At 33.0% G+C, this 91,033-nt stretch carries 86 protein-coding genes (1 of these 86 only partly in view); 38 read left to right on the top strand and 48 right to left on the bottom strand.

Features of this window, described 5'->3' with window-relative positions; translation table 11 throughout:
- The 9 genes from GQ40_RS16975 to GQ40_RS16950 all read left to right on the top strand — a co-directional run.
- Window positions 1-386, top strand: a 386-nt coding sequence (locus tag GQ40_RS16975) for an RNA polymerase sigma factor (RefSeq protein WP_197052693.1), incomplete at its 5' end; no start/stop codon positions are given.
- Between the two features lie 17 nt (window positions 387-403).
- A complete protein-coding gene (locus GQ40_RS17670) occupies window positions 404-541 on the top strand; it encodes a hypothetical protein (RefSeq protein WP_156115610.1) in 138 nt (45 codons plus the stop codon).
- A complete protein-coding gene (locus GQ40_RS16970) occupies window positions 538-783 on the top strand; it encodes a hypothetical protein (RefSeq protein ID WP_047551189.1) in 246 nt (81 codons plus the stop codon). The genes GQ40_RS17670 and GQ40_RS16970 overlap by 4 nt, the downstream gene beginning before the upstream one ends.
- On the top strand, window positions 776-940 hold the full coding sequence (locus GQ40_RS17665; protein ID WP_156115609.1) for a hypothetical protein: 165 nt from the start codon (window positions 776-778) through the stop codon (window positions 938-940). Before GQ40_RS16970 ends, GQ40_RS17665 begins: the two co-directional genes overlap by 8 nt.
- Window positions 941-1,166: 226 nt before the next feature.
- Complete coding sequence (locus tag GQ40_RS17660; RefSeq protein WP_156115608.1) at window positions 1,167-1,331, top strand: hypothetical protein; 165 nt, start codon at window positions 1,167-1,169, stop codon at window positions 1,329-1,331.
- 223 nt (window positions 1,332-1,554) lie between these two features.
- The gene (locus tag GQ40_RS16965) at window positions 1,555-2,163 is read left to right on the top strand and encodes a tetratricopeptide repeat protein (protein WP_047551186.1); all 609 of its coding nucleotides are present in this window, start codon (window positions 1,555-1,557) and stop codon (window positions 2,161-2,163) included.
- A gap of 41 nt (window positions 2,164-2,204) precedes the next feature.
- Window positions 2,205-4,373 (top strand): CHAT domain-containing protein, encoded by a 2,169-nt coding sequence (locus tag GQ40_RS16960; protein WP_047551183.1) that lies wholly within the window; start codon window positions 2,205-2,207, stop codon window positions 4,371-4,373.
- Window positions 4,374-4,596: 223 nt separating this feature from the next.
- On the top strand, window positions 4,597-5,310 hold the full coding sequence (locus tag GQ40_RS16955) for a hypothetical protein (protein ID WP_047551180.1): 714 nt from the start codon (window positions 4,597-4,599) through the stop codon (window positions 5,308-5,310).
- Between the two features lie 252 nt (window positions 5,311-5,562).
- Window positions 5,563-6,000, top strand: coding sequence for a lipocalin family protein (locus GQ40_RS16950; protein ID WP_047551177.1), 438 nt, complete (start codon window positions 5,563-5,565; stop codon window positions 5,998-6,000).
- Between the two features lie 19 nt (window positions 6,001-6,019).
- Here the strand turns inward: GQ40_RS16950 and GQ40_RS16945 are convergent, their stop codons facing one another.
- Complete coding sequence (locus GQ40_RS16945; RefSeq protein WP_047551174.1) at window positions 6,020-6,886, bottom strand: DUF4846 domain-containing protein; 867 nt, start codon at window positions 6,884-6,886, stop codon at window positions 6,020-6,022.
- Window positions 6,887-6,950: 64 nt separating this feature from the next.
- Between GQ40_RS16945 and GQ40_RS16940 the strand changes: the two genes are divergently transcribed.
- Window positions 6,951-7,334 carry a hypothetical protein gene (locus GQ40_RS16940; RefSeq protein WP_047551169.1) on the top strand — a complete coding sequence of 128 codons (384 nt, stop codon included), beginning with the start codon at window positions 6,951-6,953 and terminating at the stop codon, window positions 7,332-7,334.
- An 84-nt stretch (window positions 7,335-7,418) separates the two neighbouring features.
- Window positions 7,419-7,880, top strand: coding sequence for a hypothetical protein (locus GQ40_RS16935; protein WP_047551167.1), 462 nt, complete (start codon window positions 7,419-7,421; stop codon window positions 7,878-7,880).
- Between the two features lie 114 nt (window positions 7,881-7,994).
- On the opposite strand, the gene nqrF is transcribed toward GQ40_RS16935, so the two are convergent.
- The 6 genes from nqrF to GQ40_RS16905 form a co-directional block, all read right to left on the bottom strand.
- On the bottom strand, window positions 7,995-9,305 hold the full coding sequence (gene nqrF / locus GQ40_RS16930; RefSeq protein WP_047552140.1) for an NADH:ubiquinone reductase (Na(+)-transporting) subunit F: 1,311 nt from the start codon (window positions 9,303-9,305) through the stop codon (window positions 7,995-7,997).
- A gap of 4 nt (window positions 9,306-9,309) precedes the next feature.
- Window positions 9,310-10,038, bottom strand: a complete 729-nt coding sequence (gene nqrE / locus GQ40_RS16925) for an NADH:ubiquinone reductase (Na(+)-transporting) subunit E (protein WP_047551164.1) — start codon at window positions 10,036-10,038, stop codon at window positions 9,310-9,312.
- A 76-nt stretch (window positions 10,039-10,114) separates the two neighbouring features.
- Window positions 10,115-10,759 carry an NADH:ubiquinone reductase (Na(+)-transporting) subunit D gene (locus tag GQ40_RS16920; RefSeq protein ID WP_047551162.1) on the bottom strand — a complete coding sequence of 215 codons (645 nt, stop codon included), beginning with the start codon at window positions 10,757-10,759 and terminating at the stop codon, window positions 10,115-10,117.
- Between the two features lie 3 nt (window positions 10,760-10,762).
- Complete coding sequence (locus tag GQ40_RS16915) at window positions 10,763-11,563, bottom strand: Na(+)-translocating NADH-quinone reductase subunit C (RefSeq protein WP_047551159.1); 801 nt, start codon at window positions 11,561-11,563, stop codon at window positions 10,763-10,765.
- Window positions 11,564-11,565: 2 nt separating this feature from the next.
- Window positions 11,566-12,789 (bottom strand): NADH:ubiquinone reductase (Na(+)-transporting) subunit B, encoded by a 1,224-nt coding sequence (locus GQ40_RS16910; protein ID WP_047551156.1) that lies wholly within the window; start codon window positions 12,787-12,789, stop codon window positions 11,566-11,568.
- Window positions 12,790-12,822: 33 nt separating this feature from the next.
- Window positions 12,823-14,172 carry a Na(+)-translocating NADH-quinone reductase subunit A gene (locus tag GQ40_RS16905; RefSeq protein WP_047551153.1) on the bottom strand — a complete coding sequence of 450 codons (1,350 nt, stop codon included), beginning with the start codon at window positions 14,170-14,172 and terminating at the stop codon, window positions 12,823-12,825.
- 165 nt (window positions 14,173-14,337) lie between these two features.
- Between GQ40_RS16905 and GQ40_RS16900 the strand changes: the two genes are divergently transcribed.
- Window positions 14,338-15,591 (top strand): type IX secretion system plug protein domain-containing protein, encoded by a 1,254-nt coding sequence (locus tag GQ40_RS16900; protein WP_047551150.1) that lies wholly within the window; start codon window positions 14,338-14,340, stop codon window positions 15,589-15,591.
- Here the strand turns inward: GQ40_RS16900 and GQ40_RS17515 are convergent.
- A complete protein-coding gene (locus tag GQ40_RS17515; protein ID WP_197052692.1) occupies window positions 15,588-16,118 on the bottom strand; it encodes a cysteine dioxygenase in 531 nt (176 codons plus the stop codon). The two genes, GQ40_RS16900 and GQ40_RS17515, sit on opposite strands and share 4 nt — an antisense overlap.
- A gap of 95 nt (window positions 16,119-16,213) precedes the next feature.
- Between GQ40_RS17515 and GQ40_RS16890 the strand changes: the two genes are divergently transcribed.
- Together GQ40_RS16890 and apaG are read left to right on the top strand one after the other, a co-directional pair.
- Entirely contained in the window at window positions 16,214-17,584 is a 1,371-nt protein-coding gene (locus GQ40_RS16890) for a pyridoxal phosphate-dependent decarboxylase family protein (RefSeq protein ID WP_047551144.1), read from the top strand.
- A 103-nt stretch (window positions 17,585-17,687) separates the two neighbouring features.
- On the top strand, window positions 17,688-18,074 hold the full coding sequence (gene apaG, locus GQ40_RS16885; protein WP_047551141.1) for a Co2+/Mg2+ efflux protein ApaG: 387 nt from the start codon (window positions 17,688-17,690) through the stop codon (window positions 18,072-18,074).
- Window positions 18,075-18,367: 293 nt separating this feature from the next.
- Here the strand turns inward: apaG and GQ40_RS16880 are convergent, their stop codons facing one another.
- Window positions 18,368-19,384, bottom strand: coding sequence for a DUF6695 family protein (locus GQ40_RS16880; protein ID WP_047551138.1), 1,017 nt, complete (start codon window positions 19,382-19,384; stop codon window positions 18,368-18,370).
- Between the two features lie 139 nt (window positions 19,385-19,523).
- Here GQ40_RS16880 and pruA point away from each other — a divergent pair, with 139 nt between their 5' ends.
- Complete coding sequence (gene pruA / locus GQ40_RS16875) at window positions 19,524-21,149, top strand: L-glutamate gamma-semialdehyde dehydrogenase (protein ID WP_047551131.1); 1,626 nt, start codon at window positions 19,524-19,526, stop codon at window positions 21,147-21,149.
- Between the two features lie 192 nt (window positions 21,150-21,341).
- Here the strand turns inward: pruA and GQ40_RS16870 are convergent, their stop codons facing one another.
- Window positions 21,342-22,616, bottom strand: coding sequence for an Omp28-related outer membrane protein (locus GQ40_RS16870; RefSeq protein WP_047551128.1), 1,275 nt, complete (start codon window positions 22,614-22,616; stop codon window positions 21,342-21,344).
- Window positions 22,617-22,787: 171 nt separating this feature from the next.
- Between GQ40_RS16870 and GQ40_RS16865 the strand changes: the two genes are divergently transcribed.
- Together GQ40_RS16865 and GQ40_RS16860 are read left to right on the top strand one after the other, a co-directional pair.
- A complete protein-coding gene (locus GQ40_RS16865; RefSeq protein WP_047551126.1) occupies window positions 22,788-23,267 on the top strand; it encodes a TlpA family protein disulfide reductase in 480 nt (159 codons plus the stop codon).
- 50 nt (window positions 23,268-23,317) lie between these two features.
- Entirely contained in the window at window positions 23,318-25,102 is a 1,785-nt protein-coding gene (locus GQ40_RS16860) for a DUF6029 family protein (RefSeq protein ID WP_047551124.1), read from the top strand.
- Between the two features lie 50 nt (window positions 25,103-25,152).
- Here the strand turns inward: GQ40_RS16860 and rsmG are convergent, their stop codons facing one another.
- Entirely contained in the window at window positions 25,153-25,782 is a 630-nt protein-coding gene (rsmG, locus tag GQ40_RS16855) for a 16S rRNA (guanine(527)-N(7))-methyltransferase RsmG (protein WP_047551119.1), read from the bottom strand.
- Window positions 25,783-25,921: 139 nt separating this feature from the next.
- Between rsmG and GQ40_RS16850 the strand changes: the two genes are divergently transcribed.
- Together GQ40_RS16850 and GQ40_RS16845 are read left to right on the top strand one after the other, a co-directional pair.
- Window positions 25,922-27,019 (top strand): fatty acid desaturase family protein, encoded by a 1,098-nt coding sequence (locus tag GQ40_RS16850; RefSeq protein ID WP_047551116.1) that lies wholly within the window; start codon window positions 25,922-25,924, stop codon window positions 27,017-27,019.
- A gap of 26 nt (window positions 27,020-27,045) precedes the next feature.
- Entirely contained in the window at window positions 27,046-28,230 is a 1,185-nt protein-coding gene (locus tag GQ40_RS16845; protein WP_047551113.1) for a pyridoxal phosphate-dependent aminotransferase, read from the top strand.
- Window positions 28,231-28,294: 64 nt separating this feature from the next.
- On the opposite strand, the gene GQ40_RS16840 is transcribed toward GQ40_RS16845, so the two are convergent.
- The 4 genes from GQ40_RS16840 to trkA all read right to left on the bottom strand — a co-directional run bounded on the left by GQ40_RS16840 (window position 28,295) and on the right by trkA (window position 32,039).
- Window positions 28,295-28,567, bottom strand: a complete 273-nt coding sequence (locus GQ40_RS16840) for a hypothetical protein (RefSeq protein ID WP_156115606.1) — start codon at window positions 28,565-28,567, stop codon at window positions 28,295-28,297.
- 176 nt (window positions 28,568-28,743) lie between these two features.
- A complete protein-coding gene (locus GQ40_RS16835) occupies window positions 28,744-28,998 on the bottom strand; it encodes a hypothetical protein (RefSeq protein ID WP_047551108.1) in 255 nt (84 codons plus the stop codon).
- 182 nt (window positions 28,999-29,180) lie between these two features.
- Window positions 29,181-30,674, bottom strand: a complete 1,494-nt coding sequence (locus GQ40_RS16830; protein ID WP_047551105.1) for a TrkH family potassium uptake protein — start codon at window positions 30,672-30,674, stop codon at window positions 29,181-29,183.
- A gap of 15 nt (window positions 30,675-30,689) precedes the next feature.
- Window positions 30,690-32,039, bottom strand: coding sequence for a Trk system potassium transporter TrkA (trkA, locus tag GQ40_RS16825; RefSeq protein WP_047551103.1), 1,350 nt, complete (start codon window positions 32,037-32,039; stop codon window positions 30,690-30,692).
- Between the two features lie 121 nt (window positions 32,040-32,160).
- On the opposite strand from trkA, the gene ubiE reads away from it, so the two are divergent.
- Together ubiE and GQ40_RS16815 are read left to right on the top strand one after the other, a co-directional pair.
- Complete coding sequence (ubiE, locus tag GQ40_RS16820) at window positions 32,161-32,892, top strand: bifunctional demethylmenaquinone methyltransferase/2-methoxy-6-polyprenyl-1,4-benzoquinol methylase UbiE (RefSeq protein WP_047551100.1); 732 nt, start codon at window positions 32,161-32,163, stop codon at window positions 32,890-32,892.
- Window positions 32,893-32,919: 27 nt separating this feature from the next.
- Entirely contained in the window at window positions 32,920-33,633 is a 714-nt protein-coding gene (locus GQ40_RS16815) for a porin family protein (RefSeq protein WP_047551097.1), read from the top strand.
- A gap of 86 nt (window positions 33,634-33,719) precedes the next feature.
- Here GQ40_RS16815 and GQ40_RS16810 read toward each other — a convergent pair whose 3' ends face one another.
- A complete protein-coding gene (locus GQ40_RS16810) occupies window positions 33,720-34,433 on the bottom strand; it encodes a TrmH family RNA methyltransferase (RefSeq protein ID WP_047551094.1) in 714 nt (237 codons plus the stop codon).
- A gap of 137 nt (window positions 34,434-34,570) precedes the next feature.
- On the opposite strand from GQ40_RS16810, the gene GQ40_RS16805 reads away from it, so the two are divergent.
- The 3 genes from GQ40_RS16805 (at window position 34,571) to accD (ending at window position 39,425) form a co-directional block, all read left to right on the top strand.
- The gene (locus GQ40_RS16805; RefSeq protein WP_047552138.1) at window positions 34,571-37,120 is read left to right on the top strand and encodes a BamA/TamA family outer membrane protein; all 2,550 of its coding nucleotides are present in this window, start codon (window positions 34,571-34,573) and stop codon (window positions 37,118-37,120) included.
- Window positions 37,121-37,257: 137 nt separating this feature from the next.
- A complete protein-coding gene (fbaA, locus tag GQ40_RS16800; protein ID WP_047551091.1) occupies window positions 37,258-38,325 on the top strand; it encodes a class II fructose-bisphosphate aldolase in 1,068 nt (355 codons plus the stop codon).
- Window positions 38,326-38,567: 242 nt separating this feature from the next.
- Window positions 38,568-39,425 (top strand): acetyl-CoA carboxylase, carboxyltransferase subunit beta, encoded by an 858-nt coding sequence (gene accD / locus GQ40_RS16795; RefSeq protein WP_047551088.1) that lies wholly within the window; start codon window positions 38,568-38,570, stop codon window positions 39,423-39,425.
- Window positions 39,426-39,470: 45 nt separating this feature from the next.
- Here the strand turns inward: accD and GQ40_RS16790 are convergent, their stop codons facing one another.
- From GQ40_RS16790 to GQ40_RS16780, 3 genes are all read right to left on the bottom strand, one after another.
- Entirely contained in the window at window positions 39,471-39,809 is a 339-nt protein-coding gene (locus GQ40_RS16790; RefSeq protein ID WP_047551085.1) for an ATP-binding protein, read from the bottom strand.
- A gap of 83 nt (window positions 39,810-39,892) precedes the next feature.
- Entirely contained in the window at window positions 39,893-40,567 is a 675-nt protein-coding gene (locus GQ40_RS16785; protein ID WP_052184313.1) for a PAS domain S-box protein, read from the bottom strand.
- Between the two features lie 141 nt (window positions 40,568-40,708).
- Window positions 40,709-41,806, bottom strand: coding sequence for a sensor histidine kinase (locus tag GQ40_RS16780; RefSeq protein ID WP_047551082.1), 1,098 nt, complete (start codon window positions 41,804-41,806; stop codon window positions 40,709-40,711).
- Between the two features lie 190 nt (window positions 41,807-41,996).
- Between GQ40_RS16780 and rpsO the strand changes: the two genes are divergently transcribed.
- From rpsO to GQ40_RS16765, 3 genes are all read left to right on the top strand, one after another.
- Window positions 41,997-42,266 carry a 30S ribosomal protein S15 gene (rpsO, locus tag GQ40_RS16775; protein WP_047552136.1) on the top strand — a complete coding sequence of 90 codons (270 nt, stop codon included), beginning with the start codon at window positions 41,997-41,999 and terminating at the stop codon, window positions 42,264-42,266.
- 187 nt (window positions 42,267-42,453) lie between these two features.
- The gene (locus GQ40_RS16770) at window positions 42,454-44,715 is read left to right on the top strand and encodes a polyribonucleotide nucleotidyltransferase (protein ID WP_047551079.1); all 2,262 of its coding nucleotides are present in this window, start codon (window positions 42,454-42,456) and stop codon (window positions 44,713-44,715) included.
- A 182-nt stretch (window positions 44,716-44,897) separates the two neighbouring features.
- Window positions 44,898-46,346: a glycosyltransferase gene (locus GQ40_RS16765; protein ID WP_081990239.1), complete on the top strand. Its 1,449-nt coding sequence runs from the start codon at window positions 44,898-44,900 to the stop codon at window positions 46,344-46,346.
- A 55-nt stretch (window positions 46,347-46,401) separates the two neighbouring features.
- On the opposite strand, the gene GQ40_RS17325 is transcribed toward GQ40_RS16765, so the two are convergent.
- Window positions 46,402-47,103, bottom strand: coding sequence for an LA_2272 family surface repeat-containing protein (locus GQ40_RS17325; protein ID WP_052184312.1), 702 nt, complete (start codon window positions 47,101-47,103; stop codon window positions 46,402-46,404).
- Between the two features lie 116 nt (window positions 47,104-47,219).
- On the opposite strand from GQ40_RS17325, the gene GQ40_RS16755 reads away from it, so the two are divergent.
- From GQ40_RS16755 to rpe, 10 genes are all read left to right on the top strand, one after another.
- The gene (locus GQ40_RS16755) at window positions 47,220-48,188 is read left to right on the top strand and encodes a hypothetical protein (protein WP_047551076.1); all 969 of its coding nucleotides are present in this window, start codon (window positions 47,220-47,222) and stop codon (window positions 48,186-48,188) included.
- 257 nt (window positions 48,189-48,445) lie between these two features.
- Window positions 48,446-49,252 carry a pyrroline-5-carboxylate reductase gene (proC, locus tag GQ40_RS16750; RefSeq protein ID WP_047551073.1) on the top strand — a complete coding sequence of 269 codons (807 nt, stop codon included), beginning with the start codon at window positions 48,446-48,448 and terminating at the stop codon, window positions 49,250-49,252.
- A 2-nt stretch (window positions 49,253-49,254) separates the two neighbouring features.
- Complete coding sequence (gene proB / locus GQ40_RS16745; protein ID WP_047551069.1) at window positions 49,255-50,031, top strand: glutamate 5-kinase; 777 nt, start codon at window positions 49,255-49,257, stop codon at window positions 50,029-50,031.
- A gap of 15 nt (window positions 50,032-50,046) precedes the next feature.
- Window positions 50,047-51,246 carry a glutamate-5-semialdehyde dehydrogenase gene (locus GQ40_RS16740; RefSeq protein WP_047551066.1) on the top strand — a complete coding sequence of 400 codons (1,200 nt, stop codon included), beginning with the start codon at window positions 50,047-50,049 and terminating at the stop codon, window positions 51,244-51,246.
- Window positions 51,247-51,356: 110 nt separating this feature from the next.
- Entirely contained in the window at window positions 51,357-52,427 is a 1,071-nt protein-coding gene (locus GQ40_RS16735) for a hypothetical protein (protein WP_047551063.1), read from the top strand.
- A gap of 132 nt (window positions 52,428-52,559) precedes the next feature.
- A complete protein-coding gene (locus GQ40_RS16730; protein ID WP_047551059.1) occupies window positions 52,560-53,114 on the top strand; it encodes an RNA polymerase sigma factor in 555 nt (184 codons plus the stop codon).
- The gene (locus GQ40_RS17655; protein WP_052184311.1) at window positions 53,111-54,457 is read left to right on the top strand and encodes a porin family protein; all 1,347 of its coding nucleotides are present in this window, start codon (window positions 53,111-53,113) and stop codon (window positions 54,455-54,457) included. Before GQ40_RS16730 ends, GQ40_RS17655 begins: the two co-directional genes overlap by 4 nt.
- Before the next feature lie 53 nt (window positions 54,458-54,510).
- Window positions 54,511-54,885, top strand: a complete 375-nt coding sequence (locus GQ40_RS16720; protein WP_047551056.1) for a hypothetical protein — start codon at window positions 54,511-54,513, stop codon at window positions 54,883-54,885.
- A 107-nt stretch (window positions 54,886-54,992) separates the two neighbouring features.
- Window positions 54,993-55,856: an RNA polymerase sigma factor RpoD/SigA gene (locus tag GQ40_RS16715; RefSeq protein WP_026755111.1), complete on the top strand. Its 864-nt coding sequence runs from the start codon at window positions 54,993-54,995 to the stop codon at window positions 55,854-55,856.
- A 248-nt stretch (window positions 55,857-56,104) separates the two neighbouring features.
- Window positions 56,105-56,767, top strand: a complete 663-nt coding sequence (gene rpe, locus GQ40_RS16710; RefSeq protein ID WP_047551050.1) for a ribulose-phosphate 3-epimerase — start codon at window positions 56,105-56,107, stop codon at window positions 56,765-56,767.
- Between the two features lie 2 nt (window positions 56,768-56,769).
- Here the strand turns inward: rpe and GQ40_RS16705 are convergent, their stop codons facing one another.
- The 28 genes from GQ40_RS16705 to rfbB all read right to left on the bottom strand — a co-directional run bounded on the left by GQ40_RS16705 (window position 56,770) and on the right by rfbB (window position 87,976).
- Window positions 56,770-59,115, bottom strand: a complete 2,346-nt coding sequence (locus GQ40_RS16705; RefSeq protein WP_052184310.1) for a GumC family protein — start codon at window positions 59,113-59,115, stop codon at window positions 56,770-56,772.
- Window positions 59,116-59,874, bottom strand: coding sequence for a polysaccharide biosynthesis/export family protein (locus GQ40_RS16700; protein ID WP_047551047.1), 759 nt, complete (start codon window positions 59,872-59,874; stop codon window positions 59,116-59,118).
- An 85-nt stretch (window positions 59,875-59,959) separates the two neighbouring features.
- Window positions 59,960-61,078 (bottom strand): MraY family glycosyltransferase, encoded by a 1,119-nt coding sequence (locus GQ40_RS16695; RefSeq protein WP_052184309.1) that lies wholly within the window; start codon window positions 61,076-61,078, stop codon window positions 59,960-59,962.
- 194 nt (window positions 61,079-61,272) lie between these two features.
- Window positions 61,273-62,028 carry a glycosyltransferase family 2 protein gene (locus GQ40_RS16690; protein ID WP_047551045.1) on the bottom strand — a complete coding sequence of 252 codons (756 nt, stop codon included), beginning with the start codon at window positions 62,026-62,028 and terminating at the stop codon, window positions 61,273-61,275.
- A 3-nt stretch (window positions 62,029-62,031) separates the two neighbouring features.
- Window positions 62,032-62,580 carry a WcaF family extracellular polysaccharide biosynthesis acetyltransferase gene (locus GQ40_RS16685; protein WP_047551042.1) on the bottom strand — a complete coding sequence of 183 codons (549 nt, stop codon included), beginning with the start codon at window positions 62,578-62,580 and terminating at the stop codon, window positions 62,032-62,034.
- Window positions 62,581-63,522, bottom strand: coding sequence for a UDP-glucuronic acid decarboxylase family protein (locus tag GQ40_RS16680; protein WP_047551039.1), 942 nt, complete (start codon window positions 63,520-63,522; stop codon window positions 62,581-62,583).
- 14 nt (window positions 63,523-63,536) lie between these two features.
- Window positions 63,537-64,667: a glycosyltransferase family 4 protein gene (locus GQ40_RS16675; protein ID WP_047551036.1), complete on the bottom strand. Its 1,131-nt coding sequence runs from the start codon at window positions 64,665-64,667 to the stop codon at window positions 63,537-63,539.
- Window positions 64,660-65,658: a glycosyltransferase family 4 protein gene (locus tag GQ40_RS16670; protein ID WP_047551033.1), complete on the bottom strand. Its 999-nt coding sequence runs from the start codon at window positions 65,656-65,658 to the stop codon at window positions 64,660-64,662. Before GQ40_RS16670 ends, GQ40_RS16675 begins: the two co-directional genes overlap by 8 nt.
- Window positions 65,655-67,085, bottom strand: a complete 1,431-nt coding sequence (locus GQ40_RS16665) for a hypothetical protein (protein WP_047551030.1) — start codon at window positions 67,083-67,085, stop codon at window positions 65,655-65,657. Before GQ40_RS16665 ends, GQ40_RS16670 begins: the two co-directional genes overlap by 4 nt.
- The gene (locus tag GQ40_RS16660; RefSeq protein WP_047551026.1) at window positions 67,078-68,229 is read right to left on the bottom strand and encodes a glycosyltransferase family 4 protein; all 1,152 of its coding nucleotides are present in this window, start codon (window positions 68,227-68,229) and stop codon (window positions 67,078-67,080) included. Before GQ40_RS16660 ends, GQ40_RS16665 begins: the two co-directional genes overlap by 8 nt.
- A complete protein-coding gene (locus GQ40_RS16655; protein WP_047551024.1) occupies window positions 68,222-69,388 on the bottom strand; it encodes a glycosyltransferase family 4 protein in 1,167 nt (388 codons plus the stop codon). Before GQ40_RS16655 ends, GQ40_RS16660 begins: the two co-directional genes overlap by 8 nt.
- Window positions 69,385-70,668 carry a glycosyltransferase gene (locus tag GQ40_RS16650; protein ID WP_047551021.1) on the bottom strand — a complete coding sequence of 428 codons (1,284 nt, stop codon included), beginning with the start codon at window positions 70,666-70,668 and terminating at the stop codon, window positions 69,385-69,387. The genes GQ40_RS16655 and GQ40_RS16650 overlap by 4 nt, the downstream gene beginning before the upstream one ends.
- Before the next feature lie 7 nt (window positions 70,669-70,675).
- The gene (locus tag GQ40_RS16645; protein WP_156115605.1) at window positions 70,676-71,671 is read right to left on the bottom strand and encodes an acyltransferase family protein; all 996 of its coding nucleotides are present in this window, start codon (window positions 71,669-71,671) and stop codon (window positions 70,676-70,678) included.
- Between the two features lie 104 nt (window positions 71,672-71,775).
- A complete protein-coding gene (locus GQ40_RS16640) occupies window positions 71,776-72,984 on the bottom strand; it encodes a hypothetical protein (RefSeq protein ID WP_052184308.1) in 1,209 nt (402 codons plus the stop codon).
- A gap of 17 nt (window positions 72,985-73,001) precedes the next feature.
- Window positions 73,002-74,099, bottom strand: coding sequence for a non-hydrolyzing UDP-N-acetylglucosamine 2-epimerase (gene wecB, locus GQ40_RS16635; RefSeq protein ID WP_047551015.1), 1,098 nt, complete (start codon window positions 74,097-74,099; stop codon window positions 73,002-73,004).
- 7 nt (window positions 74,100-74,106) lie between these two features.
- The gene (locus GQ40_RS16630; protein ID WP_047551012.1) at window positions 74,107-75,096 is read right to left on the bottom strand and encodes a glycosyltransferase family 2 protein; all 990 of its coding nucleotides are present in this window, start codon (window positions 75,094-75,096) and stop codon (window positions 74,107-74,109) included.
- Complete coding sequence (locus tag GQ40_RS17315; protein WP_052184307.1) at window positions 75,093-75,839, bottom strand: acyltransferase; 747 nt, start codon at window positions 75,837-75,839, stop codon at window positions 75,093-75,095. The genes GQ40_RS16630 and GQ40_RS17315 overlap by 4 nt, the downstream gene beginning before the upstream one ends.
- Window positions 75,840-75,848: 9 nt before the next feature.
- On the bottom strand, window positions 75,849-76,712 hold the full coding sequence (locus GQ40_RS17310; protein ID WP_081990238.1) for a glycosyltransferase family 2 protein: 864 nt from the start codon (window positions 76,710-76,712) through the stop codon (window positions 75,849-75,851).
- A 2-nt stretch (window positions 76,713-76,714) separates the two neighbouring features.
- Window positions 76,715-77,671 carry a glycosyltransferase family 2 protein gene (locus GQ40_RS16615; protein WP_047551009.1) on the bottom strand — a complete coding sequence of 319 codons (957 nt, stop codon included), beginning with the start codon at window positions 77,669-77,671 and terminating at the stop codon, window positions 76,715-76,717.
- On the bottom strand, window positions 77,664-78,767 hold the full coding sequence (locus tag GQ40_RS16610) for a glycosyltransferase (protein WP_047551007.1): 1,104 nt from the start codon (window positions 78,765-78,767) through the stop codon (window positions 77,664-77,666). The genes GQ40_RS16615 and GQ40_RS16610 overlap by 8 nt, the downstream gene beginning before the upstream one ends.
- Window positions 78,764-79,774: a glycosyltransferase family 2 protein gene (locus GQ40_RS17305; RefSeq protein WP_052184305.1), complete on the bottom strand. Its 1,011-nt coding sequence runs from the start codon at window positions 79,772-79,774 to the stop codon at window positions 78,764-78,766. Before GQ40_RS17305 ends, GQ40_RS16610 begins: the two co-directional genes overlap by 4 nt.
- Complete coding sequence (locus tag GQ40_RS16600) at window positions 79,771-80,631, bottom strand: glycosyltransferase family 2 protein (protein WP_047551004.1); 861 nt, start codon at window positions 80,629-80,631, stop codon at window positions 79,771-79,773. Before GQ40_RS16600 ends, GQ40_RS17305 begins: the two co-directional genes overlap by 4 nt.
- Before the next feature lie 14 nt (window positions 80,632-80,645).
- The gene (locus GQ40_RS16595; protein WP_047551001.1) at window positions 80,646-81,785 is read right to left on the bottom strand and encodes a polysaccharide pyruvyl transferase family protein; all 1,140 of its coding nucleotides are present in this window, start codon (window positions 81,783-81,785) and stop codon (window positions 80,646-80,648) included.
- Window positions 81,786-82,865 (bottom strand): nitroreductase family protein, encoded by a 1,080-nt coding sequence (locus GQ40_RS16590; RefSeq protein WP_052184304.1) that lies wholly within the window; start codon window positions 82,863-82,865, stop codon window positions 81,786-81,788. It lies immediately after the preceding gene.
- 138 nt (window positions 82,866-83,003) lie between these two features.
- Window positions 83,004-84,257 carry an ABC transporter ATP-binding protein gene (locus GQ40_RS16585; protein WP_047550998.1) on the bottom strand — a complete coding sequence of 418 codons (1,254 nt, stop codon included), beginning with the start codon at window positions 84,255-84,257 and terminating at the stop codon, window positions 83,004-83,006.
- 8 nt (window positions 84,258-84,265) lie between these two features.
- The gene (locus tag GQ40_RS16580; protein WP_047550994.1) at window positions 84,266-85,120 is read right to left on the bottom strand and encodes an ABC transporter permease; all 855 of its coding nucleotides are present in this window, start codon (window positions 85,118-85,120) and stop codon (window positions 84,266-84,268) included.
- Window positions 85,121-85,407: 287 nt separating this feature from the next.
- Window positions 85,408-86,430 carry an NAD-dependent epimerase/dehydratase family protein gene (locus GQ40_RS16575; protein WP_047550992.1) on the bottom strand — a complete coding sequence of 341 codons (1,023 nt, stop codon included), beginning with the start codon at window positions 86,428-86,430 and terminating at the stop codon, window positions 85,408-85,410.
- A gap of 496 nt (window positions 86,431-86,926) precedes the next feature.
- Window positions 86,927-87,976 carry a dTDP-glucose 4,6-dehydratase gene (gene rfbB, locus GQ40_RS16570; RefSeq protein ID WP_047550990.1) on the bottom strand — a complete coding sequence of 350 codons (1,050 nt, stop codon included), beginning with the start codon at window positions 87,974-87,976 and terminating at the stop codon, window positions 86,927-86,929.
- Between the two features lie 495 nt (window positions 87,977-88,471).
- Here rfbB and GQ40_RS16565 point away from each other — a divergent pair, with 495 nt between their 5' ends.
- A protein-coding gene (locus tag GQ40_RS16565; RefSeq protein WP_047550987.1) for a T9SS type A sorting domain-containing protein crosses the window boundary here: on the top strand, window positions 88,472-91,033 show its 5' portion. It continues 978 nt past the right edge of the window; 2,562 of the gene's 3,540 nt are visible here — the first part of the coding sequence; it begins with the start codon at window positions 88,472-88,474; its stop codon lies beyond the right edge, outside the window.

The following is a 91,033-nucleotide window of genomic DNA, read 5'->3' as shown; positions in this document are numbered from 1 at the left end:
TTATAAGCATGTGGAACAACATTAGAAATGAGTCTTTTACACCACAAAATGATTCGGCTTTACAAGGGTATTTATATCAAATCGCGAAGAATAAGTGGATGGATGTTTTAAGGTCAAAACGTTTTAAGAAAACACAATCATTGTCTGAAGAACGCACATTATTTCTTAGACAAGATGAAGATATCGAAGATGATGGGTACGAGAAAAAATTAAATGTAACAATGACAGCTTTCAAGGATTTAGGTCAGCCTTGTAAGGATTTATTAAAGATCTTTTATTTTGAAAAAAAGTCATTACGGGATATTGCTTTAGATTTAGGGATCGAAGAATCTTCCGTACGAAACAAAAAATATAGATGCATGGAAAATTACGTGCAACAGTATTAGCCTCTAAATTATAAATATTGAAAGATAATAGCGACATATCACAAGAATTACTAGAAACGGTTGAACTTACTATAATAATACCATGTCTAAACAAAGCGAAAAGACTTAATGAAGATCCTGAGTTTAGAACTCAAGTTGAGGATATCAAAAGTTGATTTTTGGTATCGAGAACCAATCCTTAAAAGAACAGTTAGATGAATTTCATAAGGATTTGCCCGAAGGGATTTCCGAAGAAAAAAGGAGAATTGGAGCATTTCCACATTTAGGAAAATATGCAGCAGCAGCAGCAGCAATTTTATTGGCCATTGCTCTACTTTGGTGTATAGTGTGCCTCAAAACGAGCGTTTGTACGCGAAATATTTTACGCCAGATCCTGGTTTACCAACGTGATGAGTAGCAACTCTAACTTGATTTATGATGCGATGGTGAATTATAAGCAAGGCGATTATAAAACTGCGATTGGCAAATGGGAGACTTTAAAAGCAAATCAGCCAGATAATGATACGCGGATTACTTTTAGGATCGCTTATCTTGCTATAAAAAAACGAAAATAAAGCAATCGTTTTTAAACAAAGCAGTTGATAATGCTGAGTTTCTTTAGTAAACGATGCTCATTATTATTTAGGTATGGCATATCTAAAAGAAGAAATATTGAAAAGGCAAAATCTAATCTAGAACTTTCAAATACAGATAACAGTAAAGCCTATTATCTAAACTAAACAACTAACTGCTTAATAAATAACTCATTATGAATCAATTAAAAAATTGCTTAGATATACTATGCTCTTATTTTCATATGAGTTTAGCTCAGGTTGGTTTGCACAGCAGGATTCTATTTCAGAATTGAAAAAGTTAGACAGGCTCATTTCAGAAGAAAAATTTGATATAGCCCAAGAACATTTGCAGAAAAATATTGAAGATCTAATTGAGAAAAATTGTTTATGAAGTTACTGATTACACGTATTATTTAGGCAAATAAATTTTGAACTCAAAAATAATCAAGCTGCAGAAAAGCGGTTCTAGATTTTGAAAAACGCATTGTTTCCCTTACTTCAAATCCAAAAGCCATTAGACAATTAAAACTTGAAGTTGCCTCATTTTATGAATTTATGGGTGATTCTAAAACTGCAAGTGAATAAATTTGGAGGCTATAGAATACACTAATAAGATGCCCAACAAAAATGGTGAACTTTTTGGTATTATCTACAGTAATCTTGGCACATTTAATATGAGAATGGGTAATTTAACAACTGCGTTAGACTATCATAAAAAAGCATTAAAAGCCTATAAAACATTTCCAGACACCAAAAAAGAGCGCTTATATATCACCCATAATGCACTGGGAGGTATGATGTGGTATTCTTCAAAAATCGATAGTGCTTTAGTATATTATAAAAAAGCAGAGCAAATTCTCAAAACACTTGAGCCTACGCCAGATAACAAATACCTAAGACCTGCAATTCTCAATAATAATATTGCAGGTATTAATAGCATAAAGGGCGATCTAAATGCTGCTATAATAGCAATGCAGAAAACTGTCTCTAATCTTGATACGTTTCTAAAGTCTGATATTACTGAAGCCAGAAAAGATTATGCGCAAGAATTTTTATTTCAGGCTATCGATAATTATGCTGGGATTTACAAGGATATTGGAGATTTCGAAAAAGCCAAAGCACTTATTAGTTATTCTTATAATCAAAAAAGAAAACATCTAAATGCAAACAGCCCTGAGATTTCCAAAGGGAAAATACTGTTAGGTCAAATAACCTGGATTTAAAAGAATATGATGAAGCCGAAAAATTTTTAGATGAAGGTATTTTGGAATTTAGTGAAAACCCAAGTGATTATTTCAATTGGTTAGCTGATGCTTATTATTACAAAGCAAGATTATATGAAGATACTAATAATATTAAAGGCGCCTTTAATTGTTATCAAAAGTCTGAAGACTATTACAAATCTGCTCTAGGTGACTCTTATGATGAACTGTATTTAGATTTTATAAATTCGGCTTCTACTTTTTATGCTGAAAATGGCTATCCCGAAAAAGCCTCGGAAATGGCAAATGAAGGCTATCAATACATTGTAAAAAACCAAGGCGAGAAAACACTATTAGAGTACCATCAAGTGTTAAACCTTGCAGGCATTGAATACAAACTTGAACATTATGATGCTGCATTAATAAAAAGCAAAATAGCTTTAGAATTGCTTAACGACTCCATTTTTACTAAAAACACAGGCTTAAGCAAATTAACCATTGAGGTACAAAAACCTTTTGCAATACTAACCAAAGTCAAAGCTGAGTACCAATTAAAAACACAAAAAGACAGTATATTCTTAAAATCTAAATTGCAAGAACTTCAAAGTGCCATTTCTATTCTAGAAGAGCAAAAATCTGTACTTTCAGATGATAGTAGTGTTTCTATTTTACTTTTAAATAATGGCGAACTGTTTGAGTATGCCAAACAATTGGCTCTCGAGCTATATGAGATGACCAAATCTAAAGCATATTTAAGCCAAGTTTTAGGTTTGCATGAGTCTATGCTTTACAATCGTATTAGAAATAGGTTAAACTCGCAAAGCTCAATAAACTATGCCAATATTCCTGAGCATATCATAAAGGAAGAAAATAGGCTTAAAGAAGCATTAAGTTCATCTATTTCAAAAAACGACGCACTAGAATCTTTTTTTGAAGTAAATAAGGAATGGCAAGGCTTTTTAAAAGTGTTAAAAGATGACTATCCCAAATATTATAACTTAAAATTTGCTTCAATATCCAAATCTATCAATGAGCAGCTAAAAGCAAGTAACTTAGTAGACAAAACGCTTGTTAGGTATACATTTATAGATCAACAACTTTATGCGTTTATCATTCATGACCAAGACATTAAAATCTTTAAATTAAATAACGATCATTTAACCCAAAAGATAAATTCCATTCAAGATAATAATGTAATATCTCAAGTTAATTTTGAAGTTTTACATAATTTATACCTTTCGCTTTGGAAACCTATAGAATCACATATAAAGACAGAACGGGTTATCATCATTCCCGATCAAATTCTGTTTAATTTAAATTTTGAGATGCTAACCAACCAGCTGGTAAAATCACATAAGGAATTAGCAGAAAACAGCCTTTTAAACACATATGTTATCTCATACAATTACAGTTTGTTTCTCGTAGATAAAGGCAGTAAAACCATTGGATACGATTCTAATTTTATTGGTTTTGCACCAGAGTTCAACTCAAAAATGAAATCAGATTATGAGATTGCCATAAAAGATTCCATAAATCTAGATAGAACGTATTTAACACTGTTGCCACAACCATTCAGTAAAAACTTAGCACAAGAGTCATCTCGTATTTTTAATGGTAGCTCATTTATCAACGAAAATGCCTCCAAAGCTATTTTTACCCAAAATGCCAAAGAGCATAAAATAATTCATATTGGTACGCACGCAGAATCCAATAACATATCACCAGAACTCTCAAGACTTATTTTTGCAAAAAATGTAAACGATACCATTTCTTCGGAACATAATTCGCTTTACAGCTACGAAATCTATAACCAAAACCTTTCATCCAATCTGGCAATCCTAACAGCTTGCGAAACAGGAAAACCAACCTATCAAGCTGGAGAAGGGATGATTTCTCTCGCACATGCATTTAACTACGCAGGAAGTGAAAGCATTTTAACAAGCCTTTGGAAAATTGACGAGCAATCCAGTGCCCAAATCATTGAAAACTTTTATGGATATATAAAAAAGGGACTCCCAAAAGACAAAGCTTTGCAAAAAGCAAAATTAGATTATCTAGCCAAAGCAAATGGTAGAACAAATGCTCCGCAATATTGGGCAGGACTGGTTTTTATTGGCGACACAGCTCCAATAGATTTAAATACCAATAATAATTGGATCATTTGGATGATACTCGGTATCATTATATGTATTTCAATTACCATAATCATAAAAAAGAAAAGACTTTCATAAAAAAAAGAGCGTTTTCAATAACAAGAAAACGCTCTTTAAACAAACTCTTTAATTAATAATCCCCTAAAATTAATAGCTTAAAGTTTGTTTATTAATCATCGTATGTTTCTTTAAATGTGAGCAAAAACCAATACAAAAAAAATAGATCAAAAAACTGAAGATTTAATGATGACCTTTTCCATCGTTTACGATGCTATAGTAAATAATCACTAAATTTTTAAAAATGAAAAATTACCTCTATTTAATCCTATTTACTTTTTCTCTAATAAATTGTTCTTCGGAAGATGATACTATCGATCCAGATAACATTGCTCCAGGACCATTTTCAGTAACCATCCTTGAAACCAGAATAGATGGCGCATCTATAGAATGGACAGAAGCCATAGACATCGATGACGACCCGGTCACCTATTCCATTTATCTTAATGATCAATTGGTCTCAATTGGAGGAACCGCATTGACTTACAATTTTAATGGTCTAGATCCAGAAACACTCTATGATGGTACTATCGTAGCAGATGATGGACGAGGCGGAATTTCAGAAGACGATTTCTCTTTTGTAACAGAACCAGAACTCATAATTCTAAGCCTAGAGCCAACATTCTGGATCAGAGATAGCTACCCAGAAGGCGAAGGAACACGTTTTATTTATGGCAATGGATTTGTTGTACCTAAAAATGAAGATGCTAGTTCTTATCAAATTGAAGTTATCGATTACAGATTTGATGACTTCCCATACGACGTTGGTAACGTGTATACTTGGACCAATGAGTCCCAAAGTGGTGATGTAACATTTGTTCCAGAAGAAAACAGTTTTCGAATATTGCTTACAGGTGTAAGCGTCAATACCGTTAACGAAAATTATGATACACTTTACAACAATGTTATTGGTGTAACAGGAGAAGCCGAAGTGCTCGTCAATATCGCAACAGAATAATTTAATAAGGTTTTCCTTTTTTGAGTTAGTCTTCAACAAAGGAAAACCTATTTTTTTTATTAAAAACTCACAAACTTGACACTCCCATACGCATAATTTGAGACCGTAATCAACACAATAGCTATCAAATTATATCAAAGAGAAATAGATGCCTACTCAAAGTTTTTCACTAAATGTATGCTTTTTAAATGATGACATTATCACATTACTTCGATGTAAAAGAAAACCAGTTAAACATTAAACTCCTTAAAAATGAAAACTTTTAAATTTATTTCCCTTTGTGCACTAGCAATCTTATTATTTAATTGCTCAAAAAATGATGATAATATTGTTAACGATGATGATTCAATCGCTGAGTTGGAAACATTAATCATTGGAGATTGGAAAATTGATTCTAGAACTTTAAATGGAGAAGCTGTAGAATTAGATTGTTTAAATGGTCTTAGTACCATTGTCTCTTTTGATGACCCTGTATTTTCCTTTGATGTAGATTTTGATGATGGCAATGGTTGCGCAGATGTACCCTATAGTGGAAATTACAGTATTGATGGAAACATGATTGTAATCAACACCCCTTTTAGTGACGATCCCTCAATTTGGACTGTCTTAAATATTGATGATACTTCATTTGAAAGGATTTCTACATCTTCAGATGGTAATGTAACCATTAATACTTATCAAAGGATTTAAATAAATTATTTGAATTCCTTTATTTAAATCGCACAAACTTTGCACTCCCAAATGTATAATTAGAAACAGGAACAACAGCGTCATTCTCCAATTGATACCATGGTGAAAACGTCGCATCCTCAAGATTCTTTACTAAATGTACACTTTGGGCAGGTGTATTGCCTTGAAATAACAAAAAGCGTTTATCACCATTATCATTTATAATCTCATCACAAATCATTACAATATGCCCTGGAGAGCCACCTTTAATCAACATATCACCAATTTTTAAATCCTTTGCATCAATAGATTTAAGCTCATTATAAAGAGATAATGTGCCAGAATACATATAAATTAAATTGAGGTAGTTGTAAAAGTTTTCTTCGGAAGTATTGGCACTCGCAGTTTTATGAAACGATACTTTATTTCCACTTATTTTTGGTCGGTAACCATCAGCATATTGTTTCCATGAACAATAATGACCTGAGGTAAAGTTGAAGCCTATTTCATCTTTTCTATTATGTTTCCAAAGGTATTCACTTCTAATTCTAATAAGTGCATCTGCGCATTGTTGCAATCCGTTTTTTGGCACAGGAATTTCTAAAATACCAATATGACCACCTTGCCAGAAATATTCAGAATCGTCGTAATTTATAATTTTGCTTCCAAAGGGTTTCAGTTTATAATTCCGAAGATATTCCTCAAAACTCCCATTTCCGTAGGAAACACGTTTGTAACCGTCAGGAATATTTACTCTAGAAGTAATGGTCAAACTATCTTTATCAATAAGGCTTGGTGTTTCAATACTTGCTCTAACGGTATTGACCACTCGTTTTACAGGCTTAAACTGAAATGCCAAAACTACAAGTGATGTTAAGATTAAAATGGTAAGTAATAATTTCTTCATAGTAAATAGAACGCGAAAAACTTTAATTTTGTTATACTGTCAATAAAAATAGCATTTTTAAATAATGGTACACCTAAAAAACAATAGATACTATTACCTTTTATTGATCTCGATTATTTTATTGGGATGCAAAAATAAACCAGAATTACCAGATCCCTTAGAAGCAGGTTGGAACAATAAAGCGGTTTGCGAAGTCGTTGAAGACAACAAAAACGTGCGTGTATTAAGATGTACTTTCGAGCCTGGAGTTGGGCATGAAAAACATTATCACGATCCACATTATGGTTACACGGTTGCTGGAAGTACATTTAGAATAACAGATACCACAGGTACACGAGAAGTCAACGTTCCAACGGGTTACAGTTTTAGTAAAGACGAAATTTCAACGCATGAAGTATTAAATATTGGAGATAGTACTGCGGTTTTTTTAATAGTTGAGTATAAATAAGGTGCAGTTATTTATCATGGCTTGATTTTAAGTCCCATTTTTTGTATCTTTTACTTCGGAAAAAGAACTTGAAAACAATTTGCTATGAACACCTCAAACCGATTAGAAAGCGCCATTAACAAACTTTATATGGCTTTTCACAATAATGAACTCCATCCAGAATGCTGTAAAAGTTGCGCAGTAGGCAATATTTTAGACCGTACAGATGCTTGGCAACATCTCTCAGACGATCATGGCTCTACAAAATTAAATTACCTCGGAAATGTGCACCAAATGCTAAATAGGCGTTTTAATGGCTATACACCTCAAGAATTATTACAAATTGAAGCTACCTTTTTAAAGGCTTGTGGCTACCAGCTTCCTTTCCGGAGAAAAAATAACAAAAGACCAGAAAATCCGCAGGATAAGGATTTGTTGTTTAATGGGCTTTCAGCAGTAATAGGTTTGCTCTGTCAATTAGATTGTGTTCCTAATGTGATGGATTATACCAAATTATTTGAAACCCAACTTAATGGTGAACCTAAATATGAGTTAGTGTCCGTTTAAAAAATTGAATTATTATAAAATTAAAAACCAACTCAATTGAGTTGGTTTTTAATTTTATATAACATACTGAAACAAGTTCAGCATGACGTTTTTTGTATAATGTCGTTTAGCGACTTAGCCACCAAAGTCATCAAATCTAATGTGCTCATCTGGGATACCATAATCCTCACCCATTTTTTGAACCGCTTGGTTCATTAATGGTGGTCCACAGAAATAAAGCTCAATATCTTCTGGTGCTTCATGGTGCTTAAGGTAGTTGTCTATTACACAATTGTGAATAAAACCTACAAAACCATCACCTGCTTCATCATTAATATCTTTTTTGACTTTCCAGTTGTCTTCTTCTGCAGGCTCAGAAAGTGCCATGTAGAATTTAAAGTTAGGGAAATCTTTTTCTAATTTTCTAAAGTGCTCAATGTAGAATAATTCTCTTTTTGAACGTCCACCATACCAATACGTTACTTTACGACCGGTTTTGATGGTTCTAAATAATTCGTATAGATGAGAACGCATTGGCGCCATACCAGCTCCTCCTCCAACGTAAAGCATCTCACTTTCAGATTCATTGATAAAGAATTCACCGTAAGGTCCAGAAATAACTACTTTATCACCTTTTTTCTGATTGAAAATGTATGAAGATGCAATTCCAGGGTTTACGTTCATCCATTGATTTTTTGCGCGATCCCAAGGCGGAGTTGCAATACGTACGTTAAGCATGATTTCACGCCCTTCTGCAGGATAAGAGGCCATAGAGTAGGCTCTTTCTACAGTTTCAGCATTTTTCATCACCAATGGCCAAAGACCAAATTTATCCCACTCTGCTTGAAACTTATTTGGAGTTTCGTGCTCTTCTGGGTGCGCAGTGATATCCATATCCTCAAACTTCACCTCACATGGCGGAATTTCAATTTGAATATAACCTCCAGCTTTATAGCCCATATCTTCAGGAATCTCCACAACAAATTCTTTGATAAACGAGGCTACGTTGTAGTTACGCACAACGGTTGCTTCCCATTTTTTAATTCCGAAGACCTCCTCAGGAATTGTAATTTCCATATCCTGCTTCACTTTTACCTGGCAGGATAATCGTGCGCCATGTGCTAATTCTTTTCTACTAAAGTGAGGGGTTTCAGTTGGCAATGCTTCACCACCACCAGAAAGTACGTGACATTCACATTGAATACATGTTCCACCTCCACCACAAGCAGATGGTAAGAATATTTTTTCACCACCTAAAGTAGATAATAGTGTACCTCCAGAGGCAACCTCAATTTCTTTTTCACCGTTAATCTTAATTGTTACGGGTCCAGATGGAGATAATTTTTGTTTTACAACTAGTAATAGACTTATAAGTATAAGCGAGATGACTAAAAACGCTACTACAGTTGCTACTACTGTTCCTATTGTTCCTGCTTCTAAAACTATCATACTACTCAATTATTTTAGTGTTATCTGCTAATATCTTAGCGTCTTCTTCATTGGTTTGTATTGTATTCACTTCTCCTCTTGGCTCAGTTGTAGGCTCTCCCTCTTCATCTCCTCCTGTTAACATACCTCCAAAACTTAAAAAACCAATTCCCATTAATCCAGTAATGATAAATGTAATCCCTAAACCTCTTAAAGGTGCTGGCACATTAGAATATCTGATTTTTTCACGAATGGCAGCAATCGCTAAAATAGCCAAGAACCAACCAATACCAGAAGAAATACCGTAGTTAAACGCTAGACCTAAAGTTTCAATTTCACGTGCTTGCATGAATAAAGATCCTCCTAAAATAGCACAGTTTACAGCAATAAGCGGTAAAAATATACCCAGTGAGTTGTATAACGATGGTGAGAATTTCTCAACTACAATTTCTACCAATTGTACCATTGTTGCAATGGTTGCAATAAACATGATAAACGATAAGAAACTTAAATCATAATCTGCATACTCTGGGCCTAACCATGTTAATGCTCCAGGCTGTAAAAGGTATTGATCCAATAACCAGTTTAAAGGTACCGTGATGGCCAATACAAAGATTACTGCTGCTCCAAGACCAACTGCTGTTGATACTTTTTTAGATACCGCTAAGTATGAGCACATACCCAAGAATACAGCAAATACCATGTTATCAATAAAAATGGACTTAAAAAATAGTTCGATGTGTTCTATCATTGTCTTTTATTTTATAGGTTTCAGTTTTTGTTAATTTGCTAATAGTTTCAAACAAATCATTTCAACTGATTTCTTTTTAATCTTCTATTAAATCTTTGTTTCTACTACGTTGTACCCAAATTAATAAACCAACGATAATCAATGCCATTGGTGGCATTAACATAAAACCGTTGTTTTCATAACCTGATGCATAAACTCCTGTCTTTTCAATGGCATCTCCCAATACAGGGATTCCGAATAATGTTCCAGATCCTAATAATTCTCTAAAAAATCCGACAATTATTAAAATTACACCATAACCTAAAGCGTTTCCTATTCCGTCAAGAAATGATCTCCATGGTCCGTTTCCGAGGGCAAAAGCTTCAAAACGTCCCATAATGATACAATTGGTAATAATTAAACCAATAAATACTGAAAGTGTCTTACTCAACTCATAGGCAAATGCTTTTAGCACTTGATCTACAATAATCACCAGGGTTGCTACAACGATTAGTTGTACGATAATTCTAATTTTTGATGGAATGATATTACGCATCAAAGAAATAACCACATTACCAATACCCAATACAAATATTACTGCGATTGCCATTACTAAAGAGGCTTTGAGCTCTGCTGTAATTGCTAAAGCGGAACAAATACCAAGTACTTGAATGGTGATTGGGTTGTTATCTGCTAACGGATCAGTAATTAACTTTCCGTCTTTTTTTGAAAGTAGTCCCATAGTTTAGTTAGCTGTTTTTAAATTTTGGAAATAAGGTAAATATAATTTCAAATCTGCTTTGATCATTGCAGACACACCATCACCTGTAATGGTCGCTCCTGCTAAAGCATCTACCTCATAATCTGTTTTATCATTATTTTTAGGATCTGCATTACCTTTAGCAACGTCAATTCCTTTAAATACTCCTGCTTCTGTCAATAAATGTTCTCCGTAAAAATCATCCATAAAGTAACGTTGCTTGATGTTTGCACCTAAACCAGGAGTTTCTCCAGCGTGGTCAAAAAATGTTCCTCTTACGATCATATCTTTATCAACAGCAACATAACCCCAAATTGCATCCCAAAGACCTTTACCTCTTATAGGCGCTACATATAAGGTTTCTCCTTCCTCTGATTTACCAACAAAAAGTGGCAATAAACGAGATTCACCCGCTTTTGCATTAGCCTGCTGTTTTTTTACGTCAATCAAATAAGGCTCTTGATTATTATTGGCAGACATATATTCTTCTCTGGTCATCGTTTTTACGATGTTCCCATCTTTAGATTCTAAAACCAATTGCTCTGACACTTTTGTTTTAAATGCTTCGGAAACCTTATCTGTAGACACAAAAGCGATATCTCCATCTCCTTCATTTTCATTTTCACCCAGTGCGTAAAGGATATTTTGTTGTTTTTCTATTCTCTCATTCTCTGTAATTGCTGGTTTTAAAGATGAAGCTGTAAATGCCAATAATGACCCAACAACCACGACCATCGCAACTGCGAAAATAATAGTATATATATTTTTATCTGTTTTCTTCTCCATGATTAAGCTGTTTTAAGTTTTAAACGCTTCATTCTTTTCTTTATATTTCCTTGAACAACATAGTGATCAATAGTTGGTGCAAATACGTTCATCAATAAGATTGCCAAGAATACACCTTCTGGATAGGCTGGATTAAATACACGAATCATAATAGATAAGAAACCTATTAAGAATCCATAAATCCATTTTCCTTTATTAGTTTGTGATGCGGTAACAGGATCTGTTGCCATATACACTGCTCCAAATAAAATACTACCAATAATTAAATGTTGCCAAAATGGGACACTCATCAATCCGTAGAATTTACTTGTATCACCGATCCAACCAGCGTCAACAACACCATTAAAGATAAGTCCCATTACTAAAGCACCAACTAAAGTAGATAGAATAATTCTCCAGCTTCCTACTTTTGTAAATATTAAAAATAGTGCTCCAATAATGATTAAAAATTTAGATGTTTCTCCAACTGATCCTGGAATAAGTCCCCAGAACATATCCCAATAATCATAAACAACACTATTGCTTTGCGCATAACTACCTAAGATTGTTTCTCCAGAAATAGCATCTAAATTAGAACCGTTAGCAATCATTTGATCACGTTCTACAGCTCCATGAACCCAAACTTTATCTCCAGACATCCAAGTTGGATAAGCGAAGAACAAAAAGGCTCTAATTGTTAAAGCAGGATTTAAAATATTCATTCCTGTTCCTCCAAATACCTCTTTACCAATAACGACACCAAATATTACTGCTACAGCCAACATCCATAATGGAATATCAACAGGAACAATCAATGGCACTAACATACCTGTAACTAAGTAACCTTCTTCAACTTCATGTCCTTTTATAATAGCAAAAACAAATTCTACTGCAAGACCAACTCCGTAAGACACAATCACAAGTGGTAATACTTGCCAAAGTCCTACTACGAAATTATCCCACGTCCAAAATGTAGATGCTAAAAAACCAGAACTTCTATCAATTTCTTTCAAAGCAACGTAATGTTGATATCCTGCATTAAACATACCAAACACTAAACATGGCACTAATGCCATGATTACCGTATTCATAGTACGCTTTAAATCATCTGCAGCTTTGATATGAGTACCATTGTGAGTGGTCTCGTTTGGTAAATATAAAAAAGTATGTAATGCATTAAATGCAGGAGCCATTTTGGTCCCTTTATACTTTTCTTTTAAGTTATGTAAATTACTTTTTAAACCCATAAGTCTTATATTTCATTTATTCTAAATGAATAATTATCCAATTTCTTTAAGCATTAAGTCTAATCCTTTTCTAATAATATCTTGATGTGGTTGTTTAGACACACAAATAAATTCTGTCAATGCAAAATCCTCTGGTGCAACTTCGTACATTCCAAGGGCTTCCATTTCGTCTAAATCTTCATATTTACAGGCTTTAAGTATTTGCATTGGATAAATATCCAACGGAAACACTTCTTCGTAAGATCCTGTAATTACAAATGCACGATGCTCACCATTTGTATTGGTATCAAGCTCATATTTTTTCTTTGGGTTTAGCCAAGAAAACGTCAATGCTCTTGATGTAGAGATTTTATTAAAAACAGGTTTGTTCCATCCAAAAAATTCGTAATCGTCACCTTCAGGAATTACTGTAATCAAGTTATCGTAATAGCCTAAAGCTCCATCTGGCTTAAGTTGTTTTCCCGATAGCACATTTCCGGAGATAATACGATCATTTCCATCTTTATCGACGCCATTATCATAAACCATTGTCGATACTTCGCTACCAATAATAGTTTTGAAATATCTTGGTTTTTTTACTGAAGATCCTGCTAAAGCGACCATACGCTCTGCATTAAATTTACCTGTAAGCAACAATTCTCCAATAATCACAAGATCTTGCGCGTTGATTGTCCAAACTATCTCCCCTTTATTTATTGGGCTCAATTTATTAATATGTGTGCCAACATTTCCTGATGGATGAGGACCAGAAACTTTATGAGTTAAAGCGTCTTTGATATTTGCCAACGGTGAGTTGTTAGACCCAATACCAATATGAACTTTCCCTTCGATTAGTTTTGCCAAGGCAGATACTGCTGCTTGTAATTCAGCCTCTTTACCTGCAAGAACATAATCTAAATCTGCTGCTAGAGGTGCTGTTGCGTAACCCGAAATAAAAATAGCCTTTGGTGATTTTTCTGGATTTGCAATGACATCATAAGGTCTTTGCTTAATGAACGTCCAACATCCTGAAGCCAATAAATGTGCTTTAGTTGCATCTGCGTTAGAATTCACATCAAATTTACCAAAATCTTTGAATGACTGTGGTTTATTGGTCTGAATCTTAATAGCATCAATACGACGTCTTGGTCCTCTTTCAATTTCAACTACTTCTCCAGAAACAGGTGAAACAAATTTCATAGCTTCTACATCCTTATTATAAAAAAGAACGTCACCCGCTTTTACACTTGCGCCTTCTTTTGCAACAAGTTTAGGGGTAATGCTATGAAAATCTTCGGGTCTAATAGTGCAGAAGTTACTTATAATGGCTTGTTCAACTGTTTTTTCAGCTTCGCCTACAAGTTTTATATCCAGACCTTTTTTAATCTTAATGTCTTTTGACATACGCTTTATATTGAAATTAGTTGTCTAAAAATCGGTGCAAAAATACGAATAAATTGAGTAAAAAAGTAACATATTATCGAAGTTTGTTATTTTTAAATATTCTAAATAAGTTAATTATTATTAAGGCACAGATTTTGTTTATCTTTACATATCAAACTACTATTAATGATTAAGAATTTTTATTTATCTCTGTTCGCTGTACTCATATCTGCCTTAGGGTTTTCTCAAACCGAAGAAATCAATCCACCAGATTACATCAAAACCGTCACCTTTAAAAGCAGAACCTCATCACAAGGCCAATTGCCAATTCTAAGATTAGGTGAATCTTTCAATCTAGAATTTGACGTTTTGACTACAGATGAGCCAGATTTCTATTACACCATAGAGCATTACAACTATGACTGGACAAGGTCTAATCTCGTTAAAATGGAATTCATGGATGGTTTTGACAACTATAGAATTGTGAACTACCAAAATTCTTTCAACGCCTACCAACTTTACTCCCATTATGATTTACAAATCCCGAATGAGCAAACTCGCGCATTGACAAAATCTGGCAATTACATCATCTCAATCTATAATGAAAACCAAGAGGTTGTCTTTACAAGAAAATTTATGATGTACAAAGAACAAGTAGGAGTTGGCGTTTCGATTAAAAGATCCAGAGATGTAAAATTTATAGACAGGAAGCAAAGTGTTGATATTGTGATAAACTCTGGAGCCTTGATTTTAAACAATCCAAAAGAAAGAATCAAAACACTGATCATTCAAAATAACAATTTACACACGTCCATTAAAAATATAAAACCTCAGTACACTATTGGCAAAGAACTGATTTATAAATATGTTAAGGAGACCGCTTTTTGGGCAAGTAATGAGTTTCGGTTTTTTGAAACCAAAGATGTGAGAGGCGCAAATGTTGGCGTCCAATTTATTGATTTAAAAGACATTTATAATAGCTATTTATTTATTGAAGGACCACGAGCAAACAGACCCTACACCTATAACCCAGATATTAACGGTAATTTTTTAATTACAGCCATAGACACAGATGATGTTGATATTGAGGCAGATTACACCAATGTACATTTTGCATTACAATATCCAGAATTAAAAGATGGCAGCGGTATTTATATCTACGGAAATTTCAACAACTACGCACTGACTAATGAAAACAGACTCACTTTTGATAAGACAGAAAATCTGTACCAAGCCATAGTAAAGCTAAAACAGGGATTCTACAACTACAAATATGTTGTTGTTGACAGAAATGGGCAACTGGACGAAGGCAGAATTAGCGGTAATTTCTGGCAAACCGAAAACAATTACAAAGTTTTGGTGTATTACAGAGATCTAGGCGCTCGTTTTGATGAGCTCATAGGTTATGGAGAAGCCAACTCGGTAAATATTTCTAATTAATCTCTAATTGTTAGCTCTTTAAAAGTATCATAACTTAAAGTCCTCTCAATAAATTCATTTGATGTCTCATCAAAAGAAACACAGTTCTCAATAGGTTTGGCATACACGTGCAAACTCATAGATTTACCGTCATTGCTATTTTTCAATTTATGAAACCCAATCTTATCGTTCATAAACGTAAGCTGTTTTGGCTTCACTTTTTGAGATCCACTTTGCAATAGTTTATGTTGCTGGTCTTGCTCGAAAAACACTTCTTCCATTTCCCCGTCTATGAGATAGACCCAGCAATCTTCTCCATTATGCCCATGAATAGATGTTTCTTGATCTTGATTCCAGCATATCAGGATAAGTTCAAAATTCACATCTCTAAACAAGCAGTTTCTGGTGTATCGATCTTTTGACCAACTTTGAAACGTCGAGAAATCAATAGACTCAAAATCAAAATTCTTGAGAATTGAATTGTAATCTTTAAGTGACGATTTCGACAATAAGTTAATTAATGACTGAATGTTTTCGGGAGATTTCAATAGACGCAATTTATATTTAAAAGGATATTTATTTAAGATTTCGAGAAAATAGGAATAAATTTACAAAACCCAAAATTAAAGCGTTCACTTAACATATGCATAACAACCTTAAATTATTTACAGAGCTTGCAGAATTTCTAATTTCCGAAGAAAAAAACAATCCTGTAGCCACTCCAATTGACACTTCTAAACTCTATGAGACTCTAAATCTAAGCTTAGATGACGAGCCAACTATAGATGAGGATTTTATAAAGACACTAAAGGATATCATTAAAAGCACTCCAAAAACCGCTTCAACATCCTTTTTCAATCAGTTATTTGGTGGTCGAATAGACAGAGCTACACTTGGTGATCTGTTGGCTGTAATGCTTAATAACAGCATGTATACCTATAAAGTTGCAGGACCTCAGGTTGGCATTGAAAAAACAATTCTTCACAAAATTTGTGATATGATAGGTTATCCTAAAACTGCCGATGGCACTTTTGCCCCAGGTGGTTCTATGAGTAATTATATGGCTGTTTTAATGGCTAGAGACAAATACAACCCCAAAGCAAGAACTGAAGGGATTACAAATAAAATGACACTTTACACTTCGGAAGCTTCGCATTACTCAATCGCAAAAAATGCTTCTTTTATAGGCGTTGGACGCGATCAAGTAAGAGCTATAAAAACAAATGATAAGGGAGAAATGCTTTCAAGTCATCTAGATCAGCAAATCCAGATAGACAAAGACCAAGGCTACCAACCGTTTTTCGTAAATGCCACCGCAGGAACCACTGTATTAGGTGCCTTTGATGATGTAAAAAGTATAAGTAAAGTTTGCAAAAAATACGGTTTATGGCTTCATTTGGACGGTGCCTATTGTGGAGCAGTTATTTTTAGCGAAGCCTACAAACATTTAGTTAATGGTATAGAACTTACGGACTCTTTTAGCGTCAATGCCCATAAAATGCTGGGCACTCCGCTGAGTTGTTCTGTTATAGTCACTCAAAACAAAGAACATCTCAAAAAATCATTTTCTAATGAAGCGGAATATCTTTACCAAACCAACGATGATGAGTTCAACCTTGGTAAAACCTCAATACAATGCGGTCGCAGAAACGATGCCTTAAAGCTTTGGACACTATGGAAATCTGTTGGGAATAAAGGTTTAGAAAAAATTGTCGACCATCAATTTAATCTAGCGAAATTTGCTCGCAACTACATCACCAATCATCCAGACTACACACTTTACAGTTTTGATGATTCCATATCGGTATGTTTTAACTATAAAGATATACCTGCGAATACATTATGTACAGCGCTTTATGAACAATCCCAATTAATGGTTGGCTTCGGAAACTTTAAAAATCAAGAATTTGTGAGAATGGTAACCATAAATAGCATCTTAAAGAAAGAAGACATCACCAACTTTTTCAAAACCATCGAGAAATTTGTGATTTCATCTGAGAATTTAATCAATTAATCGAAAGAATTTTCCTAAAATGTTAAAAATATGCATTATTCCCAAAAAGCAATCGTTTTACTATAAAATTATTTATTTTTGTAGCAACTATTGGGATTAGAACATGGTACAACAAGTTACAAGTGGCATAAAGATTTCTGTTGAAACAACATTTGAAGGTACATTTTATAAAAATTATAAAGTGCACTTCGCATTTGGCTATAAAGTAACCATAGAGAACCAAAGTAAAGATTCTGTTCAATTAAACTCTAGGCACTGGAGAATTCTTGATGCACTTAACAATGAAGAGATTGTTGATGGCGAAGGGGTGATTGGCAAAAAGCCCGTTTTAAAACCTGGAGAATCCCACACTTATAATTCTGGTTGTTTATTAACCTCTCCTTTTGGCGCCATGCAAGGTCATTATAATATGGTCAACTTCACAAACACCAATAAATTTAAGGTCATTATTCCTACGTTTAAGTTGAGTGCTCCTTTTGCCCTTAATTAATTTTATCTTAGACTTTAGACTTTAGACTTTAGACTTTAGACTTTAGACTTTAGACTTTAATTAAAAAATTATTTCCTTTAATCTAACTGTAGATCTTCTTTTCCAAAATTTTATATAGTTCTTTTTTTATAATAAAGGTTAAAGACTCAAAACATAATAATTTTTGAATACTTCTATTTAATTAAAAACTTCAAAATCTTTTTTGTATTATCCTTTTCACTTTTCACTTTTCACTTTTCACTTTTCACTTTTCACTTTTCACTTTTTACTTTTTACTTTTTACTTTTTACTTTTTACTTTTTACTTAAATCCAAAAAGAAATCTTTCAAGTAATGAAATCTATACTTTGTATTGTTTTGCTCGATATGAAAGAATCTACAGTTTGAATAATGCACAAATTGATAATTTGATTTTATATTAAATCCCTTTTTATCTATGGCATAAACAGCGTCGCAATCTACATTTCCATAGGGAGAAATACGTCTGTATCTGTATTCGGTTTCACTTCCCGTATCGTAAATTTCAAACCATGCACCAGCAGCAATACCACTTAACCATTGTGCGTGATCTTCTTTTTCATTGTTATGCTTTGGCTTTAGCGTCCCTATCAAACTTGGGCTATAACCTTTAAGAATATCTAAAAACAAACGCCTGTTTTCCCGACTTACGCTAGATTTAAAACCCTGTATCTCTCCATTTTCAGAAACCACAAAAACATTTTTTTCAGTATCTGCGATTACCACATTACCAATTGTACTTGGGGTGAAATTTTTGGATCTTATGAGTTTGGTTTTAATCGTTTTGTCTGTAACACTGGCAATCAAGGCATCGGTTACAAAACGAGCACAATTACAGGCATCTTTTACAAAAGCAGCATATCTAACAAAACTTTTTTTTTGCATTGCTGTTATGTGTGTTCTCGCTTTTTTATAGTCAATGGCATTGCAAACCGATGCATAAAGTAGCCCATCACCATGAGTTAATTTGGGATGTGTTGCCAAAAATTTTAGGATCTCGTCTAGGTTTTCAATCTTATCTTTCTTTATTTCTGCGGAAATTGGAAAATCCAGTTCAAAGTCTGTCTCACGCCCGCGAACCCTTCCGTTGGGAGAAGGCGTGATATATCTTCCGAAGTCATGGTATTCTAAAACCCCTGTTGACTTATCAATTAGAACCAAAGCTGCGTGACCTGCTCTCACATGTTTTTTACTTCCGATGAAAAAAAACCTTAAAAATTTAGAGTACCATTCTTCAGCATGAGAAACAATAGTTTCGGGATAGGCGAGAGTAAGAATTATTGCGTCGTTCATATAAAATTTAAAGCGTACAACTTACAAAAAATTGCCATGACTTTTAACCTTGTTTTAATAGTGATTAATTTAATAGTCGTGAAAATATCGTAACTTTGCATCTTCAAAATAATTACGAATTTATAAACAAAAATAAAAGATGGGAAAAGGATTTTTCAATGTACCAATAGCAATAAATGAGCCTGTAAAATCATATGCTCCAGGTTCTCAAGAACGTGAAGCAGTTTTAGAAGCTTACAAAGATATGTGGAACAGTAAAATTGACGTTCCTTTATATATAAACGGTAAGGATGTTAAGACAGGAAACACAAAAACGATGTCTGCTCCCCATGATCACCAGCATGTGGTTGGAAACTACCATTTAGCTGAAAAAACTCATGTGGAAGATGCCATTGCCACTGCATTAGAGGCTAGAAAAGAATGGTCCCAACTACCTTGGGAACAACGTGCTGGAATCTTTTTGAAAGCTGCGGAATTAATTGCTGGACCTTATAGAGCAAAAATAAATGCTGCAACAATGATCGCACAATCCAAAACGGTGCATCAAGCTGAAATTGATGCTGCTTGTGAGCTGATTGATTTTTTGCGTTTCAATGTTCAGTTTATGACCGATATTTATCATGAACAGCCAGAGAGCACGAGTGATGCATGGAATAGATTAGAGTATCGTCCGCTTGAAGGATTTGTATATGCTGTAACACCTTTCAATTTCACTGCTATTGCTGGAAATCTTCCTGCATGTATGGCAATGATGGGTAATGTTGTGGTTTGGAAGCCTAGTGATAGTCAGATATTTTCAGCAAAAGTAATTATGGATGTCTTTAAGGAAGCTGGAGTTCCTGCTGGAGTTATTAACGTCGTGTTTGGTGATCCTGAAATGATTACAGATACTGTAATGGACAGCCCAGACTTTTCTGGATTGCATTTTACAGGTTCTACATATATCTTTAAAGAACTTTGGAAAAAAATAGGAAATAACATCCATAACTACAAAACATACCCAAGAATTGTTGGTGAAACTGGTGGTAAAGATTTTATCGTAGCTCATAAAACTGCGAACCCAATACAAGTAGCCACTGCTATTTCCAGAGGTGCTTTTGAGTTTCAAGGTCAAAAATGTAGTGCAGCCTCTAGAGCTTATGTACCATCAAATTTATGGGACGAAGTTAAAGAACGCGTAATTAAAGATGTAAAATCTTTTAAAATGGGTTCTCCGGAAGACACGAATAATTTTGTTACTGCAGTGATCCATGAAGGTTCTTTTGATAAACTGGCAAAATTTATTGATCAAGCTAAATCTGATACTGATGCTGAAATCATCGTTGGTGGAAACTACGATAAAAGCAAAGGGTACTTTATAGAGCCTACAGTAATTGTCACAAAAGACCCAAAATACACAACGATGTGTACCGAATTATTTGGACCTGTCATCACGATTTATGTGTATGATGAAGACAAATATGCTGAAACCTTAACACTAGTTGACGAAACTAGCGAATACGCGCTAACTGGAGCCATTTTGGCAACAGATAGATATGCGATACAACAAGCTACAAAAGCATTACAAAACTGTGCGGGTAACTTCTACATCAATGATAAACCTACTGGTGCAGTTGTTGGACAACAACCTTTTGGAGGTGCAAGAGCATCTGGAACAAATGATAAAGCTGGTAGCGCACTTAATTTATTACGTTGGGTATCTCCAAGAATGATAAAAGAAACATTTGTAACACCAACTGATTATCGTTATCCGTTTTTAGGATAATTATTATCTCTGTTAAAATAAAAATCCTCAAACTGTAAAGTCTGAGGATTTTTTATTTGAATTTTTTTTAAAGTTGCTCCATACCTTAGAACAAATTTTTTAATAAAAATTTAATTAGATTTTGTTTTAAAAATTCAGAATAAAAAAAGCCAGACTAAATATCTGGCTTTTTTATTATTTATTTTATCTTATTTAATCGAAATCTTTATTCTCTCCTAAATCTGCTTTTTGAACATTTAATACTTTATTATCTGGACCAACCACGAAAGCCACAAGCTCTAAATTAGCTGTGTTTTGAACACTAGACGGTACAGAAACGTTATAATTTGCTGTATAAGTGTTACCTGTGACAGATTGAGCTGCTGGAATATCATCTCCAAAGATACCTGTAAAAACGGTTCGAGCTGTATGGTCATGTACAAAATCTGGAATAGGATTTCCTTGTTGGTAAAAAGGACTAGAAGGATCTGTATTATAAAAATTAACTTGAGGATAAACTAGACCATTCTCTAATAAGTATACGACTAATCTATTTTGAGAATTTACTTTTAAATCATAGTGAACTTTTACTTCTGCAGTTATTGTACCACCCTGAATAGATGAATTAATTGCTAACCCCATATTTTGTCTATTACTTAATAGAGAAACAGGTTGGCTAGTTGATTCGTTCCAATTGATTGTTCTATTTAATCTTCCTGAAGGGAAACCAGTAACTCCAAAAGCACTTTCCATTTGAGTTGCAAATGGAAATAACATTTCATTATCATCGTGTATAGCTACAGGAATGATATTACTATTTGCTTGAACTGCTTGTTCAACAGCATAAGCTAATCTAGGACAATATTGACACCATGTTCCAGTATAATCTTCAATCATTACTTTAGTACTATGCGTAGACTCTACAGCTTTTAATTGAACTGTATTAGAGGTTAGTACCGTACCATTTTCTAAGGTATAGGTTGCAACTACGTTGTAAGTTCCTGGATTATCAAAACTTACAGGATTTGTTACTGTACCTGATTCAGCAATCATAGTAGATTGCAGTGTAACTTCATATCCCAAATCAGTAAGTACCAATAGTGATGTTTGACCGTCATCAAACCAAAAGGAATCACTGTTCGTAGACAAAGTTATTGAGCTAGGAACAGGTACTGCTTGCACAGAAATTGTAATAGAACTTGTCAAACCTCCATTTGTTGCTGTAACCTGAAAGCTTCCTGTTGTATCAAATGCATAAGGGTTTGATATTGATTCACCATTAACTTCTAGAACTGAACCTGAAGTCACATTGTTCCCTAAATTATTTGTAACCGTAAAGGTCACCGATTCACCCACAAAAACAGATGAGGAATTTGCTGTTACAGTTATAGAACTTGCAGCCCCAGAACCATCATCTGAACCACCACATGAAAATAATGCAGCTGTTAAAACGAACAGGAAAACTTTAGCGTAATTTTTGAGTTTCATAGTAATTGAATTTGAAATGTTTAGAATTAAATTATTAGTTTACGAATATAAAAATATATTTCATTTTATTTAAGATTATGGCATAGAGTTTGAAAATTAATGAACTAATTATGACGATTATTATACAAAAAGCAAACATTGTTTAATATATTTATCAAAAAATTTAAAACTATGAAATCCCTAATTACATTATTACTTACACTTTCCATTACAGGCTTATCGTTCTCACAGGATGAATTACCAAGAATGCAGTTGAAAAACTTAGATGGCAAAAATGTTGAACTAGAAGACATTTCTAAAGATCAATTAGTGGTTATATCACTTTGGGCAACTTGGTGTGTTCCATGTAAGAATGAATTAGATGCTATCAATGAAGTTTATGATGATTGGATTGATGAAACTAATGTAAAATTGTATGCGATTTCTGTTGATGATTCAAGAACAGTAAGCAGGGTAAAACCTTTAGTAAATGGCAAAGCCTGGGATTTTGAGATTTTATTAGATACTAATAACGATCTAAAAAGGGAATTAGGAGCAGCAACAATACCAGTTACATTAATAGTTAAAGACGGTAAAATTTTATATAGACATTCAGGATATACTCCTGGATCAGAAAATGAACTTTTTGAAGAAATCAAAAAACACTCATAATTCTCAACAATTAACAAATCAACCCTTTCTAACTAATCAACAACCTAATCATGAAAAAAACTACGGTTTTATTTTTGCTTATACTTCCCCTATTTAGTTTTTCTCAAGAAACAGAGAGCGATAAAGAAACTATTTTTAATCAATTTTTAAATAATCTAACGGGTAGTTTCGAATCCAATGCCCAATGGTATGTCAATGATAATGTTTTAGGAGACTTTGAAGATCCTATCCCAGAATTTGATTTGGAAAATAAACATCTAAGAGCTAACAGTTATTTGAGACTGGATTATAATTTCTTAAAAAACTTCACTATTGGTGTACAAGTAGAAAGTTACGAGCCTTTACCTTTATTGAGCTACTTCCCCGAGTATAGAGGAACTGAACTCTCTAACTACTATATTAATTTTAGAAATGAAAAATTAGATATCACTGCAGGCCATTTTTATGAGCAATTTGGTAGTGGATTATTATTAAGAGCTTTTGAAGAACGACAATTAGGTCTTAATAATGCTTTAAGAGGTGGACGCATAAAATACATGCCAACCAATTATTTAAATTTAACTGCTTTATATGGGAAAAATAGAATTGGATTTGATCATTCTGAAGGTGATGTATTTGGATTAGATTTAAACTTAGACTTAAAAGAAGTCTTAGATATTGAAAATTTATCTCGATTTAATTTTGGAGCAAGTTATGTTGGCAAGAGTGAAGATTTCACTCCCCCTGTTGATGAATTTGACCCTGAAAACACTTTTGACGATACAGATTTCCCAGAATTAATAAATTCTTATGCCTTTAGATTTGATATTGACTTTGGCAAATTTTTTATTAATTCAGAATACTCTATTAAAGGTGAAGACATATCCTACACTCCTGCCTCAATAGGCCAGCCAAATATTATTGAAGGACAATACTTTGATGGTAGCGCACTTTTATTCACTACAGGCTACACCGTTAAAGGCTTTGGTGTCTCCAGTACGTTTAGGCGTTTGGAAAACATGACCTTTTTCTCTGAAAGAGAATTACTAAAACCTGGAAACAATCCTTTTGGGATGGGAAGTATAAATTTTTTACCTGCACTAACAAAGCAGCAAGATTACGCATTGTCTAACATATATTTGTACCAAGCACAGTCTCCACTTTTTATTCAAAATTTTGGAGGACAAGCTGGGGAAATTGGCGGACAAATAGATATCTATTACACCTTTAAGAAAGGATCTCCAATTGGAGGTAAATATGGCACCAAGATAACCGGTAACATGTCTTACTGGTCTCTTTTGGATGCAACATTTAACCAAGACAATTCTACTTACGATGCTGAATTTTTAAAATTTGGAGAAAAACTCTACAAGGACATCAATTTTGAAATTAAGAAAAAATGGTCTAAAGACTGGAGTAGCGTTTTATTCTATCAAAACTTAAAAATCAATAAAAACCTAGCAATTGAAGGTTCATATATCCCTAATGATGAAGCCATAACATCTAATATTATCGTTGCTGAAACAACAAGAAAATTTGATTATGGCAAATCAATAAGACTTGAGGCTCAGCATCTATTTTCCAAAGAAGACAATAAAAATTGGGCTGGAGGCACATTAGAGTATGTGGTCAATCGTAATTTAGCTTTCTACGTTGCTGATATTTATAACTACGGAAATGATATTGAAGAGGATCAAAACCATTATTATAATTTTGGTGGAAGTTATACCAAGGGAGCAACAAGAGTAGCCCTTAACTACGGAAGACAGCGTGGTGGTTTATTTTGTGTTGGAGGTGTTTGCAGGTTTGTACCAGAAAACACAGGATTATCTTTAAACGTATCAACTGCATTCTAAATCAAATAGAATAAACAAAGAAGCTTCATAAAAAATCATGAAGCTTCTTTTTATCCACGGTATTTTATTGGTAAGTGCACCAGTTTTTTAGTTTCAAAAAACTCTTCTTTAAAATAATCCTGAAGATTATAAACTGTTGCAGTTTGGTAGGTCTCTAACTCCTCGCTAAGATCACCACCTTTTAAATATAAAATTCCGTTTTTTAGTTCGTGATTTTGTGTTTTTGCAATTTTACCTTTTACCCAATGCACAAAAGTTGGCATTGCAGCTACTGCCCTACTTACAATAAAATCAAATTGTTCATCAATCTCCTCAACTCTACTATGAGTCGTTCTTACATTTGTAAGACCCAAACCTTCTACAACCTCACCAACCACTTTTAATTTTTTAGCAATACTATCTACCAGATGAAATTGACTTTCGGGATGCAAAATAGCTAACGGTATTCCTGGAAAACCTCCTCCAGTACCTACATCTAAAATATTAGAGTCTGGCTTAAACCTAATTAACTTTGCAATACCCAAAGAATGCAAAACATGGCGTAGATACAGCTCATCAATATCTTTACGTGAAACGACATTGATTTTTAAATTCCAGTCTTTATAAAGGTCCTCTAATTTTTTAAACTGAACAATTTGTTCCCCAGTTAAATCAGGAAAATAATGTTGTAAAAGCTCCATTCTTTTAAGATTTTCACAAAAGTATGTATTTTTATGTCGATATTTTTAAGATTTTATTATCTAAAGCACAGTAATTATTAATTATCTTTGCTCAGATATGAAAACGTGACATATTACGTTATATTCAAAAATTAATAGCATGAGTACACAAACATTATCTTTCTCAAGAACAGATTCTGCTAAATTCTTCAGAACTCTAAATAAGCGTGTCAATACTTACTTTAAAGAAAACAATTTAAAGCGTACCGGGAATTGGAAAATATGGTTAAAAACCATAATCATGTTTACTATATTTTTATTGCCTTATTTTTTAATTCTAACCTTAGATATTCCAGGATGGTTACAGTTAATCTTAACAATAGTCATGGGAATTGGCATGGCTGGAGTGGGAATGAATGTGATGCACGATGGTAATCATGGTTCATTTTCAAATAAAGAGTGGGTTAACCGCTTAATGGGAAGTAGTATTTATATTCTTGCAGGAAACGTTTATAACTGGAAAGTACAACACAATGTGCTTCATCATACTTATACCAATATTCACGGTCATGATGAAGACCTAGAGGCAGGTCGCGTCTTACGTTTTTCTAAACATTCAGAATGGCACAAGCACCATAGATTTCAACATTATTATTCAGTATTACTTTACGGTCTTTTGACAATAAACTGGGCAATCACAACAGATTTTCAGCAGATGTATCGTTATATGAAACGCAAGTTATCTTATGGCAAATTACCAAACCCAGTAACTAATTGGACTAAATTAGTGATTTCAAAAATTGTTTATATTTCTATTTGGATTGTAATACCTATGCTCGTTTTAGACATCGCTTGGTGGAAGATCTTAATTGGTTTCTTCGTGATGCACTATGTAGCAGGATTGATTTTGAGCGTTACATTTCAATTGGCACATGTCATGGATGAAGCAGAAATGCCTTTACCAGAAGAATGCGGAACTATGAAAAATACTTGGGCTATTCATCAACTTAATACAACTGTTAATTTTGGCGCAAAAAGTAAAATTATAAATTGGTATACCGGCGGACTTAATCATCAAGTCGAGCATCATATTTTTCCGCATATAAGTCATATTCACTACGGAAAAATCTCTAAAATAGTCAGAGAAACCGCAAACGAATTTAATTTACCATACAAAGAATACGAAACCACAAGAAAAGCTATTGTTGCACATTTTAGATTCCTAAAACAAATGGGAATGAAACCAGCAATGAGCTAATCAATCACAACAACCAACTATTTTAAATGACACAACTTTCAGATAGAGTTCTTAATATGGCAACTTCTGCCACATTAGCAATGGCAGCAAAAACCAGAGAACTAAAAGCAGAAGGCAAAGATATAATTGGCTTAAGTCTTGGAGAGCCAGATTTTAATACACCAGACTATATTAAAGAGGCAGCAATTCAAGCTATCAATGATAATTATAACTCTTATTCTCCTGTAGATGGTTATGTAGATTTAAAAGATGCCATTATCACTAAATTCAAAAGAGATAACCATCTTACTTATACCCATGCACAAATTGTAGTGTCTACAGGTGCAAAACAGTCGCTGGCCAATATTGCAGCAGTTTTGTTAAACAAAGGCGATGAAGTTATTTTACCATGTCCTTACTGGGTAAGTTACAGTGATATTGTTAAACTTAATGAAGGTGTTCCTGTTGAAGTGAAGACTTCCATTGAGAACGACTTTAAGCTTACACCCAAACAATTAGAAGCTGCAATTACTCCAAAAACTAAAATGATTTGGTACAGTTCTCCATGCAATCCCAGTGGATCTGTTTATAGTGAATCAGAATTGAGAGCACTTGCAGATGTATTGCAAAACCATCCAGATATCATAGTCGTTTCAGATGAAATATATGAGCACATCAACTTTATTGGTGGTCATGCAAGTATGGCACAATTTGATGATATGTTTGATAGAACTGTTACCGTAAATGGTGTTTCAAAAGCATTCGCCATGACGGGCTGGAGAATTGGATATATTGGTGCTCCAGAAAAAATAGCAAGAGCTTCCACTAAAATGCAAGGTCAAATCACTAGTGGTGCAAATTGTATAGCACAACGTGCTGTAATAACCGCATTGAATGAATCTCCAAGTCGTGTTCAATTTATGATTGACGAGTTTAAAGTAAGACGAGAGTTAATTTTAGGGCTATTAAACGAAATCGAAGGCTTTAAAACAAACGTTCCAGAAGGTGCATTTTATGTGTTCCCAAATATTTCTTTTTTCTTCGGAAAAACCTTAAAAGGAAAAAAAATTGAGAACGCAACAGACTTTTCTCTTTACATTTTAGAACATGCAAATGTTGCTACAGTGACAGGAGTCGCTTTTGGAAATCCAGATTGTATTCGTATATCTTACGCTGCGTCACAAGAGCAGATTATTGAAGCTATAAAAAGAATCAAGGAAGCGGTTAGTTAAAGAAATCAGTTACAAACAATTTAAAGACCTTTTAGAAATCAAAAACAATCTAAAAGGTCTTTTTTTATCCATATTGTAATCTATAAAACCAGTATAAAAATATTAATACCACAAAAGTTCCAACACCAATTTTCCTTATTAGCAATAGCCTATTCTGTCTCTTAATTTTTATTCTTACACGTCTCAAAACATGAGGAAACACCTCTGGTAACACATATCTTTTATAGTCTCGTTTTTTACCAGAACCACCGTTCATTTTGGTAAAAGGTACACGTTTTCCGTTTTTTAATAACTTTCTATTATTGTTAATTACGCTATTCATTGATGCGATGCTCATAATATCTTTATTTATCCTAAAAATTTCTTTCAGAGGTTCAACAGTTAAAATTGAAGTACACTAGTGCTTTAGAAATCATAAAATGAATCAAAAAGCGATAGTTAAAAAATATAAAAGATAGTTTTAGGTGAGCACCTAATCGTACCAGTTAAAAAGGTCTAATTATAAAAGCTTTTTTAGATTACAAAAGCTAATACGATCGCAAAAACAGACAGTTTTAAAAGTGTATCGATACTTGAAGTAAATTGATATTGTCTGCCTTTTAAGCTTTGCTTAATACCAAAGATTGATGATGAATTTGCATTTTTTAAATTACCGTTTACGATAGACTTGTAGTTTGAATTCAATAAACCTTCTGGTCTTACAAATTGGGTTTTTAATCTACGTTTTGATTCTGGCTTTAAATGCGATGATGTTATTACTAATTCCATGATTGATTGGTTTAATGCTGAAACATTCAGCGGTTGTTGATTATACAAATAAGACGTACAGTTACATAAAATGTTACAGGCAATTTTATTTATAAACCCTTAAAAACCAATACAAAATTCCCGAAATAGCTATGGATATTCATATTTCCGAAGAAAAAATAATTTTAAAAATAATTGGAATTTTAACGATTTCTCCAGAAAAAGGGTGTCAATAATATTAAAACAGTGAAGAGTTCTAATCGACCTATAAGCATCAAAAAGGATGACCACCATTTACCCAAAGCTGGCAATGCTTCATAATTATTTACGGGTCCGAAATTGCCCAACGCTGGTCCAACATTTCCTAAACTTGAGGCGGATAGACCAATTGCAGATTCAAAATCTATTTTAAACATAGAAAACACTAAAGCACCAACAATAAAGGATAACATGTATAAAATAAAAAAGCCAAGAATATTAAATACAATATTTCCTGGTACCGCTTTTTGATTGTATCGCACTGGCAGAATCGCGTTAGGATGCAATGCGCGCTTAAATTCTAGAAAGCCATTTTTTATCATAATCATATGGCGTACGACTTTAACACCTCCAGAAGTGCTTCCTGCGGAACCTCCCAAAAACATCAAACCGAAAAAGAAAACCACCAAAAACGGTGTCCATAAAGTATAATCTGCAGTAATAAAACCAGTTGTGGTGATAACCGAAATTACTTGAAACAAGGCGTGCCTAAAAGAAGCTTCGGCTTTTCCATAAACCATTGGATGATCAATAGAAGATATTGAAAAATCTGCATTAAAATATATAATCAATGACGCTATGATTGTAAACAAAGCTATGAATTTGAAGTACAATTTAAACTCTTCGTCAAATATTGCTTTTTGAATTTTCCCCTTAAATGCAAAATAGCTCAATACAAAGTTTGTACCTGCTAAAAACATAAATAATATAATAATATATTGAATTATAGGTTGCCCATTCCAATAGGCAACACTTGCGTTTTTGGTTGAAAATCCGCCAGTAGAGAGGGTACATAATGAGTGGTTTATAGCATCAAAAAAGCTCATTCCTGCAACTTGAAGCAAAATAGTTTCAGCTGCTGTATAACCAAAATAAATTAACCATAAACGTTTAGCGGTATCTGTAATTCTAGGATGAAGTTTATCTGCATTGGGACCTGGAGCTTCCGCAGCAAATAACTGCATGCCTCCAATGCCCAACAATGGTAAAATGGCAATGGCTAAAACGATAATTCCCATTCCACCAATCCAATGGGTCATACTTCTCCAGAATAAAACGCCTTTTGGAACTGCTTCAATATCGCTTAAAATAGTGGCTCCAGTTGTGGTATAACCAGACATGGTTTCAAAAAAAGCATTTGTGAATCCTGGTATGGCTCCTGTGGTTAAATAAGGTATTGTCCCAGTCAAGGCCATTACGATCCAACCAAAAGCAACTACAATGTAACCATCTCTTTTATTAAGTTCTTTTTTATGCCCTTTTGTAAGAAACATAGAAATCCCACCTACTAAAAGCACGAGAAGACCAGCTCCAAATAGCTCTAAAGTAACACCATCATCATAAATAAGGCTAATTAGTGTTGATAAGATCATGAAACCGCCATTAAATAGACAAAGCAACCCGAAGAAATGAAAAATGATTTTATAATTGAGCTTCATTATTTTTGATATCAATTAGAAAAAGAAACGTTCTACTTGTGTGATTGCTCTAGGCAAACTGCAAACCACGACCTTATCTCCTATTTCTATTTTAAAATCCCCTAAAGGAATAATGCCTACATCATCCCTAATGACACCTCCTATTATTGCAGAACGCGGAAAATCAAGATCCTTGATTTTATTTTGAGTGATTTTTGAGTTTGAATTCACCTCAAACTCCAATAACTCTGCATTCATATTTGTAAGTTTTGTCATTGCTAAAACTTCTCCTCGTCTTATATATCTAAATATATTATTGGCAGCAAGTAGTTTTTTGTTAATCAATGTATCAATACCAATAGATTGTGATAGTTGATAATAATCCATATTCTCTACCAGTGCTATGGTTTTTTTCACACCTTTAGATTTCGCAACAAGGCATGACATAATATTTGTTTCAGAATTTCCTGTTACAGATATAAAAGCATCCATATCTGAAATGTTTTCTTCTTCAAGAAGCTCTACATTTCTACCGTCTCCATTAATAACGAGTGCATTTGGCAGATCGTCTGCACATTCAAAAGCAATTTCTGCATCACTCTCAATAAGTTTCACTTTGTATTTACCTTGACAGAGATCTTTTGCGGTTTTATAACCTATTTTACTACCGCCTAAAATCATGATGTTTTTAAGTTCTGCTTTTACTTTTCCTGAAAGTTCGAAGAGCTCCGCATCTCCACCTTTGGATGTCATAAACACAACTTTGTCTCCTTCTTTAAATTCGGTATCTCCTCTTGGGATAATGGTATATTGTGTCCCAAAACGCTGTATAACGATAGGTACAAAATGTAATTCTGGAAATACTTTTGCTGCTTCCCTTACTGTTTTACCTACAAAACTTGCTGTTCTTGACAAACGCAAACTCAACATCTTTAATTTACCTTCTTCAAACTCATAGGTATCATTAAAACCATATTGGTTGAGTAATAGTTCAATTTCCGAAGCTGCTAGATTTTCAGGGGAAATGAGCTCATCAATTCCAAATTTTGTAAAACCAAGACCATCTTCTTGATCTAAAAATTCTGAATTTGAGATTCTGGCAATGGTTTGCTTTGCTCCCAATTGCTTAGCGAGTACGCAAGCTGTAATGTTCGTAGTTTCTGAAGATGTTACTGCTATAAATAATTCCGAAGTATCAATTCTTGCATCCTTTAGTATAGAAATGGATGTTACATCTCCCTTTATAACTCTAATATCTAAATGGTTACTGGCATAGGCTAGACTATTTTTATCAGTATCAATTAGTGTTATCTCTTGTGACTCGTATGATAATAGTTTAGCTAAATGAAATCCAACCTCTCCTGCACCTGCAATAATAATTTTCATAGATTTTTTTTATTCAAAAAAGCATACAAATATACTACATTATTCTATCATAGTAATCGTTTCAAAATAGGTTATAAATTGTATAAAGCGGTTAGTTTTAAGTATATTTGCAAAAAAAATAATGTCCTCAAAAGTTACTCCATACAAGGATAGTGAGCTTAACAAAAAGCAACAAGTCACTCAAATGTTTGATAATATATCAAAAGAATATGATGGTTTAAATCGTGTTATTTCTTTTGGCATAGACATTAAATGGCGCAATAAAGTGGTCGATATTGTTTCAAAAACAAATCCTGAGCGCATTTTGGACATCGCAACTGGTACTGGTGACCTTGCCATAAGTTTAGCCAAAACGAATGCTAAGGAAATTATAGGTTTGGATATTAGCGATGGCATGTTAGAGGTTGGTCGTACAAAAATTAAGAATAAAAATTTAGACAATCTTATTAATATGGTTGTTGGTGATTCTGAAAATCTCCCTTTTGAAGATAACAGCTTTGATGCCATTACCGTTGCGTTTGGTGTTAGAAATTTCGAAACTCTAGAAAAAGGACTGGCAGAAATACTGAGAGTATTAAAACCAAACGGGATTTTCGTCATATTAGAAACTTCTGTTCCTACAAAAACACCATTTAAACAAGGCTATAAGTTTTATACCAAATACGTAATGTCTAACATAGGCAAATTGTTTTCTAAAGACCAATCGGCTTACACCTATTTGAGTGAATCTGCATCAGTTTTTCCATATGGTGAGGTTTTAAACAATATTTTACGTAAAATTGGGTTTATTAACGTGCAAGACAAACCGCAAACTTTAGGTGTTGCCACAATTTATACCGCAACAAAAGCCTAACACGTTTCTAAGTCATTAATGTAATTTATGAAGAGAGTACTTATAATTTTAGCCTTTTTGATTGCGTCGCAAACCGTTAGTGCGCAATTATTTACCAAGGAAAAGATAAAAAATATTGAAAACTTTGATAAGCAAAGATTGTCATGGGGATTTTACCTGGGCTTTAATAGCTATGATTATCAATTTCAGTACGAAGAAGATCAACCAGATATTTTAGTTGATAATACCCTGGGCTTTAGTGTAGGCTTAATATCAAATCTTAGAATTAACGATTATTTTGATTTACGTTTTGAACCTGGTTTGTTCATCACGACTAGAAACCTACAATATGATCCAGCCTACTTTACCGGTTTGGAGTTTAATGATTCTGATTTAATGCGTGAGGTCAAATCAACTTATGTACATTTTCCTTTATTGTTAAAAGTGTCCACAAAAAGAATCAATAACATAAAGCCTTTTCTTATAGGCGGTTTTTCTACAGCTCTAAACCTCTCAAGTAATGAAGAAAATCCAGACGATAATGCTGCTGGGCAGTTTAGAACTAAAAAAAGCGTGCTTTTTTATGAGTTAGGTTTTGGGATAGATTTTTACAACCAGTGGTTTAAATTTACACCATCTATTCGAGGTGTTTTTGCACTTAATGACGAGTTGGTGAGAGATGAAGATCCAAATAGCCCATGGACAGGAAATATAAATACTATGAAAACTCGTGGTATTTTCTTGAATTTTACGTTTCAGTAAAAGCCTGCTCAGCGTTGAGGTATTGGATATTTTATGTAGTTCAAGAATTTTTCAGATGCTTTCTTCGGAAATTTGATTCTTCAAAATCAATCCCTCTTAAACTCATTTAATACAATTGCTGTAGCAGTGGCAACATTCAAACTTTCAGTAGCTTGTAATGCTCCAAATCTTGGGATGCTTATTTTTTTGGTGACCAGTTGTTCTATTTCTGCCGAAATCCCGTTGGCCTCATTACCCATAACGATTACACCTTTGTTTGGTAAGCTTTCTTTGTAGATCGTGTTTCCGTCCATAAACGTTCCGAAGATATCGCCTTTATACGCTCTCAAATACGCCTCTAAATCCACAAATTGAATATCGACCCTTGTCAATGATCCCATAGTAGCCTGCACCACTTTTGAGTTGTAACAATCTACGGTTGTATTGCTACAGACAAGATGTTTTATTCCAAACCAATCACAAAGCCTAATGATTGTGCCTAAATTTCCGGGATCGCGAACGTCATCCAACGCCAATATCAACCCAGTGTGAAGTAATTCTTTTTTCTTCGGAATTTCAAAAACCGCAAGCGCAGTATTTGCTGTCTTTAACTGACTTATCTTTTGGAGTTCCTTTTCAGAAATAATAACAGTTTCCGCATTAAAAATAGATTCCGTAGAAAACAGGAGATGTAACTCAAAACTAGAATTTAAGAACTCCTCAACACCCTTTATACCCTCAACCACAAATAATTGATGTTGTTGTCTAAACTTTTTTTGACTTAGACTCGTAATTAGTTTTATATGGTTTTTTGTAAGCATTGAATCGATAAATTTTCTCTAATTCTAATTAAAATACAAAGTAATACTTTTTTGGTGTATTATTTGTTATTCTAACACAAGAGAACACGATAAAAACTGTAAATTTGGATTGAATTTAAATGCAAAACTTTTCCTTTTTGAAAAATAACGTTTTAAGATTGTTGATCATTACCATGATATGCACGAACTACTCCTGCGATGTCATGAAACGCGTTAAAAAAGATGAGCATTTATTGGTGAGCAATACTGTTTTGGTCAATGAGAAAAAAACAACTTCTGAAACTATTGACAACCTACAATACCAAAAACCAAACGGGACACTTTTGGGAATACCTCTTAGAGTTCACATCTATAATTTAGCGAGACCAAATATAGATTCAATTTTAAACAATAAATACCGTAATCCTGAAAATCCTAAAACAGGATTAAAAAAATTATTATCTATTAAACAATATGAGGCCTTAATACGGTCTAAGAAAAGCGTTAATACTTGGCTCAAAAAAACTGGCGAAGCACCAGCGATTTACAATGAAGCCAGAGCTGAAAAAACAGCACTAGCTCTCAAAAAATACTATTTTAGTAAAGGCTGGTTTGAAGTAGAAACTTCTTTTGAAACCGAAAAGGATAGCTCCCAAAAGGCGAAAGTCACGTATAATGTTACCACTGGAGATCCTTTTATCTTAGACTCTATTCGAGCAACCATCAAAACACCTGTTATTGATTCTATATATCGTTCTCAATTAAAAAACGGTTCTCTAATCAAGAAAGGACAACAATATGACGAGGAGAACTATGCTAACGAGCGCGACAGACTTACTACGCAATTAAGAAACTCTGGGTTTTATTATTTTGGACAAGATTATATAACGTTCGATATTGATACCGTTCGTACCAATAAAAAAATAAATACTGATTTGATTATCGCCAATAGAGCGATTAGAAATGAAGATTCTGTTGCTCGTGTTCCTTTTAAGGTTTACAAAATCAAGGATGTCAATATTTTTACAGATTTCAAAAATGAATATCGGGATTCTACCATTACCGATTCTGTGACCTTTAAAGGTTATAACCTTTATAGTTTTAACAAATTAAAATACAGACCAAAAGCCATAACAGACGCAGTATTCATCAATAAAAATGATGTATTTAAAGATATTGACAGAACCAGAACCTATCGCTATTTAAGCGAACTACAAGCCTTTAGATATCCAAGAATTGACTATATCCCAAATGAGCAAGATTCAACATTAACCGCAAATGTGTATCTCATTCCGAAGAAAAAATTTGAACTCACCACTAGCTTTGAAATTTCACAAAGTAACATTCAAACGGTTGGTTTTGCATTCAATACAGGGTTGTTGATAAGAAACATTTTTAGAGGTGCAGAGACCTTAGAAATTTCTGGACTTGGTTCTATTGGGTCTTCCAGAGACGCCTCGAATACTAATGATCAATTTTTTGATATTACTGAAGTTGGCGGAAACATAAGATTAAATATCCCTAGATTTTTTCTCCCTTTCAATACGGAAAAAATAATACCCAAATACATGTCACCTAGCACAAGAATCAACCTTAGCGCGACAAGTCAAAGAAATATTGGTCTTGATAAACAAGCATTTACGGGTGCAGTGAACTACAATTGGTATCCTACAAAAAAAGTAACCAATAATTTTGATTTATTTAATGTACAGTTTGTAAAAAACCTCAATATTGGCAACTATTTTGGAGTGTATCAAAATTCGTTTGACAGGTTAAATATTATAGCTCAAAACATAGGGTTTATTGGCCAAAATGAAGTTTTAAGAGACCCAGTAACAGAAGGTGGGTCTTACGCTCCAGCAGATCAATTTATAAATGATGTCGTAAATGGCAACACCGCACTCACCAGTGCAGACGAAGATTTTATAACGGTTAATAATATAAAACAAAGAAAAGACCGACTTACAGAAGACAACCTTATTTTCTCATCCAGTTTTAACTACATAAAAAACAGAAGAGAAAATCTATTGGATAAAAACTTCTCGCTTGTAAGGTTCAGAATAGAGTTTGCAGGAAACCTCCTTTCTAACCTATCCAACGTTTTAAATCTAAACAAGAACCAAGACGGTAGGTACGAAGTGTTTGGTGTCCCTTTTTCCCAGTATATCAAAACAGAAATTGATTACGTAAAACATTGGGATCTAGGCAGAAAAAATGAATTTGCAATACGCAGTTATTTTGGAATTGCCATTCCTTATGGTAATTCAGAAAACATCCCGTTTGCAAAGAGTTTTTTTGCGGGTGGACCTAATGATATTAGAGCTTGGACCGCATACAATTTAGGTCCGGGAAGCTCATTATCCACCAATGAGTTTAACGAAGCCAATATGAAAATAACCTTAAGTGCAGAGCAACGCTTTAATTTACTTGGTCGATTTAATGGAGCTGTTTTTGTAGACGCAGGCAATATTTGGAATGTTTTCGATAACGTAGAAGATGAAGCTGCCACCTTTGATGGTTTCTCGTCCTTAAAGGATATTGCAGTTGGCTCTGGTTTTGGTATTCGTTATGACTTTAGTTTTTTTGTACTTAGAGGAGATATTGGTTTCAAAACTTATGACCCTTCAAGACCGCTTGGCAATAGATGGTTCAAAGACTATAATTTCAATAACGCAGTTTATAATATTGGAGTAAACTACCCTTTTTAAAAGCACTTTTTTTATCTTATTTTTCTTCGGAAACGATAACGTTTGCGTTAATTTCTATCTTATGAAAGTCTTAAAAACCAGGACAATTATTCAAATTTTACGTACTTTTGAAACTTAACATACAACTAAAATAAATCATGGCTCACAACATAAAACCAGGAGTTGCTACAGGAAAAGAAGTTCAAGCAATATTTAAACTCGCAAAAAAAAAAGGATTTGCTTTACCAGCAGTAAACGTTATTGGCTCTAACACCATAAACGGAGTTTTAGAAACCGCAAAAGCATTAAATGCTCCGGTAATCATTCAATTTTCAAATGGAGGCGCGCAATTCAATGCAGGAAAAGGACTAAGCAATGAAGACCAAAAAGCAGCTATCGCAGGTTCAATTGCAGGTGCAAAACATGTTCACCTCATGGCAGAAGCTTATGGAGTACCAGTTATTTTACATACAGACCATTGCGCAAAAAAATTATTGCCCTGGATTGACGGTTTGCTAGATGCAAGTGAACAACATTATAAAGAAACTGGTAAGTCTCTTTACAGTTCCCACATGATAGATCTTTCCGAAGAACCAATTGAAGAAAATATAGAAATCTGTAAAACATACCTTGAGCGCATGAGCAAAATGGGCATGACTCTAGAAATAGAATTAGGGATTACAGGTGGTGAAGAAGATGGTGTAGACAATAGTGATGTTGATGAATCTAAATTATACACACAACCAGAAGAAGTTGCATATGCTTACGAAGAGCTTAGCAAAATAAGTGACCAATTTACAATCGCTGCAGCTTTTGGTAACGTGCACGGTGTTTACAAACCGGGAAATGTAAAATTAACACCAAAAATCTTAAAGAACTCTCAAGAGTTTTTATCGAAAAAACACAACTTACCGCACAACCATATTGATTTTGTATTTCACGGTGGATCTGGTTCAACCGAAGAAGAAATTCAAGAAGCTATTGGCTATGGTGTCATAAAAATGAATATCGATACCGATATGCAATACGCTTTCATGAGCGGTGTTCGTGATTATATGGGAGAAAAAGTAGACTATTTAAAAACACAATTAGGCTCTCCAGACGGTCCAGCATCACCAAACAAAAAATATTACGATCCTCGCGTTTGGTTACGAAAAGGCGAAGATGCATTTGTAGAACGTCTTAAAAAAGCGTTTGAAGACCTCAATAACGTAAACACCTTATAATCAAATAAATTAGGCTTTCACAAAATATTTAAGCTTATTTGATTCAATATTTTTTTGGGCGTTACCACAAAATTAAACTTTTTGTGTTTAATTTTGTCGTCAGGCTCTACGCTATATCTTTTTTAAGATTGGTTTTCAAAAAAGGAAACCAATTTCAAAAAAGGATGTCGCTACGATCCTTAACGCAGATTTCGATTTAGAACAGATCTAATTTCGTATATTTAATATCGAAAATTTAAAATATGTCTTGGTTTAAAAGAAAAGAAAAAGGGATAACAACCTCAACCGAAGAAAAGAAAGACACACCCAAAGGGCTGTGGTACAAATCTCCAACCGGTAAAATAATTGATACAGAAGAACTTGAAAAGAACTTTTATGTAAGTCCAGAAGATGGATACCACGTAAGGATTGGTAGTAGAGAATATTTTGAAATACTATTTGATGACAATAAATTTAAAGAATTAGACGCTAACCTAACGTCTAAAGATCCTTTAAAATTTGAGGACACAAAAAAATATCCAGACCGCTTAAAAGCTGCGCAAGAAAAAACAAACCTAAAGGATGCAGTTCGTACAGCAGTAGGTAAATCTAAAGGAAAGGATTTAGTAGTAGCCTGTATGGATTTTACATTTATTGGAGGTTCTATGGGAAGCGTTGTTGGTGAAAAAATTGCTCGAGCAGCAAAATATTCACTTGACAAAAAAATACCTTTTATGATTATTTCAAAATCTGGAGGCGCTCGTATGATGGAAGCTGCATTATCACTTATGCAATTAGCAAAAACATCGGTGCGTTTAGCACAACTTGCAGACGCAGGAATACCGTATATATCTTTAGCAACAGATCCAACTACAGGAGGCACAACAGCGTCTTTTGCCATGTTAGGTGATATTAATATTAGTGAGCCTGGTGCGTTAATAGGTTTCGCAGGACCAAGGGTTGTTAAGGATACAACAGGTCAAGATTTACCAGAAGATTTCCAAACCTCTGAGTTTTTATTGGAACATGGATTTTTAGATTTCATTACACAGAGAAGCAAACTAAAAGATAAGGTGAATTTATATATAGATTTGATAACGAATCAGCCTTTGAGAGCATAAAAAAAAGCGAGCCATTCGGCTCGCTTTTTTTATGCTTTATTTAATTTAAGCTTTCCGAAGAAATACAGTAAAACGTGTACCTACTCCAACTTTGCTAGAGACTTGAATTTTACCACCCATACTTTCAATATGGTTTTTTGTGATGAATAACCCTATGCCTCTAGAATCCTTTTTTTTATGAAAAGTTGAGTTTAGTTTAAATAATTTCTTTCCATTTTCATTTAGATCAATACCCAATCCATTATCTTCAAAAGTGATAACAACAAAGGCATCTTTTTCGGTTGCATTTATTTCTATAAATGATTGTCTTTCTTCTTCTCTATATTTTATGGCATTTGTAATAAAGTTTAATAGAATACTATCCAGATAGGCTTCAATTCCCAATACATTAATCTGGTTGCTAACATTATTGATAATTTTAAATTTGTAAAGATTAGCAATTGCTGTTACGTTATAAGAGACTGCTGTTATAATTTTTTAAGGTTTAAGACTTTGAGGTTTTTAACATCAGTCAAATCTTGCTTTCTTATCGTGTTCAAATGCGATAGAGTATCATTAAGTTGATTGAGGGCATCTTTTAAAAGCGTGAAATTATCGTCTTTTCTCAAATACTCATGTTCTTCTTCAATGAAGTTAGATATGGTATTTAAATTTCCAACATGGGTTCTTATATCATGAGTCGCGATGTGGGCAAAACTCATCAATTTATCATTTTGCTTATCTGCAATATGCATTAACAGCTCAAGTTGTCTATTGGATTCTTTTTGCTCAGAAATATCGACTATTTGAGAAATGAAATACATAGGATCACCGTTTTCATCTCTCATTAAAGATACTGAAATTAAAGTCCAAATAACATGACCGTATTTATGGAAATACCTCTTCTCATCTTGGAAATCTTCAATTTGACCATTTAATAAATCGTGTACATATTGTATATCTTTATCTAAATCTTCTTTATGTGTTATATCTTGAAACGACATTTTATAAAGTTCAGATTTACTATATCCAAACATATTTGATATACTATCATTTACTTCTATCCAACTCCCATCTAAACCTACTATTGCTATTCCGCCATTAGAATATTTAAAAATATTTTCGAATAGTTGACGTTTAACTGAGTTCAACCTTTTAGGCATAATGAAGTGTTATTGATTACTAATCAATAAAATAAAGAGAAATCAATTTTAAGGATTGCCTTATTATTTGATTTATTTAACTCAAAACGATTATGTGAACATACTTCTTTAGGCTTTTAACCTATTTAAAGATTTAGCTCTTTATCCTTTTAAAAGATAAATGGTGAAGCAGGTGCCCTCATCAACTTTACTCTCTACCTCTATTTTACCACCAATGCTTTCAATATGGCTTTTAGTAATATACAAACCAACTCCTCGAGAATCGTGATGTTTATGTAAAGTTCCATTTAAAGTGAATAATTTATCTTTATTCTTTTCAAGATCAATACCTAAGCCATTATCTTTTATTTTTAAAATAACATAAATTCCCTTAACTGCTGTGCTGATTTCAATAACTGCATTACGATCTGGAGACCTATATTTAATTGAATTAGTTAAAAAGTTTAAGATTATACTATCTAAGTAAGCTTCAATACCTAAAACCCTTAAATCCTTATCTACAAGATTAATTATTTCACATTGCTCCTTTTTAGCAATAGCACTAATATTATACATTGCTTTTTTTACATAATCATATAAGTCCAGTTCATTTAAAGAATTAAATTTTTTAGGCTTATCCAATCGAATATCATTAAGATGTTTTATGGTCTCATCAAGGTTTTTGATAGACTCTTTTAGCATTTTATAATTTTCATTATCAGCGAGCGAGTCTATATCTTCTTCAAGGAACTCAGTAATAGAGCCTAGATTACCTACATGTGTTCTTATATCATGAGTAGCAATATGTGCAAAATCGTTTAACTTTTCGTTTTGACCTTTAACCACATTCATTAAAAATTGCATGTGCCAATTTGCAGATTTTTGATTTGAAATATCTATTATTTGCGAAATAAAATATAATGGATTCCCAAGAGTATCCCTAACAATAGAAACAGATAATAACGCCCAAACAACATGACCTTTTTTATGAAAATATCGTTTCTCTATTTGATAGTTTTGAATCTCATCTCCCAATAATTGGTTCATATGATCTAAATCGACATCTAGATCATCACGATGAGTAATATCTTGAAAAGATAAATTGTAAAGTTCTTCTTTGGTATAACCAAACAATTCGCAAATACTGTCATTTACTTTAACCCAATTGCCTTTTAGACCAACAATAGCTATACCTCCATAAGCATATGTGAAGATGTTTTCAAAAAGTTCGTCTTTTACTAAACTTAGGTTTTTATGCAATTGCTAAGGGTTTAAAATGGATTAATCAAATAAATTTAACGTTTATATAATAGCTATTTTATAAAAAAAACATAAAATATTAACTCAAAAACTTTTTTGAAGAACTTTTAGAATTGTAAAAAAAGAGTATCTTTGCAGCTTGAAAGAAAGACTTTCAACGTACATAAAAATCATTTACAATAATATTAGCATGTATTTAGATCAAAAAGAAAAAGAAGCCATCTTTAAAAAACATGGCAAAAGTGCGCAAGACACTGGAACTGCAGAAGGTCAAATCGCATTATTCACTTACAGAATAAACCACTTAACTGGGCACTTAAAAAATAATCGTAAAGATTATAACACTGAGCGCTCTCTAGTAAAATTAGTTGGTAAGAGAAGATCATTATTAGATTACTTAACCAAGAAAGATGTCTTAAGATATCGTGCAATTGTTAAAGAATTAGGATTAAGAAAATAAAAAAAAGAGGCTTTATAGCCTCTTTTTGTTTATATACCACGCAATCGAAAGCGTCTAAAAATCGAATTGAAGAAGCTTATATAGTTTTTCATTGGTCATACTACAACAACTACACAACAACACAACGACCATTGTTTAACAGTACTAATGATGCTTTGGCACATTTGTACAAGAATTAAAAAAATTTATGATTCCAAAAGTTTTTAGAGAGGTCATTGACCTTGGTGATGGTAGAGAAATCTCTATCGAAACCGGAAAATTAGCAAAACAGGCACACGGTTCTGTTGTTGTGCAATCAGGAAAATGTATGTTATTATGTACAGTTGTTTCCAATTACAAACAAAGTCCAGTAGACTTTTTACCATTAACAGTAGATTATCGCGAGAAGTTCGCTGCAGCTGGTCGTTATCCAGGTGGTTTCTTTAAAAGAGAAGCAAGACCTAGTGATGGTGAAGTATTAACGATGCGTTTGGTGGATAGAGTATTACGTCCATTATTCCCAAAAGATTACCACTCTGAAACTCAGGTGATGATTCAATTAATGTCTCATGATGAGAATGTGATGCCAGATGCAATGGCTGGTTTAGCTGCTTCTGCTGCTATCCAATTATCAGATTTTCCTTTTGAATGCCCAATTTCTGAAGCTAGAGTTGGTCGTATCAATGGTGAGTTTGTCATCAACCCTACATTTGCTCAATTAGCAGAGTCTGACATCGATATGATGATTGGTGCTTCTGCAGATTCTGTTATGATGGTAGAAGGTGAAATGGATGAAATTTCCGAAGAAGAAATGGCTGAAGCCATTAAGTTCGCTCATGAAGCTATAAAAGCACAATGTGCTGCTCAGGTAAGATTAGCTGAAGCTTTCGGAAAGAAAGAAACTCGTGAATACGAAGGTGAAAGAGAAGATGAGGATTTAGAAAAGAAAATTCATGACATGGCTTATGATAAAGTGTATGCAATTGCAAAAGCTGGATCTGCCAAACATGAAAGAAGCAATTCTTTTTCTGAAATCAAAGAAGACATCAAGGCGACATTTTCCGAAGAAGAGCAGGAAGAATACGGAGATTTACTTTCAAAATATTATTATAAGGCTGAAAAAGCTGCCATTAGAGATTTAACCTTAAACGAAGGTTTGCGTTTAGATGGTCGTAAGACTGACGAGATTAGACCAATTTGGTGCGAGGTAGATTACTTACCATCAACACACGGTTCTTCAATCTTTACACGTGGGGAAACTCAAGCTTTGGCAACCGTAACTTTAGGTACGTCTAGAGATGCAAATCAAATAGATATGCCATCTCAAGAAGGTGAAGAGCGTTTCTATTTACATTACAACTTCCCTCCTTTTTCAACTGGAGAAGCTAGACCAATTCGTGGAACATCTCGTAGAGAAGTAGGTCACGGTAACTTAGCACAACGTGCTTTAAAAGGTATGGTTCCAGATGAATGTCCTTATACGGTACGTGTGGTTTCTGAAGTTTTAGAATCTAACGGTTCTTCTTCTATGGCAACTGTTTGTGCTGGTACAATGGCACTTATGGATGCTGGTGTTCAATTAAAGAAACCAGTTTCGGGTATTGCAATGGGATTAATTTCGCAAGGCGAAAAGTATGCTGTATTGTCTGATATTTTAGGTGATGAAGATCATTTAGGAGATATGGATTTTAAAGTAACTGGTACTGCAGATGGTATTACAGCTTGCCAAATGGACATTAAAGTAAAAGGTTTATCATATGAGATTTTAGTGAATGCATTAAAACAAGCTCGTGAAGGTCGTTTACATATCCTAGAGAAATTGACAGATACAATTGCTACACCTAATGCAGATGTTAAAGAACATGCACCTACTATGGTTACAAGAAGAGTTCCTAACGAATTTATTGGAGCGTTGATTGGACCAGGAGGAAAAGTGATTCAAGAAATGCAAAAGGAAACTGAAACGACTATCGTTATTAACGAAGATCCAGTGACCGAAGAAGGTATCGTTGAAATTTTAGGTGTAGGTAAAAAAGGTATTGATGCTGTTATGGCAAGAATTGATGCTATTTTGTTTAAGCCAGAAGTTGGTAGCGTTTACGAAGTAAAAGTGATCAAGATGCTAGATTTTGGAGCTGTTGTTGAGTATATGGACGCACCAGGAAACGAAGTGTTATTGCACGTATCTGAGCTAGCTTGGGAACGTACCGAAAATGTATCTGATGTGGTCAACATGGGAGATGTTTTTGATGTAAAATACTTCGGAATAGATTCTAGAACACGTAAAGAGAAAGTATCCCGTAAAGCAATTTTACCAAAACCAGAAGGCTTTAAGGAAAGACCACCAAGAGATGATAAACGTTCTGGTGGACGTGACAATAACAGAGGAAGAGATAATCGCGGACGTGATAATCGTCGTGATGATCGTCGTGATGATCGTAAAGCTAGAGAAGACAGAAAAGACGATTAATTTCTAATTCTCAATCATTAAATAAACCTCAAATGGAAGTCATTCTGTTTGAGGTTTTTTTTTCTTCGGAAAAGTTAAAATTCAACAATTAGTCATAAAAGAATACTAAAAAAAATCTATAACTCGAGTAGTAAACGTACATCTAGAAAACATAATAGTAACTCAAATATCTAGATTATTAAATGAACTTTAACAAACAGACTCTAAACGAACCAAAGTCAATTATCTCCAACAAAAAAAATAAACTTTCAAATAACATTCACTCTTTCTTTAACCGCTTTGATGTAGATACCCACGATAGCGAAATTCGTCGTAACCTCTGGGTAATTTTTAGCACGTTTGTATTGATAAGCATTGGGATTTACTTTTTTAGTGTATTTCGTGATGATTTTACAATAATTAATGCAGAACGTCTTACTTCTTTTTGGGGAACCACGTTGGTTGTGTTCACAACCACATTATTTTCTTTTAAAGCAGGTTTGTTTCTGTTTATGCTCTACAAATTTTTTAGGTATAAACCTGTGTCATCAGTATCTGATACTGAGTTACCAAGAATAACGGTTATTGTACCAGCTTACAATGAAGGAAAGCAAGTTTGGGACACATTAATGAGTTTAGCAGAAAGTGATTATCCGCAAGAAAAAATCGAAATATTATCTATTGATGATGGTAGTAAAGATGATACTTGGAGCTGGATGCAAGATGCTAAACATAAATTGGGAGACCGTTTGGTTATTTTGCAACAACCAGAAAACAAAGGAAAACGTCACGCACTTTACAGAGGTTTTAATTTGGGAATAGGAGACATATTTGTTACTGTAGATAGTGATTCTATTGTAAACGGAGATACTTTAAGAAATTTGGTAAGTCCATTTGTAAAAGATGAAAAATGTGGAGCGGTTGCAGGAAACATAAGAGTGTTGAACAATAAAAAAGCAATACTTCCAAAAATGCTGGATGTTAGCTTTGTACTGAGTTTTGAATTCGTTAGATCTGCAGAAAGCAAATTAAATTCCGTTTTGTGTACTCCAGGAGCATTGGCAGCATATAGAAGCAGCGCTGTGCATAAATGTTTACCAGAATGGATCAACCAAACATTTATGGGTAAACCATCAGATATTGGCGAGGATCGCGCGATGACCAATATGATTTTAAAGCAAGGTAAGCATGTATTGTTTCAAAAAAATGCTGTGGCTTATACAAACGTACCAGAAGATTTTACTGGACTCTACAAAATGTTTATTAGATGGGGACGAAGTAATGTGCGTGAAAACCTTGCTATGGCAAAATATGTATTTACTAATTTTAGAGAAGGCAATAAATCTGGAATAAGATTATTGTTTGTTAGTCAGTTTTTAGAAATGTTGTTGAGCTATCCATTTGTTTTAATGATGTTGCTTTTTGTTATGGTTCATCCACTACTCTTTTTAGGATCTACATTTTTTAGCATCTTAATACTGTCATCGTTTTCTGTTATTTTCTATTCTAAGCGGTATAATATTTCAGAATCTATTTGGGCATATTCTTACAGCATTCTATATACTTTCGGTTTATTCTGGATCACACCGTATGCTATCGCAACTGCGAGTAGAAGAGGTTGGTTAACTCGTGGATTGGTTGAGAAGAAATAAATATTCGAAATTTCTTCAAAAATTTCCACTTATAAATTTTGAAAAAGGTTTTTTACTATTTAAACTGCCAGTTTATAATAGGAAAAGACCTTTTATCATTTTTATTCCAGAGTCCAATTTGTATTCCTTTAAAGTTTTTAGCTTTATTAAAAATACCTATTTGTATTCCTACTCCTTTATCTAAGACACCATTTATTGCACCTATTTGAATACCATTAAACTCATTTACCTCATTACCAAATCCCACCAGTAAACCATTGGATTTATACACTTCATTACCTAATGCTGAGATTGCAATACCATTATGCTTTTCGATCAAATTGCTTAATCCCGCTATCGCAACTCCATCCATATTATATAAATATTGAATCATCAAACTTGCTGAAAAGCCATTCACTGTAGTTTCGCCAAATGTACCAGAAGATAAATTGAGTCCGTTAATAATTTCCGTACGTAAAGTATTTTGCTTTGATTTATAAAAATCTTTACGAGTAGAAACAGGTGACCTGCCCATTAACGGAGATAGCATAGCAATTAGAGAAGCTTCAAATCGAATACCATAAGTTCGAGTTAAGGTAGTATCTTTTTCTATAACTCCTTTAGGAAAAGCAGCTAACGACAGTCCTATAATATCAGAATTTTGGCTATGTGTTATCCAAACCGGGAAACGCAATTTTCTTTCATTAGTATTTTGTGATTGAACAAGTGATGAAGTTGCAAGAAGAACAATAAAGATAAAGATGATATTTTTTTTCATAGTTCAGAGTTTTAAATTCAATCCAAAATTATTGCTATAAACACATCTAATAGCCCTAAAATCACGAATCACAAATCTATTTTTTGCGATAATCACAAATTATTATATATTGGGATATGTTTCAAAAGCAATTATTAGAGAAATTAAAAGTTGGGTTACCAGCAGGTATATCATTAATTGATGCTGTTGCAACTGCGCTAGATATGAGTTATGATGCTGCACATAGGAGAACGAGCCTTAAAAGTAAATTCTCATTAGAAGAAAGTGTGATCCTGGCAAAATATTATAATTTATCGCTTGATCGTCTGTTTGAAAATACTAAGGATGATATCATCGCTGTTGAGAAAACGAAGCCAATTCACAACGAAGTAGAGTTGCAAAACTACTTCAATACATCATACGAGTCCTTACAACCTTTACTGCATCAAAAGGAGAGCCGAATTTTATATTCAGCAAAAGACATTCCCTTATTTTACACCTTAGAGAATAACCTTTTAAGTCGTTTTAAAATGTATGTTTGGCTGAAACTTTTGGATATTGATTTTTACAATAAAGATTTTGAATCATTCTCGCCAAAGGTAGAAACCGTAAAATCAGCAAAAGCATTAGGGCGACTTTATAAAAACTTAAATACGATAGAAATTTGGGATGTTACAACAATCAATAGCACCTTAAAGCAGATTCATTTTTACAATCAGGCTGGTCATCTTTCAAATGGTACTGCTTTACAATTATGCGTGGATTTAAAAGCGTTAATTCTTCAAATTTCAGAAAACGTTAAAGCAGACACACAAAATTATTTATTTTATTACAATGAATTGCTTTTAATGAATAACAACGTGTTGGTAAGCACCCCAAACCAACAGTCGCTTTTTGTGCCATTTACGATTTTATCATACTTTCAAACTTCAGATAAATTAACTTGTCTCGAAGCTGAAGCGTTCTTGAAAAAGCAATTACAAAGTTCTAAACTTCTTAATACAGCTGGAGAAAAAGAAAAATTGACTTTCTTCAATAAAATTCAAAACAAAATTGATGCTCTGCGAAAGCTTATTGAAGCATCTTCTATTTTAGATTTTGAGTAATCAAGAGACCTCTTTATTCTTAAAATCAATTACTATTTAAATTGCTTTTTCCCATTTTTGTCACCGACACACTGTCACCTTAATCAAATTTAGAAATATTTTAATTTAAGGATTCATAAGCTACAGTGTTTAAAATTTACAAAATCCTAAAAAATCACTCTATTACTTGAGTATCTATTAATTCCCATAATAAAATCTACAAATCGGTACTATCGTACGGTAATTGCTCTATATAGAGTGAATTACAATGAAAAAACATGAAAGTATTAGTTATTGGAGCAGGAAATATGGGATTAACTTATGCCGAAGGCATGTCAAGTTCTCCCCTTTTAAGTAAACACAAATTACGTATTTACGATACGGATCCAAAAAAAATTGAAACCTTAAGAAAAGACGGAAGGTTTGATGTTTATGACAATTTGGAAGATTGCCTTCCAAAATCACATATTGTTTTCATAGCAGTAAAACCCTATCACAGTGCTTCTCTTTTTGAACAAATGAAACCTATGTTAAGTGACCACCAAATTATGGTATCCTTAATGGCAGGTGTAACCATAGACACAATTAAAGAACAACTAGAGGCCAAAAAGGTAATAAGAACGATGCCCAATTTGCCAGCTCAGGTTGGTAAAGGCGTGACATCTTATACAGAGTCTGGCGAAGTCTCTAAAGTAGAGCTCATTATGGTGAGAAACCTTTTAGACACGACAGGTACTTCTATACATGTAAGTACAGAGAATTTTATTGATGCGTCTACGGGAATTTCAGGAAGTGGACCAGCATATGTATTTTATTTTATGCAGTCTATGTTAGAAGCAGCGTTGCAAATGGGATTCTCAGATTACGACTCGAAAGTTTTGGTTAGCAGTACTTTTGAGGGAGCCATAGCACTCTTTAATGAAAATGATATCTCTCCAAAATCATGGATAGACAAAGTGGCTTCAAAAGGTGGCACAACCCAAGCTGCTATTGATTCTATGGAAGACAATAATATAAAAACACTCATAAAGGATGCTGCTTATGCAGCCTTTGATAGAGCTGTTGAATTAGGAAAAGAAAAATAATTATGGATAGTGATATAAAACGTGTGGTCGTAAAAGTTGGAACCAACGTATTAACAAACAGAGATAACAGAATATTTGGTCCGGTTTTAAGAGAGCTTGTAAGACAAATTTCTGTATTATATGAAGAAGAAATCATGGTCATCCTTGTGTCCTCTGGATCTGCAATGGCAGGAAAGGAGATATTGGGCGAAACCAGTATTAAAGATCCTTCTATTAGACGCCAGGTCTATTCTTCGGTTGGGCAACCGCGTATGATGCGTCATTATTATAGTATTTTTCATGACTACGGAATGCGCTGCGCGCAAGTACTAGCCACGAAAAGAGATTTTGACATAGGATTGCACCGAGATAACATGATTAATTGTTATGAAGGATTACTTTCCGAAGGTATCATTCCCATTGCCAATGAAGATGATGCGGTCTCTTTGACCATGTCAATGTTTTCAGATAATGATGAGTTGGCAAGTTTAGTTGCAGAATTGATAGATGCAGATCGCCTTATTATTCTATCTGATACAGATGGACTCTACACAGGGCACCCAGACGATGAAGGTTCTAAAAAACTAAACGAAGTTAAAGTTGGTGAAAATGTAGAGCAATACGTTAAAGCCTCTAACAAAAAAGAAGGAGAAGGTCGTGGCGGAATGGCTTCAAAGTTAAAGATTGCCAAAGGCTCTGCGAGAAAAAACATTCCTACATACATCGCTAACGGTAAACGCCAAAATGTGATTATTGACATTCTCAATAACAAGCCTGTAGGAACAAAATTTATTAATTAAAAAAAGAAAGAGATTATGGAACTTTTAAGTTCAAAAATAAAAAACAACGTACTCCAATCTATGATTGACATTATTGATAGAGAGCGTAAGCACATATTAATAGAAAATCAAAAAGATTTATCTGCTTTTGACAAAGATGATAAAGCGCTTTATGATAGATTGGTTGTCAATGAGTCTAAAATTGATGACATGATTAGAGCTATTAAAGAAGTAAAATCCCAAAATGATCCTGTAGGACAAGAGATTTCTGACCTTACTCTGGATAGCGGATTACAAATTACTAATAAAACTGCTCCTTTTGGAACCATTATGATTATCTATGAGTCGCGTCCAGATGTGACTATTGAAGCTGCGGTTCTAGCATTTAAGGCAAATAACAAAATACTATTGAAAGGTGGTAAAGAAGCTAAAAATAGTAACATTATTCTTGAAAAATGCTGGCATGAAGCTTTAGAAACCAATGGTCTTTCAAAAGATTGGATTAAACTCTTACATTTTAATAGAGATGAAACCCAAGCTTTTTTGAAAAATCCTACTGAGAAGTTAGATCTTATTGTACCAAGAGGTGGAGAGCGGTTGATCAAATTTGTTAAGGACAATGCTAATTGTGCTGTACTCATAAGTGGACGCGGTAATAACTTTTTATATGTTGCTGAAAATGCAGATTGGCTAAAGGCAGTAAAAGTCATCATTAATGCAAAAACCGATAAAATCTCAGGATGCAATGCATTGGATAAGGTTTTGATTGATAAGAATCTACCTAATCTTGCTATCAAACTTAGAGAGCTACACTCCATTTTATCTAAACTTAAAGTTGAAATCGTTGTAGATGAAAAGGTGAGCGAGACGCTTTCCGAAGAAAAAATCATTGACAATGAGGCTATTTGGTATGAGGAATTTTTAGCTATGAAGTTATTGATTGCACAAGTTGATGGTGCAGATGAGGCTATTGAAATGGTCAATACGTATTCTGGAGGACATTCTGCTTCTATAATTACTGAAGATAAAGAACTAGCTAAAAAATTTATGGAACGTGTAGATAGTGCTGCAGTCTACCACAACGCCTCGACGAGATTTACCGATGGTGGACAAATGGGTGTTGGTGCAGAATTAGCGATAAGCACAGATAAGCTGCATCATAGAGGTCCACTGGGATTAAAACAGTTGGTTACCAACAAATATTATGTGTTTGGAGATGGCCATGTGAGGGTTTAAAACTTCAATAATGTTTAAAAATTAAAAATCGTTTCATTGCTGAAACGATTTTTTTTATGATTTCACGCAACCTTTTTTAAATATTGTAGACTATAGGTAAAGAAGGTACCATGAAACTATTAAAGTTATCGATTCTAGCATTATTTATTTTCTTGTCATCTTGCTCCTATGACCAAGATGATAATCTCTCTGCAACCATAGATATTGACAGTGTTGAAGTGATACGCTCAGATTCTGATTTATATGATAACGTTAAGGGCATCACAAATGATGAAGCTCGACCAGACGAGAGTATTGCATGTATAGATTTTATTTATCCCTTGACACTTTTTATTTTTGATGATAGTGATGTGTACGTTTCCACTAATTTCATATTAGATGATGAACAGTTTAGTTCTATTCTTGGAAATTTGGAAATAGATTATTCTACTAGTATTAGTTTTCCAATTACTGGAACTTTAGAATCTGGTGAGGAAATCATAATCAATACTACTGAAGAACTAAAAGTAGCTATAGACAATTGCCTTAACGAAGAAATATTAATGGAGTGTAACACATTTATACAAAATTGTCCGCTAAAGATTGGATATAGTTACAATGATGAAAATCCTTATTTAGGAGGTTATTTTTATCAGAATTATGGTTTTACTTCTTTAAATCTAGAGGATGAACTTTTGTTTGGCTCATGGTCTCCATTATTTATTGAAAATGAATTACATATCAATATAAGTATTATTGATGATACTGAAATTGGAGCGTTTTTCAATTTTGACTGGAAGGTTACATATCTTGATGAAAACACGTTACAGTTGACCAATCAAGATCGAGAACTTATTTTAAACCGAAGATGTGATCTCAATTTTACAGATTGTGGTAATTTTAGTTTTGAAGAATGTGAACTTGAGCAAGGGGAAGGCGTTTCAGAGTTTATATTTGATGATTATTCAGAATGTATTTTTGATACTCTTGAACTTGATGACGAACTACCAATTCTATTTTATGAGACCGAAGATGATGCACAATTAGAAATAAATCCAATAGTTTCTAGTGAGGTATATTTAAATTCCGAAGAAAACCAAAGTATCTATGTAAGAATAAATGACTTTGGAATTGAGGAAGATACCGAAGACGATGAATTCTATATTGCAATAATAAATTTACAATCAATAAGCTGTGATTAATCTCCACGCTAACCAACAATTTGAAAATAATCAAAAAAGTATGGTAAAAAACTAAATTAAGAATACATAAATTATTTAAAATTATAAATTGACTTTTTTAAGTATAAATTAATTTACAACTAGAGCATCTATTTGGATTTACAACAAATAATAAAAGCCTGTAAGCGCAATAATTTAAAGGCACAAAGTCAATTATACTCGCTGTATAAGGATGACCTGTTTATTTTATGCTTAAAATATTGCAAAAACAAAGAAGAGGCTCAAGACAATTTACAAGATTCATTTCTAGAGATATTTAAAAGTATTAAATCTTACAAAGGTTCTGGATCTTTTGAAGGCTGGATGAAACGAATTACAATTTATAAGGCAATAGATAAGTACAAAAAAAAGACACCAATTAATATAGAAATTAATGATGAGATTATTGAAGATACTACAATAAACACTGTGGATATTGATAGTGTACCATTAGATAAAATCTTAGAGTGCATCCAAGAATTACCAACAAGATATCGCATGGTATTTAATCTTTATGAACTAGATCAATATAAACATCAAGAAATTGCAGAGTTATTAAATATAAGCGTTAATACCTCTAAATCTAATTTACACAGAGCCAAATTAATATTAAAGCAAAGGATAATAGATTTAAATCCTACAATATTTAATTCTAAAACTACAAAATGAAAGATAATCAAGATATAGGATCTGCTCTTAAGAGCAAGCTCGATGGCCTAAAATCAAGTCCTGATGATTTTGTTTGGGAAGGAATTGAGAATAAACTTAAAAAGAAAAGAAGGGGTTTATTATTTTGGTATTTCTTTTCTGGTGTTTCTGCATTGGTTATTTTAATATTAATATTTAATCAGTTTAAAGATTCAACATCTTCTAAAAATGTTGAATTTAATAATGAAACAAACATTGTTTTTGATAAAGAAAATAGCGAGAATAAAAAGGAAGTTGATAATCAAACCAAAATTACTGACTCTATTGATTTTAAAATTAATTCTGAAAAAGGACATCTTGAGACAATTGATGTGAATAAAATTTCAGAAAGGGATTCTAATATAATTGATGTTGGAGAAAATTCAAACTTATCTAAAATTGATAAATCAGAAAAACCTGTCGATAAAGATTCTAAAAGTAATAATGAAAAACCCAAATCCCAAAAACAAGATCATAATAAGGAAAATAGGGTTACTAAATTTGATGATACAAATACAATAAAGAAAGAGAAGATTAACCCTCCTGGCAACAACAACAACAACAACAACAACAACAACAACAACAACAACAACAACAACAACAACAACAACAACAACGAAAAGGACAAGGAAAACGACAGTAAAAACTACAACGATAACAACAACGACAAATTAATTACATCAAAAAATTCAAAGGAAGAAGATAATAATCTTGGAGATCAAAATAATTTAAAAGAAAATCTCAATAAAAAAACAGACTCATTAGCTAAAAAACAAACTTTAGATTCTGAAGATATTGAAGAGAAAGCAAAAGACAGCTTAAAACAACGTGAAGCTAGATGGAGTATTAACCCTCAGTTTATCATCTCTAACTATGGTGCTTTCAATGCAGAGACTAAAGATAATATGTCAACAAATTATGGAATTTTACTTGGCGTAAGAATGACAAAAAACAGTTTTATAAGGACTGGCGCAAAATCACTTAGTTTAATGCAAAGTGTTGATGGCATAAATAACACAGTTAAATATCTTGAAATCCCTTTAGAAGTCAAATATTTATTTAGAGATAAGACTTTCAATCCATACCTTACAGCTGGTACAAGTTATTTTATATTGAAAGAAAGTCAATCAAACAATCCAATATCTATTGAATATGATGATGTCATATCAATAAATTTCGGATTAGGTATAGAACACAAGTTACTAGATAGATTTTATATTAACTTAGAGACAAACTTTTATTATCAAATAAAACCTATTTCAAATACTATTGACTATACACCATATATTCTCTCAATAAGCACTGGTATTGATTATCGTTTTTAAAAAAACGACTAATAAATTTGCAAAACTCATAATTTTTCCGTAGTTTACTAGCTATGATACAAGCAGACAAAGTAAAATACAAGGACATTTTAGACAATTCAGTGGAGTACCTAGAGCAACATGGTTTTGAAAACATCAAAGCAGATACCGAAGGTTATGAAACTCCAAAATCTTATGCAAAAAAAGGAAGTGACATTTCAATCACTCCAGACATTGTAGCCACTAAAGAAGGAAGAAAACACTATTTTGACATTAGTTTAAAAAGTGAAAAACCAAAATTATTAAAATCAAAGTGGCTATTTCTAAACACTTTAAGCACACTTAAGTCATCAAGATTTAGATTAATTACAACGAGAGGTCATTACAAGTTCACGAACGAAATGCTTGATGACATTAACCTTAACGATAAGAAATTAATTAAAATTTAAAAAAAAACCACTTTTCGTGTAACTTTTTTAGCACTTGTTACGTATAACTATATGGTACATTACCCTTATAGTACGATTGTTTACCCAAATTTTAAAAGAAAAATTAAATGAGACAGCTAAAAATTACGAAGCAGGTTACTAACAGAGAAACTGCGTCGTTAGACAAATACTTACAAGAAATAGGTAAAGTTGATTTAATCACTGCAGATGAAGAAGTTGAATTAGCTCAACGCATCAAAGCAGGAGATCAACTGGCTCTAGAAAAACTAACAAAAGCCAACTTGCGTTTTGTTGTTTCCGTAGCAAAACAATATCAAAATCAAGGATTAACGTTGCCAGATTTAATTAATGAAGGTAATTTAGGATTAATCAAAGCTGCCCAGCGTTTTGATGAAACCCGTGGGTTCAAATTTATATCTTATGCTGTTTGGTGGATTCGTCAATCGATATTACAAGCTTTGGCTGAGCAATCTCGTATTGTTAGGTTACCATTAAACAAAATTGGATCTATAAACAAAATCAATAAAACCTTTGCGTTTTTAGAGCAAAGCCATGAGCGCCCGCCAAGTGCAGAAGAGATTGCAAAAGAATTGGATATGACTATTAACGATGTTAAAGAGTCGATGAAAAATTCTGGACGTCACGTCTCAATGGATGCACCTTTAGTTGAAGGTGAAGATTCTAATCTTTACGACGTTTTACGTAGTGGTGAGTCACCAAATCCTGATCGTGATTTATTACATGAATCTTTGCGTACTGAAATAGAACGCGCTCTAGAAACCTTAACACCTCGTGAAGCTGACGTTATTCGTTTGTATTTTGGTCTTGGGAATCAACACCCAATGACTTTAGAGGAAATAGGTGAAACATTTGATTTAACCCGAGAGCGTGTAAGACAAATCAAAGAAAAGGCAATTCGTAGATTAAAACACACATCTAGAAGTAAAATATTAAAAACATATTTAGGTTAGTAATTAAGATATATTACGACTAAATAAAGACAACAACAGTTAATAACATAACTGTTCGTTTTTTGATTGATGAAAGAACCCAGAGCTGATTACTCTGGGTTCATTTTTTAAATATCAGCTGTTAATGTAATAAAGTATTGATTTTATATTCTTCGGAAATTTACCTCCAATTAAATATCTCAAATCAAATTCAATTATATCAAACTTATTTTTTTACATATCTTTGAATCTAATTAAATTGCGTAAAAATGTCTCAAAAATTAATTGCCCCTTCAATGCTAGCTGCCGACTTTGGTAATCTTCAACGTGATGTAGAAATGGTGAATAACAGTGAAGCCGATTGGTTTCATATTGATGTCATGGATGGACATTTTGTCCCAAATATATCTTATGGAATGCCTGTTATTCAAGCAATTAAAAAGCATGCTAGAAAACCATTAGATGTGCATTTAATGATAGAAAAACCAGAACGATATATTGAAGAATTCGCAAAAGTAGGAGCAGATATTATTACAGTCCATCACGAATCGACCGTACACTTACATAGAACATTGAGGCAAATTAAAGATGCGGGTTGCAAAGCGGGCATTGTACTTAATTTAACGACTCCTGTTTCAGTTTTAGAAGACATATTACCAGAATGCTATATGATTCTATTAATGTCAATTAACCCAGGTTTTGGGGGTCAAAAATTTGAAGATATAACCTATAATCGTATCAAAAAATTACGTAAGATGATAGACGATCAAGGTTTAAATACTCTTATTGAGATTGATGGTGGCGTAACAGATCAAAATATTAAGCAACTTGTTGATGCAGGAGCTGATGTTTTTGTTGCTGGTAGTCATGTATTCAAAAGTAATGACCAAACAGAAACCATTAAACAATTAAAAGATATTGCTAATAGCTAATATTAGTCATTATTACCATAACCATACCCATAACCGTAATTGTAGGAATAACCATAAGACCTGTTATCTCCAACCCCGTTAATGACGTAGGCTACGTTTTTCAATTTCCCACTATCACTTAAACCTTTAGAAAATTCTATCAAATTTTTCTCAGTATAGCCTGCTCTCAATAGATAAATAGTTGCATCTGCTAATCTAGAAATCAACATCGTATCTGTTACCAAAATAGTTGGAGCTGTATCAACAATTATGTAATCATAAATTTCTTTAGCTTCATTTATGAGCGTTTTAAAACGACCATTTGTTAAAAGCTGGGTTGGGTTTGGAGGAATACTTCCAGATAATAGAAGATCGTGATTAGGATGCTTATCAAAACCTTTAACTAAGATATTTTTCCAATTAAATAAATCTTCATATAAATAATTTGACAGTCCTTTTTCATTTTTATCTTTTGAAACATAAGTGTGAATTTGAGGGTTTCTTAAATCAGCACCTATCAATAATACTTTCTTATTTATACTTGATAGTGCTAAAGATAAATTAAGCGCTGTATAAGTTTTACCTTCCCCTTTTATAGTTGAAGTACAATAAATCACTTTTCCTTTTGGATTTGAATCATCATTAGGAGGTAAGATAAACTCTACATTTGAACTTAATATTCTAAATGCTTCAGATTGAACTGATCGATCTGTTGGATTATCAAATACTAAATTTTTACTTTTTATTTTTGGAAGCTCAGCAAGTACTGGGATATTATCGATTAAAGAATTAACGTCGTCTTTTCCTTTAATTTTGGTATCTAACAAATTAAAGATGTAAATCCCTCCAAAAGGAACAAGAAATCCAGCTAACAAAGCCATCATATATATGCTCCGTGAATTTGGAGAAATTGGCCCTCCACTAGATAATGCATATTCAACAACTTTTATCGATGGTTCTGTTATAGCCAAATTTATAGCAGCTTCTTCTCTTTTTTGTAATAAGAAAAGATATAAACTTTGCTTAATAGCTTGCTCACGTTCTCTAGACCTTAAAAGTTTCTCTTTTAAAGGCAAACTAGATACTTGGTAAGCATATTTTTGATTACGCTTGACTAATTGCTGCTTAGTTGACTCTAATTGCGTATTATAAGCCGATAATGATGCCTTTATATTTGCCTGAACATCTTCAAGCTTATCATTTAATATTTGTACTGTTGGATTATTACCCAGAGCACTTGCGCCTAATTTTTCTTTTTCTGAAACCAATTCATTATATTGATTTATCAATACATTAATATTTGCATCATTGATACCTATATTTGCAGGTAACAATTCGGTTTTTGAATTTTCTGAAACTAAATTATCCTTCATCAAATCTGAAATAATCAATTGATTTTCGATTTCAAATACTTGGTCTTCAGTCATGGTTCGTTGAGACAATCCCAATTCTGCATCAGATTCTATATTAATTAAATTATTAGATTTTTTAAAATCTTTTATACCTACTTCTATAGAATCCAACTCTTGGGCTAAATATTTAAAACGTTCATTAATAAAATCTATAGTACGCTCAGAAACTTGTCGCCTGTCTGAAATACCATCCTCATCAAACACATCAATAAGAGTATTCAGGATTCGTTCTGATTTATTCCTACTCTGACTAGTATAACTTAAGCTAAGCAAGTCACTCCCTTTACCTAGCATACCAACACCCACTCTACCTTTAAGCTGCATTGTAGCACTAGAAACGGGAATAAATCTTAGTATATATGTTTTCCCCACTATATCACTCATGCTTGAAACATTATCTGCTGAAAGTTCAAATGGGAAATCGTGATCTATGTTGTATGAATTAAAATTATCAATAATTACTGCTTTTTCTGAAGCTCCTGAACTTACAGCAAAGGAATTTTTATTAACAACTATTCTATAAGACTTATATGAATTAATACTGTCGTTACTAACTCTTTTAGTGACTTTAAATGGAAATCTATCAATTTCTGTGGTCAAAACATTTCCTTCTTCATAAAAAGACATTGTTAAATCCAATTCTTTAACAACATCTTCAATGATCCTATAAGATTTTAAAATCTCTATTTCATTTTCTAAATTAATATTGGACCTGTTAAAAACAAAAGCAGATGAGGGCAACTCTAGACCTTTAGTTTTATTTAAAATTTTAATTTTTGCAGCAGAACTATATATTTTTGGCGTATATCTCAAATAAAGATTCCCTCCTATAAGGGCTAATAAAACACCTAAAGCAAACCAATACCAATAGCGAAAATACTTTCGTATTTCTAATTTTATAGTTTCACCTTGATCTTTTCTTTTAGGTGTAAACGTATTATATTCTTGATTAGCCATTTATCTTGTAATTAAAATAACAGTACTTAGGAGAATAGAAACTACAGCAATAACCGAAGATGCATTACCTACAAATCCTGCACTTTTAATTTTTGGAGCATTTGGGTTTACTATAATCACATCATTGGGCCTTATTTGATTAAACTCACTGTTCAAAAACTCTGCCGAAGTTAAATCAATATGTGATATTGTTCTATTACCATTTGTTTCCCTAATAAATATGATGTCTTCTCTTTTTCCATTTATGGTTAAATCACCCGCATAACCCAACGCTTGAAACAATGAGATATTTTGCTCTGTAAAATTATATGTCCCTGGAGAATTCACTTCACCTAAAATTGCAACTTTTGCATTTAATAACCTTATACTAACAGATGGTGACTTAAAGTGCCCACCATCTTGCAACTCTTTTTTTAAATGATTCTCAAATTCCTTAACCGTTTTATCCTTTGTAGAAAGAATTCCCAATATTGGAAAATTTATAGTATTTTCTTCTGAAACCAAATATCCTTCCAACTGCATAATCTCGATACTTGCGCCTCCAGTTCCAGCTTGACTTCTGTTATAAGGTATCGCAGACTCTTCAATCAATGCTCCAATTTCAATTTTAAGAATATCGTTAGGCTGAATTTTGGGCACCGAATAGTTTAAAGCAGAATTGTTATATTCAGCAGAATCTTGTAAATACAAGATGTCTTTCTTTGAAGCACAAGAGCCAAATATCAATAAAAGTAAGCCAATAACTAAAATATTTCTCATTTAATTTTGCATTAAAATACCTGCAAATATAATCGCAAATAAAAGATTAACAAAAGTTAAAGCTATTTTTAAAAAGACAAGGTATTTAAGGCCTGAGAAATTCCGGTAACCATTTGTTTACTACTAGCCAATTGTAAATAAATAATGAAGAATATAAAAAAGTCCCAACAACAATTAACAAAAAGAATTGAAAGTGAATATCTATATGTCTAATCGTATATGAAAATGTGATCAACATTACATTTAAAATCACAATGAAAGATGTAGTTTGCCTATGAGAAAAACCTAAATCTAAAAATCGATGATGCAAATGATTTTTATCTGCTGAAAATGGACTTTTCTTAAAAATCAAAAGCCTTATGGCAAAAATCCTAAAGGTATCCAATAAAGGAAAAAACACAATAGATAATGCCATGACCGGAGCTGAGTTAAAAAATAAAGATGTTGGATTGCCTTGAATGGTGCCTATAAATCTAACCGAATAAAAAGCTACTAAAAAACCTACAAGCATTGAGCCTGTATCGCCCATAAAAATTTTCTTATTCTTTGATAAGTTCAGTCTCAAAAAAGGGATTAGAGCCCCTACAGTTGCCACAGCTGTAGTAGCCATCGTGATATCTTCAGTTTTTATGGCAATAAAAGCAAAAGCTGCAGAGGCTATTAGTGCTAAAGATCCTGCCAACCCATCAACCCCATCAATCAAATTGTAGGCATTAATTATAAGTATATAAACAAATAAGGTAAAACCTACAGAAAGCCAATATGGCATAACGGAAACTCCAAACAAACCAGACAAACCTATTATTCTAGTATCTGTAAAAACAATCAATACCATTGCTGCTATAATTTGCCCAAATAGTTTTTTTCTAGGGGAAAGTATGAGCAAATCATCTTTAAGACCCAAGAAAAAAAGTATGGTCAAACTTCCTAGAATGAGCATTAATATTTTGGTATCAAGAGCACCTCCTATCAATGTAATTACCACAACCAAACTAATATAAATACCAACACCTCCAAGATTTGGCGTCTTCTTAGAGTGACTACTTCTTTCGCCAGGTTCATCCATAAGATGTTTTGCTTCAGAAATATTAAAAATTGCAGGAAATGTACTCATAGAAACTATCATTGCAATAAATGCAGCTCCAAATAGCCAAAATGCTTGATGATCAAGAGGATTAAAATTCTCAAGTAATTCTTTTATCATTTCAACAAATTAATATAAAAAATACGTTTGGGTTTCTTTTTTATATCGCAAATATAGTTTGAAACTCTCATTTTAAGCAAAAAATCGGGTAAAAAACGTAACAATCCTATTTAATGGATTGGCAGTTCAATGCTTAATATCTATTGATATGATTGAATAATTTAGTATTCAAAACTGATTAAAATAGTTGAATTCTACTTTTTAAACCATTGAGGAATTTTAGATAAGTTTTTTGATAACACAACTTTTGCAGGAAATTTTAACCCGTTTAATTTTAATGCCTTGTAATCTTCCCTTGTTTTATTGATGATGCTTTTTAAACTTTTATTACTGGCACCACCAACTCTCATTTTTGTAATTACTTTAGGCAAATAATGAAATCTATAGTTTTGGGATTTAAAAATCCTTAAGACAAAATCGTAATCTGCAGCTATTTTATAATCTAAATTAAAGAGTCCTTTCTCAAGATAAACTTGACGTCTTAAAAATAAAGTTGGATGAGCTGGCATCCATCCTCTATTTAATAATCGGGCTTTAAAGGGTTGACTCATCCAGTTTCTTACAATAACATCGGTATTCTCAAAAGACACATAATGTAAATCTCCGTAAACACCATCAACATTGGATTTGATAAAAGAATTCGCAATATCCTCAATAACAGTTTTGTCTGCCAAATAATCATCAGAATGCACAAATCCTAGAATATCACCAGTAGCTTTATTAATCCCTTTATTTAAGGCATCATAAATACCTTTATCAGGTTCTGAAATACATTTGATGTTCTTATACTTATCTGATGCTGCTTTGATTAATGAAAGTGTTTCGTCGTTAGAATTTCCGTCGATAATAATATACTCAATATCATTATACGTTTGATTTAAAACTGAAGACATGCAAACCTCAAGCGTTTTTGCACTATTGTATGTTGCTGTGATTATAGATACTTTCATTTCTTAATTTTCAATCACACGTTCTTTAATTTTTTGTGCAGGATTTCCTCTATAGATTCCATAAGCTTCTAAATTTGTACTTGCGGTTGACCCAATTGATAATACTGCATGGTCATGAACGGTTACTCCGGGTCCAATGATACTTTTTGCACCAATCCACGCACCTTGTTTTAAAAAGATGGGTTTTACTATCAAATCGAAGGATTGGGATTTATAATTATGATTTCCGCAGAGCAAAAATACGCCCTGGGATAAGCACACGTTAGATTCTATCGTGACGTTATCTAGATTATCTATCCAAACAGATTCACCAATCCAACAGTGGTCGTCAATGGATAATTTCCAAGGGTATTTAATGTTAACATTAGGTTTTATGGTCACTCCTGCTCCTATTTTTGCACCAAACAATCTTAACCAAAATACTTTTAATCCAGATATCGGAAAAAAACCACTCTTGAAAAATAATTCATTTACAAAATACCATAACAAACGTTTTACACGAGATCCTGGTTGGTACCAACTGTTATTATATGATGATAAATCTACTTTCAATTAGTCTTTTAATAAGGTGTCAAAATAAGCGATGGTTTTAGTCAAACCTTGTTCTAGTTCTACTTTTGGAGACCAATTATTAAGTTCCTTTTTTGCTAAATCAATAATAGGCTGACGCTGCAATGGATCATCTTGAGGTAATGGCAGATATACCAATTTTGAATTGGAATTTGTAAGTTCAATCACTTTATTGGCTAATTCCAGCATAGTAAATTCATGCGGATTTCCAATATTTACAGGTCCAACAAAACCATCTCTACTGTTCATCATTCTAACTGTACCTTCAATTAAATCATCAACATACTGAAAACTGCGCGTCTGCATGCCATCCCCAAATATGGTGATGTCCTCTCCTTTTAAAGCCTGAACAATAAAATTAGAGACCACTCTACCATCATTAGGGTTCATATTTGGACCGTAGGTATTAAAAATTCTAATGATTTTTATTTTTACTTTATTCTGAATATGATAATCCATAAACAAAGTCTCTGCACAACGTTTACCTTCGTCATAACACGAACGTAACCCAATAGGGTTTACATTTCCCCAATACGATTCTGGTTGTGGGTGTATCGCAGGATCGCCATAAACCTCACTAGTAGAGGCTTGCAAGATTTTTGCTTTGACGCGCTTAGCCAAACCCAACATGTTAATTGCTCCCATTACAGAAGTCTTAATCGTTTTAATAGGATTATATTGATAATGCACTGGTGATGCAGGACACGCTAAATTATAGATTTCATCTACCTCAACCATATAAGGATTGATAACGTCATGTCGCACCAATTCAAAATAGTTGTTATCCATTAAATGTTCTATATTTTTCTTGCTACCTGTAAAGTAATTATCTAAACAAATAACCTCATTGCCTTCGTTTAATAAACGTTCACATAAATGAGAACCTACAAAACCCGCTCCTCCTGTTACTAAAATTCTTTTCATACTTCTATATAATTTTATAAAAATAAGTTTTTGTTGTGATTGAGAAGCTCTTTGTCTTCTGAAAAATTCTTGGCAAATATAAAGGATTGTTTAACCATTTCTTTATAGCTATCTTCATTCATATTGAAAATCTCATCAAAAACGTTTTCTATTTCCTTATTGCTGTTAATATCTACATTCCATCCAATACTTTTTAATTTCAAGTCTTTCCAAGGTGTATTGTTTGATATTATCACAGGACAACCAACAGATAATGCTTCTAAAATAGAATGTCCAAAATTTTCTCCTTCGGAAAGTAAAATGAAAAAATCATACCCTTTTATAACCTCGAGCACCAACTCACTATCAATGAAACCTTTGTGGTTTACTGTCACATGCTTGGGAAGTTTATTAACAGCGTTTTTGCATTTCTCCCAATACTCTTGATCGTATACTGGTCCATAGATATCCAATATAATTTCTGCTTGAATATTTTGAAGTGCCTCGATCATCTTCAATGTCCCTTTCTCTTGAGCTATTCGTGCCACATTGACAAGGCGAATTGGATCATTCAGTATGTTTTTTTTTGCAACGGTATTTTTTATTTTTCTTGGAAATTGGTTTGCAACCTTAATTGCATTACAAATCTTGATTTTATCATTTATCATAGAAGCTTCTTCGGTATTAGCAGCATGAAAAATAATATTCTTATAGACCTTAAAGGTGTTAAAAATTTTTAGAAAAATTGTTTTCTTCAAAGGTTTAACACTAAACGCTTGAGATGATAGCATTCCATGTGGATTCACTATGGTTTTTTTACCTTTTGAAAAAGCTATTGGTAAAATTGAAAAGTAAAATGAGAACATTCCGTTTACGTATAAAATATCATATTCCGTAGTCTTGATGATATTTTTAATAGTTTTAGAGGAAAGTTGAGATTGCGATATATAATAACTGTTCGTATTTCCTGTTTTTATCCACTTGTTTGAGACAATAGAGCTAAAAGGTTGATCGTCTCCATAGTCTGTATTTCTGGTTACAATTTTGAAGTTAAAATCTTTTTCTAGATAGTCTACAAAATTTCCAAATGCAGTTATTGTGCCTCCAGCTTTGTATCCAGGTCGATACCAATCTATAAAAGCCAAAATCGTTTTTTGTTTATGCATTTGCCACCATTGATTTGTAAAGATCCATATATTGATTAGCTATTTTAGAGGCTGAAAATCTCTCTATGTTTTTTAAACCATTTTTTATTAATACCTCTCTTTGTTCGCGATTTGATAAAATGGATTGTATAGCCTCTCTATAGGCTTTGATATTTGATGGATCAATTAAAACAGCACCATCACCAGCCACTTCTGGCATTGCACATTTATTAGATGTAATTACTGGCCTTCCTATGCTTTGAGCTTCTAAAATAGGCAAACCAAAACCTTCATAAAAAGAAGCAAAACAAACGAGATCTGATTTAACATAAAGTGAGATCACTTCTTCAAATTCTAAGTTATAGGCATTTTTATAGATTATTGAAGAACTATTTAATTTATCCAATTGATCATCAGACAACTTGCCTATAACCATCAACTCTACTTTTAATCCTTTAATGGCTTCAATTAAACCCTCCAAATTTTTATTATAGCTTGTTCCTACTTGCAAAAGTACTGGGACATTTCCAACTTTGTCCTTAGGCTGAAATTTTAACTCATTAGATAATGGATTATGAATTACTTTAATTTTTTCTGGGTTTATAGAAATGATATCAAGTAAAGCTAATTTTGTATAATTTGAAATAACTGTAACATATTTAACTGATTTTATGGGTAATTGGTACCAAAAAAACTTAAGTAATGTATGCTTTACCCCCTTACTGTTTACTAATGGTGCCAAGTCATGAATCGTCAAAATGGTATTCTTTTTGGGCATAAAATAAGTCACGTAATGAATGTCTCCCGTGACATGGTTTACGTCTGCTAATTGTTTTAAAACCTCAAAACAACTTTTTAATCTTTTTATAACACCAGTACTATAATATTTTAAATGATAATTATGTATTGCTATCTTATTTGGTAGCGCTTGCTGCACTATTTTAAACACGTTTTCAATACTAAAATAGTCTTGGTAGGGTTTTCTAAAAAAATAAGTAACTTTTATATTCATTGTATTTTTAAGTATCTATCAATTTTAGAACATACATATTTATTAAACAGCGTGGCTACAATCCAGAACACGATAAGATTACCAACAAATTTAATTAATGCATTTTCATATTTATATAATAGAATAAATAAGGGTATCATAATGGCCATAGACCAAAACGTATTGAGCGATGTTCTATAAATGGACCTTATGATGAACCCAATACATTTTCCGAAGATAAAAAGTGCAAATAACATCCAAAAAGGACCAAAATCTATGTAAAAATCACCTACATAACCTAAGGCAAACGACACACCCATAGAAGCATCTGCATAGAAAACGCCCGTATACTTTGTTAAATGTTTAGAATCATCAATTGCTGCTTTATTGGGATTGAATAATCTGGGCACAAGTACATGCATGATCGCATCTTTGGTTAGTTTCCCATTTTCATGAGCGACCACATTTGGGACATACTCTATAGTAGAGGCGAAATAATCTATGTATGATATGCGATCTATCATAGCTCTAAATCCAAGATCTAATTGTTCTGGCGAAATGTTTCCTACATTATCCACCAAATAGCCCAAGGCCTCTTCATCACTAACTGTTACCACTTGTTGACCTGCATCTTCACTCACAAATTCCCTATAGTCAAATTTTATACTCGTCCAAATGACACCTACATAACCAAAAACCACAAAGGCTATGGCTAATATAAAGAACTGTTTATGGCGTATTTGGTAAAGTGCGAGATATGAAATGATTACCATAAAGACAATGGTTTTGAAATCTGCAAAATACGAGGCAAAACCAGATATAAATTCAAAAAATATAATGAGGTACAAAATTGAACGGTATTGATTTTGTTTTAAAGCTGAATAAAACATAAAAAAGAACAGCGTCCATTTAATATAGCCCAGAGCCACAATTCCTTGAAAAAGCCCTGGTATTGTGAATCTTAAACCATATAGCACTGTAGCAAATACTGAAAAAAGAAGGTAGGCTATCAATGTCTTTTTGGTATCTAAACTCAAAAGATACTGCAATATCCTGTTGGGATATATTTTAATTTCTTTGAGCATACTAAAAACGCCATATCCAAGCAGCAATAATGCCAAACAGGAGAGCAAATAAGCTTGAACAATTTCATTGGGAAACTCTGCAACATCTTGTAGAGTCTTAAACGTTAACGTAGCATAAATCACCTTAACACTTACTTGTAACCATTGATAAGCAAAGGCTATCAATAGTACTGGCGGGTAATGATCTGTAGCAAACCATTTGCATAGAAAGAATAAAACTACGACTGATGGAATGGCTAAAAAATCTGCATTTCCAAGAGCCGAAAAGGTAATGAGAACAATTCCAAAAACAATGATATAAGGAATTAACCTTTTAAAAAAAAGATTGGACCCATTATATGGAAATATCGAAGCTTCACTCATAAACTTGACTCCATTTTTCTAAAAAATTAGGATACGAAATTTCTAAACGTTCCATACTTTTCAGAGCTTCTTGTCCATGGTGCTCTATGAGTTCTTGATGTTCATAATAATAGGTCATTGCCTCCACAAGAGAGCTCACCGTCTTATTGGAGATAATGTAACCATCTATTTTGTGAGATACCAATTCCGGTAAGCCGCCAGAAGCAAAAACAATGGAAGCTTTCTCATGAACTTTAGCTTCTACAATGACATTTGAAAGTGGCTCTTCATAAACTGAAGGAATAACATTAACATCTGTGATAGCAAACAACGCAGCAATATCTTTTACTTGTTCTAAAAATAAAACTTTATGTTGAAAACCTGAGTTTTCTACTTGATGTATGAGTTGCTTTGTAAAATCAGGATTATGTTTTAAGCTACCTGCAATTAATAATCTGCAGTTTGGATAAACCATCACATACTCTATAAAAGCTTCAACCAAGAGATGTATCCCTTTGTCTTTAGACAATTGACCAATAAATGTAAATGTGACAACAGATTCATCTCTTTCAGGTAATTTTTCTTCTGAATGCTCAGCTAAGCGTTTTGGCGGAAAATTATATATAATAGTAATTTTTTCTTCCGGACAACCTAATTTAATTACCTCTGCAGCTACAAATTTCGAAATACACACAAAAGCATCGACTCTTGGGATGATGTAATGCTTCCAAAGAAACCGATGGAATTTAGACAAATGTCCGGAAGGCTTATCACCCAGTCTATATATCAATTTTATTTTTGTTCTCAGCAATACGGGCAATAAGGTCATGACGTGAGTGTCGTTACACACGTGAATATAATCTGGTTGATAATCCTTAATCAATTGAGATAATTGACGATTAGACTTGGGAATATTTATAAAATAGGCCTTAATGGATTTAAATTTTAATGTTTTTCTCAAATCCCAGGAGAAGCGCATTTTTTTATAGGGCAAATCTCTTGCTTCCACTTCATCTTGTAAATGCCATTTAAAACCAAGATCATTGACTGCTAAAAGCACATCGTAACCCGAGTTTTTCAAAAGTTCAAAAACCTGAAGATTAGCACGTTCTTGCCCATAAAAAGCCACATTTCCAAATACCCCTAATACCTTTTTTTTACTCATTGATCAATGCAGATTCAATTGCTTCAACGATATTGTCAAAACTAAAGTTATTAATACGTTCCTTGGCATGTTCACCCATGATTTTCAAAGACTCCTTATCTAAGGATTTCAAAACCTCTACAAGTTCTTTTTTGTTTGTATGGTCAAATACCCATCCATTTTTTTCGTGGACAATGATATCTTTTGCACAACCAACCTTATCGCTTAAAATTGCGGGTCTTTTACTAGCCATAGATTCATTTATGGCTAAACCCCAAGTTTCTGAAACGGATGGTAAGCAAAATACATTTCCTAAGCGATAAACAACTGGCATTTTTTTCTGGTTTTGAAACGGGATAAAGGTAACAAAATCATAAGGTTTTGCCTTGGTTTTTAAATCCTGTTCTAAAGGACCGTTCCCTAATAACAAAAGCTTGATGCGATTTACTTTTTTGTTATTGACGTCTATGACTGCGTCGAGTAGTATATGGAGTTGTTTATTAGGCTCAAACTTGCCTGCATATAACACCACAAGATCTCTGTTTGAAAATCCTAATTCTTTTCGCCAATTTGAAGCTTGCTGGTCATAATGGTTTTCCGCACTATCCTCGAAGCGTTCATTATCTATAGCGTGTGGCACATACAGTAATTGTTGATTACTTAAGCCATGTTTCAAAAAATAATCTTTATTGGCTTCTCCTACATAAAGTGCTTGGTCTACATATTTATAAACCCGTGTCAAAGCCAAGCGTCTCAATTTGGTTTTGAAACCTGGCACTTCATTAAGCAAAGTAGAGTCCCCTCGAAACCACACTGGAATTTTACCCTTAAAATATCGTAATGCCTTAAGATGGGATATAAAATTCCACCCAAACACTAAAATCGCATCAGGTTTGTAGGCCTCTATTTTAGGGATCAACTGCTTACAGTTAATGCCAAAGAAATGATGTACACCAGGATTTTTAGCAGTATTCTCAACAAATTCATAATCATAACCCTCTAACAATGGAATATCCCAAGTAATCTGTTTCCCGAAATTTTTATCCTTTACACTGGTTTTAGACTGTGACCATGTATAAAATACCTTAACTTCAATGTTATTTCTTTTGGCTAACAATTGAAACCATGGCGCATTATATTGAATGGGATGCGTAGTAATAATAGCTAATTTTTTCTTCATAGCCCATGCGATCTTAAAACTTGATTAAAAAAATCACATTGCACTTTGGTCATTGCCTCTGCAGTAAAAGGTTGAAATTTTTCCCAGTTCGTTTCTGGCATATAAGGCAATTGAGTAACAATCTTTTCCATATGTTCTAAACACTGCTCAACCGCTAATTTTTGGTCGAACAATACCACCTCTCCTGCATTCAAATCTTTTACGATACGCACCACACTGCTATTGGAATGGAATACACACAATAAAGGTTTTTTTGCCAATAGATTAGGATATAATTTTGATGCTGTATAATTGGCATCTTCAGAACCTGGTATTACTATAACATCTGCAGATTTTAATAACGTTAATGTTTCAAAATAAGGTTTCCTATCTGTTATTTCCTCAACGAAGCTTTCGACACCAAACTGCTTTGCTATAGGCCTTATGGTTTGTTCTCCTTGCCCATCTGGCGCGTAACTGGTCCCAATGAACCAAAACTTGCATTTTTTAAATTTCTCGTGACTATCTAAACCTTTTTTGAATGCCTCGAATATGACACTTAGACTTTTTGCCATGTCATGACCACCACGACCAATATAAATCAAATTGGTTTTATTGTGATCTAATACAAACGATTTAAAGATAAATCTAGAGTTTATGAATTCAAAATCCTTAACCGATGCTCCAAACGTAAGTGTTTTTGATGGCATATTTTTTATGGATGGATAACGAGATTTTAAGGTGTCTACATAACCTTGTGAAACTGCTATCAACCCATTTGCTTTTGGCACTGTAAAACGTTCTAAATATTTATCCAAGTTATAGGCAAACCAAAATTTTGGTGGTTTCTCTTCCTTTGGTACTGTTAAATAGTAATCATTACGCCAAGGGTCTTGAATATCTAAGATAAATGGAATGTTAAATTTTCGTTTCCAAATTCGTCCCAAAGGCATTGATGCAAAAACAGTCGTGCTAAAATAGATAAGATCAAAATTTTCCTTTTTCAGCAATGTATTGCCTGCTTTGAGCAATTGTATAAATGATCTTAAACCCAAATTACCCAATCCTAACTTTCGTGTATACTTCGTAGAATAGGCTTTGACCATTATATACTCCGCATCAGTAGGTAGAGAATTTGCCAACAACTCATCTTTTGCCATTTCCACATAGTCAGGATCCACACAAAGCACCGTAGGTTTCCAACCAAACTGCTCAAAATAAGGAAGACTTTGTCTTACTCGATGCATATCGGCAGCATTTACAGGTGGGAAATGCGGAGAAACAATAAGGACTTTTTTCATTATTAGTTTAAGTGAACTTTACTTTTTTGGCCCATTGGTGTGATGGTTTTTCTATGTATTTATAAAATAACCAAGCTGCAAAAATACTAAAACTTAATGCAATTAGTATAACTCCATACTTAGAAAGTTCATTCAATTTCAAGCGTTTACTCAAGTTAATGATTTTTACGCCAATTGGCCAGTGGATCAAATATAAGGAGTAGGAAATATTACCCAAAAAAATCAAGCCTTTTACATTTCCGTGGTGACTAGCAAAAGCAATCAACGCAGCAGTTATAAAGGTCCATACTGAAACTAACCAGCCATGGCTATCAAGAACGATGTAACTAACAAGAAATAAAAAAATCAAATACTGAAATAGACCAATTTGGTTTTTTTTATAAAAAGCAGTTAAAATGCCTAATATAAAAATATCTGTATACTTAAAAAATACAATAACATCTTGATTTAAAAAAGACAGTAACAATAATCCAATAATTGAGGATATAGTGAGCCACTGATTTTTAAGATCCCATAAAGCGATAAGCAAACCGATAATTATATAAAAATGAAATTCTATTTCTAATGTCCAATATACTGGATTGAGCCACGTGTTATTAAAAAACTCTACCAAGTAACCGACATGCTGTAAAAGTAAAGCAACAGAAACATTATTTGGTTCACCCGCAAATCCTGGCGTTTTACTGGCTGCATAACTTACGAGTAATACCAGTATAACTGAAATGAGATAAGCAGGTTCTATTCTAATCAACCGCTTTTTCATGAATTTGAAATAGTGACGGAATTTAAATGAAGTGCCTAACAGAGAAAATGGAATCACAAATCCTGAAATTACAAAAAACACCTCAACACCTATCCATCCATTTTCAAAAAGCACATTTATAATATCATCCTCGTTTAAAAAATCTTTTGTAAAGTGATACATACAAACATATATAGCTGCTAGACCTCTTAAAGTCACTATTATCGTTAAATAGTTTTTATCTTTATTAAAAGCTTTCACTTTATAGTCTTAAAAATTTTAGCTCTTGCAGGCTCTAACTCTCTTCAAAAAGTGGCAAATGAATCTAAAAGACATTAAAATACAAAAGAGCAAATGCAATGTTTTTAAACGTTATTCACAAATTCTTTTAGTTTCAAGGCTTGCTTTTCAAAAGCAAACACCCCTTGTCCTGCTTGCCAACTTGCTGCTTTCATAGCTTTTAGTTTTAATGGATTATTTAAGAGGTCTTCAATAATTGTAGCAATTTGTTCCGGTTGACGTTCTACTATAGCCACCGCATTTGGGACTATTGCTTTTATTTCTGCCTGGCCTTTAGTCTGCGTTGCTAAAACAGCAATACCTGCTTGTAAGTAATGGAACGTTTTATTGGTGATTGTATAGTCTCTGCTCTCGGGTTTGTCCTCCTCAAAAGCAATGCCTATATCATGTTCTGCAATTCTTGATACTAATTCCTGAAAAGGCACCACATCGTGAACCTGTAATGTAACATTTTTTGGCAATAACTGCTTTAAGTTATGGTGATAATCATTTGTGATCTTTCCCCTAAGATGAAGCTGTAATGGCGTTGTTGTTTTTTGCAAAGCTTCACAAAGCAGTTCTAATCCTCTGCCCTCACTAATTACTTGAGAAAACCAATATAATGAGGGTTGCTCTTTATCTTTTCTGTCTTTTGACGATTGATCCAGAGCATTGAGTTTAATAGACGGAAAGCTGTTATAAATGACCTTAGGCATTTTGGATTTATTTCCATTAGCCATTGCTAATGCCATTGCTTTTGATGTGGTATAAGTATATTTTGCTTTTTCCAGCAGAAAGCCTTCTAAATACTCTAACAGTTTTATAGGACGGTATTTTCTGGCTGAAGGTAACAAATCTTTGCTATGCCAATCTTCAAAATCAAAAGCAACTATCTTTCCTTTTTTAATTAATTTATTTGCTAAGGCCATACTCATTTCTTCGTGACCAATATATAAATCGGCATCTTCAACCAATAACTTCTCTAAATAAGATGAAAAATCGTATCCCAATGCACCCACAGTATCAATTCCTGTAAATTTTACAAAAAGTCTAGAAATTTTACGCTTTAAACGAATGTACTTAGAATTTAAACTATTAAAATTTAACAAATCAATTCCAGCTTTATAGCTAATCCTTTCATCAAGTAAAGCACGGTCTTTTGCCAACATTTCCCAATCGTACCAAAGTGCGTAAACAATCACTCTATAACCAGCTTGAGCATATACATTTGCTTCTTTAACCACTCTAGGAGCAGCTACTAATGGTGATTGGGTAAAAATACAGATGGTTTTCAAATTTTATGGCTTTGACTTCAATTCTTAACAATGATTTTTAAAATACGCTGTGTTGCTTGCCCATCCCAAAGTGGTGGAATTTGACCTTCTTTGTATGTTCCGGTTTGGATAGCATTAATCTTCTCAAGGATGTCTTTTTTATCAAAATTCAATAGTGTATTAGATCCAATAGTTAATGTACTTGGTCGTTCAGTATTAGGTCTTAAGGTTAAACATGGCTTTTGTTTAAACGTGGTTTCTTCTTGGATGCCTCCACTATCTGTTAACACCATTTTGCAGTGATGAATTAAATTTTGAAAGCTAAAATAATCTTGAGGTGCCAATAATTTTAGATTCTTAATTTCTTCAAATTCAGATTCTAAATCAAATTTTTTAATGTTATTCAAAGTTCTTGGGTGAATTGGAAATACAATTGCCAAATCCTTTGGTATATCTCTTAACAATGACAACAACCCTTCTAATCCTTGTTGATTATCTACGGTAGCAGGACGATGTATGGTCATTAAAATAAATTCATCTTTGGCCAAACCATTCGCTTCTAAAGTATTTTTTGAAGCAATTTCAGATTCAAAAGCCACAAGCGTATCAATCATGGTATTACCAACTATGTGTATATTTTCTTTAGGTTTATGTTCTTTTAAAAGATTGTCTAATCCACTTTGCTCTGTGACGAAATAATAATCTGATATTTCATCTACTAAGATCCGGTTCATTTCTTCTGGCATTGTACGATCTAAACTTCTTAAGCCACTTTCTAAATGTCCCAAAGTAATGCCGAGTTTATAAGCAGTTAGTGCTGCAGCTAGCGTAGAATTTACATCTCCTGGAACGAGTATGACATCTGGCTGAAACTTTTCAGTTATAACTTTTTCCAATCGCACCATAATCTCACCCATTTGCGTATTTGGTGACGCTTGCGAAATATTCAAAAAATAATCTGGCCAAAGATCTAATTGTTGAAAAAACATATCGGCCATTGATTTATCAAAATGCTGACCCGTATGTACGATTTTAATATCAAACTGTCCAGCAAATTGTTGATCAGCAACTTTTTTGAATTGTGTTACTTTAATATAGTTGGGTCTTGTACCCACAACAATTAGTAGTTTTCTCATTTCAACACTAGGCTTTCGGCATTATTAGGTCTTTTATTCGATGTAAAAATAGCTTAAATGTTTTGGCATTTTTCCATCCAAATATAGATTTTACCATTTCTATTATTTTTCCGCCTAAAATAGGTTCATAAGTACTCCCTCCATAACGGTTAGATAAATTTATAGCACGATCATACACATCCATAAAATGGGGGTAGGCATCTACTGCCAATAGTTTTGACTGGAGCGCAAATGCATTTCTATATGCTTCGGAATCTTCTAATTCTTTTAATTGTTTAGATTTTGATATAAGTGCCTTGAACTGGCTCTCTACGTGCTTTCTTTCTTTTTGATTAGCAATGTTATTACCTCTAACATGTTTTCTGTAATAAGCAAATACATCCGGTGTATGACAAATTCCCTTAGAAGCCTTAATAACACGAGTGAAAAATTCACCATCTTGATCCTTAAATAATTTCTCATTCCATCCGCCTGCTTTTTCAATAAAAAATCTTGGACTTAAATATGCATGTTGCCCTACCATACCGTGATTTAAACCATCGCCACCAAAAAGTTTCAATAAAAATTGTTTGGGATTATTTGTATTATACAAAAAATGAGAGTCTTTTATTTCTCCATGTTCTGGTTTTTCATAAAAATGAACAGTACTACATACTGCAATATATTCTGGATTTTGCTCTAAATCCTGTACTTGGTTTTCAATTTTATCGGGACTCAACAAATCATCTGCATCTAAAAATTGAATATACTTGCCCAAAGACAGTTCAAAGCCATAGTTTCTAGCAGCACACGCACCTTTACCTCTATTTTTTTTAAAACTAAAATTGGGATGTGTTATCGTTTTTAAATAGTCTAAAGTACCATCGGTAGAACCGTCATCAATAACAATAACCTCAATATTTGAATACGATTGCTGAAAGACAGAATTAAGTGTATCAGGAATATATGCTATAGCATTGTAACTTGGTATGACTATCGAGACCTTTTTAATGCTCATATTTCTTTTATAAGTTTCGCTGGAATCCCACCATACACACACTCAGGATCTAAGCTTTTAGTAACTACAGAACCAGCTGCAACTACAGCTCTCTTCCCTATAATAACTCCTGGAAGGATGGTCACATTTGAACCAATCCAAGCACCATCTTCGATTATAATAGGTTTTGAAATTAAACCTCCTTTCCACGCAGGCTTGCTTTTATCAGTGTAAATATGATCATGAGTATAGATTGTACAATTAGGCCCAATGGCTACATCGTTTCCTATTTGAATGTTATCTACTATATCCATAATTGTGTAATCACCAATATTACTGTTATTCCCAATGGTTAGCATACCGGTTTTTTCTGATTCTCTGGCAAAAATTGAACAATAGGTTTCAATGGTTACATTATCCCCAAATGTCCAGTTATTTTTTACGTAAAGTCTCGCATGAGTTCCTAACTTAAAATGATTGCCTATTTTCAACACGTTACTGTCTCCAATTAATAAAGTGCCCTGTTTCTCAAAAAAACTATTCTTTCCTATTACAAGTTGAGCATTTTTTCCAATTCCTAATTTCACATTTTTCTCAATGGTACAGTTTGAATCAATTTTAGCAAAACCATGACCTTCCACTTGTATAGGAAAACTAAGATTTACATTACTTCCGAAATTTATTTTAGATAAATTATATATCCAATATATCGTTCTAAGGGCAGATTTAAAATGGTATTTGACAAAATTAATCACTACTGTCATACTAAAATATTATGCTCTGTTCAATTCAAAAGGCTTGTTCATGTATTTATATAGTTTTAAAGCAATGGAAGGGCCTAACTGACGTAATTTCCAAAATATATACTTTTTCTGCTTAGTTTGATTTAGTTTTATCACTTTCTCTCTACCTCCTTTAGATAAAGGACATTCAGTAAGACTTAAATAATAATCCTCAACCTTAAAATATTCAAACTCAACAAAGACACTATCTCTTGTTTTTTGCATTTCTTGGTCTGCATGAACGCGATACCAAACCATACCATGTGGCATCAAAATCACATTGTTAGAAAGTGACAACTCACACCACATAGCCAAATCACCACTAACTGCTTCGTGAGGAAAACCACCTAAGTCTCTAAAAACCTTCGTCTTTATTATTGATGATAAAGGTGCCTTGTGAAAGACAGCCTTCTTCTCAACAAAATGTCTTTTATAGGTTTCTTCTGGACTTAACATAATGGGAAAAAGCTGTTCATTATCTTGTTCTATAGAGCACAAGCCATAACCCGCTTCGGGAAATTGCTCCATATAATACACTAATTGCTCTAAACCGTAAGGATAGATTAGATCGTCTGAATCTAAATATTTAATATATTCTCCATTGGCATAATCTACAATTTTATTTCTGTTCTTAAATTGTCCTAGATTTTTTTCATTAACAAAAACTTTTACTCTTTCATCTTTTGTTTCGTAAGATTTACAAATCTCTACTGTACGGTCCTTAGAACCGTCATCTAATATAATGAGCTCCCATTCTTGATAGGTTGAGGCCATAACACTTTCAATAGCTGATGCAATAAAATTCTCCCTATTGTAAGCTGTCATTAGAACACTAACTAGTGGATTAGATTTCATAATTATTTTTTATTTATTCTTCCCTGTGGGATTACCCCACAGACCTCTTGGTACATTTTATCTAAATAAGCATCCCCTTTTGCTAAAGAAACATCAAATAGATGATTGGCTTCATTTCGTGCCCTTAGTGCTCTAAAATTAAAGAAAAACCAATATGGATTCATCTTCCATTTAAGATTACTTAACAAAAGATTAAAATATTTATATAATGGCACGCTTGCGTCAAGATGATACCCAAAATGTTTGTAAATGGCATATTTTTCCACAAAGATACGTTTATAAACATATTCTGGAAAATAGTGATGATAATGGTTTACCATATTTCTACGGTCATAAACAATTTTGTGTCCAGCCCTTAAAGTATGTTTAGCCCATAACAAATCTTCTGCAAAATCTGTTTTCAAAAATGGAATCTCAATCAAAGCAGATTTCCTATACATAGAGATAACATCATCCCAACCACAAAAACTAAATTGTTCCTTTGGTGACAAATTATCAAACTCTCCTTTCTCAAATTGCACAAACTTTGGTATAGCTTCATTTTGAGGTCTATACCATTGGTGCGGATTAAATTCTTTTATATGAGGGACAACTTGATGACCACAAACTCCCATTACTTCTTTATCGTCAAAATGGCTAACCATCCGTTCTAACAATCTCTTATCTGTGGTCCAAGCATCTTGAACTGTCATTAACACAAATTCTCCTTTACAATGTTTCACAGCTAAATTACGAGTTGCACCATGATTAAATGTTTTGGGATCTATGGCTACAACGTTTACAAAAGGAAATTTTGATACATAATCAATAGAACCATCTGTACTACCAGAGTCTATAATAACTACTTCCGTTATATTAAATAGTGATTGTATTTCAACACCTTTAATGAGCCTTTCTAATGTATCAATTCCATTTTTCACAGGAACGACTATTGAGATTTTAGGATAACTATTATTCATCTATAGATTTTATTATTGATTTGACTCTATTGTACCAAGTCGCACCATTTAAAAAGTATTTTAGCTTATCAAAATCAATAGTTTTTACGTGCTGTATGGTCTCGATAAAATCATTGTAATTATCTTCTACATGAATTAAATTATTAAAATCTTGTGCTAAATTATCATGATAGTTGTTAACCACGACTGGCAAACCTTGCGCGAGATAGTCATAAAGCTTCATACTATTAACATCTAAAGCAACCTCTTCTCTATATAAGCCTATACAAACGTTCGTTTCCTTTAATATTTTATCAACCTCCATGGGCTTTAAGAAACCGTGCAATTTTATATTTTTAAATTGCTCTAATTGAGTGTATAATTCTGTTTTATAATTTCTGCCTATAATATTTATAGACCATTCTGGATGGTCTTGAGCCAATCTAATAATCCAGTCTATTTTTATCCATTTTGAAAGCGTACCGCAATAAGTAACTTGATAATTATTATCTAATTTTATATTGGTCTCAAGATTAATTCGAGAATCAAAAACACCATTCATCATTATTTTGGTGTTATTAAAGCCTTTCTTCTTATACCAGTCTATCATGGATCTAGAACTACTTAAAACAATCTCTGCATTTTTACCCGCTTCCAATAGTAGTCTTGCTCTATTTTCTTTTTGATGTTCTGGCAAATTAGGATCATTTATGATATTGTGGTCTGTATCAAAAACCAAGCGATTATTTAAACCTAAAAATTTATAATCCAAATATCCATTTGGCCAATAGCACCAGGAAACTGAGTTTTTACTATTAAAAGCTTTGTAATTTAAAATTCTTAACAAGTGTTTATTTAGTGGTCCAACTATAGATTTTAGAGCTCCTCGTTCTGGCAGTATCGCTCCAACATAAAGATTTTTGATTTTAGTATGAGATGATCTTTTTTGATTTTTTTTATTCAAAACTAATCCTCTCGTACAACGTATAATATTATATACTACATTAACTTTAGGCTGTTCTGCAATCACTAATAACACAGCCATATTGCGTCTATTAATATCTATTTCCTTTTGATTTGCCCAAGGTGCATCTGCACCAAAATAGTATACAATCATTGGACTTTTTGTTTTAACCGGACACCTTCACTGACTAATTTCTCACCCAATAACGGAAAGATAATTGCTTTCCAAGTTTGAGATAAACGCCAACCATCTTTTATAGATATTTTTATAATTGTTATTACATTTTTATAGTCCTTTGCATTTAGCGCTACCTTATACATAAAGCTTAACAGATCACTTCTAAACGTTTTACCAAAAGGCTTTTTTGATGGCGTGATTTTAATGTTTTTTTCAATATTTGGTTTTGGCATTTCTTTTCCCAACTGTAAACTATCTTCTCCAAATTTCAAACGCTCATCCGCAAATTGAAAAGCCATATCCCTATAAAAATTATTCGTGCTTTTATAAACTTGTGTGGCAGAAGTAGCGTTTAAACGCACAAAATAAGAACAGTAATTGAGTACAGCTGCATCAAATTTTTCAATAATGCGTAACCAAAGGTCTGTATCTTCGGAAGTTTTAAATGCTGTTCTATATACTCCTACAGTATCAAATACTTCCTTTTTCAATAAAACAGTTGCATGTGTAATTGGAGAATATGGATTAAATTGACTTCGATTTACTTTAATAAAATCATGATTATCAAAATAGCTGTCTTTTGGTTGTTTATAGCTATGAGCTATTTTACCACGATCGGTCATGAATGCTATTTGAGTTGATACTAGTGCAAAACCTTTGTTTTTTTCTAAAAAATCAAGTTGTGTCTTTAGTTGTTCTGGCAGACAGATATCGTCTGCATCATGTCTCCAAATGTATTCACCTTGAGCAAGTTCCAGACCTCTATTAAGAGATTTAGCAACTCCCATATTTTTGTGGTAAACCGATTTAATACGCTTATCACTATAGGAGTCAATTATATTTTGAGTACCATCTGTACTGCCATCATTCAAAATGAGAAACTCGAAGTCCTTAAACGTTTGAGCTAATACAGAGTCTATGGCTTCACGCAAATACTTCTCACCATTGTAGACTGGCATTAATATGGATACTTGATATTTCATATATCCTTAAAAAAACCTAGAACTTTTCGAATTGGATTCAGCAACAAATATCCTAATTTGTAATTGTTTGTCCTTTTCACCATCTCTCTTCCTTTATCTATTTTCTTATTTATTTCATTTTCATAATGAAGCTCCAAATTTAAATCACGCCTTTTCGCCATTCGTATCTTTACAACCCAGCTCCAATATTCAGCCTTTAACATATTAGAGTTTGTTGAAATCCCTCCATTATGAATCCTGTAATTATAAAGGGATTCATCAATATATTGAAGCGGACCAACTTCTTCTAATTTAAAGTATAAGTCTTTATCAACTGCCCTTTTCAAATCTGGGTCAATTCCATCTGTTAATTTATACAAACTATTTTTAAAGCCAGCGAAATGGCTAACTGTCTCTGCTTCAGTAGTGGTCACTTTTGAATTTATATCTTCTTTCCTAAGCCTTGCACCTCTTTTTTTAACTCTCAATTGCTCATCACATATATTAAAATTCGAATAAACTAAACTTGACAATTCGTTTTTAATATGACTATCTATTATTAATTTTATAGCGTTTAATGTAATCGCATCATCTGGATCAACGAAGCCACAAATATCACCTGTAGCTAATTCTGCACAACGTCTTTTCGTATAACCACAACCTTTATTCTTTTTATTATAATAAATTTTAATTTTGTCATGACTTTTGTATTTCTCATATATATCATGACTTAATACGTCTGTTGAGCAGTCATCTACAATAATTATTTCCCAATTAGTATAGGTTTGTTTAAAAATACTCTCTAAACATTCTTCTAGATAGATTCCATTATTATAATTAGCAATCAATATTGAAAAAAGCAGATTATCTTCACTCATAATAATTACAATTTCTATTTTAGAGTACTGATTACAGTAGCCCACATTGTTTCAGTCTGCTTTTCTATGGATGTTAGAATTTCTGTTTTTGCTATATAACGATCTGGATTAGCTAAACCATCTAAAACCTTAGAATAACTATCCTCCAAATCATTCACATCCAACAAATTATTTTCTAAACCATAATCGGCAAGTAATTCACTATACTTATGGCTCCAACTTGTACAGAAAGTTGGAACACGTTGATTTAAACCACTAACAACACCGTGAAAGCGTGAGGAAATTAAAAGTTTAGATTTACCAATCGCTGCTTTTATAGATAAACCATCTAAATCGTTTAGAATTATTACCTTATCCTTATTATCAATTTGATCATAAATTTCCTTGATCAATTTCAAATCTTGTTCTCCCTCATGATTTAAAAGAGTTAATTGCTCATCTTTCTTTATTAATTCCTTTGATAGCTTTAAAATGAAATTGGTGTAAGCATTTGCAACCTCCCTATTTGTATGTGAAATCATTTTAGAATTTACAACAATACATACACGATTATTAACTTTATTATATAAGTTCAATGATATTTCAGGCTTTACTAAAATTGTAAAATCTGGCGCCATTTTAATTTTATCAGATTGACCAAAAACCGTTGTTAAATGCTTGTAAGAAGTTTTGTCTCTAGCGAAGAGTACGTCCGCTTGCGCATAAACTAATTCTATGATTTCTCTAGACAAAGGTTCCTTAAATGGACCGAATGCTTGTGGCAGTAAAATTACTTTTGTATGATTCTTTTTATACTTTGAATAATAATCTTTGAATTTACTAATGTAGTTTTTATTGTAAGTGTCAACCCATTGATCTCCAAACTGAAATCCAGAGGCATCCAAAATAGCATCGACGTGTTCTAATTTAACTAATCCAAATCTTTCTAGGCGTGGTTGTTCAAATAACTTTTCCAATTTAATTTTAAATCTTTGGAATTCGAATATTTGAAACATTCCCAACCTGTTAAATTTCTCGGTAGGACCATAACAATTGAAACCTTTTACCAAATGAAATTTATAGTTCTTATCTTTATTAAGCCTTTGACTAACAGAATGTAGCATTAATTCTGCTCCCTTGTTTATAAAACCAACATTATCAACTTGAATATACATTTAATAAATTTTTATTATATCATTTACTTCTTTCTTTGCGGAATATGCTATACCGCCTTCTTTTAAAGGGTAACCGATAGAAAAAAACATTATTCCTCGTTCATAAACCTCTAAATCAAATTCTTCAGATAAACGTTTTTCTCTTTCTTCAATATCTGACCAGTTAATTGGGCATGAAGATAAACCTTGGGTTTCTAGACCCATCATAAAATTCATAGCTGCTAATCCACCATCAATATAAATTAGATGCCTATCTCTTTCATCAAAATACGAGCTTTGATCACCTACTAAAATAACCATCATTTTAATGTTCTCAGCAAATGAAACGCAACCCATAGGTAAAGTCACAGTACGTTTTAAAACTTCCTTATCTGTAACTACAATAAACCTAAAAGGTTGTCTGTTACATGCACTAGGTGCAGTAACACCAACTTCTATAGCTTTCTTAACCAATTCCATGGGCACTTCCCTATCTTCATACCACCTTACTGATCTTCTTTGATTGCATAAATCAAAAAACGCTTTGTAAGAGACTTCAGATAATTTACTATCATTTCTTGTATAAGGACTAAATATTTCTTTTTTGGCATTCTGTGTTGAAGTACTATTTTTCAATGTTTCAAAATGCAATTTTGCTTTCTTAATCCTATCAGTCTGTTCAACTAATTGAAAATATTTAGTTAGTACATCAAACGCCCATTTTTTAGTATTAAAATCGTTATTGTTTTTTAAAATAAACTCTAAATGTTGTATCGTTTGAATTATGTATCCTTCAGCCCAAACAGCCTTCCTGGGTATTGTAATAATTCCTTTTTCAATCATATGAATAGATCTTCTAAGGGTTACCATTTTACTTGTAGTATTTTCTTTGATGAGGTGAGCGTGTTTACCATTTAATACGCTAAAATGTTCCCTATCGAATCTTTTACTAAAAAACCAATAATAAAATGATGATCTTCTTGGTGATCTAACAGCCCAATCAAAAGCTCTTTTCTGAGTATATTTTCTAGTTTTAGAAACAGGATTTTTCAAAAACAATAAAATAGCTCCTGGATGTTTTAAGTAATGCTTAAAATTCATATCAATTTAACTATTGAATTATTACCATTTTCAGCTCTATTAATTGCGTATAACATTCTTGTATTTTTTTAGTCTGTCAAAAACAGATGATTGAGCTATATTTGTGATTCCTTTCTTAATCTTATTTGACATTACTTATTATTTCCAGTCTTGATCAATTAAGAATACTGCCTCGTTAGATGGAGGTATTTTACCAATTTTATAAAAATCATTCTCAACAACTTGAAATGACAAACTACTTTCTAACCTTTGATGTCTCTGATTATCTTTATGTAAAGACAAGTTAATAGTGTAGAATCCTGGTGATAAATTTAAATTTGGTATTGTACACACTAAATTTTTTACCCCTGAAAATCTAATTGTTTGAGTATGCTTATCGTAAATATTTGACAGGTGTAATATTTTCTCTCCTGTCATTTTATAAATACCTAAATGCAAATTCACTAGATTCTCTGTATCACTTTCTATTTCGGTATCAATAGATAATTTCTCACCTACTAGAATTTGTCCATTTTTTGGAAATATACGCGCTTGCTTGATTCTTAAATCAGATGTGGTTGTAGCAGTGGAGGTATATTTAGTTTGTAAACCATCCATTTTATTATTTTCCAAATAAAACTCAACACTTTCATTTGTACTACCTGAAAAAACACACTTTCCGTTTTCCATAACGATAGCATTAGTACATAAGCTTCTAATGGATGCCATGTTGTGACTTACAAATATAACTGTTCTGCCTTGTCCTTGGCTCACTTCTTGCATCTTACCAATCGCTTTTTTCTGAAACTCTGCATCACCTACAGCCAAAACCTCATCAACCACTAAGATATCTGGTTCTAAATGTGCTGCAACTGCAAAGGCTAAACGCACGTACATACCTGAAGAATATCGCTTTACAGGTGTTTCAATATAATTTTCACAACCCGCAAAATCAACAATCTCTTCAAATTTAGATGCAATTTCTTTTTTTGTCATTCCTAAAATGGCTCCATTGAGGTATATATTTTCTCTACCTGTTAGTTCTGGATGAAAACCTGTACCCACTTCCAATAACGAAGCAATACGACCATGACAGGTAATTTTACCAGTAGTTGGTGCTGTCACACGACTTAATAACTTAAGAAGTGTAGATTTACCTGCACCATTTTTACCAATGATCCCTAAAATCTCACCTTGCTTCACTTCAAAATTTAAGTCTTTTAAAGCCCAAACATACTCTGAGTTACCCTTTTTGGATCGGTCATTAGCTTCACCAACCTTAAGATAAGGATCTTCTTTACCTCTTACTGTATGCCACCAGCGATTAATATCATGAGAAAGCGTCCCAGTACCAATTGTACCTAAACGGTACTGTTTACTCAAATTCTCTATTTTTATTATAGGCTTTTCCATAATTATAATTAAACGGTATCCATAAATGTTTTTTCTACTTTATTGAACATTAAAACGCCAAAAGTGAGTAGTAATATCATAAAACCAAAGCTATATCCTAAGGACAACCAACTAAATTCACCTGAACCTGTAAATGAATATCTAAACGTTTCTATAATAGAGCTCATAGGGTTTGCCAATACTGCATATCTTATATATTGATCTTTTATCTCACTCAAGGGATAAATGATTGGTGTTGCATACATCCCTAGTTGAATAGCAAAGCTAATTAGAAATCTAAAATCCCTATATTTTGTAGTGAGCGCTGTGATTAACAACCCTAAACCTAATGCTAATCCTGCAGTAATCACAATTAAAACAGGCAATAGAAACAAAGCAGAGTTTGGGTACAAGTTTGCATCTGTAAACAAATAATAATAAAAGAATACAACGAGAAATAACACAAATTGAACACCAAACGTCAAGAGTTTTGAAACCACTATTGATAAAGGTGTAATCACTCTTGGGAAATAGACTTTACCAAAAATACCGGCATTTGCCACAAAAGTTTCTGAAGTGGACCTTAAAGCCTCAGCAAAATAATTCCAGCATACAATACCTGCCAAGTAAAAGACTGCTTGTGGCAATCCGTCGGTACTCATTTTAGCAATACCACCAAAAACAACCATAAACATAATGGTTGTTAATATTGGCTGAATGAAAAACCACAGTGGACCAAAAATAGTTTGCTTGTAAACCGCAACAAAATCACGTCTCACAAACAACACAAGCAAATCACGATAACGCCATACCTCTTTTAGATTAAGATCTAATAGCTTTGTTTTAGGCTCAATTACGAGTTTATATTGATTTGAATCACTCATTTAATTATTATTGTAAATACTTTTTTTCATAACACTTTTAAAAATTTTCAAAATACTGATATTTATATTCAATTATACTTTATTTTTAATGACATTCATTTCTTAAAGATTGGCAAAAATAAACATAAAATTTACTTATTTCATTTAAACACATTTATCTTAAGGCTTTAATTCTTATATTCTTTTTTGACACACGCTTCATAAAAAAAACAAGCTTTCTAAAATTAAAGAAATAAAAAAATTATAGTTTGATTTTAAAACTCTATTTCATTTCTGCCTTAAATTGTTTAAATATTGTAATAAGACTTAAACCACCTTACAAAATCTTCTATACCTTTTGAAATTGGTTTATTTGGCTCATACTTATAATCCTTTTTGAGCTCAGTCACATCTGCAAAGGTTTGATTGACATCACCTGCTTGCATTGGCCTCATATTTTTAATCGCCTTTTTACCCAAAGCCTTTTCAATTTCTTCAATATAGCTCAGTAATTTGATTGGCTGACTATTACCAATATTATATAATTTATAAGGTGTATTTGTATTGGAATCTGCAACCAGGGTTGAAACAATGCCAGAAACAATATCATCTATATAAGTAAAATCCCTAGATAAATCTCCGTTATTGAAAACTTGTATTGGTTTATCATTTATTATAGCATCTGTAAATAAAAACATGGCCATATCTGGTCTTCCCCAAGGTCCGTAAACTGTAAAAAAGCGTAAACCGATGGTTTCAAAACCATATAAATGACTATAGCAATGCGCCATTAATTCATTCGATTTTTTTGTTGCAGCATAGAGACTAATTGGGTGATCTACATTTTGAGATTCTTTAAAAGGTACATCTTCACTATTACCATAAACGCTAGAGCTACTTGCAAAAACTAACTTTCTAACCTTATAATTTCTACAACATTCCAAAACATTTAAAAACCCAACTACATTGCTATCTACATATACATTAGGATTCTCAATGGAATATCGAACACCTGCTTGAGCTGCCAAATTACAAACAATGTCTATGGTATGTTTTTCAAATAACTCAGGAAGCGCGTTTCGGTCTTCAAGATTCATTTTTACAAATCGCATCTTTGATGGATATGTTTTACTTTCACATATCAATAGCTCTTTTTCGGCATCAGATCTGTCAATACCCAACAAATTCAACCTTGCAAATTTTAAATTGACATCATAGTAATCGTTAATGTTATCAAGACCAATAACATTATATCCCAAGTTCAATAACAGCTTTGTCAAATGAAAACCTATAAACCCAGCTGCTCCTGTAACTAAAATTGTTTGTTTCATTTTACACTAAACTGTTAATTAATGAGATTTAAAATACAATACTATTTGAAAATTCAGATGATATCAAAAATTAATTTGAACGCTATAATCCAAATAATATAACCTATTTAAGCGTATGAATTACATTATTTTTAAACAAGGGGCAAAAATACAACAATCATTGGCATAGCCAAAAAGTGATTACCAAAAAAATAGTTGAGCTTAATTTTCTTGACCATTGATTGATAGCGAGATACAAGATATAATCCATTTCGTTACCTTTAAAATATAGGTCGCTATCGATTAATTGTTGACTCTATAACTAATACGTAAGATTTTAAATTTCAGAAGACATTTAATTAACACTTGATAAATATAGAGCTTCAAGAGTAGGCTATTAGTGTTTTATAGCTTTAATTCACTAGCATATTATAATGGAATTGGTGATAAAATACGCAACTATAATTTAGAGCATCTGGCAAAACCAGACTTAAACAATAGCTCACTGATATGATTACTATGAATATTGCTTATCGTAGTATTTAAGATAATCACCACTAGTCACATTTTTCAACCAATCTTCGTTATTTAAATACCAATCTATTGTTTTACTTAAGCCCTCTTCAAAAGTAACTGAAGGCTCCCAACCTAATTGTGTATTAATTTTAGAAGCGTCAATGGCATATCGCAAATCATGACCTGGTCTATCTTTCACATAGGTAATAAGCTTTTCGCTAGTTCCACTGTCTCTGTTTAATTTAGCATCCATTTGTTGGCAGAGCAGCTTTACTAAATCAATGTTTTTCCATTCATTAAAACCTCCAATATTATATGTTTCTTTGAGAACACCTTTGTGAAAGATTAAATCTATGGCAATAGCGTGATCAACAACATACAACCAATCCCTTGTGTAATTGCCATCTCCATAAACCGGTAAACTCTTATTATTTATAATATTATTAATAAATAAAGGGATCAGTTTCTCCGGAAATTGATAAGACCCGTAATTGTTGGAACAGTTAGAAATCACATACGGAAGATCGTAGGTTTCACCATAAGCTCTTACAAAATGATCTGAACTGGCTTTGGATGCAGAATAAGGTGAGTTTGGATCATAAGATGTGGTCTCTGTAAATAAACCTTTTTCACCTAAAGAACCGTAAACTTCATCTGTACTTACATGATAGAACAATTTATTATCCCATTGACCAGACCATAATTTCTTAAAAGCATTGAGTAAAATCATGGTACCCAATATGTTGGTCTTTGCAAATGCCAAAGGATCTTTTATAGATCTATCTACATGGGATTCGGCAGCCAAATGAATAACACTATCTGGTTTTTCAGTTTGAAACAAATTTTCTATAAAAGCTTCATCTGTAATATCACCTTTTATAAATGTATAGTTTTCTTTTTCTTCAATATCTCTAAGATTTGCAAGATTCCCTGCATAAGTTAAGCTATCCAAATTTAGAATTTGATAGTCTGGATATTTGTTGACCAGCAAACGCACTACATGCGAACCTATAAAACCTGCGCCTCCAGTAATAATAATCTTTCTTTTCATTGTTTACAATTTCCTAAATAACCTTTCTATATTTTCTGAATTTTTTATGAATAGATGAAAAAGGATTCAATAAAAATTATCCAAAAAAAACCTATCTGCAAAAATACAATAATCGTAAAACTAAAAAAGTTTATTGTTCACCGTCTTGAAATTATTGCTAAAATGTGCTCATTAGCATTACCATCCCACAACTCTGAAACCTCTCCTTGGTTATAAGTTAATTAAAATATAAGATCAAAAATTTTAAGGATGTCATCTTGAATACCTTGTATATAAGCAATTTTTGAAAGTTGACTTTAAATTCTTTTACCTATCAAAAAATTATTAGGTATAAAAAACTTTTTCAAATATTTATCGTATGTAACAAAAAGCAGTCAATAATTGTTTATCAAACATTCCTTTATTACTTTTGACGATTGGTTATACCTGCACTAAATCTTAATAATCAGATATTTGATTATTTAGGCCTATGAAATTAATTTATCTTATATCATTATGAAAAAAATTTACTTAGTAATTTTTACTATTCTTGTTTGTGGCTTTTTAAATGCACAAACAATTGTTACCATTGACAGAGCAAATGGTCCAGGACCTACTGCCACGGGTAACGACCCTTCTATATCATCGATAGGTTTCTCTAGAGGACCTGGTGTTATTCAACGTAACGGAGTTTCATTTAGTACCAGAAACTGGGATGGTACAGACCAAGCTTCAGCAGAATTAATAGGTGACTACATTGAGTGGTCTGTGACTTCTAATGCTAGTTATGACATTCAAATTACAGAAATTGATATTCGTTTAAGAAGAAATGCAAATGGTCCTAGCCAAATTCAATTATTATATAGTTTAGATGGTTTTACAACTGCGGGAATACCATTAGATGAAGTATCAACACTTGCTGCAAATACAAACACAACTATTAATATTGACGGATTGAATATTAACTCTGTAGCTTCAGGAACTATTACATTTAGATTGTACGCTTGGAACTCCACCACAAATGCTGGATGGCTTCGTATACAGCCTAGAGCTGTATGGGCAGATTATGGTATCGCAGAGCCTGGAGCGAGACTTATTGGGAACATAATTCCTTTATCTGCAAATAGCACAGATTCAAATATCGTGTCTACAGCTTTTGATCCTACAGATAATATTTCCTATTCAAATTTCTCAGCAACCTCTGGCCTCACTACTAGCAATGCTATAAAAGTTGCCGAGTTTAGTATTCAAGATGGTGGAAATACACTATCAGACGCTGATGCTCTTTCTACGATTTTAACCAATTTAGATCTTAATATCTCAAATAGTTCATCTTTGGCTGCTTTAGCCATTTTTGATGGGTCAACTAACATTTCCGAAGTAACAACTGTTACAGAGAACACTTCTTTTTCTGGTATCACCGGACTTGCAGCAGCAGATAATAGTTCAAAAACTTTTAGTCTTTATGCTACATTTAATTCCGCAGTAATTGATAATGATCAATTTCAAATCACTATTACATCTGCAGTTGCCGATGGAGCTAGCGGATCTATATTTAATGCGGTTGATGCTGGAGGAGCGCAAACCTCAATTGCTGGAAATGACAATAGAATTGAAGTTACAGCTACAACGTTAGCCTTCGAAACGCAACCAACAGATACTAATCTTTTTGAGACGATGACCCCTTTCCCAACGTTAATTGCTGTTGATGTAAATGGAAATTTGGATACCGATTATAACGGTACAATTAATGTTATTGCTTCTGGACCATTAGATCCTCCAAATCAAACTTATAGTGCTGTAAATGGTGTTGCCATATTAAATGCAATAGTTTTTGGCCAGGAAGCTACTGGAGTAAGTTTATTTGCCTTTTCAGGTAGTTTCTTTTCTGGACCAAGTAATGCTTTTGATATTAATGGACCTTTAATTACGGTAGCTCTGCAAGATTTTGATGGATCCACTCCAGAGTGGACCTATACAACAAATATACCTACATTTGATAATGGATGGGGAATTGATGGATATTACGACGTAATTGACATCGCAAACGCTTCTCCATTGGATTACAGCTCATTCTCAAACAATATTTTTGGAGAAAATGATTTAAATGACGAAGGTGATAATGGCACAACAGGATTTGCAACATTAACATTTTCAACTATTGATGTTAGTACTTATGAAAACATAATTTTGAGCTTTGATTGGCAAGTTATTGGATTTAATACTAATAGTGATGATGTACGTTACAGAATTATTTATGACGGTGTTGCACAACCTAATGTATTTTTATTGGACGGAAATTTTCCTGCAACAGATGGTCAAGGTACTGTTCGTTTTGAAATTCCAGATGGTGTAAATACGGTTGGTTTAGAAATTGATGTTAGAAATAATGGCTTAAATGAGTACTCTGGTTTTGATAATTTTAAATTGGTAAGTGTTTTTGACGGTTTACTATATGCGAATAATGGCTGGTCCCCTAACCAACCGTCTAATTCAACGGGATCTGAAAATGTTTACATTTATGATGGCACCTATATTATTGGTTCAAACATCCAGGCAAATAATTTTTATGTCAACTCAATTGGTGCAACATCTATTTCCTCCGGACAATCGTTAGTAGCCAATTCTAGTATTATAAATAATGGTTTAATTGAGATGAATTCAGTGTCTACTAGTTATTCGTCTTTAATTTCAGATAATGTGCAAGGTAAAGTGACGTACAATCGTCATGTCAACCAATTTGCAGACTCAGGATCATCTACCGGTGCCAATGATTTAATTTCTGCGCCTGTTACAGATTCTAATCAAACGTTTTTAGCATTTAGAAACGCTAATCCAGATATACCATCGGGAACTATTGAAGGCGTACCATCTTTTCTTTTTGGTCCGTTTGACAATAGTACAAATGAGTATATTAATTATACACCTGCAAATGATGCCTCAGTTCTTAATTTTGGTATTGGGTATAGAACAGCTTCAGACACACCAACGGGATCAACATTTGAGTTTACAGGTGATGTTTTAACCTCAACAATCACAACTCCTATTACGGTTGGTAGTGCTAGTATTTTTAATTTA

The sequence above is a fragment of the Psychroserpens sp. Hel_I_66 genome (assembly GCF_000799465.1).
In the GTDB taxonomy this organism is placed as follows: Bacteria; Bacteroidota; Bacteroidia; order Flavobacteriales; family Flavobacteriaceae; genus Psychroserpens.
The sequence above is the reverse complement of the archived record's forward strand: the minus strand, read 5'-3'. Positions and strand labels throughout refer to the sequence as shown.

Excerpts from the sequence above, each read along its gene's own strand:
- GQ40_RS16595 (WP_047551001.1), bottom strand. The coding sequence starts at position 81,785 with ATGTATATTCAAGTTGATAATGTTGGTTTTATAAACAAGGGAGCAGAA.
- wecB (WP_047551015.1), bottom strand. The coding sequence starts at position 74,099 with ATGAGAAAACTACTAATTGTTGTGGGTACAAGACCCAACTATATTAAA.
- GQ40_RS16880 (WP_047551138.1), bottom strand. The coding sequence starts at position 19,384 with ATGAACGACGCAATAATTCTTACTCTCGCCTATCCCGAAACTATTGTT.
- GQ40_RS16845 (WP_047551113.1), top strand. The coding sequence starts at position 27,046 with ATGACACAACTTTCAGATAGAGTTCTTAATATGGCAACTTCTGCCACA.
- trkA (WP_047551103.1), bottom strand. The coding sequence starts at position 32,039 with ATGAAAATTATTATTGCAGGTGCAGGAGAGGTTGGATTTCATTTAGCT.
- GQ40_RS17315 (WP_052184307.1), bottom strand. The coding sequence starts at position 75,839 with ATGACAGTAGTGATTAATTTTGTCAAATACCATTTTAAATCTGCCCTT.
- GQ40_RS16955 (WP_047551180.1), top strand. The coding sequence starts at position 4,597 with ATGAAAAATTACCTCTATTTAATCCTATTTACTTTTTCTCTAATAAAT.
- rfbB (WP_047550990.1), bottom strand. The coding sequence starts at position 87,976 with ATGAAAAGAAAGATTATTATTACTGGAGGCGCAGGTTTTATAGGTTCG.
- GQ40_RS17305 (WP_052184305.1), bottom strand. The coding sequence starts at position 79,774 with ATGAAATATCAAGTATCCATATTAATGCCAGTCTACAATGGTGAGAAG.
- GQ40_RS16935 (WP_047551167.1), top strand. The coding sequence starts at position 7,419 with ATGAACACCTCAAACCGATTAGAAAGCGCCATTAACAAACTTTATATG.
- GQ40_RS16900 (WP_047551150.1), top strand. The coding sequence starts at position 14,338 with ATGATTAAGAATTTTTATTTATCTCTGTTCGCTGTACTCATATCTGCC.
- GQ40_RS16785 (WP_052184313.1), bottom strand. The coding sequence starts at position 40,567 with ATGCCTAAAAGGTTGAACTCAGTTAAACGTCAACTATTCGAAAATATT.
- GQ40_RS16600 (WP_047551004.1), bottom strand. The coding sequence starts at position 80,631 with ATGAGTGAAGATAATCTGCTTTTTTCAATATTGATTGCTAATTATAAT.
- proB (WP_047551069.1), top strand. The coding sequence starts at position 49,255 with ATGGATAGTGATATAAAACGTGTGGTCGTAAAAGTTGGAACCAACGTA.
- GQ40_RS16770 (WP_047551079.1), top strand. The coding sequence starts at position 42,454 with ATGATTCCAAAAGTTTTTAGAGAGGTCATTGACCTTGGTGATGGTAGA.
- GQ40_RS16590 (WP_052184304.1), bottom strand. The coding sequence starts at position 82,865 with ATGAATTTTAAGCATTACTTAAAACATCCAGGAGCTATTTTATTGTTT.
- GQ40_RS17310 (WP_081990238.1), bottom strand. The coding sequence starts at position 76,712 with ATGAAATCTAATCCACTAGTTAGTGTTCTAATGACAGCTTACAATAGG.
- pruA (WP_047551131.1), top strand. The coding sequence starts at position 19,524 with ATGGGAAAAGGATTTTTCAATGTACCAATAGCAATAAATGAGCCTGTA.
- apaG (WP_047551141.1), top strand. The coding sequence starts at position 17,688 with ATGGTACAACAAGTTACAAGTGGCATAAAGATTTCTGTTGAAACAACA.
- GQ40_RS16575 (WP_047550992.1), bottom strand. The coding sequence starts at position 86,430 with ATGAAACAAACAATTTTAGTTACAGGAGCAGCTGGGTTTATAGGTTTT.
- proC (WP_047551073.1), top strand. The coding sequence starts at position 48,446 with ATGAAAGTATTAGTTATTGGAGCAGGAAATATGGGATTAACTTATGCC.
- GQ40_RS16690 (WP_047551045.1), bottom strand. The coding sequence starts at position 62,028 with ATGAAAGTATCTATAATCACAGCAACATACAATAGTGCAAAAACGCTT.
- GQ40_RS16815 (WP_047551097.1), top strand. The coding sequence starts at position 32,920 with ATGAAGAGAGTACTTATAATTTTAGCCTTTTTGATTGCGTCGCAAACC.
- GQ40_RS16740 (WP_047551066.1), top strand. The coding sequence starts at position 50,047 with ATGGAACTTTTAAGTTCAAAAATAAAAAACAACGTACTCCAATCTATG.
- GQ40_RS16920 (WP_047551162.1), bottom strand. The coding sequence starts at position 10,759 with ATGGGACTACTTTCAAAAAAAGACGGAAAGTTAATTACTGATCCGTTA.
- GQ40_RS16755 (WP_047551076.1), top strand. The coding sequence starts at position 47,220 with ATGTTTCAAAAGCAATTATTAGAGAAATTAAAAGTTGGGTTACCAGCA.
- rpsO (WP_047552136.1), top strand. The coding sequence starts at position 41,997 with ATGTATTTAGATCAAAAAGAAAAAGAAGCCATCTTTAAAAAACATGGC.
- GQ40_RS16695 (WP_052184309.1), bottom strand. The coding sequence starts at position 61,078 with ATGATAAAAGAATTACTTGAGAATTTTAATCCTCTTGATCATCAAGCA.
- fbaA (WP_047551091.1), top strand. The coding sequence starts at position 37,258 with ATGGCTCACAACATAAAACCAGGAGTTGCTACAGGAAAAGAAGTTCAA.
- GQ40_RS16615 (WP_047551009.1), bottom strand. The coding sequence starts at position 77,671 with ATGAATAATAGTTATCCTAAAATCTCAATAGTCGTTCCTGTGAAAAAT.
- GQ40_RS16665 (WP_047551030.1), bottom strand. The coding sequence starts at position 67,085 with ATGAGTGAAGCTTCGATATTTCCATATAATGGGTCCAATCTTTTTTTT.
- GQ40_RS16585 (WP_047550998.1), bottom strand. The coding sequence starts at position 84,257 with ATGGAAAAGCCTATAATAAAAATAGAGAATTTGAGTAAACAGTACCGT.
- GQ40_RS17655 (WP_052184311.1), top strand. The coding sequence starts at position 53,111 with ATGAAAGATAATCAAGATATAGGATCTGCTCTTAAGAGCAAGCTCGAT.
- GQ40_RS16810 (WP_047551094.1), bottom strand. The coding sequence starts at position 34,433 with ATGCTTACAAAAAACCATATAAAACTAATTACGAGTCTAAGTCAAAAA.
- GQ40_RS16840 (WP_156115606.1), bottom strand. The coding sequence starts at position 28,567 with ATGAGCATCGCATCAATGAATAGCGTAATTAACAATAATAGAAAGTTA.
- GQ40_RS16650 (WP_047551021.1), bottom strand. The coding sequence starts at position 70,668 with ATGAAAAAAGTCCTTATTGTTTCTCCGCATTTCCCACCTGTAAATGCT.
- ubiE (WP_047551100.1), top strand. The coding sequence starts at position 32,161 with ATGTCCTCAAAAGTTACTCCATACAAGGATAGTGAGCTTAACAAAAAG.
- GQ40_RS16675 (WP_047551036.1), bottom strand. The coding sequence starts at position 64,667 with ATGCATAAACAAAAAACGATTTTGGCTTTTATAGATTGGTATCGACCT.
- GQ40_RS16850 (WP_047551116.1), top strand. The coding sequence starts at position 25,922 with ATGAGTACACAAACATTATCTTTCTCAAGAACAGATTCTGCTAAATTC.
- GQ40_RS16965 (WP_047551186.1), top strand. The coding sequence starts at position 1,555 with ATGCCCAACAAAAATGGTGAACTTTTTGGTATTATCTACAGTAATCTT.
- GQ40_RS16915 (WP_047551159.1), bottom strand. The coding sequence starts at position 11,563 with ATGGAGAAGAAAACAGATAAAAATATATATACTATTATTTTCGCAGTT.
- GQ40_RS16670 (WP_047551033.1), bottom strand. The coding sequence starts at position 65,658 with ATGAATATAAAAGTTACTTATTTTTTTAGAAAACCCTACCAAGACTAT.
- GQ40_RS17665 (WP_156115609.1), top strand. The coding sequence starts at position 776 with ATGAGTAGCAACTCTAACTTGATTTATGATGCGATGGTGAATTATAAG.
- GQ40_RS16890 (WP_047551144.1), top strand. The coding sequence starts at position 16,214 with ATGCATAACAACCTTAAATTATTTACAGAGCTTGCAGAATTTCTAATT.
- GQ40_RS16705 (WP_052184310.1), bottom strand. The coding sequence starts at position 59,115 with ATGGCTAATCAAGAATATAATACGTTTACACCTAAAAGAAAAGATCAA.
- accD (WP_047551088.1), top strand. The coding sequence starts at position 38,568 with ATGTCTTGGTTTAAAAGAAAAGAAAAAGGGATAACAACCTCAACCGAA.
- GQ40_RS16580 (WP_047550994.1), bottom strand. The coding sequence starts at position 85,120 with ATGAGTGATTCAAATCAATATAAACTCGTAATTGAGCCTAAAACAAAG.
- GQ40_RS16910 (WP_047551156.1), bottom strand. The coding sequence starts at position 12,789 with ATGGGTTTAAAAAGTAATTTACATAACTTAAAAGAAAAGTATAAAGGG.
- GQ40_RS16945 (WP_047551174.1), bottom strand. The coding sequence starts at position 6,886 with ATGAAGAAATTATTACTTACCATTTTAATCTTAACATCACTTGTAGTT.
- GQ40_RS16835 (WP_047551108.1), bottom strand. The coding sequence starts at position 28,998 with ATGGAATTAGTAATAACATCATCGCATTTAAAGCCAGAATCAAAACGT.
- GQ40_RS16735 (WP_047551063.1), top strand. The coding sequence starts at position 51,357 with ATGAAACTATTAAAGTTATCGATTCTAGCATTATTTATTTTCTTGTCA.
- GQ40_RS16865 (WP_047551126.1), top strand. The coding sequence starts at position 22,788 with ATGAAATCCCTAATTACATTATTACTTACACTTTCCATTACAGGCTTA.
- GQ40_RS16700 (WP_047551047.1), bottom strand. The coding sequence starts at position 59,874 with ATGAGAAATATTTTAGTTATTGGCTTACTTTTATTGATATTTGGCTCT.
- GQ40_RS16870 (WP_047551128.1), bottom strand. The coding sequence starts at position 22,616 with ATGAAACTCAAAAATTACGCTAAAGTTTTCCTGTTCGTTTTAACAGCT.
- GQ40_RS16950 (WP_047551177.1), top strand. The coding sequence starts at position 5,563 with ATGAAAACTTTTAAATTTATTTCCCTTTGTGCACTAGCAATCTTATTA.
- nqrE (WP_047551164.1), bottom strand. The coding sequence starts at position 10,038 with ATGATAGAACACATCGAACTATTTTTTAAGTCCATTTTTATTGATAAC.
- GQ40_RS16940 (WP_047551169.1), top strand. The coding sequence starts at position 6,951 with ATGGTACACCTAAAAAACAATAGATACTATTACCTTTTATTGATCTCG.
- GQ40_RS16610 (WP_047551007.1), bottom strand. The coding sequence starts at position 78,767 with ATGATTGTATACTATTTTGGTGCAGATGCACCTTGGGCAAATCAAAAG.
- GQ40_RS16860 (WP_047551124.1), top strand. The coding sequence starts at position 23,318 with ATGAAAAAAACTACGGTTTTATTTTTGCTTATACTTCCCCTATTTAGT.
- GQ40_RS16765 (WP_081990239.1), top strand. The coding sequence starts at position 44,898 with ATGAACTTTAACAAACAGACTCTAAACGAACCAAAGTCAATTATCTCC.
- GQ40_RS16660 (WP_047551026.1), bottom strand. The coding sequence starts at position 68,229 with ATGAGTAAAAAAAAGGTATTAGGGGTATTTGGAAATGTGGCTTTTTAT.
- GQ40_RS16720 (WP_047551056.1), top strand. The coding sequence starts at position 54,511 with ATGATACAAGCAGACAAAGTAAAATACAAGGACATTTTAGACAATTCA.
- rpe (WP_047551050.1), top strand. The coding sequence starts at position 56,105 with ATGTCTCAAAAATTAATTGCCCCTTCAATGCTAGCTGCCGACTTTGGT.
- rsmG (WP_047551119.1), bottom strand. The coding sequence starts at position 25,782 with ATGGAGCTTTTACAACATTATTTTCCTGATTTAACTGGGGAACAAATT.
- GQ40_RS16630 (WP_047551012.1), bottom strand. The coding sequence starts at position 75,096 with ATGAGCATTAAAAAGGTCTCGATAGTCATACCAAGTTACAATGCTATA.
- GQ40_RS16905 (WP_047551153.1), bottom strand. The coding sequence starts at position 14,172 with ATGTCAAAAGACATTAAGATTAAAAAAGGTCTGGATATAAAACTTGTA.
- GQ40_RS16655 (WP_047551024.1), bottom strand. The coding sequence starts at position 69,388 with ATGAAGAAAAAATTAGCTATTATTACTACGCATCCCATTCAATATAAT.
- GQ40_RS17660 (WP_156115608.1), top strand. The coding sequence starts at position 1,167 with ATGCTCTTATTTTCATATGAGTTTAGCTCAGGTTGGTTTGCACAGCAG.
- GQ40_RS17325 (WP_052184312.1), bottom strand. The coding sequence starts at position 47,103 with ATGAAAAAAAATATCATCTTTATCTTTATTGTTCTTCTTGCAACTTCA.
- GQ40_RS16715 (WP_026755111.1), top strand. The coding sequence starts at position 54,993 with ATGAGACAGCTAAAAATTACGAAGCAGGTTACTAACAGAGAAACTGCG.
- GQ40_RS16680 (WP_047551039.1), bottom strand. The coding sequence starts at position 63,522 with ATGAAAAGAATTTTAGTAACAGGAGGAGCGGGTTTTGTAGGTTCTCAT.
- GQ40_RS16830 (WP_047551105.1), bottom strand. The coding sequence starts at position 30,674 with ATGAAGCTCAATTATAAAATCATTTTTCATTTCTTCGGGTTGCTTTGT.